At 74.0% G+C, this 111,987-nt stretch carries 105 protein-coding genes (2 of these 105 running past the window's edge); 37 read left to right on the forward strand and 68 right to left on the reverse strand.

Annotation, left to right across the window (positions count from 1 at the left end):
- Both rlmB and cysS read right to left on the reverse strand, forming a co-directional pair.
- A protein-coding gene (gene rlmB / locus ACZ6O5_RS06165) for a 23S rRNA (guanosine(2251)-2'-O)-methyltransferase RlmB (RefSeq protein ID WP_465974789.1) crosses the window boundary here: on the reverse strand, positions 1–777 show its 5' portion. 348 nt of this gene lie to the left of the window's left edge; 777 of the gene's 1,125 nt are visible here — the first part of the coding sequence; the start codon lies at positions 775–777; its stop codon lies beyond the left edge, outside the window.
- Positions 777–2,192 carry a cysteine--tRNA ligase gene (gene cysS / locus ACZ6O5_RS06170; protein WP_465974791.1) on the reverse strand — a complete coding sequence of 472 codons (1,416 nt, stop codon included), beginning with the start codon at positions 2,190–2,192 and terminating at the stop codon, positions 777–779. Before cysS ends, rlmB begins: the two co-directional genes overlap by 1 nt.
- Positions 2,193–2,255: 63 nt before the next feature.
- Here cysS and ACZ6O5_RS06175 point away from each other — a divergent pair, with 63 nt between their 5' ends.
- Positions 2,256–2,903 carry an IclR family transcriptional regulator gene (locus tag ACZ6O5_RS06175; protein ID WP_465974793.1) on the forward strand — a complete coding sequence of 216 codons (648 nt, stop codon included), beginning with the start codon at positions 2,256–2,258 and terminating at the stop codon, positions 2,901–2,903.
- Between the two features lie 131 nt (positions 2,904–3,034).
- A complete protein-coding gene (locus tag ACZ6O5_RS06180) occupies positions 3,035–4,021 on the forward strand; it encodes a hypothetical protein (RefSeq protein ID WP_465974795.1) in 987 nt (328 codons plus the stop codon).
- An 80-nt stretch (positions 4,022–4,101) separates the two neighbouring features.
- On the opposite strand, the gene ACZ6O5_RS06185 is transcribed toward ACZ6O5_RS06180, so the two are convergent.
- From ACZ6O5_RS06185 to ACZ6O5_RS06195, 3 genes are all read right to left on the reverse strand, one after another.
- Positions 4,102–5,793, reverse strand: coding sequence for a S8 family serine peptidase (locus ACZ6O5_RS06185; protein WP_465975042.1), 1,692 nt, complete (start codon positions 5,791–5,793; stop codon positions 4,102–4,104).
- Between the two features lie 90 nt (positions 5,794–5,883).
- Positions 5,884–6,582: an HAD family hydrolase gene (locus tag ACZ6O5_RS06190; protein ID WP_465974797.1), complete on the reverse strand. Its 699-nt coding sequence runs from the start codon at positions 6,580–6,582 to the stop codon at positions 5,884–5,886.
- A complete protein-coding gene (locus ACZ6O5_RS06195) occupies positions 6,579–7,547 on the reverse strand; it encodes an EamA family transporter (protein WP_465975044.1) in 969 nt (322 codons plus the stop codon). Before ACZ6O5_RS06195 ends, ACZ6O5_RS06190 begins: the two co-directional genes overlap by 4 nt.
- Positions 7,548–7,614: 67 nt before the next feature.
- Between ACZ6O5_RS06195 and ACZ6O5_RS06200 the strand changes: the two genes are divergently transcribed.
- Complete coding sequence (locus ACZ6O5_RS06200; RefSeq protein ID WP_465974799.1) at positions 7,615–8,160, forward strand: CGNR zinc finger domain-containing protein; 546 nt, start codon at positions 7,615–7,617, stop codon at positions 8,158–8,160.
- On the opposite strand, the gene ACZ6O5_RS06205 is transcribed toward ACZ6O5_RS06200, so the two are convergent.
- The 9 genes from ACZ6O5_RS06205 to ACZ6O5_RS06245 all read right to left on the reverse strand — a co-directional run bounded on the left by ACZ6O5_RS06205 (position 8,127) and on the right by ACZ6O5_RS06245 (position 19,140).
- Complete coding sequence (locus ACZ6O5_RS06205) at positions 8,127–8,723, reverse strand: GNAT family N-acetyltransferase (protein ID WP_465974801.1); 597 nt, start codon at positions 8,721–8,723, stop codon at positions 8,127–8,129. The genes ACZ6O5_RS06200 and ACZ6O5_RS06205 overlap by 34 nt on opposite strands.
- A gap of 136 nt (positions 8,724–8,859) precedes the next feature.
- Positions 8,860–9,090 (reverse strand): GntR family transcriptional regulator, encoded by a 231-nt coding sequence (locus ACZ6O5_RS06210; RefSeq protein ID WP_465974803.1) that lies wholly within the window; start codon positions 9,088–9,090, stop codon positions 8,860–8,862.
- A 472-nt stretch (positions 9,091–9,562) separates the two neighbouring features.
- The gene (locus tag ACZ6O5_RS06215; RefSeq protein WP_465974805.1) at positions 9,563–10,972 is read right to left on the reverse strand and encodes a class II fumarate hydratase; all 1,410 of its coding nucleotides are present in this window, start codon (positions 10,970–10,972) and stop codon (positions 9,563–9,565) included.
- A gap of 44 nt (positions 10,973–11,016) precedes the next feature.
- Positions 11,017–13,998 (reverse strand): AfsR/SARP family transcriptional regulator, encoded by a 2,982-nt coding sequence (locus tag ACZ6O5_RS06220; protein WP_465974807.1) that lies wholly within the window; start codon positions 13,996–13,998, stop codon positions 11,017–11,019.
- A 320-nt stretch (positions 13,999–14,318) separates the two neighbouring features.
- Entirely contained in the window at positions 14,319–14,834 is a 516-nt protein-coding gene (locus ACZ6O5_RS06225; protein ID WP_465974809.1) for a hypothetical protein, read from the reverse strand.
- Positions 14,835–14,860: 26 nt separating this feature from the next.
- Positions 14,861–15,262, reverse strand: coding sequence for a hypothetical protein (locus ACZ6O5_RS06230; protein ID WP_465974811.1), 402 nt, complete (start codon positions 15,260–15,262; stop codon positions 14,861–14,863).
- Positions 15,263–15,353: 91 nt separating this feature from the next.
- Complete coding sequence (locus ACZ6O5_RS06235; RefSeq protein ID WP_465974813.1) at positions 15,354–17,021, reverse strand: fumarate hydratase; 1,668 nt, start codon at positions 17,019–17,021, stop codon at positions 15,354–15,356.
- 77 nt (positions 17,022–17,098) lie between these two features.
- Complete coding sequence (locus tag ACZ6O5_RS06240) at positions 17,099–18,532, reverse strand: outer membrane protein assembly factor BamB family protein (protein WP_465974815.1); 1,434 nt, start codon at positions 18,530–18,532, stop codon at positions 17,099–17,101.
- Between the two features lie 101 nt (positions 18,533–18,633).
- Positions 18,634–19,140, reverse strand: a complete 507-nt coding sequence (locus ACZ6O5_RS06245) for an Lrp/AsnC family transcriptional regulator (RefSeq protein WP_465974817.1) — start codon at positions 19,138–19,140, stop codon at positions 18,634–18,636.
- Between the two features lie 138 nt (positions 19,141–19,278).
- Here ACZ6O5_RS06245 and hppD point away from each other — a divergent pair, with 138 nt between their 5' ends.
- From hppD to hisC, 4 genes are read left to right on the forward strand one after another with little or no spacing between them, the layout of a single operon-like run.
- Positions 19,279–20,484, forward strand: coding sequence for a 4-hydroxyphenylpyruvate dioxygenase (gene hppD, locus ACZ6O5_RS06250; protein WP_107161699.1), 1,206 nt, complete (start codon positions 19,279–19,281; stop codon positions 20,482–20,484).
- 10 nt (positions 20,485–20,494) lie between these two features.
- Positions 20,495–21,208, forward strand: coding sequence for an RDD family protein (locus ACZ6O5_RS06255; protein ID WP_465974819.1), 714 nt, complete (start codon positions 20,495–20,497; stop codon positions 21,206–21,208).
- Positions 21,205–22,242, forward strand: a complete 1,038-nt coding sequence (locus ACZ6O5_RS06260; RefSeq protein ID WP_465974820.1) for an RDD family protein — start codon at positions 21,205–21,207, stop codon at positions 22,240–22,242. The genes ACZ6O5_RS06255 and ACZ6O5_RS06260 overlap by 4 nt, the downstream gene beginning before the upstream one ends.
- Positions 22,239–23,342, forward strand: coding sequence for a histidinol-phosphate transaminase (gene hisC, locus ACZ6O5_RS06265; protein WP_465974822.1), 1,104 nt, complete (start codon positions 22,239–22,241; stop codon positions 23,340–23,342). Before ACZ6O5_RS06260 ends, hisC begins: the two co-directional genes overlap by 4 nt.
- A 64-nt stretch (positions 23,343–23,406) precedes the next feature.
- Here the strand turns inward: hisC and ACZ6O5_RS06270 are convergent, their stop codons facing one another.
- From ACZ6O5_RS06270 to ACZ6O5_RS06290, 5 genes are all read right to left on the reverse strand, one after another.
- Complete coding sequence (locus tag ACZ6O5_RS06270; protein WP_465974824.1) at positions 23,407–24,660, reverse strand: outer membrane protein assembly factor BamB family protein; 1,254 nt, start codon at positions 24,658–24,660, stop codon at positions 23,407–23,409.
- 135 nt (positions 24,661–24,795) lie between these two features.
- Complete coding sequence (locus tag ACZ6O5_RS06275; protein ID WP_465974826.1) at positions 24,796–25,278, reverse strand: SRPBCC family protein; 483 nt, start codon at positions 25,276–25,278, stop codon at positions 24,796–24,798.
- A gap of 112 nt (positions 25,279–25,390) precedes the next feature.
- A complete protein-coding gene (locus ACZ6O5_RS06280) occupies positions 25,391–25,600 on the reverse strand; it encodes a DUF397 domain-containing protein (RefSeq protein WP_465974828.1) in 210 nt (69 codons plus the stop codon).
- A gap of 159 nt (positions 25,601–25,759) precedes the next feature.
- Positions 25,760–26,959 (reverse strand): fumarylacetoacetase, encoded by a 1,200-nt coding sequence (gene fahA / locus ACZ6O5_RS06285; protein WP_465974830.1) that lies wholly within the window; start codon positions 26,957–26,959, stop codon positions 25,760–25,762.
- Positions 26,956–27,822, reverse strand: coding sequence for a hypothetical protein (locus ACZ6O5_RS06290; RefSeq protein WP_465974832.1), 867 nt, complete (start codon positions 27,820–27,822; stop codon positions 26,956–26,958). The genes fahA and ACZ6O5_RS06290 overlap by 4 nt, the downstream gene beginning before the upstream one ends.
- Before the next feature lie 93 nt (positions 27,823–27,915).
- Here ACZ6O5_RS06290 and ACZ6O5_RS06295 point away from each other — a divergent pair, with 93 nt between their 5' ends.
- Positions 27,916–29,082 carry a homogentisate 1,2-dioxygenase gene (locus ACZ6O5_RS06295; RefSeq protein ID WP_405091495.1) on the forward strand — a complete coding sequence of 389 codons (1,167 nt, stop codon included), beginning with the start codon at positions 27,916–27,918 and terminating at the stop codon, positions 29,080–29,082.
- Between the two features lie 52 nt (positions 29,083–29,134).
- Here ACZ6O5_RS06295 and ACZ6O5_RS06300 read toward each other — a convergent pair whose 3' ends face one another.
- Genes ACZ6O5_RS06300 through ACZ6O5_RS06310 form a run of 3 tightly spaced genes read right to left on the reverse strand, consistent with a single transcriptional unit; the run spans position 29,135 to position 32,583 of the window.
- On the reverse strand, positions 29,135–30,175 hold the full coding sequence (locus ACZ6O5_RS06300; protein ID WP_281934457.1) for an NAD(P)-dependent alcohol dehydrogenase: 1,041 nt from the start codon (positions 30,173–30,175) through the stop codon (positions 29,135–29,137).
- A 9-nt stretch (positions 30,176–30,184) separates the two neighbouring features.
- The gene (locus tag ACZ6O5_RS06305) at positions 30,185–31,183 is read right to left on the reverse strand and encodes a tetratricopeptide repeat protein (RefSeq protein WP_465974834.1); all 999 of its coding nucleotides are present in this window, start codon (positions 31,181–31,183) and stop codon (positions 30,185–30,187) included.
- 47 nt (positions 31,184–31,230) lie between these two features.
- On the reverse strand, positions 31,231–32,583 hold the full coding sequence (locus tag ACZ6O5_RS06310) for a BTAD domain-containing putative transcriptional regulator (RefSeq protein WP_465974835.1): 1,353 nt from the start codon (positions 32,581–32,583) through the stop codon (positions 31,231–31,233).
- Positions 32,584–32,769: 186 nt separating this feature from the next.
- On the opposite strand from ACZ6O5_RS06310, the gene ACZ6O5_RS06315 reads away from it, so the two are divergent.
- Positions 32,770–33,291 (forward strand): hypothetical protein, encoded by a 522-nt coding sequence (locus ACZ6O5_RS06315; RefSeq protein WP_281934451.1) that lies wholly within the window; start codon positions 32,770–32,772, stop codon positions 33,289–33,291.
- A 36-nt stretch (positions 33,292–33,327) separates the two neighbouring features.
- Here the strand turns inward: ACZ6O5_RS06315 and ispF are convergent, their stop codons facing one another.
- The 3 genes from ispF to ACZ6O5_RS06330 form a co-directional block, all read right to left on the reverse strand.
- Complete coding sequence (gene ispF / locus ACZ6O5_RS06320) at positions 33,328–33,810, reverse strand: 2-C-methyl-D-erythritol 2,4-cyclodiphosphate synthase (RefSeq protein ID WP_465974837.1); 483 nt, start codon at positions 33,808–33,810, stop codon at positions 33,328–33,330.
- Positions 33,811–33,917: 107 nt separating this feature from the next.
- Positions 33,918–34,613 (reverse strand): 2-C-methyl-D-erythritol 4-phosphate cytidylyltransferase, encoded by a 696-nt coding sequence (ispD, locus tag ACZ6O5_RS06325; protein ID WP_465975046.1) that lies wholly within the window; start codon positions 34,611–34,613, stop codon positions 33,918–33,920.
- 53 nt (positions 34,614–34,666) lie between these two features.
- The gene (locus ACZ6O5_RS06330; protein ID WP_091610855.1) at positions 34,667–35,152 is read right to left on the reverse strand and encodes a CarD family transcriptional regulator; all 486 of its coding nucleotides are present in this window, start codon (positions 35,150–35,152) and stop codon (positions 34,667–34,669) included.
- A gap of 330 nt (positions 35,153–35,482) precedes the next feature.
- Here ACZ6O5_RS06330 and ACZ6O5_RS06335 point away from each other — a divergent pair, with 330 nt between their 5' ends.
- Positions 35,483–36,163 carry a hypothetical protein gene (locus ACZ6O5_RS06335; RefSeq protein WP_465974839.1) on the forward strand — a complete coding sequence of 227 codons (681 nt, stop codon included), beginning with the start codon at positions 35,483–35,485 and terminating at the stop codon, positions 36,161–36,163.
- Between the two features lie 15 nt (positions 36,164–36,178).
- Here the strand turns inward: ACZ6O5_RS06335 and ACZ6O5_RS06340 are convergent, their stop codons facing one another.
- The 4 genes from ACZ6O5_RS06340 to ACZ6O5_RS06355 all read right to left on the reverse strand — a co-directional run bounded on the left by ACZ6O5_RS06340 (position 36,179) and on the right by ACZ6O5_RS06355 (position 39,863).
- Entirely contained in the window at positions 36,179–36,772 is a 594-nt protein-coding gene (locus ACZ6O5_RS06340; protein ID WP_465974841.1) for a hypothetical protein, read from the reverse strand.
- Positions 36,773–36,803: 31 nt separating this feature from the next.
- Positions 36,804–37,823 (reverse strand): type III polyketide synthase, encoded by a 1,020-nt coding sequence (locus ACZ6O5_RS06345; RefSeq protein WP_465975048.1) that lies wholly within the window; start codon positions 37,821–37,823, stop codon positions 36,804–36,806.
- A 76-nt stretch (positions 37,824–37,899) separates the two neighbouring features.
- Complete coding sequence (locus ACZ6O5_RS06350; RefSeq protein ID WP_465974843.1) at positions 37,900–39,066, reverse strand: acyl-CoA dehydrogenase family protein; 1,167 nt, start codon at positions 39,064–39,066, stop codon at positions 37,900–37,902.
- 41 nt (positions 39,067–39,107) lie between these two features.
- Positions 39,108–39,863, reverse strand: coding sequence for a methyltransferase domain-containing protein (locus ACZ6O5_RS06355; protein WP_465974845.1), 756 nt, complete (start codon positions 39,861–39,863; stop codon positions 39,108–39,110).
- 45 nt (positions 39,864–39,908) lie between these two features.
- Here ACZ6O5_RS06355 and ACZ6O5_RS06360 point away from each other — a divergent pair, with 45 nt between their 5' ends.
- The 4 genes from ACZ6O5_RS06360 (at position 39,909) to disA (ending at position 44,556) form a co-directional block, all read left to right on the forward strand.
- Positions 39,909–40,748, forward strand: coding sequence for a UbiA family prenyltransferase (locus tag ACZ6O5_RS06360; RefSeq protein WP_465974847.1), 840 nt, complete (start codon positions 39,909–39,911; stop codon positions 40,746–40,748).
- 142 nt (positions 40,749–40,890) lie between these two features.
- Entirely contained in the window at positions 40,891–41,670 is a 780-nt protein-coding gene (locus ACZ6O5_RS06365) for a hypothetical protein (protein WP_465974849.1), read from the forward strand.
- 107 nt (positions 41,671–41,777) lie between these two features.
- Entirely contained in the window at positions 41,778–43,226 is a 1,449-nt protein-coding gene (gene radA / locus ACZ6O5_RS06370) for a DNA repair protein RadA (RefSeq protein ID WP_281934438.1), read from the forward strand.
- 142 nt (positions 43,227–43,368) lie between these two features.
- Positions 43,369–44,556, forward strand: a complete 1,188-nt coding sequence (gene disA, locus ACZ6O5_RS06375) for a DNA integrity scanning diadenylate cyclase DisA (protein ID WP_396773986.1) — start codon at positions 43,369–43,371, stop codon at positions 44,554–44,556.
- A gap of 6 nt (positions 44,557–44,562) precedes the next feature.
- Here the strand turns inward: disA and ACZ6O5_RS06380 are convergent, their stop codons facing one another.
- The 3 genes from ACZ6O5_RS06380 to ACZ6O5_RS06390 form a co-directional block, all read right to left on the reverse strand.
- Entirely contained in the window at positions 44,563–45,333 is a 771-nt protein-coding gene (locus ACZ6O5_RS06380; RefSeq protein WP_465974851.1) for a hypothetical protein, read from the reverse strand.
- A gap of 105 nt (positions 45,334–45,438) precedes the next feature.
- Positions 45,439–46,002 carry a peptide deformylase gene (locus ACZ6O5_RS06385; RefSeq protein ID WP_465974853.1) on the reverse strand — a complete coding sequence of 188 codons (564 nt, stop codon included), beginning with the start codon at positions 46,000–46,002 and terminating at the stop codon, positions 45,439–45,441.
- Positions 45,999–46,511: a glycine cleavage system transcriptional repressor gene (locus ACZ6O5_RS06390; protein ID WP_107161743.1), complete on the reverse strand. Its 513-nt coding sequence runs from the start codon at positions 46,509–46,511 to the stop codon at positions 45,999–46,001. Before ACZ6O5_RS06390 ends, ACZ6O5_RS06385 begins: the two co-directional genes overlap by 4 nt.
- Before the next feature lie 97 nt (positions 46,512–46,608).
- On the opposite strand from ACZ6O5_RS06390, the gene ACZ6O5_RS06395 reads away from it, so the two are divergent.
- Positions 46,609–47,508 carry an HhH-GPD family protein gene (locus tag ACZ6O5_RS06395; RefSeq protein ID WP_465974855.1) on the forward strand — a complete coding sequence of 300 codons (900 nt, stop codon included), beginning with the start codon at positions 46,609–46,611 and terminating at the stop codon, positions 47,506–47,508.
- Positions 47,509–47,600: 92 nt separating this feature from the next.
- On the opposite strand, the gene ACZ6O5_RS06400 is transcribed toward ACZ6O5_RS06395, so the two are convergent.
- From ACZ6O5_RS06400 to lysS, 3 genes are all read right to left on the reverse strand, one after another.
- Positions 47,601–50,138 (reverse strand): ATP-dependent Clp protease ATP-binding subunit, encoded by a 2,538-nt coding sequence (locus ACZ6O5_RS06400; protein WP_465974857.1) that lies wholly within the window; start codon positions 50,136–50,138, stop codon positions 47,601–47,603.
- A gap of 488 nt (positions 50,139–50,626) precedes the next feature.
- Positions 50,627–50,977: a histone-like nucleoid-structuring protein Lsr2 gene (locus ACZ6O5_RS06405; RefSeq protein WP_199199943.1), complete on the reverse strand. Its 351-nt coding sequence runs from the start codon at positions 50,975–50,977 to the stop codon at positions 50,627–50,629.
- Between the two features lie 115 nt (positions 50,978–51,092).
- Positions 51,093–52,601 carry a lysine--tRNA ligase gene (gene lysS, locus ACZ6O5_RS06410; protein WP_465974859.1) on the reverse strand — a complete coding sequence of 503 codons (1,509 nt, stop codon included), beginning with the start codon at positions 52,599–52,601 and terminating at the stop codon, positions 51,093–51,095.
- A 94-nt stretch (positions 52,602–52,695) separates the two neighbouring features.
- On the opposite strand from lysS, the gene ACZ6O5_RS06415 reads away from it, so the two are divergent.
- Positions 52,696–53,436, forward strand: a complete 741-nt coding sequence (locus tag ACZ6O5_RS06415; RefSeq protein WP_465974861.1) for a class I SAM-dependent methyltransferase — start codon at positions 52,696–52,698, stop codon at positions 53,434–53,436.
- 47 nt (positions 53,437–53,483) lie between these two features.
- Here ACZ6O5_RS06415 and ACZ6O5_RS06420 read toward each other — a convergent pair whose 3' ends face one another.
- From ACZ6O5_RS06420 to ACZ6O5_RS06450, 7 genes are all read right to left on the reverse strand, one after another.
- Positions 53,484–54,242, reverse strand: coding sequence for a type III pantothenate kinase (locus tag ACZ6O5_RS06420; RefSeq protein WP_281934419.1), 759 nt, complete (start codon positions 54,240–54,242; stop codon positions 53,484–53,486).
- A 17-nt stretch (positions 54,243–54,259) separates the two neighbouring features.
- Positions 54,260–55,156, reverse strand: a complete 897-nt coding sequence (gene nadC / locus ACZ6O5_RS06425; protein WP_465974863.1) for a carboxylating nicotinate-nucleotide diphosphorylase — start codon at positions 55,154–55,156, stop codon at positions 54,260–54,262.
- A gap of 40 nt (positions 55,157–55,196) precedes the next feature.
- Entirely contained in the window at positions 55,197–56,888 is a 1,692-nt protein-coding gene (locus tag ACZ6O5_RS06430) for an L-aspartate oxidase (RefSeq protein ID WP_465974865.1), read from the reverse strand.
- Positions 56,889–56,949: 61 nt separating this feature from the next.
- Positions 56,950–57,843 carry a septum formation family protein gene (locus ACZ6O5_RS06435; RefSeq protein WP_465974867.1) on the reverse strand — a complete coding sequence of 298 codons (894 nt, stop codon included), beginning with the start codon at positions 57,841–57,843 and terminating at the stop codon, positions 56,950–56,952.
- Positions 57,844–58,104: 261 nt separating this feature from the next.
- Positions 58,105–58,533 carry an aspartate 1-decarboxylase gene (panD, locus tag ACZ6O5_RS06440; protein WP_396774006.1) on the reverse strand — a complete coding sequence of 143 codons (429 nt, stop codon included), beginning with the start codon at positions 58,531–58,533 and terminating at the stop codon, positions 58,105–58,107.
- A 29-nt stretch (positions 58,534–58,562) separates the two neighbouring features.
- A complete protein-coding gene (gene panC / locus ACZ6O5_RS06445) occupies positions 58,563–59,405 on the reverse strand; it encodes a pantoate--beta-alanine ligase (RefSeq protein WP_465974869.1) in 843 nt (280 codons plus the stop codon).
- Complete coding sequence (locus tag ACZ6O5_RS06450; protein ID WP_465974871.1) at positions 59,399–60,334, reverse strand: Rossmann-like and DUF2520 domain-containing protein; 936 nt, start codon at positions 60,332–60,334, stop codon at positions 59,399–59,401. The genes panC and ACZ6O5_RS06450 overlap by 7 nt, the downstream gene beginning before the upstream one ends.
- A 213-nt stretch (positions 60,335–60,547) precedes the next feature.
- Here ACZ6O5_RS06450 and ACZ6O5_RS06455 point away from each other — a divergent pair, with 213 nt between their 5' ends.
- The gene (locus tag ACZ6O5_RS06455) at positions 60,548–61,612 is read left to right on the forward strand and encodes an SAM-dependent methyltransferase (RefSeq protein ID WP_465975050.1); all 1,065 of its coding nucleotides are present in this window, start codon (positions 60,548–60,550) and stop codon (positions 61,610–61,612) included.
- Positions 61,609–62,778 (forward strand): NADH-quinone oxidoreductase subunit D, encoded by a 1,170-nt coding sequence (locus tag ACZ6O5_RS06460; protein ID WP_181570726.1) that lies wholly within the window; start codon positions 61,609–61,611, stop codon positions 62,776–62,778. The genes ACZ6O5_RS06455 and ACZ6O5_RS06460 overlap by 4 nt, the downstream gene beginning before the upstream one ends.
- Positions 62,779–62,857: 79 nt before the next feature.
- On the opposite strand, the gene ACZ6O5_RS06465 is transcribed toward ACZ6O5_RS06460, so the two are convergent.
- The 4 genes from ACZ6O5_RS06465 to ACZ6O5_RS06480 all read right to left on the reverse strand — a co-directional run bounded on the left by ACZ6O5_RS06465 (position 62,858) and on the right by ACZ6O5_RS06480 (position 67,727).
- Positions 62,858–64,918 carry a DNA polymerase III subunit gamma/tau domain-containing protein gene (locus ACZ6O5_RS06465; protein WP_465974873.1) on the reverse strand — a complete coding sequence of 687 codons (2,061 nt, stop codon included), beginning with the start codon at positions 64,916–64,918 and terminating at the stop codon, positions 62,858–62,860.
- 132 nt (positions 64,919–65,050) lie between these two features.
- Complete coding sequence (locus ACZ6O5_RS06470; protein WP_425788685.1) at positions 65,051–66,055, reverse strand: glycine betaine ABC transporter substrate-binding protein; 1,005 nt, start codon at positions 66,053–66,055, stop codon at positions 65,051–65,053.
- 207 nt (positions 66,056–66,262) lie between these two features.
- Entirely contained in the window at positions 66,263–66,985 is a 723-nt protein-coding gene (locus ACZ6O5_RS06475) for an ABC transporter permease (RefSeq protein WP_465974875.1), read from the reverse strand.
- A 55-nt stretch (positions 66,986–67,040) separates the two neighbouring features.
- Positions 67,041–67,727, reverse strand: coding sequence for an ABC transporter permease (locus tag ACZ6O5_RS06480; protein WP_465974877.1), 687 nt, complete (start codon positions 67,725–67,727; stop codon positions 67,041–67,043).
- Between the two features lie 2 nt (positions 67,728–67,729).
- Here ACZ6O5_RS06480 and ACZ6O5_RS06485 point away from each other — a divergent pair, with 2 nt between their 5' ends.
- Positions 67,730–68,722, forward strand: a complete 993-nt coding sequence (locus ACZ6O5_RS06485; protein WP_357299812.1) for an ABC transporter ATP-binding protein — start codon at positions 67,730–67,732, stop codon at positions 68,720–68,722.
- Positions 68,723–68,861: 139 nt separating this feature from the next.
- Here the strand turns inward: ACZ6O5_RS06485 and ACZ6O5_RS06490 are convergent, their stop codons facing one another.
- From ACZ6O5_RS06490 to folP, 7 genes are all read right to left on the reverse strand, one after another.
- Positions 68,862–69,371 carry a hypothetical protein gene (locus ACZ6O5_RS06490; RefSeq protein ID WP_465974879.1) on the reverse strand — a complete coding sequence of 170 codons (510 nt, stop codon included), beginning with the start codon at positions 69,369–69,371 and terminating at the stop codon, positions 68,862–68,864.
- Positions 69,372–69,430: 59 nt separating this feature from the next.
- Entirely contained in the window at positions 69,431–69,733 is a 303-nt protein-coding gene (locus ACZ6O5_RS06495) for a hypothetical protein (protein WP_107159648.1), read from the reverse strand.
- A gap of 62 nt (positions 69,734–69,795) precedes the next feature.
- Positions 69,796–71,028: an ABC transporter permease gene (locus tag ACZ6O5_RS06500; protein WP_465974881.1), complete on the reverse strand. Its 1,233-nt coding sequence runs from the start codon at positions 71,026–71,028 to the stop codon at positions 69,796–69,798.
- A 118-nt stretch (positions 71,029–71,146) separates the two neighbouring features.
- Positions 71,147–71,677 carry a DUF3180 domain-containing protein gene (locus tag ACZ6O5_RS06505; protein WP_425788674.1) on the reverse strand — a complete coding sequence of 177 codons (531 nt, stop codon included), beginning with the start codon at positions 71,675–71,677 and terminating at the stop codon, positions 71,147–71,149.
- Complete coding sequence (gene folK / locus ACZ6O5_RS06510; RefSeq protein WP_357299802.1) at positions 71,674–72,201, reverse strand: 2-amino-4-hydroxy-6-hydroxymethyldihydropteridine diphosphokinase; 528 nt, start codon at positions 72,199–72,201, stop codon at positions 71,674–71,676. The genes ACZ6O5_RS06505 and folK overlap by 4 nt, the downstream gene beginning before the upstream one ends.
- Positions 72,198–72,557: a dihydroneopterin aldolase gene (gene folB / locus ACZ6O5_RS06515; protein ID WP_465974883.1), complete on the reverse strand. Its 360-nt coding sequence runs from the start codon at positions 72,555–72,557 to the stop codon at positions 72,198–72,200. The genes folK and folB overlap by 4 nt, the downstream gene beginning before the upstream one ends.
- Positions 72,554–73,429: a dihydropteroate synthase gene (gene folP, locus ACZ6O5_RS06520; protein ID WP_465974885.1), complete on the reverse strand. Its 876-nt coding sequence runs from the start codon at positions 73,427–73,429 to the stop codon at positions 72,554–72,556. Before folP ends, folB begins: the two co-directional genes overlap by 4 nt.
- Before the next feature lie 360 nt (positions 73,430–73,789).
- Here folP and ACZ6O5_RS06525 point away from each other — a divergent pair, with 360 nt between their 5' ends.
- Genes ACZ6O5_RS06525 through ACZ6O5_RS06555 form a run of 7 tightly spaced genes read left to right on the forward strand, consistent with a single transcriptional unit; the run spans position 73,790 to position 82,187 of the window.
- A complete protein-coding gene (locus ACZ6O5_RS06525; protein ID WP_091070155.1) occupies positions 73,790–74,104 on the forward strand; it encodes a hypothetical protein in 315 nt (104 codons plus the stop codon).
- 14 nt (positions 74,105–74,118) lie between these two features.
- Positions 74,119–74,481, forward strand: a complete 363-nt coding sequence (locus tag ACZ6O5_RS06530) for a hypothetical protein (RefSeq protein WP_089157613.1) — start codon at positions 74,119–74,121, stop codon at positions 74,479–74,481.
- Between the two features lie 49 nt (positions 74,482–74,530).
- Complete coding sequence (locus ACZ6O5_RS06535) at positions 74,531–77,914, forward strand: ATP-binding protein (RefSeq protein WP_465974887.1); 3,384 nt, start codon at positions 74,531–74,533, stop codon at positions 77,912–77,914.
- A 1-nt stretch (position 77,915) separates the two neighbouring features.
- Positions 77,916–79,859 carry an MFS transporter gene (locus ACZ6O5_RS06540; protein ID WP_465974889.1) on the forward strand — a complete coding sequence of 648 codons (1,944 nt, stop codon included), beginning with the start codon at positions 77,916–77,918 and terminating at the stop codon, positions 79,857–79,859.
- A 6-nt stretch (positions 79,860–79,865) separates the two neighbouring features.
- The gene (locus tag ACZ6O5_RS06545; RefSeq protein WP_465974891.1) at positions 79,866–80,417 is read left to right on the forward strand and encodes a hypothetical protein; all 552 of its coding nucleotides are present in this window, start codon (positions 79,866–79,868) and stop codon (positions 80,415–80,417) included.
- Positions 80,414–81,577 (forward strand): M23 family metallopeptidase, encoded by a 1,164-nt coding sequence (locus ACZ6O5_RS06550; RefSeq protein ID WP_465974893.1) that lies wholly within the window; start codon positions 80,414–80,416, stop codon positions 81,575–81,577. Before ACZ6O5_RS06545 ends, ACZ6O5_RS06550 begins: the two co-directional genes overlap by 4 nt.
- 10 nt (positions 81,578–81,587) lie before the next feature.
- Positions 81,588–82,187 carry a hypothetical protein gene (locus ACZ6O5_RS06555; RefSeq protein ID WP_465974895.1) on the forward strand — a complete coding sequence of 200 codons (600 nt, stop codon included), beginning with the start codon at positions 81,588–81,590 and terminating at the stop codon, positions 82,185–82,187.
- 11 nt (positions 82,188–82,198) lie between these two features.
- On the opposite strand, the gene ACZ6O5_RS06560 is transcribed toward ACZ6O5_RS06555, so the two are convergent.
- A complete protein-coding gene (locus tag ACZ6O5_RS06560; RefSeq protein WP_465975052.1) occupies positions 82,199–82,753 on the reverse strand; it encodes a hypothetical protein in 555 nt (184 codons plus the stop codon).
- A 193-nt stretch (positions 82,754–82,946) separates the two neighbouring features.
- Here ACZ6O5_RS06560 and ACZ6O5_RS06565 point away from each other — a divergent pair, with 193 nt between their 5' ends.
- Together ACZ6O5_RS06565 and ACZ6O5_RS06570 are read left to right on the forward strand one after the other, a co-directional pair.
- Positions 82,947–85,496, forward strand: a complete 2,550-nt coding sequence (locus ACZ6O5_RS06565; RefSeq protein ID WP_465974897.1) for an FtsK/SpoIIIE domain-containing protein — start codon at positions 82,947–82,949, stop codon at positions 85,494–85,496.
- Positions 85,493–86,194 (forward strand): hypothetical protein, encoded by a 702-nt coding sequence (locus tag ACZ6O5_RS06570; RefSeq protein ID WP_465974899.1) that lies wholly within the window; start codon positions 85,493–85,495, stop codon positions 86,192–86,194. Before ACZ6O5_RS06565 ends, ACZ6O5_RS06570 begins: the two co-directional genes overlap by 4 nt.
- Before the next feature lie 52 nt (positions 86,195–86,246).
- On the opposite strand, the gene folE is transcribed toward ACZ6O5_RS06570, so the two are convergent.
- The 4 genes from folE to ACZ6O5_RS06590 all read right to left on the reverse strand — a co-directional run bounded on the left by folE (position 86,247) and on the right by ACZ6O5_RS06590 (position 90,148).
- The gene (gene folE, locus ACZ6O5_RS06575) at positions 86,247–86,864 is read right to left on the reverse strand and encodes a GTP cyclohydrolase I FolE (protein ID WP_107159537.1); all 618 of its coding nucleotides are present in this window, start codon (positions 86,862–86,864) and stop codon (positions 86,247–86,249) included.
- An 83-nt stretch (positions 86,865–86,947) separates the two neighbouring features.
- Positions 86,948–88,954, reverse strand: a complete 2,007-nt coding sequence (gene ftsH, locus ACZ6O5_RS06580; protein ID WP_281934368.1) for an ATP-dependent zinc metalloprotease FtsH — start codon at positions 88,952–88,954, stop codon at positions 86,948–86,950.
- Between the two features lie 381 nt (positions 88,955–89,335).
- Positions 89,336–89,911: a hypoxanthine phosphoribosyltransferase gene (hpt, locus tag ACZ6O5_RS06585; RefSeq protein WP_281934365.1), complete on the reverse strand. Its 576-nt coding sequence runs from the start codon at positions 89,909–89,911 to the stop codon at positions 89,336–89,338.
- Between the two features lie 99 nt (positions 89,912–90,010).
- Positions 90,011–90,148, reverse strand: a complete 138-nt coding sequence (locus ACZ6O5_RS06590; RefSeq protein ID WP_199199870.1) for a hypothetical protein — start codon at positions 90,146–90,148, stop codon at positions 90,011–90,013.
- 150 nt (positions 90,149–90,298) lie between these two features.
- On the opposite strand from ACZ6O5_RS06590, the gene ACZ6O5_RS06595 reads away from it, so the two are divergent.
- Entirely contained in the window at positions 90,299–91,285 is a 987-nt protein-coding gene (locus ACZ6O5_RS06595; protein WP_465974902.1) for a GlxA family transcriptional regulator, read from the forward strand.
- Between the two features lie 41 nt (positions 91,286–91,326).
- On the opposite strand, the gene tilS is transcribed toward ACZ6O5_RS06595, so the two are convergent.
- The 3 genes from tilS to dacB form a co-directional block, all read right to left on the reverse strand.
- Positions 91,327–92,319 carry a tRNA lysidine(34) synthetase TilS gene (gene tilS, locus ACZ6O5_RS06600; protein ID WP_465974904.1) on the reverse strand — a complete coding sequence of 331 codons (993 nt, stop codon included), beginning with the start codon at positions 92,317–92,319 and terminating at the stop codon, positions 91,327–91,329.
- A 28-nt stretch (positions 92,320–92,347) separates the two neighbouring features.
- A complete protein-coding gene (locus tag ACZ6O5_RS06605; protein WP_405091538.1) occupies positions 92,348–93,415 on the reverse strand; it encodes a zinc-dependent metalloprotease in 1,068 nt (355 codons plus the stop codon).
- Between the two features lie 66 nt (positions 93,416–93,481).
- Entirely contained in the window at positions 93,482–94,990 is a 1,509-nt protein-coding gene (gene dacB, locus ACZ6O5_RS06610; protein WP_465975054.1) for a D-alanyl-D-alanine carboxypeptidase/D-alanyl-D-alanine endopeptidase, read from the reverse strand.
- Between the two features lie 346 nt (positions 94,991–95,336).
- Here dacB and ACZ6O5_RS06615 point away from each other — a divergent pair, with 346 nt between their 5' ends.
- Entirely contained in the window at positions 95,337–95,843 is a 507-nt protein-coding gene (locus ACZ6O5_RS06615) for an inorganic diphosphatase (protein WP_091070192.1), read from the forward strand.
- A gap of 52 nt (positions 95,844–95,895) precedes the next feature.
- Here the strand turns inward: ACZ6O5_RS06615 and eccD are convergent, their stop codons facing one another.
- On the reverse strand, positions 95,896–97,278 hold the full coding sequence (gene eccD / locus ACZ6O5_RS06620) for a type VII secretion integral membrane protein EccD (protein ID WP_465974906.1): 1,383 nt from the start codon (positions 97,276–97,278) through the stop codon (positions 95,896–95,898).
- Positions 97,279–97,379: 101 nt separating this feature from the next.
- On the opposite strand from eccD, the gene eccCa reads away from it, so the two are divergent.
- The 4 genes from eccCa (at position 97,380) to ACZ6O5_RS06640 (ending at position 104,360) form a co-directional block, all read left to right on the forward strand.
- Complete coding sequence (gene eccCa, locus ACZ6O5_RS06625) at positions 97,380–101,327, forward strand: type VII secretion protein EccCa (protein ID WP_465974908.1); 3,948 nt, start codon at positions 97,380–97,382, stop codon at positions 101,325–101,327.
- Between the two features lie 119 nt (positions 101,328–101,446).
- Entirely contained in the window at positions 101,447–102,775 is a 1,329-nt protein-coding gene (gene mycP / locus ACZ6O5_RS06630; protein ID WP_465974910.1) for a type VII secretion-associated serine protease mycosin, read from the forward strand.
- Positions 102,776–102,818: 43 nt separating this feature from the next.
- Entirely contained in the window at positions 102,819–103,607 is a 789-nt protein-coding gene (locus ACZ6O5_RS06635) for a phosphatase PAP2 family protein (protein WP_465974912.1), read from the forward strand.
- A gap of 30 nt (positions 103,608–103,637) precedes the next feature.
- Positions 103,638–104,360 (forward strand): phosphatase PAP2 family protein, encoded by a 723-nt coding sequence (locus ACZ6O5_RS06640; protein WP_465974914.1) that lies wholly within the window; start codon positions 103,638–103,640, stop codon positions 104,358–104,360.
- Positions 104,361–104,395: 35 nt separating this feature from the next.
- Here ACZ6O5_RS06640 and ACZ6O5_RS06645 read toward each other — a convergent pair whose 3' ends face one another.
- From ACZ6O5_RS06645 to ACZ6O5_RS06670, 6 genes are all read right to left on the reverse strand, one after another.
- Positions 104,396–105,574, reverse strand: a complete 1,179-nt coding sequence (locus ACZ6O5_RS06645; protein WP_281934339.1) for a MarP family serine protease — start codon at positions 105,572–105,574, stop codon at positions 104,396–104,398.
- A 76-nt stretch (positions 105,575–105,650) separates the two neighbouring features.
- Positions 105,651–106,343 (reverse strand): NUDIX hydrolase, encoded by a 693-nt coding sequence (locus ACZ6O5_RS06650; protein WP_405091550.1) that lies wholly within the window; start codon positions 106,341–106,343, stop codon positions 105,651–105,653.
- Positions 106,340–106,942, reverse strand: coding sequence for a TlpA family protein disulfide reductase (locus tag ACZ6O5_RS06655; RefSeq protein ID WP_465974916.1), 603 nt, complete (start codon positions 106,940–106,942; stop codon positions 106,340–106,342). The genes ACZ6O5_RS06650 and ACZ6O5_RS06655 overlap by 4 nt, the downstream gene beginning before the upstream one ends.
- A complete protein-coding gene (gene nth, locus ACZ6O5_RS06660) occupies positions 106,939–107,718 on the reverse strand; it encodes an endonuclease III (protein WP_465974918.1) in 780 nt (259 codons plus the stop codon). Before nth ends, ACZ6O5_RS06655 begins: the two co-directional genes overlap by 4 nt.
- A gap of 59 nt (positions 107,719–107,777) precedes the next feature.
- Positions 107,778–108,941, reverse strand: a complete 1,164-nt coding sequence (locus ACZ6O5_RS06665) for a CapA family protein (RefSeq protein ID WP_465975056.1) — start codon at positions 108,939–108,941, stop codon at positions 107,778–107,780.
- A 136-nt stretch (positions 108,942–109,077) separates the two neighbouring features.
- On the reverse strand, positions 109,078–109,782 hold the full coding sequence (locus tag ACZ6O5_RS06670; protein ID WP_465975058.1) for an adenosylcobinamide amidohydrolase: 705 nt from the start codon (positions 109,780–109,782) through the stop codon (positions 109,078–109,080).
- A 174-nt stretch (positions 109,783–109,956) separates the two neighbouring features.
- Here ACZ6O5_RS06670 and ACZ6O5_RS06675 point away from each other — a divergent pair, with 174 nt between their 5' ends.
- The 3 genes from ACZ6O5_RS06675 to ACZ6O5_RS06685 form a co-directional block, all read left to right on the forward strand.
- On the forward strand, positions 109,957–110,634 hold the full coding sequence (locus ACZ6O5_RS06675; RefSeq protein ID WP_007073398.1) for a Crp/Fnr family transcriptional regulator: 678 nt from the start codon (positions 109,957–109,959) through the stop codon (positions 110,632–110,634).
- 111 nt (positions 110,635–110,745) lie between these two features.
- Positions 110,746–111,489: a metallophosphoesterase family protein gene (locus ACZ6O5_RS06680; RefSeq protein ID WP_465974919.1), complete on the forward strand. Its 744-nt coding sequence runs from the start codon at positions 110,746–110,748 to the stop codon at positions 111,487–111,489.
- Between the two features lie 65 nt (positions 111,490–111,554).
- A protein-coding gene (locus ACZ6O5_RS06685; RefSeq protein WP_465974921.1) for a glycosyltransferase crosses the window boundary here: on the forward strand, positions 111,555–111,987 show its 5' portion. It continues 29 nt past the right edge of the window; the window shows 433 of its 462 coding nt (coding positions 1–433); it begins with the start codon at positions 111,555–111,557; the stop codon falls past the right edge of the window.

Raw genomic sequence — 111,987 nt, forward strand, 5'->3', positions numbered from 1 at the left:
GGCGGCCCGCCGCTCGGGCACGAAGACACCCTGCGCGCCGAACGCGGCGGCCGACCGGATCACCGCGCCGAGGTTACGCGGGTCGGTGACCCCGTCCAGCGCGACAAGCAGCGGGGCGGCCTGCTCCAGCGCGGCGGTGACCAGGTCGTCGAACGACTCGTAGGCGAACGGCGGCACCTGGAGGCCGACGCCCTGGTGCAGCACCCCACCGGTCATCCGGTCCAGCTCGGCGCGGCTCACGTCGAGGATCGCGATGCCCCGGTCGGCGGCGGTGCGGACGATCTCCTTGACCCGGTCGTCCATGTCGATGCCTTGCGCGGTGTAGAGCGCGGTCGCCGGCACCTGGGCGCGCAGCGACTCCAGCACCGGGTTCCGGCCGACGAGCAGCTCGGGGCTGTCCTTCGCCGGGTTCGACTTGCGCCCCGGGGAGACCCGGGGCCCGCCGGACCGGCCGCCCGGCTTGCCGCCGCCGCGGCCCTTGGCGGTGGGTACGCCCCGACCGCCGCCCCTGCCCCAGGTGGTGTCCTTGCTGCCGGGCTGGCCGATCTTGGGCGCGCGGCCCTCCTCGGCCGCGGCGCGCCGCTCCTTGTCCTGCTTCCAGGCGGTGCGCTGGGGCAGCTTCTCGGTGCCCGAGTAGGCCTTGTGCCAGGGACGCTCGTCGGCCGGCAGGGTGCGCCCCCGGCCGGCGAGGGAGTCCTTGTTCTTGCCACCGGTGCCCTTGGGGGCGCCCGCCTTCGGCGTCAGTCGCCGGCCACGGCGCTGCGAGTTGCCGGCCATCAGTCCTGCTCTCCAATAGTCCAACGCGGGCCCTGGGGGGTGTCCTCGACGACCACGCCGGCCTGCTTGAGCTGGTCACGGACCGCGTCGGCGGCGGCCCAGTCCTTGCGGCCACGGGCCTGCGCGCGCTGCTCCAGGGCCAACGCGATGAGTGAGTCCACCACGCCGCGCAGGTCGTCCGTGCGGTCGCCACCGGTCCAGGCCGGATCCAGGGGGTCGACGCCGAGGATATCCAGCATCGCCCGCGTGGCGGCCAGCGTCGTGCGGACGGTCACATCGTCGCCGCCGCTCAGCGCGGTGTTGCCGTCCCGGACGACCTCGTGCAGCACGGCGAGCGCCGCCGAGGTGTTGAGGTCGTCGTCCATCGCCGCCACGAACCCGGCGGGCAGCTCACCGGGTCGGCCCACGCCGACCCGCTCGACCGCCCGCTGCACGAAGCCCTCGATCCTCCGGTACGCGACCGCGGCCTCGCGCAGCGCGTCCTCGGAGTAGTCGATGCGGGACCGGTAGTGCGCGGCGGCGTAGTAGTAGCGCAGCTCCACCGGGCGCACCCCGAGCGAGGCCACGTAGTCGAGGTCGAGCGTGTTGCCGAGCGACTTGCCCATCTTGGTGCCGCCGATGCCGAGCAGGCCGTGGTGCACCCAGTAGCGGGCGAACGGCAGGTCGGCGGCCTGCGACTGGGCGATCTCGTTCTCGTGGTGCGGGAACGTCAGGTCGAGCCCGCCGCCGTGGATGTCGAACTCGGCGCCGAGGTAACGCCAGCACATCGCCGAGCACTCGATGTGCCAGCCGGGCCGGCCGCGGCCCCACGGCGACGGCCAGGCGGCCTCGGTCGGCTCGCCCGGCTTGACGCCCTTCCAGAGCGCGAAGTCACGCGGGTCGCGCTTGCCCCGGTCGGGGGCGTCGCCGGCCGGCTGCATGTCGGCCGGGGCCTGCCCGGACAGTGCGCCGTACGCCGGCCAGGACGCCACGTCGAAGTAGACGTCGCCGGAGCCGTCGGTGGCCGGGTAGGCGTGCCCGGTCTCGATCAGTCGGGCGATCAGCTCGTGCATCTCCGGGATGTGACCGGTGGCCCGCGGCTCGTAGGTCGGCGGCAGCACGTTCAACGCCCGGTAGGAGGCGGTGAGGATCTGCTCGTTGGCGTACGCGATCGACCAGAACGGCCGGTCCTGCTCGATGGCCTTGGCCAGCACCTTGTCGTCGATGTCGGTCAGGTTGCGGATGAACGTGACCTCGAACCCGTTGCCCAGCAGCCAGCGACGCAGCACGTCGTAGTTGACGCCGGAGCGAAGGTGGCCGATGTGCGGGGGTGCCTGGAGCGTGAGACCACACAGGTAGACCCCCACCTTGCCGGCTTCCCGCGGGACGAAGTCCCGCACCGATCGGGTGGCGGTGTCATACAGGCGTAGCGTCACCTCCCAAGGGTAGCCCTCCACACATTTCCGGGTTGGCCCGAGCCGGGTCGTACGCTGCGTGCTGTGGACACGGCGGCACGCCCGGGAGAGACCGCGCAGACCCTGGACCGGGGTCTGCGCCTGCTGTACCTCGTCGCGGACGCGCCGGGCGGGCTGACCGTCACCGAGGCCGCGCACCGGCTCGGCATCGGTCGGGCGGCCGTCTACCGGCTGGTCGGCGCGCTGACCGGGCACGGCATGCTGCGGCGCGACGGCGAGGGCCGGCTGCGGCTCGGCGTGGGCGTGCTGCACCTGGCCCGCCGCGCGCAGCCGCTGCTCGCCGAGGGCGCGCTGCCGGCGCTGCGCCGGCTCGCCGAGCGGACCGGCGCGACCGCCCACCTGACCGTGGTGGAGGGCGGCGAGGGGGTCGCGCTGGCCGTGGTCGAGCCGAGCTGGACCGCGTTCCACGTGGCGTACCGGACCGGTTCCCGGCACCCGTTGGAGCGGGGCGCGGCCGGCCGGGCCGTGCTGGCCGGGCGGGCCGGCGAGTCCGGCCCAGTGTGCACCAGCGGCGAACTCCAGTCCGGGGCGTACGGGGTGGCGGCGCCGGTGCTGGGCGTGCCGGGGCTGGAGGGCAGCGTCGGCGTGGTCTCGTTGACCCCGCTGGACGTGACCGAGGTCGGCGCCCAGGTGACCGCCGCCGCCGAGGCGGTCGCCGCCGCGCTCTCCTGACCGACCCGCTGGGGTGTCGATAGCACACGGACGGGCCGCGTGGTGGGTTGTCCACAGGCGCGGCTGGTGGGGCCGGCCGGGGTTTTCCACAGGGGTGTCGACCGATGCCGGCCGGTCGGCACGCTTGTCGCATGCCACCTCATCCGCATCGACCACCGCAGTTGGCCGGGCAGGTCTTCCGCGGCTCGGACGCGGTCCGGCGCGGGCTGCTGTCCCGCCACCATCTCCGGGGCGCGTCCTGGGTCCGGCTCCGGCAGGACGTCTACGCCGATGCCCGCCTCGACCGCGACCACGCGTTGGCCTGCCGCGCCGTCCTGCTCCGGATGCCGGCCGGCACCCTGATCGCCGGCCCGTCGGCGGCCCACCTGCACGGCGTCGCGCACGCCGCCGGCTTCACCGACGACGTGCACGTCCTCCTGCCGGCCTCGGTGCGGGCCGACTCCCATCCGGGTGTCCGGGTGCACCAGGCCCCCCTGGTCGGCCCTCGTGACGGGCTGTTGCTCCCCGCGCACGCCGTCCGGGGAGGCGACGGCATCCCGTCCGGCGGCCCCACCACCGCCGCCACGTCGACGAGCATCGCCCCGGCCACCGCGCACCGGGCCACCGCGCCCGCCGCCTGCGCCTGGGAGACGGCGGTCTGGGCCGATCCGGTTCGCGCGGTCGGCATCATCGACGGGCTGCTGCGGGTCGGGGCGGTCAGCCGGTCCGGGCTGGCCACCGAGGCGGCCCGGAACGCCGGTCGGCCGGGTGGTCGCCGGGCGTCGTGGGTGTTCGGCCTGACCGACGGCTGCGCCCGGTCCCCAGCCGAGTCCCACCTGCGGGTGCGACTCGTGTTCGCCGGCCTGCCGCGTCCGGTGGCGCAGCATCCGGTTCGCGTGTCCGCCGGCCTGGTGCGGCACGCCGAGCTGGCGTGGCCGGAGTTCCGGGTCGCCGTCGAGTACGCGGTCCACCGGCCCGCCGAGCCGGAGGTCACGCACGTCGACCGGTGCCGGCTCCACCACCTCGTCGAGGCCGGCTGGTTGGTGCTGCACGTGACCGGCCGCCGCCTGCGCACGGAGTTCCCGGCGCTGGTCCGCGAGATTCGCAGCGCGCTGGTGGCGCGCGGGTGGCGGCCGTGAGCCACACCGGTTCCCGGCCCGTGACGCCGACGTGGCGGCGTCCGGGAGCACCGGACACCGCCACGTCGGGAGAACAGCTGTTACGGTCGCGCGTTGGGCTTCAGCGGCGTCTTCACCGCGGCGTAGGCGTCGACGATGCCGTAGCCGTAGAAGCCGTTGAAGTTCAACGAACCCGCGCAGTACGCGTTGTACGTCTCGTCCCGGCCCTCGTTGGTGTAGGTCTGGAGCCGCGGGTCCGGGCAGGCGTGCTCGGCCGCCGTCCGGTAGAGGTGCTGCTCGACCTGGTCCGGCGCCATGCCGTAGCCGTTGCGGCCCTGCTGCTTGCCGTACCGGCTGACGATCAGCGCGGCCACGCCGGAGACGTGCGGGGACGCCATCGACGTGCCCTGGAGGTAGGTGTAGTAGCCGCACTCACCCTTGGCCGTGCACTGCTTGAACACCGAGTCCTCGAAGCCGGCCACGATGTTGCCGTTCTCGTCGACCGACCCCTCCTCCTGGAGCACCTTCTTCGGGTACGTGGAGAGGATCATGTTGGCGTCGGTGCGGTAGGTGTCGGTGCCGAAGCCGTCCCGGAACCAACCGCCCGGGGCCGCCACCGAGATCTGCTCGGTGCCGTAGTTCGAGTAGTCGGCCTTCTTGCCGGACGGGCCGACCGCCGAGACGCCGATCACGTGCGGGCCCTCGACCGGCAGGTCCCAGCAGCTCGCGTTGTCGATCGGGCGCGGGTACGGCGGGGTGTCACCGTAGTCCGGGCTGCTCTCGTCGGTCCGCGGGGCGCCCAGGTCCTCGTTGTTGTTGCCGAGCGAGCCGACCAGCGTGACGCCCTTGTGGTGGGCGAAATTCAGCGCCCGCTTCATGGCCTCGATGATGGTCCGCTGCTCGGCCTGCTGCTCCGGGTTGTCGGCCGGGTTGGCGGTGCAGTTGTAGAGCCACGGGTCGACGTAGAAGGACATGTTGACCACGTCGAGCCCGGAACGGCCGGCGTGCACCAGTGCGTTGACCACCGGGTTGAGGAAGAAGTAGCCGCTGTCCTGGCCGCCCTTCAGCTCGACCAGGGAGACCTTCGGGGCCACGCCGGAGAGGCCGAAGCCGTTGGCGGCGGCGCCGATCGTGCCGGCCACGTGGGTGCCGTGACCGCCGTCGTCGGTGCCGACCGGGTCGAGGCAGCTCGCCACCTCGCACGGGCCGTCGACGTCGGGGATGTCCGGCGCGAAGTTGCGGGACAGCGCCCAGTTGAAGTTCGGGGCCAGGTCGGGCTGGCTGGCGTCGACGCCGGTGTCCAGGACGCCGACGGTGACCCGGCGGTCGCCCGGCTCGATCTTGCGGGCCTGGTCGGCCCGGATCATGTCCAGGCCCCAGAGCTTGTCGTCCAGCGGGTCCATCTTCTTGGCGTTGCCCTTGGCGACCTTGCCCTTGGTCGCGGCGGCGGCCACCAGGTGCTCCTGCTCGACCCGGTCGAGCTTGGGCTTGCGGCCGATCGCCTTCTCCTCGGCTGCGCCGAGGAGCGCGCCGGCCGCGGTGGCGCGGCTGGCGAAGTCCGCCCGGTCGCTGCGCACCTGGAACAGGCCGACGTCGTCGGTGCGGGAGACGACAGTGCCGCCGGCCGCCTTGATCGCGGCGATCGCGGCGTCGGTGGAGACGCCGCTCTCCGCCAGCACGGTGAAGGTCCGGGCGCTGGTCGGCGCGGCCGTCGCCGGAACACCCAGACCGGTCACCGTGAGTGCCAGCGAGGCCGCGACCGCGACCGCACCGGCGGTGAAGCGCTTGCTCACCACATTCAGATCCTCTCGTTGAGGGACGTGGCAGTCATCCCACATCACGGGAGCGGGTTTCGCCAGGTGTGCGCCCGGAATACGCCACAATCAGGCATTCGCGCTCGTCAACGCGGCGAGCACCCCGGGCAGCTCGGCCAGCGTGGACACCTCGGCGTCGGGTTCGAGGCCGGCCGGCCGGGGCAGTCCGGCCCGGTTGAGCCAGACGGCCCGCAGGCCGGCGCGTTGGGCGGCGACCACGTCGTGTTCCGGCGAGTCGCCGACGTGGACGATCCGGGCGGCGGGCAGCCCGGCGGCGGCCACCACGGCGGCGAAGAACGCCGGTGCCGGCTTCTTCGGCAGGCCACCCTCGTGCGCGTACAGGGCGAAGGCGAACCGGCCGTCGAGGCCGCAGCGTTCCGCGCGGCTGTTGCCGTTGGTGGCGAAGCCCAGCAGGTGGTGCGGGCGCAACGCGGCCAGCGCCGGCAGCACGTCCGGGAACGGCCGGCTCAGGGCGTACCGGCGGGCGAAGAAGAGCGCCGCGAACTCGTCCAGGTGGGCGTCGAGCCCGGCCCGGGTCAGCGACCGGGCCAGCGCGGCGCGGCGGATCTCCCCGACCGGGGCCGCGCTGAGCGCGCCGAAGACCGCACCCCAGTCCCCCTCCAGGTCCGCGAGCGACACCTCGGCCGCCGCCGGGGTCCACCGCCGCATCTCCTCGAGTACGGCCACCAGCGCGCCGGTGACCGCCGGGCGCAGGTCGACCAGGGTCTCGTCGGCGTCGAAGACGACGGCGGTCCGGGGTGCGGTCACCGCTCACCGACCAGCGCCGACCCAACCGGGGCTGGTGACGCCTCCCCGGGGCCGGCCCGCAGCTCGTCCACCCGGACCAGCGCGACGCCGCCGACGATGAGCGCCCCGCCGACCAGTTGGATCGCGCTCGGCAGCTCGTTCAGCACCAACCAGGCGATCAGCACCGCGAACATCACCTCGGTCAACCCGACGAAGGAGGAGAGCCGCGCGCCGAGCAGCCGCGCCCCGGCGACCCCGGCCAGGTACGCGACCACGGCGGCGATCAGCGACAGTCCGACGATCGGCACCAGCCAGCTCACCCGGTGCCCGGCGAAGCTGACGTCGGCGGTGCCGGCGGCCAACGGGAGCACCCCGCCCGCGCCGAGCAGGAGCAGGATCGCGGCGCCGACGGCCATGCCGCCGCTGGCCATCACCACCGAGGGCAGGTCGGCGTCGACGCGGCCGGCGATGACGTAGTAGCCGGCCAGCCCCACGCCGGCACCGAGCCCCCAGAGCACACCGACCGGGTCGAGCCGACCGGCACCGGCGAGGTCGAGGACGAACACCAGCCCGGCCAGCGCGGTGAGCGAACCGGCCACGGTCAGCACCCGGGGTCGCTGGCCGTGGACCAGCCACATCCAGCCGACCACCAGCACGATGCCGAGGTATTCCAGCAGCAGCGCCACGCCGACCGGCAGGTACCGGACCGCGTTGAAGAAGCACGCCTGGGCCAGGGCCACCCCGAGCAGCCCGAACAGCACCACGGTGAGCGCGTTGCGGCGCAGCACCGGCCAGCGACCGCGCAGCACCAGCAGGGCGGGCACGGCCAGCACCAGCGCGGCGACGCCGACCCGGGCGATCACCACGGCGACCGCCGACCACTCACCGGTGATCAGCGGCCGGGCGAACGTGCCCGAGGTGGCGAACGTGAGCGCGGAGAGCAGGGCCAGGCCGAGCCCGGTGCCGGACCGTTCGCGCATCGACATTCCCCCGGTCATGAGTGAAGAAGCGTTACGCTGATGACGTTAGGGGTGCCGTCCGACAGGAGTCAAGTTGCTTTTCGCTCATGACACCGAGTGCGGGTTGGTGGCCGCCGCCGCACTGGTGAACACCACCGGCCCGGGTCGGGAGGACCTGCCGGACGTCACCGCGCTCGACGAGTTCTTCACCGCGTACGGGTGGAGTGGCCGGCACGAGCACACCGAGGCGGAACTACGCCAGGTTCGCACGCTGCGGCCCCGGCTGCGCCGGATCTGGTACGCCGACACCGACGAGGTGGTGGAGATCGTCAACGGGCTGCTCCGCGAGTCGCACGCCCTGCCGCAGCTCATCCGGCACGACGACGAGCCGTACCATCTGCACGCCGTGCCCCGCGACGCGCCGCTGGCCACCCGGATGGCGGTCGAGGCCGCGATGGCCGTGGCCGACCTGGTCCGCGCCGGCGAACTGACCCGGCTGCGTCGCTGCGACCACCCCGACTGCGACAACGTGCTCGTCGACCTGTCCAAGAACCGGTCCCGCCGGTTCTGCGACGCCGGCTGCGGCAACCGGGCCGCGGTCAGCGCCTACCGGGCCCGCAGGGCGGCGTCCCACTCCTGACGGATCGCGGGCCAGTCCGCCCGGAGCAGCTCGTACTCCACCTCGCCGTGCTCCGTACCCGGAATCGGATCGTCGAAGACCAGGTGGAACGTGCGGGCGTAGCGCAACCCGGCACGGGCCATCACCGCGCGGGAGCGGTCGTTCACCGCCATCGTCTGCGCCCACACCCGCCGCACGCCGACCGTGTCGAACGCGTGCCGCACCAGCGCCCGCGCGCCCTCGGTGGCCAGCCCATGCCCCCACACCGCGCGGCGCAACCGGTAACCCAGCTCCGCCTCGCCGCCGTCATCGGACGGATCGAGCGCCAGCCAGCCGAGGAACTCCCCGGTGAACCGGTCGAGCGCGGCCCACCGGCCCAGCCCGAGATGCCGGTCGTACTGCGCGAGCACCCGGGGCAGCACCTCGTCGCGGATCGTCGCAGCCGGCGTGGGCACACCGTTGGTGAGGAACCGCATCACCTCCGGGTCGGCGTCCAGCGCGACCAGTCGGTCCACGTCGGCCATGGTGAACCGGCGCAGCGTCAGCCGGCCGGTCTCCCGCAACACCCCGTCGTCGTCAGGCACGGTCGGATCATCCCGCCGACCCGTCGCCCGGGGCGAGGCAATTACCGCCGCGGTGGCCCGGCTGGGGTCACGGTAGATCTTGGAAGAATTGCGCCCCTCCGGGGGCCGTTTGGTACCAAGATCTGCGGTCACCGCGTCAGCTCGGCAGCGCCTCCGCGACCCAGAGGCCACGACCCTGCAAACCCACGACCAGACCACGGTCCTGAAGGATGATGATCGCCCGCTGCACGGTCGTGACGCTCACGCTGTACAGGTCGGCAAGTTCCTTGTAGGTCGGCAACCGCTCACCCGGCGGGTACTCGCCACTTCTGATCCGGCTGGTCAGGTCTTCGGCCACCTCTCGGTAGCCACCGCTCGGTATGGGCATGGGAGGTTCCTTCGTTCGGCACCCCCATCGGATCATGAGCAAAAACCACCTTCAAGACCTTAGGTACTAAAGGTCTCCAACATGGCGGCTGTGGCGAGGTCCTCGTTCGGCAAGCGACAACCGAGCCATGCGGCGGTCCACGGCAGACATGGGGCCTGGTCCCCAGGACTGCGTCGCGGTGGGACCTTCCCGCTCCCCCGGCCGGGCGGTCCACCCCCGCCGGGGCGGCGATAGCACCGACGACTCAGCTCGAAAGGGACCGCACATGCCCCTACCGGACCGGCCCCACCTACCGCTACGCCCGCTCTGGCTGTGCCGGACGTGCGGCACGCCCTGGCCGTGCGCCGACGCGCGCCTCACCCTGCTCGACGAGTACGCGGGCGACCCGGTCGGGCTCAGCCGACCGGCTCGACCCGGCGGCCCTGTTCGCCTGCTTCCTCGGCTGGGCGCGACGACGGGCCATGCCCTGACCTCAGGGGTGCGTCATCCGGAGCAGGTCCAGCGCCTCGTCCAACTGGGTCTCGGTGAGCTTGCCCGAGTCGACGTGCCCGCGCGAGATCACCACCTCGCGGATGGAGACCTGCTTGGCCAGCGCCTCCTTGGCGATCGAGGCGGCCTCGTCGTACCCGAGATGGCGGTTCAGCGGGGTGACGATCGACGGCGAGCCCTCCGCGTACGCCAGGCAGACCTCGGCGTCCGCGACCAGGCCGGCCACCAGCCGCTCGGCGAAGAGCCGGCTGGACGCGGCGATCAGCTTGATCGACTCCAGCAGGTTGCGGCCCATGACCGGAAGCATCACATTCAGCTCGAAGTCGCCCTGCGAGCCGGCGAAGGCCACCGCCGCGTCGTTGCCGATCACCTGCGCGCAGACCTGCCGCATCGCCTCGGCAACCACCGGGTTGACCTTGCCCGGCATGATCGACGAGCCGGGCTGGAGGTCGGGGATGCGCAGCTCGCGCAGGCCCGCGCGGGGGCCGGAACCCATCCAGCGTACGTCGTTGGCGATCTTGTAGAGGCCGACCGCGACGGTGCGGAGCTGCCCGGACGTCTCCACCAGCGCGTCCCGCGCGCCCTGCGCCTCGAAATGGTTGCGCGCCTCGGACAGCGGCAGGCCGGTCGAGTCCCGCAGCCGCCCGATCACCTTGCCCGCGAAGCCGAGCGGGGTGTTGATGCCGGTGCCCACCGCGGTGCCGCCGAGCGGCAGCTCGCCCAGCCGGGGCAGCGCCGTCTCCAGCCGCTCGACGCCGTAGCGGACCTGGGCGGCGTACCCGCCGAACTCCTGCCCGAGCGTGACCGGTGTGGCGTCCATCAGGTGGGTCCGGCCCGCCTTGACCACGGTCTCGAACTCGGCCGCCTTCGCCTCCAATGCCATGGCGAGCTGCGTCAGGGACGGGAGCAGATCCTCCACCACGAACTGGGTGGCGGCCAGGTGGATCGAGGTCGGGAACACGTCGTTGCTGGACTGCGACGCGTTCACGTGGTCGTTCGGGTGCACGTCGCGGCCCAGCTCACGGCTAGCCAGCGACGCGATCACCTCGTTGGTGTTCATGTTGGACGACGTGCCGGAACCGGTCTGGAACACGTCCACCGGGAACTGGTCGTCGTAGCCCCCGGCGGCGACGTGCGCGGCGGCCGTGGCGATCGCCTCGGCCACGTCCGCGTCGATCACGCCCAACTCGCCGTTGACCTGGGCGGCCGCCCCCTTGATCTGGGCCAACGCCTTGATCTGGGCCGGTTCGAGCCCGCGCCCCGAGATCGGGAAGTTCTGCACCGCGCGCTGGGTCTGCGCCCGCCACAGCGCCTCGGCGGGCACCTCCACCTCGCCCATCGAGTCACGTTCGATCCGGTAACCGGTCGCCTCTGGAGTCGTCACGCGTACCATCCTGCCGCGCCGCCGGCCGGTACGCAGGGAAAGCGATGCGGGCCTCAGCCCAGCTCGGCCAACAGCTCCTCGGTCGCCCGCCGGCCCGGGGACTCGATCTGCCGGAACAACACCAGCGCCCGGCCGGCGTACCGGCGGGCCTGCCCGGCGTCCGAGTCGCGCAGGCACCGGGCCAAGCCGTCCAGTGCGCGGGCCTGCTCGTAGCGGGCCCCGAGCCGGGTCGCGTCGGCGAGCACCCGGCGGTGCAGGTCGAGCGCGCTGGCCACGTCACCCTGGTCGAGCAGCGCCTGGGCGAGCAAATTGCGCGAGGCGCACTGACCGATCCGATCGCCGGAATCGGTCACCACCACCAACGCCTCCCGGTGCAGGTCGGCCGCCCGCTCGGGCCGGCCGACCCGCCGCTGGAGGGCGCCCATCTCGTTGAGCACCTCCGCCTCGCCGTACCGGCCGACGTACTTCTTCTTGAGGCGCAGGGCGACCCGCAGCAGTCGTTGGGCCGGCTCCAGGTGACCCATCCGGTGCCGGATCATGCCGGTGTGCGCGACCGCGTTCGCCAACTGCCGGAAGTCCCCGTTCTGCCGCGCCAACACCAGGTGAGACCGGCTGAGCCGCAGCGCCTCGGCGTGGCGGCCGGCCGACAGCAACGCGTAGGCCACGTTGTTGATCAGATTGGCCAGCTCCGCCGTGTGGTCGGCGCCACGGATCATCTGCATCGCGGTATCGAGGCACTCCATCCCCTGCTGGTGATCCCCGTTCGCCGAGTAGGACACCCCGAGGTTCCACAACGACACCCGCATCTCGTCGCGCAGCCCGAGCCGCCGGCGGATCTCCAGGGCCCGCCGCATCAACCGGATGGCCTCGGGAAACCGGGCCTGCCGGTAGTAGACCGAGGACAGGTAGTTGTAGATGGTGCCCACCGCGGCCTCGTCCCCGAGCGCCTCGGCCGCGCGCAGGCCGACGGTGTGCGTCTCCAGCAGGTCGTCCAGGTGTCCACTGTCGAAGTTGGCCCGCCAACAGGCCCGGGCGAGCTGCCAGCAGTGCCGCCGGAAGCCCTCCGCCTCGGCGAGCTGGATCAGCGCGGTCAACAGCGCCGCGTGCTCGTCGAACCAGGCCCGGCCCTGCGGCAGCGTGGCGTCGACCAGATCGGGCCGGCGCGGCGGGTTGGCGGGCAGGGACCGCAGGCTGCCCGCCGACTCGATCGTCCGGGCGATCGCCGAGGCCACGTCGAGATGATGGTCCAGCAGCCGTTCCAGCGCTGCACGGCGCTCCCCGGCCCGGCCCGGCTCGGCGAGCAGCGTCCGGGCGTACTCGCGGATCAGGTCGTGCAACCGGTAACGGCCCGGGTCGGCCTCCTCCACCAGGTGCGCGTCCACCAGCTCGTCGAGCAGATCCTGCGCCTCGGCCAGGGGGATGTCGGCCAGCGCGGCGGCCACCCGGTTGTCGAACCCGCCACCCGGCGGCAGACCGAGCAGCCGCAGCATCCGCTGCGCCGTGGGCGACACCTGGGCGTACGAGAGCGCGAACGCCTGCCCGACGGAACGCTCCCCGGCGGCCAGCTCGGCCAGCGGGTCCGGGCTGGTGGCCAGCCGTTCGGCCAGGTCCGCGACCCGCCAGCGGGGCCGGTGCGCCAGCCGGGCCGCCGCCAGTCGAAGCGCCAGCGGCAGGTGCCCACAGCGCCGCGCCACCTCGGCAGCCGCCTCCGGTTCGGCGGCGACCCGGTCCCGGCCGACGATCCGGCCGAGCAGCTCCACCGCCTCCTCCGGGTCGAGCACGGGCAGGGACGACGGGCGCCCCTCGTCCAGCCCGACCAGTCGGCGGCGGCTCGTGATGAGGACGAGGCAGTCCGGGCCGTTCGGCAACAGCGGCGTGACCTGCGCGCTGTCGGCCGCGTTGTCGAGCACCACGAGCGCGCGGCGGCCGGCCAGCTCGGTACGCCACAGTGTCAACCGGTCGGCCAGATCCAGCGGCATCCGCTCCGGCGGCACCCCGAGCTGGCGCAGCAGGACCGCCACCGCCCCCGAGGGGGTCAACGGCATGCGCTCGCTGTGCCCGTGCAGGTCGACGAAGAGATGCGCGTCCGGGTAGCGGTCACCGAGGGCGGCGGCCAGGTGCACCGCCAGCGTGGTCTTGCCGCTGCCGGCCATGCCGTCGATGAGCTGGACCCGGACCCGGTCCTCCTCGATCTCCTTCACCAGCCGGACCACGGTCTGCTGACGGCCGGTGAAGTCACTTATCGCCCGCGGCAGCGAACGGACCGGCACGGTGGACCGGTGCTCCGCGACGCCCAGGGCCAGGTCGCCGGCGAGCACCCGCTGGTGCAGGTCCTGCAACTCCGGGCCGGGCTCGATGCCCAGCTCCTCGGCGTACAGTCGGCGGCCCTCGCGATAGACGGCGAGCGCGTCGGCCTGCCGGCCCACCGCGGCGAGGGCCCGCATGAGCTGGCCGCGCAGCCGCTCCCGCAGCGGGTTCCGCTCCACGCTCTCGACCAACTCGTCGACCAGGTCGGTCGCCGGCCGCAGGCGCAGCTCGATCTCGACGCGCTCCTCCAACGCCGCCAGTCGCTGCTCGTCGAGGGCCAGTGCCCGCCGGCGTACGCTCCGGCTGGGAATGCCGCTGAGCGCCGGCCCCCGCCAGAGGGCCAACGCGGCCCGGTAGTGGCGACGCGCCTCCTCGGACTGGCCGGCGGCGACCGCGGCCCGCGCGGCGTCCACCGCCCGGCCGAAGATGTCGGCGTCGAGGTCGTCCGGTGCGACCCGGATGCCGTAGCCGGCCGGATCGGTGACGATGACGTCCGGCGGCAACCCCAGCACCGCGAGGCGCTGTCGCAGTCGCGACACGCAGATCTGCAACTGGGCCCGGGCGGTGGCCGGCGGACGGTCCTCCCAGACGGCGTCGATCAGCTCGTCGAACGGCACCACACGACCGGCGCGCAGCAGCAGGAGGGCGAGCACGGTCCGGTCCCGACCTGCGGTGACGGTGGCTTCGCCCCCGCCTACCCGCAGTGGTCCCAGGATCCCGAACCGCATGCGCCGCCCCCGTACGCCTTTGTGCACTTACAGCAGCGTAACCCGCTGGTAACCGCACGACGCGCCGAGACGATAGTGATCTGATAGCGGATCGACAGCGCCGCCGGACAGACTCGTCGCGGTTGTCGGTGACGACATCCGACGGGGGCGGTGCGCCCGTCCGGTCGCGAGGCCGGGCGAGCGCACCGATGTCGGAAGATGGAACCGGGCCGCGCGGAGCGGGTAGTATGGCAGTCGCCAGGAGCAGTAGCCTCTGGAAGTGGACCCGGCAGCCTTCCGGACGGTGGGTGGGCCGGGTCTCGCGTTTCAGTGGCCCAGTTTCAGTGGCCCACCGGTCGCACCTCGTCCACCATCGGACGCGCCATCGCCTTCCATTCGCCGCCTCTGGCCCACGACCAGGCAATCGCGTCGGGGAGCGCGAGCAGGTGGTCCTCATGGGCCCGCAGGTGGTCGTACCGCAACTGCTCGGCCACCCCGGCCAGCCGTAGCTCATGGTTGAGCGTGCGCACGTCGGCCACCCGCCGGGAGTCGTCCAACTCCAACACCAGACGCTCGGCACCGGCCTTGGCGGCGTCGGCGATCAACGCCCGGAGGCACGCTTCCCGGGCGGCACGATGGTCGCGGTGACTCGAGGCGTCGTAGAGCACAACCGCCGCGCCGAGCTTGCGGAACGCCACGAGGATCTCCCGCCGCCGTTCAGGTCGCTCCTTGCAGAAGTGGATGCTGCGTTGACCGCGCAGCGTGAGCCCGGATACGACCTGACGAGCCGCAGTCACCCGGTGCCGATCGAGGACGGCTGCCGCGAGTATCAGGCCGCGTTCCTTGGTCTCGTCCACGAAGATGTGTGGCCCCACCTCTCACCTCACCGATGCCGCAGCGTCTGAAGCGGCGCAGCGGTCTCCGCGATGAGGAAGAAGCTCCAACCGTTGCGGTGCGGGCTCACCTCGGGGTTGTAGTGCTTGACAATCTCCCGGGCCGCTTGGCTCGGCGTCTTGAAGACGCTTCCGGCCAGCGGACCTGAGGTGATCTCGATGCGCCCCGGCCCCGGAACGAACGACGCGAAGGTGCGATGCCCGGCGTAGTCGGCATACACCTGGACGGCCGAGGGCTCGTCAGCGGCACCCGTTTCGCCTGCCCGTGCCTCGGCGCGTGCTCTCGCCTCCCTGACCAGGCGTGCCACGACCTGCCCCTTGGTCAGCCCCGCGATGTCGGCGGCGAACGCCAAGTAACGGTCGGTTTCTTCGTCTATGTCGATCGATGGCATGTGGCCCTCCTCGTCAGCCCGACCAGGCTACGAGAAGGGGGAAACTCCACCAAGCATCAAAACACCAAAGATTCCTGAGAACTTAAATTTCTCAGCGGCGGCCGACGGTGAGCACCGGCTTGGTGACCTCGGCGAAGAAGTCGTTGCCCTTGTCGTCGACCACGATGAAGGCCGGGAAGTCCTCCACCTCGATCCGCCAGACCGCCTCCATGCCCAGCTCCGGGTATTCGAGCACCTCGACGTGCTTGATGCAGTCCTGGGCCAGCCGGGCCGCCGGGCCGCCGATCGAGCCGAGGTAGAACCCGCCGTGGGTGTCGCAGGAGCGGGTGACCTGGGCGGACCGGTTGCCCTTGGCCAGCATCACCATCGAGCCGCCGGCCGCCTGGAACTTCTCCACGTAGGCGTCCATCCGGCCGGCCGTGGTGGGGCCGAACGAGCCGGAGGCGTAGCCCTCGGGGGTCTTGGCCGGGCCGGCGTAGTAGACCGCGTGGTCGCGCAGATATTGCGGCATCGGCTCGCCCGCGTCCAGCCGCTCGGCGATCTTGGCGTGCGCGATGTCCCGCGCGACGACCAGCGGGCCGCTAAGGGAGAGGCGCGTCTTCACCGGGTATTTCGACAGCTCGGCGCGGATCTCGTCCATCGGCCGGTTCAGGTCCACGCGGACGACGGTCTCGGTGTCCAGCGTCTCGTCGGTGACGTCGGGAAGGTAGCGGGCCGGGTCGGTTTCGAGGCGCTCCAGCCACACGCCCGACGGGGTGATCTTGGCAACCGCCTGCCGGTCGGCGGAGCAGGAGACCGCGATGGCGACCGGGCAGGACGCGCCGTGCCGGGGCAGCCGGACCACCCGCACGTCGTGGCAGAAGTAACGCCCGCCGAACTGCGCGCCGATGCCGAAGTTGCGGGTCAGCTCCAGCACCTCCGCCTCCAGCTCCAGGTCACGGAAACCGTGCGCGCTCATCGAGCCCTGCGTCGGCAGCGCGTCCAGGTACTTCGCGGAGGCGTACTTGGCGGTCTTCAACGCGTACTCCGCGGAGGTGCCGCCGATGACGACGGCCAGGTGGTAGGGCGGGCAGGCGGCGGTGCCGATCAGCCGCAGCTTCTCCTCCAGGAACTGCATCATCCGCGTCGGATTCAACAGCGCCTTGGTCTCCTGGTAGAGGTAGGACTTGTTGGCCGAGCCCCCACCCTTGGCCATGAACAGGAACTTGTACGCGTCCGGGTGGCCGTCCGGGTCCTCGGCGTACAGCTCCACCTGGGCCGGCAGGTTGCTGCCGGTGTTCCGCTCGTCCCACATGGTCAGCGGCGCGAGCTGCGAGTAACGCAGGTTCAGCTTCGTGTACGCCTGGTAGACGCCGCGCGAGATCGCCTCCGCGTCGGTGCCGTCGGTGAGCACGTGCCGACCGCGCTTGCCCATCACGATCGCGGTGCCGGTGTCCTGGCACATCGGCAGCACGCCACCGGCCGCGATGTTGGCGTTGCGCAGCAGGTCGAGCGCGACGAACCGGTCGTTCGGCGAGGCCGCCGGGTCGTCGATGATCGACCGGAGCTGGGCCAGGTGGGCCGGGCGCAGGTAGTGGGCGATGTCGTGCATGGCCTCGGCGGTCAACGCGGTCAACGCGGCCGGCTCCACGGTGAGGAAGCGGCGACCACCCGGGCCGTTGACGACGTCCACGCCCTCGTCGGTGACCAGGCGATATTCCGTCTGGTCGGGGCCGGTCGGCAGGAGGGGCGCGTACGAGAAGGCGGCGGCACTGCTCATGACCGAAAAGCCTAGGGCAGAGCGGTCGATCGGTGACACCCGCCGGTGGGGTCCTGGGACGCCGATCTCACCCGGCGTCACTTCCCGTCGGCGCAGAGTTCCTTCTTCGGGCCGCAGTCGCCCCGGTTGCCCGGGGGACGCCAGGTGTCGCCCGGGTCGGGCGCCGGCACGGCACCCTGGTCGGCCGGCGGCGCACCGGCGCCACCGGTGCCCCAGCGGACGTACCCGATCTCCCGCCCCTCGCCGACGATCATGCCGTTCGGGCCGACCGCCAGCGCGTTCGCCGACGTGCGCAGCTCGGCCAGCACCCGACCGCCGCGCGGCTCGACCGCGACCAGCCGGGACGGTTTCTCCTCGGTGAGCACCACCGCGTACGGGGTGAGCGCCGCGCCACTCTTCTGACCGGCCGGCCGGGTCCACCGGGTCCGGTCGGCGGACAGCTCGCGGCCGAGCAGCGAGTCCTTGTCGGCGCTGCGCACCACCGCGTACCGGTCGTCGACGGCGAGCAGCTTCTCGCCCTCCGCGCCCACCTGGAGCAGCCGGCCGTCGTAGCCGTCGAGCACCGCCTCCCGGCCGTCCGGGGCCACCCCGATGAGCACGTTGCGGGCACCCTGCGGGTCCTCCCGCTGCACGCAGCCGGCGGCGTCCGCGGTACGCAGGTTGATCCCGGCCCGCCGCCAGACCTGCTGGCCGGTGGCCGGGTCGACGGCGGTGACGACGAAGTAGCAGCTCCCGTCGCGGGAGGTGGCCGCGACCCGGAGCAGCCGGCCGCCGACCACCGCGAGTCGCTCCTCCCGACCGGGCTGGACGTTCTGGAGCACCCGGCCGGTGGCGGTGTCCACCACGTGCACCCGGCCGTCGACCGGGAAGCCGAGCAGCGGCGGGACCGACTCCGGCCCGGCCACCCCGCCGTCGATACGGGTCGCGCCCAGCCGGCGGGTGCCGAGCAGCTCCGGATTGTCGGCGAGCACTCCGCTGTGCACGCCGGGCAGGAACGCGCTCCACAGCGGAGCGGTGCCGCGCGGGTCCCAGGCGCGCAGCGTGCAGTCGGTGGCCTGCACGCAGTACGCGTCGAGCAGCAGGTTGCGGTACGTCCAGACGGCGATCGCGCGCTCGTCGCGTCGGCGGGTCACGCCGGTGGTCGGGTCGATGACCTCGTACCCCTTGTCGAGCAGCTTGCCCACGGCGACGACCGACTCCCGGCCGCTGCCGGCCACCGCCGACCAGTCGGCCTTGCGCTCCCAGAGCTGGCTGCCGTCGGCGAGCTTGCGGGCCTCGATCCGGGTGCGCTGCTCGACGATCACGGTGTCACCGGCGATGGTGACGCTGCGCGGGGTGCCGCCGACGCGTTGCTGCCAGACCACGTCCGGCTCGGAGATCGGCTTGCTCCGGTCGACCCAGTCCCAGAGGCGGGGGAAGGGGTTCCAGACGCCGGTGGCGGCGAGCACGACCACGGTGATGAGCCCGAGCAGCAACCAGCCGCGTATGCCTAGGCCCTTCACACCGGACACGGTAGCGACGATCACCGTTCCCCGGGCTCCGTGCGGGGCGTGTCGCGCCGCTTCTTGCCCGGCCCGAGGTGTTAGAGGGGGCCCCGTCTCTACCGGAGGCGTTAAGCGGGGGCCCTTCCTTCGCCGCGGGCGGCGGAGCGCACGAGGGGCAGCGTGCGGTAGGGGATCTGCTCGGCCAGCGCGATGATGGTGGAGGCGCGCCGGATGGCCGCCGAGTCGACGATCTGGTCGATGACCCGCTGGAGGTCGGTGTTCGACCGGGCCACGATGCGGCAGAGCAGGTCGCTGGAGCCGGTGATGGTGTGCGCCTCCAGCACCTCCGGGATGGCGGCCAGGTGCGCGGTGACCTGGTCGTGGCCGTGCCGCTGACTGATCTCCAGGGTGACGAAACTGGTCACCCCGAAGCCGATCGCGGCCGGGGAGATCTCCGGCCCGAACCCGCCCACCACGCCGCGGCCGACCAGCTTGTCGAGCCGGGCCTGCACGGTGCCCCGGGCCACGCCGAGCCGCCGGGAGCACTCCAGCACCCCGATCCGGGGTTCCTCGGCGAGCAGTTCGATCAAGCGCGCGTCCAACTCGTCGAGCTGTACATCCTGACCAGTGTTCACGGTGGTTGACGATACCGAATGCGCAACCTGACCAGGAAAACCGCTAACTATTGCCCAACCGGAGGCGGTCCGGAGATGCTCGCCGGAAGCACATCCACGGCGGCCCACGAGGCCGGCCGGTACGCGAGGGAGGCCACCATGACCCAGGCGATCGACCGACCCCAGTTGACCGAGGAGGTCGACGCCGACGTGCTCGTCGGCGCCGTCAACCACGACATCAGCCGGGACCCGTTCCCGGTCAAGGGCCTCGACCACCTGCACTTCCTGGTCGGCAACGCCAAGCAGGCGGCGCACTACTACTCCACCGCCTACGGCATGACCTGCGTGGCGTACCGGGGCCCGGAGCAGGGCTACCGCGACCACGCGCAGTACGTGCTGACCAGCGGCTCGGCCCGGTTCGTGCTGACCGGCGTGGTGCGTCCGGGCGCCGACGGCGAGGCGCACGTGGCGAAGCACAGCGACGGCATCTCCGACATCGCGCTGGAGGTGCCGGACGTGGACGCCGCGTACGCGCACGCCACCGCGCAGGGCGCGACCGGCCTGCTGGAGCCGCACGACGTCAGCGACGAGCACGGCACCGTCCGGATGGCGGCCATCGGCGCGTACGGCGACACCCGGCACACGCTCGTCGACCGGTCCCGCTACACCGGGCCGTTCCTGCCCGGCTTCGTGGCCCGCGCCCCGATCGTGGACCGCCAGCCGATGATCGACGCCGGCCTCCAGCCGAAGCGCTTCTTCCAGGCCGTCGACCACGTGGTCGGCAACGTGGAGCTGGGCCGGATGGACGAGTGGGTCGAGTTCTACAAGCGGGTCATGGGCTTCAGCAACATGGCCGAGTTCATCGGCGACGACATCGCCACCGACTACTCCGCGCTGATGAGCAAGGTGGTGGCCAGCGGCACCCGCAAGGTGAAGTTCCCGCTCAACGAGCCGGCGGTGGCCCGCAAGAAGTCGCAGATCGACGAGTACCTGGAGTTCTACCAGGGCCCCGGCGCCCAGCACGTCGCGGTGGCCACCAACGACATCCTGGCCAGCGTGGACGCCATGCGGGCGGCCGGTGTCGAGTTCCTGGACACCCCGGACTCCTACTACCAGGACCCGGAGCTGCGCGCCCGGATCGGCAACGTGCGGGTGCCGATCGAGGAGCTCCAGTCCCGCAAGATCCTGGTGGACCGGGACGAGGACGGCTACCTGCTCCAGATCTTCACCAAGCCGGTGCAGGACCGCCCCACCGTCTTCTTCGAGCTGATCGAGCGGCACGGCTCCCTCGGCTTCGGCAAGGGCAACTTCAAGGCCCTGTTCGAGGCGATCGAGCGGGAGCAGGAGAAGCGCGGCAATCTGTGACACTGTCCGCGTGACCCAGCCTCCCCCGAACACGACGCCGCCGCCCGCCGGGCCCCCGCCCGTGGGCGGCGGCTTCGCGCCGCCCAGCGGCCCGGCGGTGTCCGCGCAGCCCATCCCGCAGACGTACCCGCCGCTCCCCGGCTACCCGCCGCCCCCACCCGGGTACGCCCCGCACGTCGCGCCCGTGCCACCGGCCCTGGCCCCGAACGGCCAGCCGCTGGCCGGGTTCGGCGAGCGGCTGGTGGCCTGGCTGATCGACACGGCGGTCGCCACCGCGGTGGCGATGGTGCTCTTCGCGCCCGTCTTCATCTGGCTCGTCCTCCGCATGATCGACCGGATGCCGGCGCCCGGACCGGACGGCACCGTGGCCGAGCCCGACCCGTTGGTGATCTTCGGCGACTTCCTCCTGCCGGTGCTTCTGGCCGAGCTGGGGCTGTTCCTCCTGCTGCTGGTCTTCTACTGGCTCTACCACGTGGAGTACGCCCGCCGAACCGGGCAGACGCTCGGCAAGAAGGTGATGAACCTGCGGATCATTCCGGCCCGACCCGACGCCACGCTGACTCGCGGGATGCTCGGCAAGCGCTACCTGGTCGAGTTCGTCGCCGTCTCGCTGGTGCCGTTCCTCAACTACCTCGACGGCCTCTGGCAACTCTGGGACAAGCCCTGGCAGCAGTGCCTGCACGACAAGGCCGCCGGCACGGTCGTCGTTAAGGTGGCACCGTGAGTCTGGAACCTGGCTGGTACGTCGACCCCGCCGAACCGGAGACCCGCCGCTGGTGGGACGGGGAGGGCTGGATCGGTGCGCCGATCCCGGTCGACGTCACCCCGCCCGACGGTCCACCGCCCGCCGAGCCCGAACCGGCCGCCACGACGCCGGCCGCCGGCTCCGCCGCCCACCGGCCGACCTCCGGCGCGCCGGGTGGCCCCGCCGGTCAGCCGGCCGGGTCGGTCCCGTCGGGTCAACCCGGCCCCGGGTGGGGACAGCCCGGGCAGCCGGGCCAGCCGGGCCCGTGGCCCGGACAGCCGGGTCAACCCGGCCAGGCCGGACCGTGGCCGGGGCAGCCGGGACAGCCGGGACCGTGGCCCGGACAGCCCGGGCAGCAGGGGCCGCCGCCGGGGTGGCCGTACCCGCAGTGGCCGGGCCGGCCGCCGGTACCGCGTCCGCACGGGCTGCCGCTCGCCTCGTACGGTGCCCGGCTGGTCGCCCGCCTCATCGACCTGGGCGTGGTGTTCCTGCTCAACGTGGTGGTGAACGGCTGGTTCGTGTACCGCTACTTCGAGGCGATCGAGCCCTACCTGCGGGAGACCATGCGTCGGGCGTTGAACGGCGACACGTCCACCGAGGGGCTGCCCCAGATCGACGACCAGGCCGGCGGGTTGCAGGTCGCCATCCTGCTGATCGCCACCGCGCTCTGGTTCGCGTACGAGGTGCCGTCGATGGCGGCGCGCGGGCAGACGTTCGGCAAGCGGGTGGCCCGCGTACGCGCGGTGTCGGTCGAGGCGGACCAGCCGCTCGGCTTCGGCCGGGCCACCCGGCGGTGGAGCACGATGGGCCTGCCCACGCTGCTCTGGTACTGCTGCGGGCTGGGCCTGCTGCTCCAGTTCGTCGACGCCGTCTCGCCCCTGTTCGACCAGCCGCTGCGCCAGGCGCTGCACGACAAGCGGGCGCAGACCGTGGTGGTCCAACTCCCCCGCGACCGGCCCGACCCCCGTACCGCCCCGCGCGACCGCGCCGACCCCCCGGGAGACACCCCATGACCGAGACCGGACGTCACCAGCCTCCGCTGCGGCTCACCCGCGTCGACCTGGACGCGCTGCCCAACTACGTGCCCGGCCGCAGCCCCGCCGACCTGGCCCGGGAGCTGGGCCTGACCGAGGCGATCAAGCTGGCCAGCAACGAGGTGCCGTACGGCCCGCTGCCCGGCGTGGTGGAGGCGGTCGCCGAGGCGGTCGCCGGTTCGCACCGCTACCCGGACATGGGCGTCGTCGCGCTGCGCCAGGCGCTCGCCGAGCGCTACGGCGTGGACGCCGACCGGATCGCCACCGGCTGCGGTTCGGTGGCGCTGGCCGAGCACCTGGTTCGGGCCACCTGTCTGCCCGGTGACGAGCTGCTCTACTCGTGGCGCTCATTCGAGGCGTACCCGATCATCGCGGCGACCAGCGGCGCGACGAGCGTGCGGGTGCCGAACGACGCCGGCCACGGGCACGACCTCGCGGCGATGGCGGCGGCGGTGACCGACCGGACCCGGATGATCCTGGTCTGCAACCCGAACAACCCCACCGGTACGGCGGTGCGCAAGGCCGAGCTGGACCGCTTCCTCGACACGGTGCCGGACGACGTGCTCGTGGTGATCGACGAGGCGTACCGGGAGTTCGTCACCGACGCCGAGGTGCCGGACGGCCTGAGCTACCTGGACCGGCCGAACGTCGCCGTACTGCGCACGCTGTCCAAGGCGTGGGGCCTGGCCGGCCTGCGGATCGGCTGGCTGGTGGCCGCGCCGGCCGTGGCCGCCGCCGTCCGCAAGGTGGTCACCCCGTTCTCCACCAGCACGGCCGCCCAGGCCGGCGCGCTGGCCGCGCTGGCCCAGGCCGACGAGGTGCGGCGGCGCTGCGCGCTGGTGGTGGCCGAGCGCGACCGGGTCACCGAGGCGCTGCGCAAGTTCGTGCCGGACGTCCCGGACAGCCAGGCCAACTTCGTCTGGCTGCCGCTGGGCGACCGGGCGATCGAGTTCGGCAAGGCGTGCGAGGCGCGCGGCGTGATCGTCCGGCCGTTCCCGGGCGACGGCGTACGGGTCACCATCGGCACCCCGGCCGAGAACGACGCGTTCCTGGCGGCCGCCGAGGCCGCCCTCGCCTGACGTGCAAGGAGGGGCCCCCGCTTAACGCCTGGCGTCGAGAAGGGGCCCCTTCTCACCGGCCGGCTCAGGTAGCAACGAGCAGCACCGGCTCGGCCATCAGGAACCAGCCCTGGTCGTCGTCGGCCTCGGTGGCGTGCTCCCGCACCCGTTCCACCGCCACGTAGCCGTCCACCGCGTACGCCCGGCCCGGCCGCCACCCGATCCCGTCCCGCCCGACGTCCAGCACGAACTCCGACCGGGACGCGCCGGTGAGCGGGTCCAGCGTGACCAGCTCCCGCCGGTCGGTCAGCAGATGCACCCGACCCGGCTCCTGGGCGAGCACCCGGGCCGGGTGGACGTCGGCCCGGCGCCACAGCTCCTCGCCGGTACGGGGGGACCGCCCGACCACCACGCCGCCGGACGTGTCCACCACCCGCTCGCCGTCCAGCACCGAGCCGGGGGCGTCCAGGCCCGGCGCGGCCACCGGCTGGCCGGGATCCGTCACCAGCCAGCCCCGGCTGTGCTCACCGCCCGGCCCGGCGGTACGCAGACCACGACAGCCGGAGTGCCCGTCGCGGCAGCCGACCGGCGTGACCACGAGTTGGCCCGGTGCGTCCGGTGGCCGCCAGCGGGTCCGTACCGCGCCGGTCCCCGCGTCCCGCAGCTCGACCGCGGCCGGTCCCGCGCAGTTGTCCACCCCGACCAGGTCGCCGCTCGCGGTGCTGCCCACGTCGGTCCGGCAACCCCGGCCGACGTTGGCACGCCAGAGCCGGCGGCCGTCGGCCAGCGCGTATCCGCCGACCGCGCCCGGACCGGCGGCGAGCAGCACGTCGAGGCCGTCGGCGGTGCGGGCGACGTGCAGGCCGGCCGGGTCCCAGACCGTGGCCGCGAACGTGCGGCGGGGCTTCGGCACCGACCCCGGCACCGGGCCGTCGGCCCGCCAGGCCACCCGCCCGGTACGCGCGTCCAGCGCCACCAGCTTCCCGTCGGACCAGCGGCTGACCACCGTGGTGCCCTCGGCGAGCACCCCGACCAGCGTCGCCGGCCACCGGCGGTAGGACCAGAACGGGGTCACCCGGTGCCGGCCGGTGACCGGCTGGTCCGCGTACACCTGGCGGGTGCCGGCGTAGACGCGGAGCCGGCCGTCCACGACCAGCGGCGCCACCGGCAGCCGCCCGATCACCCCGACGGTCGGTGCGGGCGCCTCCGGGTACGGGTCCCGGGCCACGGTCTCGACCTCGGCCGGAGCCAGCACCCGGGCGACCACGGCGACCGACGCCGCGACGGCCAGCACCGCCACCAGCGCCACCACGGCCCGCCGCCTGCCGGCCTTCGCCATCCGCCACCTCCGCCCCGGCACCCTACCGGCCGGGGCCGAGCCGTGATCCGGTCGCCCGGCCGACGGCCGGGCGGCACGGCGACCGGTGGCCCGGAAGGCCCGCTCGCGCGCTACGGCGACGAGCGATCGGGCGGCTCAGGCGGCCTCGGTGGAGCGGGTGGGACCGACGGCCAGCGCCAGGTCGGCCAGGTCACGCCGGAGCGCGCTGTCCACCGCCCGGGCGGCCAGGCCGCCGAGGATCAGCGCCAGCACCCGGCCGTACGGCCGGTTCGGCACCGCCTCCTGCTCGACGGTGACCTCGGTGCAGCCGCGCCGCCGACGCTCGACGGTGCGCAACGTGAAGGTGATCCGGTAGTCGACGCCGGACCCGGGTGAGCCGAGCACCAGGCGGCGCGGGGCGACGGCCTCGACCACCTCGAACTCCTCCGGCTCGGCCCCGCCGTCCGGCCGGAGGCGGGTCTCCCGCCAGGTGGTGCCCGGCCCGAACGCACCGGCGGTGAGCACCTCGACCGCGCCGACCGCGGAGAGCCAGTCGGCGCGCGCCGGGAGGTCGGTGAGCAGGCGCCAGAGGTCGGCGTCCTGCGCCTCGATGAAGGCGGAAACGGTCACCGTCGACATGGCACCTCCCGTGTCGTCCACGGTACGGCCCGTCACCGATGTGGGGGAGCCCCACCGTGACATTTCCGCCGCCGGTGCCCCCACGGCGGGACACCGGGGTCGCCGAAATCGATCAGTCGCGGAAGGCGTCGCGTCGCAACGCCGAGACGAACGCGCTCCACCCCGGCGGGCTCACCGCGAGCGCCGGACCGGTCGGGTCCTTGGAGTCGCGTACGCCCACCACGCCGTGCGCGGCCACCACGTTCGTGGCCACCTCGACGCAGAGGCCCTGATCGTTGGAACGGCTGCTGGTGCGCCACACGGCACCGATCAGCTCGGTCATGCTCGGTCCTTCCTGTGTTTCCTGCTGGATGCGCCCGGACCGGCACCGCCCAGGCCGGCACCGCCGGGGCGCACCCGATCCGCGTCGCTCAACGCGCGAGGAAACGGCCCCGGTCGCACAGTGGGTGCGACCAGGGCCGTGGGCTCGGAAAGCCGGATCTCAGCGGGCCGGGAGGACCGTCCCGGTGACCTCGCCGAGCGCGATCGTGGTGCCGTTCGGTCCGGGCGCGGTGGCGGTGATCGTCACCGTGTCGCCGTCCTCCAGGAACGTCCGCTGGCTGCCGTCGGCGAACTTCACCGGCTCGGACCCGCCCCAGGTGAGTTCCAGGAACGAACCGACCTGGCCGCGTTCCGGCCCGGACACGGTGCCGGAGGCGTAGAGGTCGCCGGTGCGCAGCGACGCCCCGTTGACGGTGAGGTGCGCGAGCTGCTGGGCCGGCGTCCAGTACATGGTGGCGAACGGCGGCTCGGCCACCCGCTCGCCGTTCCACTCCACCGACAGCGTCAGGTCCAGTCCGAGGCGCGGGGTGTCGCGGAGGTACTCCTGCACCGGCGGGTCCTGGTCGGGCGCGGGCACGAACGCGTCGGCGAGCGCGTCCAGCGGGGTGACCCAGCCGGCGACCGAGGTGGCGAACGACTTGCCCAGGAACGGGCCGAGGGGTTGGTACTCCCAGGCCTGGATGTCCCGGGCCGACCAGTCGTTGACAAGCACCACGCCGAAGACGTGGTCGGCGAAGTCGGCCACCGGCACCGGATCGCCGAGCCGACTCGGCACGCCGACCACGAAGCCGACCTCGGCCTCGATGTCGAGGCGTACGGAGGCGCCGGTGGTGGGGCCCTGGGCGCTGGCGCGCTGCCCGGTGGGGCGGACCACGGGCGTGCCGGAGACGACCACCGTGCCGGCCCGGCCGTGGTAGCCGATCGGCACGTGCTTCCAGTTCGGCAGCAGCGGCGGCTGGCCGGGCCGAAAGATCTGGCCGACGTTCGAGGCGTGGTGCTCCGAGGAATAGAAATCGACGTAGTCCGCCACCTCGAACGGCAGCACCAGCTCGATCTCACCCACCGGCACCAGCAGCGGCTCCACCGCCGGCCGGTGCGCCGAATCGGTGAGCAGCTCGGTGACGCGCTCCCGGACGGCGGTCCACTGCGGCCGGCCGAGCGCCAGGAACGCGTTCAGCGTCTGCCGGCCCAGCGCGCCGCCGGCCAGCACCAGACCGGCGGCCTCCGCGCCGGCCAGGTCCAGCACGAGGTCGCCGATGCGGACGCCGACGCGGGGCTCACGGTCACCGTGCCGGAACACGCCGTACGGCAGGTTCGTCACCCCGTACGACGAACCCGCCGCCCCCTCAACCCACGTCATGAGTCGTAGCCTCCGTTCACCAGCCCCAGCCGGATCAAATCGGTAAGTGGTTCGGAGATGCTGCACGACCCGTACCCGACCCAGAGCGGGCGTTGTGCCTCGCGCCGGCCCCGGGCGGCCTCGACCACGCGTACCACGTCGGTGACGGCCAGCAGTTCGGCCACGCCGTCCACGTCGGCGCCGTCGACCGCGGCCAGCGTGGCGGCCAGCACGTTGACGAACCCGTGGTGGGTGAAGCCGGTCTCCGGGTCGCGGTGCCGGATCGCGTGGTGCAGCCCGGCGGTGAGCTTGAACGGCAGGTCGCGGTCCCGGCAGGCGCAGATCACGGCGGCCAGCTCGACCGGGGTCGGGAACAGCTCGGCGGCCAACCCGCCGGTGCGGAACTTGGCCGCCACCGGCAGTCCGCCGGCCCGCGCGTCGGCGAGCGCGTCCAGCGCCCCCATCAGCCCGAAGGTCAGCGGGATCTCCGCGTAGACGGCGGTGTCGTCGAGCCGCCCGGCGAGCGCGACCAGCTCGGCGAGGCCGGGCTGCGGGTCCTCGCCCCGCTTGGCGACCGGCGCCTCGACCTGCCGGGCGGTGACGCCGTCCGGCGTCAGGGCGGCGAGCGCGGCGGGCAGCCGGTCGAGGCCGGTGTCGCCGATCAGCCCGATGACGAAGCCCTCGGCCGGGTCCACCCGGCCGTGCAGCGCGCCGTCCTCGATCTCCGAGGCGGGCAGCAGCAGCGGGCCGACCAGGCCGGCGTACCAGGCGTCGCGGTGCCGGCGGTGCGCGGTCACCGCGTCGGGCAGCGCGGCGTTGCCGGGCGGAAAGACCGCGGCGTCGTCGACCAGGCCGGCGAGAAGGCGGGGCACCTGCGTTGACACGAGAGAAGAATGTACGGGACGCTACGAGGAACGGACAACAGCGTCCGATTATCGGACGCCACCGGCCGGCCAACGGGACATAACGGAGGCGAGATGCCGTACTACCGCAGCGTGGGCGAGGTGCCCCGCAAGCGCCACACCCAGTTCCGGCAGCCCGACGGCACGCTCTACGCCGAGGAGCTGGTCGGTCAGGAGGGCTTCTCCTCCGACTCGTCGCTGCTCTACCACCGGCACGCGCCGACCGCGATCCTCGCCGCCGAGGAGTTCGCCCCGCCCACCGTCACCCGGGTGCCGAACCTGCCGCTCAAGCCGCGCCACCTGCGCACCCACAAGCTGGACGGCGGCGGCGCGGACCCGGTGCTCGGCCGGCGTTACCTGCTCGCCAACGACGACGTCCGGATCGCGTACGTGCTGGCCGACCGGCCGTCGCCGCTGTTCCGCGATGCCACCGGCGACCACTGCCTCTACCTGGAGTCCGGCTCGATGCGGGTGGAGTCGCCGTTCGGCGTGCTCGACGCGGTGGCCGGCGACTACGTCGTCATCCCCACCTCGACCATCCACCGCCTGGTGCCGACCGGTGACGAGCCGACCCGGCTGCTCGCCGTCGAGGCGTCCGGCCACATCGGCCCGCCCAAGCGCTACCTCTCCGTACGCGGGCAGTTCCTGGAGCACTCGCCCTACTGCGAGCGCGACGTCCGGGGGCCGGACACCCCGCTGCTGGTCGACGGCGAGGAGGTGGAGGTGCTGGTCAAGCACCGGCGCGGCTGGACGAGGTACGTCTACGCCAACCACCCGTTCGACGTGGTCGGCTGGGACGGGCACCTGTACCCGTGGGCGTTCTCCATCCACGACTTCGAGCCGATCACCGGGCGGATCCACCAGCCGCCGCCGGTGCACCAGACGTTCCAGGGCCCGAACTTCGTGATCTGCTCGTTCGTGCCGCGCAAGGTCGACTACCACCCGGCCGCCATCCCGGTGCCGTACAACCACCACAACGTCGACTCCGACGAGATGCTGTTCTACACCGGCGGCAACTACGAGGCCCGACGCGGCTCCGGCATCGAGCAGGGCTCGATCTCGCTGCACCCGTCCGGCTTCACCCACGGCCCGCAGCCGGGTGCCGCCGAGCGGTCGATCGGGGCGGACTTCTTCGACGAGCTGGCGGTCATGGTGGACACGTTCCGCCCGCTGGACCTCTGCGACGCGGGCACCGCCTGCGAGGACGACGGCTACGCCTGGACCTGGGCGCGCAAGCCCTGACGTACGCGCCGAGGGGCCGCCCGGAGGCGGCCCCTCGGCACACGTCGGAGCGTCAGAACGTGGACGCGTCGATGACGAAGCGGTAGCGCACGTCGGACGCGAGCACCCGCTCGTACGCCTCGTTGATCTTCTCGGCCGGAATCACCTCGATCTCGGCGCCCAGCCCGTGCTCGGCGCAGAAGTCGAGCATCTCCTGGGTCTCCGCGATGCCACCGATGCTCGACCCGGCGAACGACCGCCGGCCCGGGATCAGCGAGAACGCGTGTACCGACAGCGGCTCCTCCGGGGCGCCCACGTTGACCAGCGTCCCGTCCACCGCGAGCAGCCGCAGGAACGCGTTCATGTCGATGGTCGCGCTCACCGTGTTGATGATCAGGTCGAACGAGCCGGCCAGTTCCGTGAACGTGTCCTCGTCGGAGGTCGCGAAGTAGTGGTCGGCGCCGAGCCGCAGCCCGTCCTCCCGCTTCTTCAGCGACTGGGACAGCACCGTCACCTCGGCGCCCATCGCGTGGGCCAGCTTCACGGCCATGTGGCCGAGACCACCCATGCCGATCACGGCCACCTTCCGGCCCGGCCCGGCGTTCCAGTGCCGCAGCGGCGAGTACGTGGTGATGCCGGCGCAGAGCAGCGGCGCGGCGGCGTCCAGCTCGATGCCGTCCGGGATGCGCAGCACGAAGTCCTCGGTGACCACGATGGCCTGCGAGTAACCGCCCTGGGTCGGCTTGCCGTCCCGGCCCACCCCGGCGTAGGTGCCGGTGCTGCCCTTCAGGCAGTACTGCTCCAGGCCCTTGCGGCAGCTGTCGCACTCCCGGCAGGAGTCGACCAGGCAGCCGACGCCGACCCGGTCGCCGACGGCGAACTTCGTCACCGCGGAGCCGACCTCCCGCACCACGCCGGCGATCTCGTGGCCGACCACGATCGGGTAGCGGGTCGGGCCCCACTCGCTGCGCGCGGTGTGGATGTCGGAGTGGCAGATGCCGGCGAACTTGATGTCGATGAGGACGTCGTCCGGGCCGAGGTCCCGCCGCTCGATGGTGGTCGGCGTGAGCGGGTCGGTCGCGGACGTCGCCGCGTAGGCGTTGACAGTCAGCATCCGACCTTCCTACCCCCGGTTGAGCAGGGCGAATCCGGCGACCACCGAGGCCGTGACGGCGCCCACCAGCGGCCACGGGCCGCCGACCAACGCGTAGACCACCAGCAGCACCGGCGCGGCGGCCCCCGCGTAGACGGCCGGCCCCAGCCCCCGGGACATCGCGTCCCGCGCGCCGGGCAGCCGGCTCACCGGCCGCCAGGCCAGCAGCCCCACCCCGACCGCCGCCAGCACCGCGAGCAGCCGGGACGCGACCGGCGCGGTCGGTCCCAGCGCGGCGACCAGCACGGTGGCGGCCAGCGACCAGCCGGCGGCGGACAGCACGAGCCGGCGTACGCCCGCGTCGACGGCACGCACCGGATCGGGGCCGGGCGGGGAGATGTCGGCCACCTCGGTCAGGTGCTCCAGCGTCTCCGCGTAACGCCGTCGCTCCAGCCGGGCCACACCCGGGTCGCGCCCCGCGCCGGCCAGCTCCGGGTCCAGCCGCAACGCCTCCCGGTAGGCCCGCTCGGCCAGGTCGAACAGCTCCAGCCGAACCGCGACCAGGCCGAGCACGAGGTGCGCCTCCGGCTCGTCCGGCGTCAGCTCGACACCCCGCCAGGCCGCGTCCAGCGCCGGCTGCCCGTTGCGCGAGGCGGACAGGATGGCGGCGGCGCTGCGCTGCGCGTACGCGTCGGTCGGGCCCAGCGCCAGGAGTTCGTCCGCGGTGCCCGCGGCGGCCTTCCAACGCTCCAGGTCGAGTAGCGCGAACCCGCGAACGACAAGCGCCGGCGCGTTCCCCGGCGCGGCGGCGACCGCCGCCTCGGCCACCGTCAGCGCCTCGGCGGGACGACCGGCGGCGAGCTGCATCCGGGCCAGCATGGTCAGCGCGGCGAGGTGCGCGGGCTCCGCCGCGATCAGCGCGGTCAGCTCGCCGATCCCCTCGTCGTAGCGGCCCAGCTCGGCGAGGAGGTGGGCACGTCGCAGGTAGCCGTCGGCGGCGGACTGGTCGGGGGCGGCGTCACTCGGCATCCCGGCGAGCCTAGCCGCCCCGGCTGGCCAGCTACCCGTCAGCGCGGTCAGATGCTGCGGCAGGACGCGCCCGCCCCGCCCCCGCAGGTCCCGAGGCTGCACCACCTGCGCAGGCCGCTCTCGTCCAGGAACAACCACCCGCAGCGTTCGTCCGGGCAGGCCCGAACCGTGAGCCGGCCCGGTTCGGCGAGCAGTTGCGCGGCGCTGAACGCGGCGGCGTGCACGGGCAGCCGCAGCCCGGCGGCGAGGTCGATCCACCAGCGACCGCGCCCGTCCGCCGCCCGTCGGAACACCGCCGTCCGGGCAGCCGCCCCGGCGGCGCGCGCGACCGCGTCGAAGGCCCGGCGGTCCGCCGGATCGACCAGGCTGGCGTAGAGCGCGGTCCGCAGCGTACGGGCCTCGGCGAGCACCGCCTCCGCGGTGTCGGGGTCACGTCGGGCGAGGTGCAGCAGGCGGTTCACCGACACCTCGTCGGTCAGCCCGACGTGACCCGCCCAGACGGCGAGCGTCCGGTAGCCGCGCAGCCACTCCGCGCCGGGCAGGGGAGAGTCCCGACCCCACCCCGCGTAGGTGTTGCAGAAGTCGAGCGCGGGATGGCCGCCGACGCTCCACGGCAGGCTCTCGTCGCGGACCCGGACCTCGTACACCGGCCGTCCGGACCGCTCCAGCCGGTCGTCACCGGCGAGCACCCGGCGGTGCACCTCCCGCAGCCGGGGCCCCGGCTCGACGCCGACGTCCGTCGCGAGCCGCTCCCGCGTGGTGCGGTAGAGCCGCAGCGCGTCGGCCCGCCGGGCCCCCCGGTACAGCGCGGTCATCAGGACGGCCACGAGCTGTTCCCGGGTGGGGTGCCGGGCCGCCAGCGGCAGCAGATCCGCGATCGCCGGCCCGTGCCGGCCCAACGCGAGCTGCGCCTCGGCGCGCAGCTCCACCGCGACCAGGCGAAGCTCCTCGACGGTTCCGTGCAGCCGGTCGCGCAGTTCGCCGTCCGCCACGTCGGCGAGCAGCGGCCCCCGCCAGAGGGCCAGCCCCCGGTCGAGCAGCCGTACCCGCGCGTCCGGCTCGACGGTGACGCCGGCCGCCCGGACCAGGTCGCCGAACTCGTCGACGTCGACCCGATGCCCGACCCGGTCGACGACGTAGCCCTCGCCCCGGGTGCCGATCCGCACCCCGTACGGGTGCAACGCGGCCCGCAACCGCCCGACGTACGTCTGCACCGCGCCCCGGGCCGCGGCCGGTGGCCGGCCGTTCCACAGCAGGTCGGCGAGCCGGTCGGTCGACACCACCCGGCCCGTGTCGAGCAGCAGCAGTCCGAGCAGGCAGCGCTCCTGGCGCCGGACGCCGAGTTCGACGGTCCGGCCGTCGTGGCGGGCCTCGAACGGCCCGAGCAGGCGGAACTCCATACCGAACAGGACGGGGGGACCCGGGCCGGCGGTTGTCACCCGGCGGTGAGCGCGTGGTGGGCGGCCCGGTCGCCGGGCGGGGACGGCCGAACGATCGACCCGACTGCCGGCCGAAAGCGGTGAGCCGGTGGTGAGCCGGCGGCACGATCCTGGTCCGGCCCCGGTCAGCAACAGGATGGAGTGACCATGCGAGTCAGGATGAGCGCCGCGGTGACGGCGGTCGTGGCGGCGGTCGTGGCGAGCCTTCCCGGCCCGGCATCCGCCGCCGACCGTTCTCCGGGCGCCTGGGTGCCGGCGCCGCAGGAGGCGTTCGAGTTACCCGCCGGCGCCCGGTGCACGTTCGCGGTTCGGGTGGAGCCGATCGTCGACGAGGTGCGGAAGCTGACGCTGGAGACCTACCCGGACGGCTCACCGAAGCGGGAGCTGTTCACCGGCGCCCTGCTCGACCGGGTGACCAACCTGGAGACCGGCGCCACCTCCACGGCCGACGCGAGCGGCACCTCGCTCGTCGTCCACGCCACGGACGGGTCGATGACCTGGTACGTCACGGGCCCGGTGTTGCTCGGCTTCCGGGAGAACGCCGGCACGCTGCCGAAGGGGCTGTGGATCGTCGACGGCCAGTTCCGGGTGGCGTTCACGCCCACCTTCGACAAGACCATCACGATGCTCCACGGCACCACCCACAACGTCTGCACCGACGTGGACTGAACCCCGGCCCGGCGACCGGCGTCCCCGGTCGCCGGGTCACGCCGTCGGCGCCTGGTACACCAGCGCCACCGCGATGCCGGCCAGCCCTTCGCCGCGCCCGGTGAAGCCCAGGCCGTCGGTGGTCGCCGCGGACACGGTGACCGGCGCGCCGGCAGCCTCGGAGAGCACCCGCTGCGCCTCGTCCCGCCGCGACCCGATCCGGGGCCGGTTGCCGACCACCTGCACCGACACGTTGCCGATCACGAAGCCGGCCGCCCGCACCCGGCGCGCGCTCTCGGTCAGCAGCGCCACCCCGGAGGCGCCGGCCCACTCCGGCTGGTCGACGCCGAAGTTCGCGCCCAGGTCGCCGAGGCCGGCGGCGGAGAGCAACGCGTTGCAGGCGGCGTGCGCCACCACGTCGGCGTCCGAGTGGCCGGCCAGGCCGTCCTGCCCCGGCCAGTGCAGGCCCGCGACCCAGCAGGGCCGACCGGCCGCGAACGCGTGCACGTCGGTGCCGACGGCCACCCGAGGAACGATCATGACGCCGAGCGTACGCGCCCGCCGTGATCAAGGAGTTCGGGTCACCATCGGGTCGGACGGCGACGCAAACCCCTTGGTCAACTCCGGAGGGCGGAGGGTGCGGAAGGTCAGGCGCCGGTGGCCAGGAGGTGTTCGGCCAGGGTCAGGTCGAACGGGCGGGTGATCTTCAGGGCCAGCTCGGAGCCGGGCACGCAGAACACCGCGACGCCCTGCTTCTCCACCAGGCCGGCGTCGTCGGTGAGTGGATCACCTGCCGCCCGGTGCGCGGCGGTCAGCACCGGCCGGCGGAAGCCCTGCGGCGTCTGCACCGCGCGCAGGACGGCCCGGTCGACGGTGCCGAGCACCCGCTCGACGGCGTCGACCTCCTTGATCGTGTCGACCACCGGCAGCACCGGGATCACCGCGTCGTGCCCGCCACGGACCGCCGCGGCCACCGACTCGACCAGCTCGGGCGGGGTGAGCGCCCGGGCCGCGTCATGGACCAGGACGATCTCCGGCCCGGCCGGCACGGCGGCGAGCGCCGCCGCGACGGAAGCCTGGCGTTCGGCACCGCCCGGCACCACGGTCACCGGCGCCACCGGGGCCAGCAGCGCCCGCACCGACTCGACGTCGGCGACCGGTGCGGCCACCACGATCGTGTGCACCGACGGCGCGGCGGCGATCCGGCGGACGGCGTGCACCAGCAGCGGCTCGCCGCCGAGCGCCCGGAGCGCCTTGGGAGCGCCGGGACCGAGGCGTACGCCGGCACCGGCCGCAGGAACGAGGACCGCGACGTCACCGCGCGGATTGAGCTGCGCGGTCACGTCGCGGTCCTCGGTTTCGTTCATGGTGCTGCGGGTAGAGGCAGCGGTGCGGATCAGGCTTCGGTCAGCACCTTGTCGAGCAGCGACTCCGCCTCGTCCTTCGTGCTCTTCTCGGCCAGCGCGACCTCACCCACGAGGATGTCACGGGCCTTGGCGAGCATGCGCTTCTCGCCCGCCGACAGGCCCCGCTCCCGCTCCCGGCGCCACAGGTCGCGGACGACCTCGGCCACCTTCAGCGGGTTACCGGAGGCCAGCTTCTCCAGATTTGCCTTGTAACGCCGCGACCAGTTGGTGGGCTCCTCGGTGTGCGGAGCACGGAGCACGTCGAAGACCTTGCCCAGGCCCTCTTCGCCGACCACCTCGCGCACACCCACGATCTCGGCGTTCTCGGCGGGCACCCGGACCGTCAGGTCACCCTGCGCGACCCTCAGGACGAGGTACTCCCTGGGCTCGCCCTTGATGACCCGAGTCTCGATTGCCTCGATGAGTGCGGCCCCGTGGTGGGGGTAAACAACGGTCTCGCCGACACTGAAAACCATAGGTTCGAAACCCCTTTCGCTGTGTCTAGGGTAACACGCTCAGGCACCGATGTCTCACCGCTGTCCTGATCGTTGGCGCAGCTCAGGGGCCCTGTGAGAGGTATTTCTTCGGCTTGACAGGAGGCCAAGACGATGGTTTAACCACGCTCCGTGACGAACAAATAACTACCCGGTACGGGTGATGGCCGGAGCGATCAGATCTAGGGCAATGCGCTCCTTCCATGGTAGCTCCGCAACTCCACCCGCGCCCAGGTGTGGCGGTACGGCCCCCGGTGCGGGACGCTGGTGGTGGACGTGACGTCCGCTCGCCGAGACGTTCCTGGGGGTCCGATGGGCGTGCCTGACGCTGACGGCCAGGGGCCGGCGGACGGACTGCCGGGCCTGCCACCGGAGTGGGGTCGCGTCGTCGTGCCCGACGACGCCTCGGCGCTCGCCGACGAGGCCCGGCAGATCCGCCGGGAGCTGCGCCGCGCCCCACGCCCCGCCGGGCGTCCGGCCCGGTTCACGCTTCCCCCGCTGGCGCTGCTGGCCTCGGTGCTGATCACGCTCGCCGGGCTGGCCGCCGTCACCTGGCCACGCCCCCACCGCTCCCCCGGCCCGCCGACCGTGCTGCCCCGGTCCACCCCCGCGGCGATCGGCCCGCTGCCCGCGCTCGACCTGGTCGGCGCCGACAACACGCCGGTGCCACTACGCAGCCTGCTCCCCGCCATGATCATCCTGGTCGACGCCTGCGCCTGCGCCGAGCAGGTCGGCACGGCGGCGGCCACCGCGCCCGCCGGAGTCACCGTGGTCACCGTGACCGAGGGCCGCAGCGCCGCGCCCGCCACCGCGACCGGCGTACGCCCGCTCGGCGACCCGGCCGGCGGCCTGCGCTCCTACCTGCATCTCTCGGCCCGGCCGGGCACCGCCGCCGCGCTGCTCGTGGACCGGCGGGGCACGCTGGTCCGGATGGTGCCGGAGCTGGGGCCGGCGGCGGACTACCAGGCCGACCTGGCCCGGTTGGCCGGCTGAACCCGGCTCAGCGGCTCAGTAGAGCGCCTCCAGCCGGGCGTTCAGCTCGACCTCGCCCCGCAGCGCGGCGAACCGCACGTACACCGGCGCGCCCGTGCCGTCCAGGAACACGACGGTCACCTGCCCGCCGCAGCTCAGCACCCGCTCGACGCCGTCGGCGCCGGCACCGACCACCCGCATCGACACGGCGCCGTCACCTTCGCAGCCCACCGACAGCCGGTACTCGTCACCCGGCGCCGGGTTCGCCTGCCGCACGACCGGCGGGCCACCCGGCATCAGCCGCGAGGTCTCCCGCCACACCACGTGCGACACGTTCCCCTGGCGCGTCCCGCCGTCGGGCTCCACGTCGACCACCACCGGCGAACGGACCTCACCGGTGCGGGGATCGACCTCGGCCACCATCCGGGAGCGGGGTGACGGCCGCTCGGGCGGGGTCGACCCGCCCCCCGCGCCGAGATCCACCCGGGACCGGGCGAGGTCGTCGGTGGAGGAGCCGACCGTCGTGCCCAACCACGGCGTCGCCGACCGCCACCACCACGCGCCGACCGCCAACGCCAACACGGTCAGGCCCACCAGCACTGCCCGCCGGATCCGCTCCTCCGAGGCCATGCCGGCAGCGTATCGACGCCACGGCGAACCGTCAGCCCGTGCGCTCCAGCAACGCCGCGTAGAGCGTCAGCCCCGGGCCGAACGCGAGCATCACCACCCGGCGCGGCGGCGACGGCGTACGGCTCAGCCGGTCCAGGATCAGCAGCACCGTCGGGGACGAACAGTTGCCGTGCTCGGCGAGCGTCTCCCGGGACGCCGCCAGCGCCGTCGGCGGCAGCTCCAGCTCACGCTCCACCACGTTGAGGATCCGGGGGCCGCCCGGGTGCACCGCCCAGCCGTCCACCTCGGACCGGTCGCACCCGTGCCGGGCCAACAGGTCGTCCACCAGGTCGCGGACGAACCGGGACAGCACCTTCGGCACCTTCGGCGACAGCCCCATCCGGAAGCCGGTGTCGGTGACGTCCCAGGTCATGTGGTCGGCGGTGGAGGTGTCGGTGACGGAGGTGACCTCGCGCAACGCGTACCCCGGGCCGCCCGGGACGACCACGGCGGCGACCGCGGCGTCCGAGAACAGCGCGTGCGAGACGATCTGCTGGGTGTCCACCCGGGCACCCGGCGGCTGGATGTGCAGGCTGGTCAGCTCCGCGCAGAGCAGCAGCGCCGGCCGCCCCCGGGCGGTGACGAAGTCGCTCGCCGCGCCGAGCCCGGGCAACGCCGCGTAACACCCCATGTGGCCGACGAACATGCGCTGGGTGTCCGGGGCCATGCCGAGGTCACGGGCCAGCAGGATGTCCAGGCCGGGCGTCGCGTAACCGGTGCAGGAGCAGACCACGAACAGCCCGACGTCGCCGGCGTCCAGGCCGGCGGCGGTGAGCGCGCGGCTGACCGCCTCCTTCCCGAGCGGCAACGCCTCGACCTGGTAACGGCGCATCCGACGCTCGGTCGGCCACTCCGAGACGTCTTCCAGCAGCGGATTCACCGCCGCCTGCCGCCGGGTCACCCCGGAGTTGGCGAAGATCTTCTCGGCCAGCACCCGCGTGGTGCCCGAGAAGTGCTTCTCGAAGAAACCCGTCCACAGCTCGTCCTGCGCGGCGCCCGGCGGCAGCGCCATGCCCAGACCCGCGATCACTGGTACGCCCACGTCCCCACCTCAGCTTCGCTCAGTCCTGCGGCCGTCGAACTCCGGCTTACCAACGAGGGACCGCGCTGTCCCGGTCCGGGTCGCCGCCGAGCGCGGCGATGCCGAGCCAGTCGGCGCACACGTCGGAGGTGGCCGGGTGCAGCGAGCCGCACCGGGCGTCCCGGTAGAGGCGCTCCAACGGATGACCACGGCGGGTCGCCGACGTGCCGGCCGCCTCCAGCATGGACGCCGCCACCTCCGCGGCGGTGGTGCCGGCCAGCAGCTTGGCCCGCCACACCCAGCGGTTCGTCTCGGCCGAGCCGGGTTCCTCGTCGACCCGGCGGGCCGCCTCGGCGACCACCAGCTCGGCGGCGGCGGTGGCCGCGTCCGCCCGGCCCAGCCGGGCCCGGACCGCCGGGAGCCCGGCCAGGCCGCGGGTGTTCAGGTGCTCGGCGGCGGCGTCGATCGCGGCCCGGGCCACCCCGACGTAGACGGCGGCGTAGCTGGCCACCAGCCAGTGCGGCATGAGCTGGGCCACCACCAGCGCCAACCCCTCCACGCCGCCGAGCAGCCGGTCGGCCGGGACGGTCACGTCCAGGTGCAGGTCGTGCGAGGAGGTGGCGCGCATGCCGAGCGAGTCCCAGCTCGGCTCGACCGTGATCCCCTCCCCGGCCGGCACCAGGAACTGGGAGACCACCGACTGGTCGGTGGCGCTGCGCGCGGCCACCAGGTAGCCGTCCGGGTGGCCGGCGCCGGAGCAGAACGTCTTGCTGCCCTTGACGTGCCAGCCACCGTCGACCGGTTCGTAGACGGTGCTGAGCTGGGACAACCGCGCGCCCGCGCCGCGCTCGCTCATCGCCACCGCGTACCACGCGCCGTCGGCCGCCGCGCGCAACAGCCGGTCGCGGGCGGCCAGCGCCTCCTCCGGTACGCCGAGCGCCTCGGCCAGTTCCTCGGTCACCGCGCCCAACGCCCCGGTGACCGAGGCGTGCATGTTGAACACCAGCGCGGTGGCGCCGTTGCCCCGGGCCAGCTCGGTGGCGACGGCGGCGTACTCGGCGAAGGTCGCGCCCTGCCCGCCCAGCTCACGCGGGACCATCAGGCCGAACAGGCCGGCCTGGCGAAGGTCGGCGAAGTCGTCCACCGGGAACGAGCCGTCCCGGTCGTGCCCGGCCGCCCGGGCGGCCAGTCGCGGTGCCAACCGGCGGGCCGCCTCCAGCGCGTACACGGTCATGTCGCCCCCTTCTCGGCGTCCCTTACCCCCGGTGACCTCCGCTATCCGCCCCGGCGCCCACTGCCCTGGTAGAGCACCGCCGTCGACCGCGTCGGCACGATGCGCGGCTCCGTCCGCAGCGGACGGTCACCGCCCCGCCACCGGCGCACCAACCAGGCCAGCGTGCCGCCCAGCTCCGGCCGGACCCCGCGCAGGCGCAACGACACGCCGTGCCGGGCACACTCGGCGACCAGCGCGCGGGCATCCACGAACAGCCGGTGGTCGTGGATGCCGCGCGGCACGGTGGGCAGCCGTTCACCCAGCTCCACCGCGACCAGCCGGGCCAGCAGCGTGTCGTTGAGCGTGTCCAGCACCAGCAGGCCGCCGGGCCGCAGCAACCGGCACGCCTCGGCCACCGCCCGCCGCCAGTCCGGCACGTGCTCCAGCAGCTCACCGGCGGAGACCACGGCGGCGCACCCGTCGGCCAGCGGCACGGCGGTGGCGTCGCCCTGGAGCACTGTCACGCCGTGCGTGGCGGCCTGGTCGAGCGCGGAGCGGGTCAGGTCCACCCCGACGTGCCGGTAGCCCTTGCCGGCCAGGTGCGGCGCCAGCAGCCCCGCCCCGCAGCCGAGGTCGACCAGCAGGTCGTCCCGGGTGGACGCCGGGGGCACCAGGGCGGCGCGGGCGCGGGCCAGCCAGTGCAGCATGGCGAAGGCGCCGTCGGGCCGCCACCACTCGCCGGCCAGGTCGTCGTACTGCCGGGGGTCGTTCCGGGACAGCGCCCGGTGCGGGCTGGACACCGGCGACGCGTCGGGCATGGACCGAGCGTGGCACGACTCCCCGGTAACGACCAGACTTCCCTTATGTCGACGCGGGTGTTAGGGCTGGTCAGAGCGAGCCATCCGGAGCCGGCCGCGGCGGTCGTCGTGGTCGCCGCGCTGCTCGCCGCCGGCGTCGGGCACTCCGCCGCCGGCGTGGCCACGGTGGCGCTGACGGTGCTGGCCAGCCAGCTCGCCGTCGGCTGGAGCAACGACCTGATCGACGCCGACCGGGACGCCGCGGTGGGGCGTACCGACAAGCCGGTGACCACCGGCGCGGTCGCCCGGCCGACGCTGGCCCGGGCCACCGCGGTGGCCGCCGTCGCCACCCCGCTGCTGGCGCTGACCGGCGGCCCGGCCGCCGCGGCCTGCGCCACGCTGGGGCTGGTCTCCGCGCTGCTCTACAACAAGCCGCTGAAGTCGACGGCGGTGTCGGTGCTGCCCTACGCGGTCTCGTTCGGCGCGCTGCCCGCGTTCGTGGTGCTGGCCCGGCCCGGCTCGCCCGCGCCGCCGGCCTGGCTGGTGGCCGCCGCCGCGCTGCTGGGCGCCGGGGCGCACTTCGCGAACGTGCTGCCCGACCTGGCCGACGACGCCCGCACCGGGGTGCGCGGGCTGCCCCACCGGCTGGGCCCCACGGGCAGCCGGCTGGCCGCCGCCGGGCTGCTCCTCGCCGCCACCGTCGCGCTGGTGTTCGGTCCGCCCGGACCGCCGTCGTGGACCGGCCTGTCGGCGGTGGCCGCCGCCGTCGCGGTGCCGGCCCTCGGTTGGTACGCCGGGCGCGCCGCGACCGCCACCGGTGGCCGGCCGGTGGCCGCCTTCCGGTCGGTGCTGGTGGTGGCGCTCATCGATGTGGTGCTGCTGGTGGCGAACGGCCGGGTGGTCTGAGCCGTCGCCACCGAGGATGGCATTGCCGGGTCCGCGTGCGGGCCTCGATCAGCTCCAACTACCCTGGAGCGCGGTCTGCGCGGGTATGGCCACCCCGTGTCCGGGGGTCGACCGGGCGGGGATCGTGACGAGGAGGACCGACGTGACGCGCTCGATCAGGGGTTCCCGGCGACCGGCCCTGCTGTTGGCCGGCTCGGCGGCGGCGGCGAGCCTGCTGCTGTCCGGGTGCGGCGCCGGTCAGATCGCCGAGACCGCCAACAAGATCCCGTCGGTGCAGGGCGTCAACGTCCAGACCTCCGACAACCTCTACAAGGTGCGCGGGCTCTACGTTCAGTTCCCCGGCCCGGAGGGCTACCAGGCCGGCGCGACCGCCCCGCTGAACGTCGTGATCTACAACGACAGCGAGTCCCCGGTGACGGTGACCGTCACCACCGACAGCGCCCGGGAGCTCCTGCTGACCGGCGCGGCCGGCTCCAGCGGCGCGGCCACCCCGACCGGCTCGCCGACCGAGCCGGCGTCGGCGTCGCCCACCGCCACCGACCCGAGCGCCTCCCCCAGTCAGTCGCTGGAGGCTCCCGCGTCGCCGTCCGCCTCGCCCAGCGGGTCGCCGTCGGAGAGCGCGTCGCCGTCGGAGAGCGCGTCGGCGCCCGCCGGCCAGCCGGCCCGGATCGAGATCCCGGCGCTCGGCTACGCGCAGCTCAACAGCGGCAACCCGCGGTTCCTCCAGCTCGTCGGCCTGAACCAGAAGCTCCTCGTCGGCCAGCAGGTCAACCTGACCTTCGACTTCGGCGGCGGCAAGGTGATCAAGACCCCGGCGCCGATCGGTGTCCCGCTGACCCCGCCGGCGCAGCCGTCCCAGATCGTCAACCCGCGCGAGCACTCCGCCGAAGAGGGTGGCACCGAGGGCGGCAGCCACGGCTGACGCCGTACCCCCGTTCCGTCCGACACCGCCGCGGTGGCCAGCGCCACGCGGCGGTGTCGTCGTCTCGGCGGTGGGCGTTCGTCGTACCGGCCGGATAGCGTCCGGTGGTGACCACGCCCCGATCGACCCCGTCCCGCGCCGGCGCCGGCCGCGGTCGCGCCGCCGCCCGCGAACCCCGCCCGGCCTACGAGTGCGACGCCTGCGGCCACCAGCCGCCCAAGTGGATGGGCCGGTGCCCCGAGTGCGGCGAGTGGGGCTCGGTGGTCGAGTCCACGGTCACCGGTCCGCTGGTCTCCGGCCGGGTGGTCAGCTCCCGGATGCCGGCCGAGCCGGCCCGGCCGATCGCCACCATCAGCGCCGCGCCGGCCCGGGCCCGGCCCACCGGCGTCAGCGAGCTCGACCGGGTGCTCGGCGGCGGGCTGGTGCCCGGCGCGGTGGTGCTGCTGGCCGGTGAGCCCGGCGTCGGCAAGTCGACGCTGCTGCTCGACGTGGCCCAGCAGTGGGCGGCCGGCGCGGGCAGCCCGTCGCTGGTGGTCAGCGGTGAGGAGTCGGTCAGCCAGGTGCGGTTGCGGGCCGAGCGGATGGGCACCCTGCACGACCAGCTCTACCTGGCCGCCGAGAGCGACCTGGCGGCGGTGCTCGGCCATCTCGACGCGGTCAAGCCGGGCCTGCTGGTGCTCGACTCGGTGCAGACCATCTCCACCACCGGCACCGAGGGCGTGCCCGGTGGCGTGACGCAGGTGCGCGCGGTCACCGCGGCGGTGGTCGCGGTGGCCAAGGAACGCGGCATCGCCACCGTCCTGGTCGGGCACGTCACCAAGGACGGCCAGGTGGCCGGCCCTCGGGTGCTGGAGCACCTGGTGGACGTGGTGCTCCACTTCGAGGGCGACAAGCACTCCTCGCTGCGCATGGTGCGCGGCGTGAAGAACCGGTTCGGGGCCGCCGACGAGGTGGGCTGCTTCGAGATGCACGAGGGCGGCATCAGCAGCCTGGCCGACCCGTCCGGCCTGTTCCTGACCCGCTATTCCGAGCCGGTGCCGGGCACCTGCGTCACGGTCGCCATGGAGGGCCGGCGGGCGCTGGTCACCGAGGTGCAGGCGCTGATCGGGGCCACGGTCGCCGGTTCGCCGCGACGCACCGTCTCCGGTCTCGACGGCGCCCGGCTGGCCATGGTCCTGGCGGTGCTCCAGCGGCGCACCGAGCGGTTGACGCTGCACGACCGCGAGGTCTTCGCCGCCACCGTCGGCGGCATCCGGGTGGTCGAGCCGGCCGCCGACCTGGCGGTGGCGCTCGCGGTGGCCTCCGGCGGGCTCAACCTCGCGCTCAACCCGCACCTGGTCGCCATCGGCGAGGTCGGGCTCACCGGTGAGGTGCGCCGGGTCGGCGCGGTGTCCCGGCGGCTGGCCGAGGCGGCCCGGCTCGGCTTCCGGCTGGCCCTGGTGCCGCCCGGCGCCGGCCCCGGCAGCGGCGGCGTCGCCCCCGAGCAGATGCGGGTGATCGAGGTCACGGACGTGCGCGCGGCGCTCCAGGCCGCCGCCCGAGCATCCGCGGAGTGACCGTGGGTAGTCACGTGCCGGGCGCGGGCGGACGATTCCGGACAGGTCGCGCCGCCCCGGGCCGGCCCGTCGCGCCCGACATCACGACACATCACAGTAACCACGAGAGCACCCACCGCACCGCAGTCCGTAGACTGTGCCCGTGCCGATCGACCGCGATGCCACCAAGCCCGCAACGGCGACGCCGCAGGCCCGCACCGGCGCCGTGAGCGGCAACCCCACCCGCGCCATCAGCGTGAGCGTCGCCGGCAGCGTCGGCGGGGCCGGCGCCGACCCGCTGCGGGCCAATCTCGCCCTGATGGCTCCGGGCACCGCGCTCCGCGACGGCCTGGAGCGGATCCTGCGCGGTCGCACCGGCGCGCTGATCGTCCTCGGCTACGACAAGGTGGTCGAGCAGATCTGCACCGGTGGCTTCCCGATGGACGTCGAGTTCTCCGCCACCCGGGTCCGCGAGCTGTGCAAGATGGACGGCGCCGTGGTGCTCTCCAGCGACGGCACCCGCATCGTCCAGGCCGGCGCGCACCTGATGCCCGACCCGTCCATCCCCACCGAGGAGTCCGGCACCCGGCACCGCACCGCCGAGCGGGTGGCCCGGCAGACCGGCTACCCGGTCATCTCGGTCAGCCAGTCGATGCGGATCATCAGCCTCTACGTCAACGGCCAGCGGCACGTGCTCGACGACTCCGCGGCGATCCTGTCCCGGGCCAACCAGGCCCTGGCGACGCTGGAGCGCTACAAGCTCCGGCTGGACGAGGTCTCCGGCACGCTCTCCGCGCTGGAGATCGAGGACCTGGTCACCGTCCGCGACGCGGTCGCCGTGGTGCAGCGGCTGGAGATGGTCCGGCGGATCGCCGACGAGATCGCCGGCTACGTGGTGGAGCTGGGCACCGACGGCCGACTGCTGGCGCTCCAGCTCGACGAGCTGATGGCCGGCGTGGACGCCGACCGCACCCTGGTCATCCGCGACTACCTGCCGGTCGGCCGCAAGTCGCGCACGCTCGACGAGGCGCTCGTCGAGCTGGACCTGCTCAGCGCCACCGAGCTGATCGACCTGGTGGCGGTGGCCAAGGCGATCGGCTACCCGTCCGCCTCGGACGCGCTCGACGCGGCGGTCAGCCCGCGCGGGTTCCGCCTGCTGGCCAAGGTGCCCCGGCTGCCCGTGGCCGTGGTCGACCGGCTGGTGGTGCACTTCGGCAGCCTCCAGCGGCTGCTCGGTGCGACAGTGGAGGATCTTCAGGCGGTCGACGGGGTGGGCGACGCCCGCGCCCGGGGCGTCCGCGAGGGCCTGTCCCGGCTCGCCGAGGCGTCCATCCTGGAGCGGTACGTCTGACCCGGCTCAGCCGGTGACGGTCAGCTTCACCGGCTCGCTGATCTTGGTGCCGACCCGGGCGAAGACCTGGTACGTGCCGATCGGGGCGTACGGGCCGGCGGCCAGCCCGTCGGCGCAGCGGGTGGTGTCCCGTCCGTTCCAGCCCAACTCGTAGGCGCGCTCGAAGTTCGGCGTGAACGACTGCACGTCCGAGCCCTTGCCGGTGCCGCAGGTGTCCGACGACCAGATCTTCTCCGCGCCCGCCTTGACGTAGAGCTCCTGGAGATCGGCGCCGACGTCCCGGCTGCACGTACGGTTCGAGACGTTCTTGACCTTGAGGCGCAGCGTGACCACCGTGCCCCGCTGGGCGGTGGCCGGCACCGCGACCGGCGTCACCTGAAGCTCGGCGTCGGTGCAGGCGCCGTCGCCGGAGACCGGCTCGCCGGACGCGCCGCCGTCGCCCGGGCCCGAGCCGCCGCCGGTGTTCGTACCGCCCCCGGTGTTCGTGCCCCCGCCGCTGCTCGTGTCGCCACCGTCGGCGCCGGCGTCACCACCGGAGACGTCGGGCGCCGGCGACGGACTGGCCGTCTGCGGGGTCAGCACCGAGCCGGACGGGCCCGGGGCCGCTCCGGCGGAGCCGCCCGGCGACGGGTCACCCCCGCCCGGCCCGCCGGCGTTACGGTCCGAGCCGGTGCAGGAGTAGAGCAGGACAATCAGGAAGAGCAGGCCCGCGCCGAGCACGACGGCACGACGCCGCCAATACACGGTGGGGGGCAGGGGGCCGACCGTCAGACGCATGATGCGCCTACCGTAGCCGCGCGACGCTCGGTGTGCCGGTCCGACGCGCCGGTGACCGCGCGTCACCCCGATCCGGACGTCCACTGTGGCATCCCACGGGGTCGGTCAGAGATAGACCTGCCGCTGGTAGACGGCGTGCGCCCCGGCCACCCGGTCGAGGAAGAGTAACCCGGCGCAGTGGTCGATCTCGTGCTGGAGCGCACGCGCCTCGAAACCGTCGGTCACCAGCCGTACCGGCTCGCCGCTGCCCGGCAGCGACCCCTCCACCACCAGACGACTGGCCCGCTTCACGTCGCCGGTCAGGTCGGGCACCGACATGCAGCCCTCGCGGCCGGCCTTCCACCGGCTCGCCTCCACCACCCGGGCGTTGCACAGCACGAACGTGCCGTGCACGGTGACCGCCTTCGGATGCCCCGTCACGTCCACCGCGAACACCTGGGCGTTCACCCCGATCTGCGGTGCCGCCAGGCCCACACAGCCCGGCGAGACGCGCATGGTGGCCACCAGGTCGGCGGCCAGTCGCACCACCTCGTCCGAGGTGGGGTCGACCTCCGGACCGGGCCGGCTCAGCACCGGCTCCGGGGCGGCGACCACCGGACGGACCTCGCCCGGGACACCCAGCTTCTCCGGTGTCCAGCCACCCAGGCCGGCGTACCCCTCGCCGGTCACAGCAGGTCCGAGTCCGCCGGGCGGAGGCTGACGCCGACACCCAGCTCGGCCGCCGCCCGGGTGAGCCGGCCGGCCACCTCGTCCGAGCTGCCCGGCGGCAACTCCACCTCGGCGACCACCACGTAGAGCGAGCCGGTCAGCCGGGTGCTCAGGTCGGTCACGTTGCCGCCGGCGTCGGCCAGCACCCGGGTCATCGCCGCGACGATGCCCATCCGGTCCGCGCCGTGCACCGCCAGCACGTACGGCTCGCCGACCGGCACGCTGGCGCTGTCCGGGGCGACCGCGCGTACGGTGGCCAGCAGGTACCCGTCGGCGGCGAGCGGGGCCAGCGCGGCCTCGACGTCGGCGGCGGCCGGGCCCACGCAGATCAGCGTCATCGCGAAGTGGCCGCGCAACCGGGTCATCGTCGAGTCGGTGAGGTTCGCGCCGAGCCGGGCGAGGGCCTCCGCGACGTCGGCGACGATGCCCGGCCGGTCCCGGCCGATGACGGTGATCGCGAGCTCGTTCATTCGGACATTCTGCCGCGCCACCGAAGTGCCCCCCGCGTCGGCCCACCCGGCCCGCCCAATCAGCGGGATCCCCGCCCGTGGCATCATCGGCACCGCCATGACTGAGCCCACCTTCGCCACCCAGGTCAGCCGGTGGTACGAGCGCAACGCCCGCGACCTGCCCTGGCGCAAGCCCGGCATCGGCGCCTGGGCGATCCTGGTCAGCGAGGTCATGCTCCAGCAGACGCCGGTGGTCCGCGTGGTGCCCGCGTGGGAGGCGTGGCTGGCCCGCTGGCCGGAACCGCGCGCGCTGGCCGAGGACACCCCGGCCGAGGCGATCCGGATGTGGGGCCGGCTCGGCTACCCCCGCCGGGCGGTACGCCTGCGCGAGTGCGCGGTGGCCGTCGTGGAGCGGCACGGCGGCGTGGTGCCCGACCGGCTGGAGCAGTTGCTGGCGCTGCCCGGCGTCGGCACGTACACGGCCCGGGCGGTGGCCGCGTTCGCGTACGGGCAGCGGCACCCGGTGGTCGACACCAACGTCCGGCGGGTGGTGTGCCGGGCGGTCGCCGGTGAGCCGGACGCCGGCCCGACCACCCGACCCGCCGACCTGGTCGCCACCGAGGAACTGCTGCCGATCGAGCCGGCCGCGGCGGCCCTGGCCAGCGCCGCCTTCATGGAACTCGGGGCGGTCGTCTGCACCGCCCGGTCGCCCCGTTGCGCGGTGTGTCCGGTCGAGTCAAGCTGCGCCTGGCGGGCCTCCGGGCAGGCCGCCCCGGACGGGCCGACCCGCCGCCCGCAGCGCTACGCCGGCACCGACCGGCAGGTACGCGGCCTGCTCCTGGCAGTGCTCCGGGAGACCACCGGGCCGGTGCCGCACCAGCGGCTGGACCAGGTCTGGCACGACGACGTGCAGCGGGCCCGGGCGCTGGCCGGGCTGGTCACCGACGGACTGGTGGAGCCGGTGGGCCCGGAGTCCTTCCGACTGGCCGGCGACGGCCCCCCGATCCCGCTGCCCTGACGCACCGCGCCCCACCCGTCCGGGGCGGAGAAAGGCGACGGCCCCGGTGGCTCTCGCCGACCGGGGCCGTCGCCCTGGAACAGTTGCCCGCCTTACGCGGCGGCGTCGTCCGCGCCGGTGGCGGCGGCGCCGAGATCCGCCGGGACCGCGTCCGGCACGGCGTCCGGCCGGTCCGCGCCCCGGAAGACGAGCTTGGACTTGTCGATGTTCTCCGGGTCGCCCTCGCAGTCCACCACCACGATCTGACCCGGGGTCAGCTCGTTGAAGAGGATCCGCTCGGACAGGTTGTCCTCGATGTCGCGCTGGATCGTGCGACGCAGCGGCCGTGCGCCCAGCACCGGGTCGAAGCCCTTCTTCGCCAGGTACTTCTTGGCGTTGTCGGTCAGCTCCAGACCCATGTCCTTGTTGCGCAGCTGGCCCTCGATCCGCTGGATCATGATGTCCACGATCGAGAGGATCTCGGTCTCGCGCAGCTGGTGGAAGACGATGGTGTCGTCGATCCGGTTCAGGAACTCGGGCCGGAAGTGCTGCTTGAGCTCGTCGTTGACCTTCTGCTTCATCCGGTCGTAGTTCGACTCGGAGTCCTCCGAGGCCTGGAAGCCCAGGGAGACCGCCTTGGCGACGTCCCGCGTGCCGAGGTTGGTGGTCAGGATGATGACCGTGTTCTTGAAGTCCACGATCCGGCCCTGGCCGTCGGTGAGACGCCCGTCCTCCAGGATCTGGAGGAGCGTGTTGAACACATCCGGGTGGGCCTTCTCGATCTCGTCGAAGAGAACCACCGAGAACGGCCGGCGGCGCACCTTCTCGGTGAGCTGGCCGCCCTCGTCGTAGCCGACGTAGCCGGGAGGGGCACCCACCAGCCGGGAGACCGTGTAGCGGTCGTGGAACTCGGACATGTCCAGCTGGATGAGGGCGTCCTCGCTGCCGAAGAGGAACTCGGCGAGCGCCTTGGACAGCTCGGTCTTACCGACACCGGACGGGCCGGCGAAGATGAACGAGCCGGACGGGCGCTTCGGGTCCTTCAGGCCGGCCCGGGTCCGCCGGATCGCCTTCGAGACCGCCTTGACCGCGTCCTCCTGGCCGATGACGCGCTTGTGCAGCTCGTCCTCCATGCGCAGCAGGCGCGAGGTCTCCTCCTCGGTCAGCTTGTAGACCGGGATGCCGGTCCAGTTGCCGAGCACCTCGGCGATCTGCTCGTCGTCGACCTCGCTGACGACGTCCAGGTCACCGGCCTTCCACTCCTTCTCCCGCTGGGCCTTCTGGCCGAGGAGCTGCTTCTCCTTGTCGCGGAGCTGAGCGGCCCGCTCGAAGTCCTGCGCGTCGATCGCGGACTCCTTGTCGCGGCGCACCTGGGCGATGCGCTCGTCGAAGTCACGCAGGTCCGGCGGCGCGGTCATCCGGCGGATGCGCATCCGGGCACCGGCCTCGTCGATCAGGTCGATCGCCTTGTCCGGCAGGAAGCGGTCGGAGATGTACCTGTCGGCCAGCGTCGCGGCGGCCACGAGCGCGGCGTCGGTGATGCTCACCCGGTGGTGCGCCTCGTAGCGGTCCCGCAGGCCCTTGAGGATCTCGATGGTGTGGGCCAGCGACGGCTCACCCACCTGGATCGGCTGGAAGCGGCGCTCGAGCGCGGCGTCCTTCTCCAGGTGCTTGCGGTACTCGTCGAGCGTGGTGGCGCCGATGGTCTGCAGCTCGCCACGGGCCAGCATCGGCTTGAGGATGCTGGCGGCGTCGATCGCGCCCTCGGCGGCGCCGGCGCCGACCAGGGTGTGGATCTCGTCGATGAACAGGATGATGTCGCCGCGGGTGCGGATCTCCTTGAGCACCTTCTTGAGGCGCTCCTCGAAGTCACCGCGGTAACGCGAACCGGCCACCAGGGCACCGAGGTCGAGCGTGTAGAGCTGCTTGTCCTTGAGCGTCTCGGGCACCTCGCCCTTGATGATCTTCTGGGACAGGCCCTCCACCACGGCGGTCTTGCCGACGCCGGGCTCGCCGATCAGCACCGGGTTGTTCTTGGTGCGGCGGGACAGCACCTGCATGACCCGCTCGATCTCCTTCTCGCGCCCGATGACCGGGTCGAGCTTGCCCTCGCGGGCGGCCTGGGTCAGGTTGCGGCCGAACTGGTCCAGCACGAGGCTGGTCGACGGCGCGGCCTCGCCCGGCGCGGCGCCCGCCGCGGCCGGCTCCTTGCCCTGGTAGCCGGAGAGCAGCTGGATCACCTGCTGGCGGACCCGGTTGAGGTCGGCGCCGAGCTTGACCAGCACCTGGGCGGCCACGCCCTCGCCCTCGCGGATCAGGCCGAGCAGGATGTGCTCGGTGCCGATGTAGTTGTGGCCGAGCTGCAGCGCCTCGCGCAGCGACAGCTCCAGCACCTTCTTGGCCCGCGGCGTGAACGGGATGTGCCCGCTCGGCGCCTGCTGGCCCTGGCCGATGATCTCCTCGACCTGCTGGCGGACGCCCTCCAGGGAGATGCCGAGGCTCTCCAGGGCCTTTGCCGCGACACCCTCACCCTCGTGGATCAGGCCCAGCAGGATGTGCTCCGTACCGATGTAGTTGTGGTTGAGCATCCGGGCCTCTTCTTGGGCCAGGACGACAACCCGTCGCGCTCGGTCGGTGAACCGCTCGAACATGCCCTCGTGCTCCTCACATGCCGTGCGCCTTGATGGTCAGATCTCGGCGGGGCCGGTGCGCGGACGTCCGGGACGGGCGTCCGTGCCTCCTTACTCTATCGCCGCGGACCGTCTCCGCTGAGGTCGTGTGACCCCGCCGATGACCGTTCCGACGTCGTTTCTGCCAACCGTCCACGCTCAGGAGGTGTTCCGGGACCCCTGCCTGTACGCGCAGAGCGAAATTCGACCGTCGGCGGAAGGCCCGGTCGAGAGGGCTCGGGCGGCGTCGAGGCGCCCACCACGGTCGTCCACAGCCTGTGGACGGAATCTCCACCGCCTGTGGACAACTCTCCCGGACGCCGAATTCTTCCCGCGCCGGCGGCCGGTCCCGACCCACCCGCCGACCTCTGGCCGGGAAAGAGACATCGGCGACGAAGAGGACGAAACGCCGACGCCGGCCCGGAGTCGTCCTCCCGGCCGGCGTCGGTCGCCGTCGCGTGCGGTCGGCGTCAGCGCCCCGCCTTGGCGTGGAACTCGTCCACGATCTCCTGCGGGATCCGGCCCCGGTCGGAGATGTCCTTGCCGTTGCTCTTGGCCCACTCCCGGATTGCCTTGTTCTGCTCGCGGTCCGCGGTCGCGCCGCCCCGGCCACGTGCGGCCCGGCCACCCACGACCACTCCCCCGCGGCCGACCTTCGTTCCGTGCGCGATGTACTGCGCGAATGCATCGCGCAATTTTTCAGCGTTGGAAGCCGAGAGGTCGATCTCGTACTGCACGCCGTCCAGCGCGAACTTGACAGTCTCGTCAGCGTCCCCGCCGTCCAGGTCATCGACCAGCTTGTGAATGATCTGCTTGGCCACGTCCCACATTCCTTTCGAGCAGGGTTGCGCTCCTGCATTACCCAGAGCACGATAACCTGCCCGATGCTTGCTCCGTCAATAGGATGGCGTAACAAGCCGGAGAAGCTTTGCGGCCCTACTCGGGCCGGACCAAGGGGAACAGGATGGTTTCCCGAATTCCCAGGCCGGTCAGCGCCATCAGGAGCCGGTCGATTCCCATTCCCATACCGCCGGCCGGCGGCATTCCGTACTCCATCGCCCGGAGAAAGTCCTCGTCGAGTCGCATGGCCTCGTCGTCGCCACGCGCCGCGAGCTGCGCCTGGGCCACCAGCCGCTCCCGCTGCACGACCGGGTCCACCAGCTCGGAGTACGCGGTGCCCAGCTCGAAGCCGAGCACGTAGAGGTCCCACTTCTCGGCCAGGCCGGGCTCGCTCCGGTGCGCCCGGGTCAGCGGGCTGGTCTCCTCCGGGTAGTCGCGGACGAACGTCGGCGCCTGCAGGGAGGGCACCACCAGTTCCTCGAACAACTCCTCGGCCAGCTTGCCGGGACCCCACTTCGGGTCGACCGAGAGGCCGATCTTGTCCGCGTACTCGACCAGGCGTGACCTTTCGGTGCGGACGGTGACTTCCTCACCGAGCGCTTCCGAAAGAACACCGAACAGCGTCACCGACCGCCACTCGCCGCCCAGGTCGAACTCGCTGCCGTCGGCGTGGGTCACCACGGTCGAGCCGGCGACCGCGACGGCGGCCTGCTGCACCAGATTCCGGGTCAGCGCGGCCATGGTGTCGTAGTCGCCGTAGGCCTGGTACGCCTCCAGCATCGCGAACTCGGGCGAGTGCGAGGAGTCGATGCCCTCATTACGGAAGTTGCGGTTGATCTCGAAGACGCGGTCGACGCCACCCACGACCGCCCGCTTGAGAAACAGTTCCGGTGCGATTCGCAGATACAGATCGGTGTCGAGCGCATTGCTGTGGGTCACGAATGGCCGGGCGGTCGCGCCACCGTGCAGCAGTTGCAGCATCGGCGTCTCGACCTCGATGAAGTCCTGCCCGTGCAGGGTGTCCCGCAGGCTGCGGACCGCGGCGGCCCGGGTCCGCACCATCTGCCGGGCCTGCGGACGGACCACCAGGTCGACGTAGCGCTGACGGACCCGGGACTCCTCACTCAGCGGCTTGTGCGCCACCGGCAGCGGGCGCAGCGCCTTGGCGGTGACCACCCACTCGTCGGCCAGCACCGACAGCTCGCCGCGCCGGCTGGTGATCACCTCGCCGGTCACGCCGACGTGGTCACCGAGGTCCACCAGGCGCTTCCAGTCCGCCAGCCGCTCCGGGCCGACCCGGTCCAGCGAGAGCATCGCCTGGAGCTCCGTGCCGTCGCCGTCACGTAGCGTGGCGAAGCAGAGCTTGCCGGTGTTCCGAATGAAGATCACCCGGCCGGTGACCGACGCCCGGTCCCCGGTGGCGGTGTCGGTGGGCAGGTCGGCGTAGCGCTCCCGGAGCAGCGCCAGCGTGGTGGTCCGGGGGAAGCCGACCGGGTACGGCTCGACGCCCTCGGCGAGCATCCGGTCCCGCTTCTCCCGGCGGACCTTCATCTGCTCGGGAAGGTCGTCGGCGGGATCTGTTGGCAGGGCGTTCTGCTCGGTCACGGCACGCTTCCTCAGGCCTTGGGGAACATCGGCGGGGTCAGCCCATGAGCGTACTCAAGCGTCGTGCCGGCCGTTACGGGATAACCTGCCGGCCATGACCGACCCCACTGCGGCGCTCTCGTTCGGCGCCGCCGCCGCCGCGTACGACCGGTTCCGGCCCCGCTATCCCGAGGCGGCGCTGCGCTGGGCGTTGGACGGGTCGCCGGCCCCGGCCCGGGTGGTCGACCTCGGTGCCGGCACCGGCATCCTCACCCGTGGCGTGACCGCGCTCGGGCATCACGTCGTACCCGTGGAACCCGATCCGGGGATGCGGGCGCAACTGGCCGCCGCCACGCCGGGCACGACGGCGCTCGCCGGCAGCGCGGAGTCGGTGCCGCTGCCGGACGGCGACGCGGACGCCGTGCTGGCCGGGCAGGCCTACCACTGGTTCGACCGGGACCGCGCGCACACCGAGGTGGCCCGGGTGCTGCGCCCCGGCGGCACGTTCGCGCCGGTGTGGAACGTGCGTGACGAACGGGTCGGCTGGGTGGCCGAGCTGACCCGGATCGCCCATCTCGACCACAACGCCGGCGACGTGACCGGCCGGTACGCCGACTTCGGCCCCGCCTTCACCCCGGTCGAGGTGGGCGAGTTCGACCACGCCACCACGCTCACGCCGGACGACCTGGTGGCGATGCTGCACACCCGCTCCTACTGGCTGACCGCCACCCCGGCCGAACGGGCCCGGGTCGACGGCGGGCTGGCCGAGCTGTTCGCCACCCACCCCGAGCTGGCCGGCCGGGCCACCGTGGAGCTGCCCTACCGCACGATGGTGCTCCGGGCACACCGGCGTTAGGAGGGGGCCCCTCCTCTACCGGAGGCGTTAAGAAGGGGCCCTTCCTTTCAGAGGTTGCGGTCGTAGACCATTCGCAAGCCAATCAGCGTGATCATCGGCTCGTGGTGGGTGATGGTGCGGCACTCGCCCACCACCAACGAGGCCAGGCCGCCGGTGGCGATCACCGCCCGCACCTCGCCCAGCTCCTCGGACATCCGCTCGACGATCCGGTCCACCTGGCCGGCGAAGCCGAAGTAGAGCCCGGACTGGAGGCACTCGACCGTGTTCTTGCCGATCACCGAGCGCGGCCGGGTGGCCTCCACCTTGCGTAGCTGCGCGGCGCGGGCGGCCAGCGCGTCGAAGGAGATCTCGATGCCGGGCGCGAACGCCCCGCCGAGGAACTCGCCCCGATCGCTGATCACGTCGAAGTTGGTGGTGGTGCCGAAGTCGACCACGATCGACGGCCCGCCGTAGAGCGTGTACGCGGCAAGCGTGTTGACCACCCGGTCCGCGCCCACCTCCTTCGGGTTGTCGATGGCGAGCTGCACGCCGGTGCGGACCCCGGGCTCGACGATCACGCTGGGCAGGTCGGCGTAGTAGCGGCCCAGCATGGTGCGCAGCGATCGCAACGCGGCCGGCACGGTCGAGCAGGCGGCCACTCCGGTGATCTCCACGGCGTCACCGGCCAGCAGCCCGCGGAACATCAGACCCAGCTCGTCCGCGGTGGAACGGGCGTCGGTCTTGATCCGCCACGAGTGCACCAGCTTGTCGCCCTCGAAGGTCGCCAGCACGGTGTTGGTGTTTCCGATGTCGATGCAGAGCAGCACAGCGGCAGCCTAGACGGTCACCTGGCGTGCAGGTCGAGGGCGATGTCGAGGATCGGTGACGAGTGGGTCAACGCGCCGACGGACAGGAAGTCCACGCCGGTCGCCCCGTACTCGGCCGCCACCGGCAGGGTCAGTCCGCCGGTCGCCTCCAGCTCCGCCCGGTCGCCCACCGTGGCCACCACCTCGCGCAACTGCGCCGGGGTCATGTTGTCCAGCAGCAGGAACCCGGCACCGGCCTCGACCGCCTCCACCGCCTCGGCCGGCGTGTCCACCTCGACCTGCACCGGAACGTCGGGGAACGCCTCCCGCACCCGGCGGAACGCCGCCGCGATCCCGCCGGCCGCCACCTTGTGGTTGTCCTTGATCATGGCGACGTCGTGCAGGCCCATCCGCTTGTTGGTGCCACCGCCGGCCCGGACCGCGTACTTCTCCAGCGCCCGCAGCCCCGGCGTGGTCTTGCGGGTGTCCAGCACCATGGCCTTCGTGCCGGCCAGCGCGTCCGCCCAGGCCCGGGTGTGGGTCGCCACCCCGGACATCCGGGAGAGCAGGTTGAGCGCCGTCCGCTCGGCGGTCAGCAGCAGCCGGGTCGGCCCGGTCACGGTCGCCAGCACGTCGCCGCGCGCCACCCGCTGCCCGTCGTGGGCCACCAGCGACACCTCGACCGTACGCCCGGCGCCGGTCACGTCGCCGACCAGTTCGAACACGGCGGCGGCCACCGGCAGCCCGGCCACCACGCCGTCCGCGCGCGCCACCAGGTCGGCGGTGTCCCGCTGCTCGGCCGGGACGGTGGCGACGCTCGTCACGTCGAGGAAGTCCGGGCCCAGGTCCTCGGCCAGCGCGTCGACCACGACCCGTCGGACCCGCTCCGGATCCAGGCCACCCTCGCGCAGCGCCCGCACCGTCGACTCGATCATGATTTCTTCTCCTCGTTCACCATGTTCGCGACTGTGGGGCTCACCGAACCGGATCCTCCCAACGCTCGGCGAGCAGCCCGTCCGGGCCCACCTCGGCCACCAGGTGCCCCAGCCACCGGTCGTCGGCCACCGGGAAGTCCTCCCGCCAGTGGCAGCCCCGCGTCTCCTGCCGGGCGTACCCGGCGGCGACGAGCGTCGACGCCACCGTGAGCAGGTTCGTCGCCTCCCAGTCGGCGGTACGCGGCACGCCCGCCCCCTCGCCCAGCGCGCGCAGCGTGGCGGCGGTGGCGGCCAGCGTCTCCGCCGAGCGGAGCACACCCGCGCCCCGGGTCATCGCCCGTTGCAGCTCCGGCGTGCCCGCCGCCGGCACCAGCCGGCCCGGCCCGCCCACCCACGCGCCGGTCTCCGCCGGGCGGGCCTGCTCGGGCAGCCCGGCGGCGATGTCCTCGGCGATCCGGCGGGAGAAGACCAGCCCCTCCAGCAGCGAGTTGCTGGCCAGCCGGTTGGCGCCGTGCACACCGGTGCAGGCCACCTCGCCGCACGCGTACAGGCCGGGGATCGAGGTACGGCCGTGCAGGTCGGTCCGGACGCCGCCGGAGGCGTAGTGGGCGGCCGGCGCGACCGGGATCAGGTCGGTCGCCGGGTCCACGCCGATGGCCAGGCAGGACGCCACGATGGTGGGGAACCGCCGGGCCAGGAAGTCACCGCCCAGGTGCCGCGCGTCCAGGAACACGTGGTCAGCCCCGCTGGCGAGCAGCACCCGGTGGATGCCCTTGGCCACCACGTCACGGGGGGCCAGCTCGGCCAACTCGTGCTGACCGACCATGAACCGCTTGCCGTCGTCGTCGACCAGGTGGGCGCCCTCGCCGCGCAGCGCCTCGGAGACCAGCGGCTGCTGTGCGAGACCGGCGCCCGGTCCGCCCGCCGGCACGATCAGCGCGGTCGGGTGGAACTGGACGAACTCCAGGTCGGTGACGACCGCGCCGGCGCGCAACGCCAGCGCCACCCCGTCGCCGGTGGAGACCGCCGGGTTGGTGGTCGCGGCGAAGATCTGCCCCATCCCGCCGGTGGCCAGCACCACCGCGCGGCCGAGGATCGCGCCGACGCCGTCCTCGCTGCCCTCGCCGAGCACGTGCAGCGTGACGCCGCAGGCCGGCCCGAGCCCGCCGGGGCCGTCGCCCGGCGCGCGCAGCAGGTCCAGTACCAGGGCGTGCTCGACCAGCCGGATCCACGGGTCGCGGCGCACCGCGGCGTGCAGCGCCCGCTGCACCTCCGCGCCGGTGGCGTCGCCGCCGGCGTGCACGATCCGGTCGGCCCGGTGACCGCCCTCCCGGGTGAGCATCAGTGAGCCGTCCGGGTTGCGGTCGAACTCCGCCCCGATCCGCATCAGTTCGCGCAGCCGGGTCGGGCCCTCCTCCACCAGGGCCCGTACCGACGCCGGGTCGCAGAGGCCGACGCCGGCCACCTCGGTGTCGTGGGCGTGCGCGGCCGGGCTGTCCGCCGGGTCGAGCACCGCGGCGATGCCGCCCTGCGCCCAGCGGGTGGAGCCCTCGTCGATGTCGACCTTGGTGACGACCGTGACGTGCAGGCCGGCCTCACGCAGGTGCAGCGCGGCGGTCAGCCCGGCGACCCCGGAGCCGACCACGATCACGTCGGTGGTCTCCACCCAACCGGGCGCGGGCGCGGCGAGCAGCCGGGGCAGTGCCGGCAGGTCGACCGTGGGAAGGTCCATGAGCACAGTCAACCCGAAGCATCCTCGTCCCGGGCGGCGGGGGCGGGACGAGTGGTTCCGGCTACCTCGTCCGGACCGGCATCCCGGCCGGGCCGGCGCCCTTCAACGAGACGCTCACCTTGCGGTGGCTGAGCCACAGGTAGCAGCGGACCCCACGGTCGCCGACCGCCCAGCGGCCCGGGCCGGGCGGCCGGACCACCACGTCGCTGCGGTACCGCAACACCGGGTCGCCGGGCACGCCGGTCCAGCGCGCGATGGCGGCGTAGCAGCCGGCGTAGAGCGGGGCCCAGTCCGCCGGCTTCTTCGGGTACGGCCGGTCCGGCGCCGCCCACACGCCGACGAACTCGGCGTCGTGCGTGGTCGTGCAGTCGACCGCGGTGAGCGTCTGCACCCGCCGCCGGTCCTGGCCGGTGCGCTGGCAGCCGAGGCGTAGCCGGGAGGGCTGCTTGAGCGCGTCGCGCAGGCTGCCCGTCCGGGTCACCACGGTGGCCGCCGCCTCGGTCGTGTTCAGCTCGGTCAGGTCGCACCGGAACCAGCGGGAACCGGCCGTCCACCCGGTGCCGGTGGGCGTCGCCACGGCCAGCCGGAGCCGACCGGCACGCCAGTCGTCGCCGACGTAGCCCCGGGCGCGGGTGTCGCACTCGGCGAACGCGGTACGCAGTTCCGGTGAGGTGAGCGCCGGCGGAGCGGCCCGGTCGACGGTGAACGCGCCGACGTGCACCGTCTCCACCCGGTGCGGCACCTCGCAGCCGACCGGCGCGTACCCGGCCAGGCCCACGGTCGGGGTGAAGTCGGCGACCTGGCAGACGCCGGCCACCGGCGTGAACGGCCCGGCGGGGCCCAGCGCCGGCCAGTCGTCGGCGAGGTCCCCGTCCACCCCGCCCGACGAGGCACACCCGGTCAGCACCACGCCCGCGACCACCGCGGCGACGAGGCTGCGCATCGCACGGCCCATCGCGCCTCCCCCAGCCCGACGACCGTCGATTCCGACGGCCCGCCCAGGGTAGCCGAAAATGACCTTCCGGTAACAGCCCGCGCTGACCCACCCCCACCCCGCTCACCCACCCCGCTCACCCACCCCGCTCACCCACCCCGCTCGCCGATCTTGCGATTGCCGCCCCGACAAATGAGGCAAAGAGGGCAGGTGCGGGGCACCAACTGCAAGATCGCAGAGAGGAGCGGGGACGGGGGGCCGGGTCGGGTCGGGTCGGGTCGGTCAGGTCAGGGCGGCGGCGAGGGGGTTGGGGATGGGGGTGCCGGCGGTGCCGGGGGCGGCGGTGGTGGGGTCGGCGGTCAGGTCGACGATGCGGTTGTCGGCGTCGACGTGCACCACCCGGGGCTGCCAGGTGCGGGCCTCGGCGTCGTCCATCTGCCCGTACGAGATGAGGATGACCAGGTCACCGGGGTGCACCAGGTGCGCGGCGGCGCCGTTGATGCCGATCACGCCGCTGCCCCGGCGACCCGGGATCACGTATGTCTCCAGCCGCGCCCCGTTGGTGATGTCGACGATCGCGACCTGCTCGCCGGGGAGCAGGTCCGCGGCGTCCAGCAGATCCTCGTCCACCGTCACCGAGCCGACGTAGTGCAGGTCGGCCTGGGTCACCGTGGCCCGGTGGATCTTCGACTTGAGCATGGTCCGGAGCATCGGGTTGCCTTTCCGCAGTTCGTGGAGGGTCAGGGACGCGGCGCGAGGTGGATCGCCGTGTTGTCGATCAGGCGGGTGGCGCCCACCCAGGCGGCGATCAGCAGCCGGGCCGCGCCGGAGACCGGGCCGGGCTCCAGGTCGGTGTCGGTGAGCACCAGGTAGTCGAGGCGGGCCTCCGGCACGTCGAACGCCCGGTGGGCGGCGGCCAGCACCGCGCCCGCGTCGTCACCCCGCTCCGCCGCCGCCGCACCGGCGCGCAACGCGGCGGAGAGGCTCAGCGCGGCCCGCCGCTCCGACGCGGAGAGGTAACGGTTGCGGCTGGACAGCGCCAGGCCGTCCGGCTCGCGTACGGTCGGCACGCCGACGATCTCGGTCGGTACGTCGAGGTCGCGGACCATCCGGCGGACCAGGGTGAGCTGCTGATAGTCCTTCTCGCCGAAGAAGGCCAGATCCGGGCGGGTGAGCTGGAGCAGCTTCAGGACCACGGTGAGCACGCCGTGGAAGAAGCCGGGCCGGCTCAGGCCCTCCAGGTCCGCGCCGAGCGGACCCGGGTCGAGCCGCACCGTCGGCTGTCCCTCCGGATACATCTCGTTCACCGTGGGCGCGAAGACCAGGTCCACCCCGGCCCGGCGGCAGATCTCCAGGTCCGCGTCGAGCGTGCGCGGATAGCGGTCGAAGTCCTCGTTCGGGCCGAACTGGAGCGGATTCACGAAGATCGTCACCAGCACGTGGTCGGCCCGCTCCCGGGCGGCCCGCAGCAGCGTCTCGTGCCCCGCGTGCAGCGCGCCCATGGTCATCACCACGCCGACGCTGCCGGCCAGCCCGGCCCGGGCCACCGCCAACTCCTTACGCGTGTGCACCACGTTCACCACGAGGAGGCCACCTCCATCCCGTCCAGCACGTCCCGCAGCGGCGCCGCGTCCGCCGGGTGCAGGCGACCCGCCGCGACGGCGCGGTCCGCCGTCCGTCGGGCCAACGCCAGGTAGGCCGGCACCGATTCCGGCGCGGTCGCGGCCAGCCGGTCCAGGTGCCGGCGTACGGTGCCCGCGTCGCCCCGGGAGACCGGGCCGGTCAGCGCGTCGTCGCCGAGCCGCAACGCGTTCTCCAGGGCGGCCCGCAGCAGTGGGGCCAGCACCTTCTCCGGCCGGTCCACCCCGGCGTCGCGCAGCCGGTCGGCCGCGTCGTTGACCACTGTCACCAGGTGGTTCGCGCCGTGCGCGAGCGCCGCGTGGTAGAGCGGCCGGTCGGCCTCGCCCACCCACTCCGGCACCCCGCCCAGGTCGGCCACCAGCCGGGCCGCGAACGGGCGAAGCTCGGCCGGGGCGGTCACCCCGTAGGAGCTGCCGGCCAGGCGGGACAGGTCGTCCGGCGTACCGGTGAAGGTCATCGCCGGGTGCAGCGCGAGCGGCCGGGCGCCGGCCGCGGCGGCCGGGGCCAGCACGGCCAGCCCGTGCGCGCCGGAGGTGTGCGCCACGACCTGCCCCGGGCGCAGCACGCCGGTGGCGGCCAGGTCGGCGACCACAGCGGCCAGGGCGTCGTCGGGGACCGCCACGAGCAGGAGGTCGGTGGCGGCGCGGGCCACGGCGGGCGCGGCGTGGTGCGGGGTCTGCGGCAGCAGGAGCGCCAACCGGGCCCGCGAGGCGCCGGACGCGCCGGACGCGGCGACCACCCGGTGACCGGCGGCGGCGAGCGCCGCGCCGAGCACGGCGCCGACCCGGCCGGCGCCGAGCACACCGACGGTGAGGGTACGGGGAAAGGCGAGCGGGGCGCGGTGGACCCGCGGGCGCAGCGGTGCGCTCATGGCAGCGATCCAGTCCTCGAAGGGGGTACCGGTCGATGGCAAGTATGCGCCGTGGTCACGGAGCCGGAACAAGAAGGTGTGAAAACCTTCACCGGTGCGGTAGGGGCTGGCGCGCACCGTCGCGGTCCGCCTCGTGGCCGGTCACCGTAGGGTCGGCACGGTGACGTCCCGTGAACGAGGAATGAATTGACGGCGCTGCGCTGGCGCGACGCGATGGAGACCGCGCTCTACGGCCCAGACGGCTTCTTCGTCTCCGGTTCCGGGCCGGCCGCCCACTTCCGCACCAGCGTGCACGCGTCCCCGGTGTTCGCGTCCTGCCTGCGGCACGTCCTCACCGCGCTCGACCTCGCGCTCGACCATCCCGCCCGGCTGGACGTGGTCGATGTGGGCGCCGGGCGGGCCGAGTTGCTCCGCGCGCTGCTCGGCGCCGTCGTGGCGACGCCCACCGAGCCGTCGCTGGCGGAGCGGATCCGGCTCGTCGCGGTGGAGAGAGCCCTCCGCCCGGCCGACCTGCCCGCCGAGATCGAATGGCGGCCCGACCTCCCGCCGGAGATCACCGGCCTGCTGCTGGCCACCGAGTGGCTCGACAACGTCCCCCTGGACGTCGCCACCCACACCCCCGACGGCTGGCGTCACGTCCTGGTCGACCCCGCCACCGGCGAGGAGACCGCGGGTCCGGCCCTTCCCCAAGCCGACGAAACCTGGCTGACCCACTGGTGGCCCCGCGCCCCGACCCCCACCCCGTTGATCAAGGAGTTTGCGTCGGGCGGAGGCCCCGACCCGGACGCGAACTTCTTGATCGACGAGGGCGGGTGGGGGCGGGTGGAGATCGGGCGGGGGCGGGACGAGGTGTGGGCGGAGGCCGTGGGGCGGGTGCGGCGGGGGGCGGCGCTGGCCGTCGACTACGGGCACCTGCGGGACGGTCGGCCGGTCGGCGGGACGTTGACCGGGTATCGGGGTGGGCGGCAGGTGCCGCCGGTGCCGGACGGGTCGTGCGACGTGACCGCGCACGTCGCCATGGACTCGGTCGCCTCTGCCGGTGAGCGGGTCGCGCGGTGCGCGTACACCCTGGTGTCGCAGCGGGCGGCGCTGCGGGCGCTCGGGGCCGACGGCGGGCGACCGCCGCTGAGCCTGGCCTCCCGGGACCCGGCCGGGTACCTGCGGGCGCTGGCCGCGGCGTCGGCGGTGGCCGAGCTGACCGACCCGACCGGCCTCGGCGGGCACTGGTGGCTGTGGCAGCCGGTCGGCGTCGACCTCGATCCGCTTCTGGCACGATGACGGGCATGACCACGGACGCCGGCGACCTCCGCGAACTGACCGTCGGGACCGGCGCCGGCGGTGAGCAGCTCGGCACCGACATGGTGCTCAACATCGGGCCGCAGCACCCGTCGACGCACGGTGTGCTCCGGCTGCGCCTGGTGCTCGACGGGGAGCGGGTGGTCGCCGCCGAACCGATCGTCGGCTACATGCACCGGGGCGCGGAGAAACTCTTCGAGGTACGCGACTACCGGCAGATCATCGTGCTCGCCAACCGGCACGACTGGCTCTCCGCGTTCTCCAACGAGCTGGGCGTGGTGCTCGCGGTGGAACGACTGATGGGCATGGAGGTGCCGGAGCGCGCCACCTGGCTACGGATGGCGCTGGCCGAGCTGAACCGGGTGCTCAACCACCTGATGTTCCTCGGCTCGTACCCGCTGGAGATCGGCGCGATCACGCCGATGTTCTACGCGTTCCGGGAGCGGGAGACCATCCAGGCGGTGATGGAGGAGGTCTCCGGCGGCCGGATCCACTACATGTTCAACCGGGTCGGCGGCCTCAAGGAGGAGGTGCCGGCCGGCTGGACCGGCCGCGCCCGCGCCGCCATCGGCGAGGTCCGCCGCCGGATGCCGGACCTGGACAACCTGATCCGGCGCAACGAGATCTTCCTGGCCCGTACCGTCGGCGTCGGCGTGCTCTCGGCGGCCGACGCCGCCGCGTTCGGCGCGTCCGGGCCGGTCGGCCGGGCCTCCGGCCTCGACCTCGACCTGCGCCGCGACGAGCCCTACCTGGCGTACGACCAGCTCGACGTGCCGGTGGTGACGAAGACCGCCGGGGACTGCCACGCCCGCTTCGAGGTGCTGCTCGACCAGGTGTACGCGTCGCTCGACCTCGCCGAGCAGTGCCTGGACCGGGTGGACCGGATCAGCGGGCCGGTGAACACCCGACTGCCGAAGGTCGTCAAGGCGCCCGAGGGGCACACGTACGCCTGGACCGAGAACCCACTCGGCATCAACGGGTACTACCTGGTGTCGCGGGGCGAGAAGACGCCGTGGCGGCTCAAGCTGCGCACCGCCTCGTACGCGAACGTGCAGGCGCTGTCGACGCTGCTGCCCGGCTGCCTGGTGCCGGACCTGATCGCCATCCTCGGCTCGATGTTCTTCGTGGTGGGCGACATCGACAAGTGACCTCCGGCGCGGCGACACCGCCCGCGGCGGTGTGTCAGTGCTGTCGGCGCTGTCGGGGTCGGCGTCCGGCGCGGCGCGGTCAGCGCCAGCGGTCGGCGGGGTCCCGGGGCGGGGGGCCGTAACCGTCCGGCTCCGGGCGGCGCCACTCCGGCTCGGGCTGCCGTTCCGGCCCGGGCTGCTGCCACTCCGGCTGGGGCTGCCACTCGGGCTGGGGCTGCCGCCACTCCGGTTGGCCGCTGCGTTGGGTCGGCGGTCGCCACGCGTCCGGCATCGGCACCCCACCGGCCGGCAGCACCGGCTGGCCCTCCCCCGACCAGCCGCCGCCCGGCGACGACTCCCGCTCGTGCCGCGGCGCCCCGACATCGTGGTACGCCGGCTCGCGGTCGTGGCGGGTCGGGCCGGTGCCGTCGTGGCCGGGTGGCGTGGGCGTGCCGCGGACGGAGGCCCACCGGTCCTCGATCCGGTACCCGGTGCCGCCGCCGTCGGCGTGCGCCGCGGCCCGCCGCTCCCCGACCCGGACCTCCCGTCCCTGACCGTCGTCGCGGACCTCGGCCCAGCGGTTGCCGGCACGCAACTCGGACCAGTGGCCGCTGTCGGGCTCGCCCACCGCCGCCCGGCCGTACGGTTCGGGCGACGCCGTCCGCTCGGGCGTTCCGGTCGGCGGCCAACCGGCTTGCGCGGGCGACGGGCGACCGGCCCGGTCGTCAGCCGACCCGGACCAGGGGGGCTGCTCGTCAGCCGACCCGGACCAGGGGGGCTGCTCGTCCGCCGGCCGGCCCGGCCGCGAGCCGGTCGACCACCCGTCCTCCGCCGGCCGCGCCGGCCAGCCCCGCGCACTGCCCGCGGCACGGCCGACGCCGGCCCAGGGATGCTCCCGCCCGTCACCGGTGCCGGTGCCGGTGCCGGTGCCGTCCCGGGCAGGGGGCCAGGCACCGCCGCGATCCCGCGAACCCGGCAGCCACGCGCCACCGTCCGGTCCGCCGTCGTCCCGGCTGTCGGGCCACGCCCGCTCCGGGCCGGACGACGAGGGCCCGGGCCAGGCGTCCTGCCCGGCGCCCGGCCAACCGGCGCGCGCGTGGTCGTCCCCGGCCGGCTCACGGTGGCCGGCACCGCGCCGGCCGGCCGGTTCCGCGCCCCTCGTCCGGTCCTCCGCCGACGGGGACCAGCGGCCGGCGTACCCCCCGTACCGGGTCCCGGCCGGGTCGCCGCCACCATTCACGAAGGTGTGCCGCGTGGTGACGTGCACGGTCTCGGTGTGGTGGACCACCCCGACCGGACGGGATTCCGGTGGGGCGCCCGGTCCGGGTACCCGCGCCACGCCGAACCCACCGCCGGCGGCCCGTTCCGCGTCCCGCCCGGTGGGCGGCGGCTCCGTGCCGTAGCTGCCGAACTCCGAGCGCTCTGCTCGCGGCCGGGCCGGGCCCGCCGCGTGGCCGCCGGACTCCGCGTGTTCACCGGCCGGGCGGTCGCGGTCGACGCCGGTCGGCCCGGGTCGCGCCCGGCCCGCCACGGCGTACGCGTCGGATACGGACCGCTCGGCCCGATCGTCGGCGTGGCTGCTGACGGCGTGGCTGCTGACGGCGTCCGGACGGCCGGCCCACGGCGGGTCGACCTGCTGGTCGGTGCCGAAGCGACCCCCCGTCGCCGGGTTCGGCTCGTCCTCGTCGGGGCCGGCCGGATGCGCCCGTCCCGCGTCGTACGCGCCAGCGACCGAGACCCGGGCCCGCCCGCCCGGGCGTTCCTCGGGGGGTGGGGCGGCCAGGCCCGCAGCCGCGGCGTCGAGCCGTCGGCGCACCGCGCCGGCCGCTTCCTCCGCCTGTCGCGCCTGGTCGAGCGCCTGGTTCCCGCGTTGGGCGGCGGCCACGATCTCGGCCCGCAACTCCCGGCGGAGCTGCTCCAACTCCTCGCGCAAGCCCTCGGACACGGCCGCGTCGCCGCCGTTGTCGGCCCGCAGCGCGATGGAGAGGCCGATCAGCACGACGGCGAGGATCGCGAGCACGGCACCGAACCGGAGCGTGCCGTTGCCGTCGGCGACCAGCAGGATCAACGCCGCCAGGGGGGCCAACCCCACACCGATCCAGAACAGGATCGTCAGCGGCGTGGGGGTGCGCTTGTCGGCGGGGGTGACCGAGGCGGGCATGGGTGAGCAGACTACCGAGAGTTCCATCGGAGTGGAACGGGTCGGCACAGTCGGATGCCCGCACCGCCGGCCGGGTCGCCGGTTCCGCCGCGCCGCCGGCCGGCCACACCGGCCGGCGGCAACGGCGAGCCGTCAGCTGGTGGCGAGTGCGGCGTCGGACGAAAAGACCAGACCGACGCTCGCGGAACCGGTCTTCAGCGCGTTCTTGGTCTGCGGGCCGCCCGCGTCCAGCGAGCTGAACGAGCCGGCCTTGAAGTCGTAGACCTCGACGAGCCCGGCCTGGCACTTCGGCCGCTGCGGGCACTCCGGCGGGCCGGCCAGCACGGTGGCCTGACCGGAGCACTTCGCGGCCAGGTCGGAGAGCGTGGAGACGCCATACTTGTCGGCGAAGGCCTTGGTGACCGCGAAGGCGTTCTGGTCCTGCGCCTGGGACGGCTGGCCGAACACCAGGCCGGACTTGTCGCCCTCGGTCTTGAGCGCGGCGACCGTCTTCTCCAGCTCGGGCGAGGAGATCGGCTGGGCGTCCTTGCCGTTGGCCTTCGTGTTGAGGAACTCCGCCATGGTGGCGGCGTACTCCGGGACGACCTGGATCTGGCCCTTCTCCAGGGCCGGCTCGTAGAGCTCCCGGTTGCCGATGGTCTGCACCTTGACCTGGTATCCGGCCGCGGTGAGCGCGATCTTGTAGAGCTCGGCGACGGTCTGGCTCTCGCTGAAGTTGCCGGCGCCGACCGTGACCTGGCCGCCCGGCCCCTTCTCGATCCCGTCGGTCACGCCGTTGGCGCCGGCGAACTCCTGCGCCGCCACCTGGGGCGTCTTCCGGTCGACGTCGACCGCCCGGTTGAGTTGGATCAGCTTCGGGGTGTCGAGCTTCGCGGAGACCTTGTCCAGCGCGGCGACCAACTGCGGGGTGGCCGCCTTCTTGTTGATCGCGGGAAGGACGTTGTCGGTGTTCTGGAGCTTCTTGTCGTCGGTGAGGACGACGAGCTGGTCACCCGCCACCGGGGCGCAACCGGCGCCCGAGGCGCCCGCCTCGGGCGCGTCGGTGCCGGACGAGCCGGCGTCGCCGCAGCCGGTGAGAAGACCCGCCGCGACGAGGGCGCCGAAGGCCCCCGCGACCAGCCGTGAACGTGCGCGCATCAGCGCCCGCCTTCCGTGTCCCGGCGCGACCCTCCGGGCCGGCCGCGTGTCCGACGGGCGATCCGAACGCCGCCCGCGACTTCACCCAACATCTTCCGGAACCGACCGACAAACCCGAAGGCGTTTTCGTCATCCGATCGTCACCGGACCGTCGACATCACGGTGACCGGCGTCTCACGGCCGCGTCGGCGAGGGCCGGCGGACGGCTCAGCCGCCGGCCGTGGCCGCCGCCGCGCGGCGGTTCGCGCGCCGCCGGACCCGCCGCAGCGGGCGCGGCGTGACCAACCGCTCCACGACCGCGAGCAGGCCCTCGACCAGCAGCGCCAGGCCGGCCACCAGGACGCCGCCGGCGATGATCTGGCCGCCGCCGGCGGCGATGTCGAGGCCGAAGCCGGCGCGGATGATCTGGCCCAGCCCGCCGCCGTTGACGAAGGACGCCAGCGCGGCGGTGGCCACCACCTGCACGGCTGCGGTCCGGAAGCCGGCCGCCAGGTAGGGCACCGCGAGCGGCAGCTCCACCCGGCGCAGCACCTGCCCGCCGGAGAGCCCCATGCCGCGCGCGGCGTCCCGGGCCTCCGCGTCGGCCTGCCGGACCCCGGTGTACGCGTTCGCCAGCAGCGGCGGCACCGCGAAGACGGCGAGCGCCACCACCACGGAGGCGCGGCCGAAGCCGAGGAAGGTCAGCGGCAGGATGGTCAGCAACGCCAGCGTGGGGATCGCCAGCGTGACGTTGGAGACCAGCAGCACCACGCCGCCGCCCCGACCGCTGTGCCCGAGCCAGAGGCCGATCGGCCAGGCCACCAGGCAGCCGAGCAGCACCGCCAGCGCGGACATGCTCAGATGCTCGCCCAGCCGGTCCAGCACGCCGCCGGGGTTGGTCCAGTTCAGCGGGTCGTTCAGCCAGGTCACCGCCGCCTCGACCGGGTTCACCGGACTGACCTTCCGTTCGCGACCGCGGGGCTCCGCCGCGCTGCACTCCTCACGCTCACGAGGTTCTCCCGCGCAGCCAGGGGGTGAGCAGCCGGCCCACGCCGGCCAGGACCAGGTCGAGCACCAGCGCCAGCAGCACGCAGAGCACCGTGCCGGTCATGATCTGCGCCTTGTAGAAGTTGTTCTGGAAGCCGGCGAAGATGAGCTGGCCAAGCCCGCCCCGGCCCACCACCACCCCGACCGTGACCAGCGCGACCGTGGAGACGGTCGCCAGGCGTACGCCGGTGAGGATGCCGGGCAGCGCCAGCGGCAGTTCGATTCGGAACAGCCGGCCCCAGCGGCCGTACCCCATCCCCTCGGCGGCCTCCCGCACCTCGGGCGGCACCTGGTTCAGGCCGGCCAGCGTGTTGCGCACGATCACCAGCAGCGCGTACAACGCCACCACGGTGAGCACGGTCACCGCGCCGATGCCGAGGTAGGGGGCGAGGAACGCGAACAGCGCCAGCGACGGGATCGTGTAGAGCGCACCGGTCAGCGCCAGGATGGACGCGGCCAACGACCGGAACCAGTACGCTGCCACCGCGAGCGGCAGCGCCACCAGCGCGGCGATCACCACGGCCCGGGCGGTCAGCCAGGTGTGCTCGCGCAACGCGGCGAGGATGCTGTCAGAGTTGTCCCGCACGTACCGCCAGGAGAACCACGGATTACCCGGGGCGGCCCGGTAGCTCAGGTGGAGGAACACACGTGGACGTTACCCCGGAGACCCCCGCCGGTCACGGCGCCGCCTCGATCACGCTGGAGCGCATCCGCAAGCGCTACCCGGACGGCACCGAGGCGGTCCGCGAGCTGAGCCTAGAGGTGAAGGCCGGCGAGCTGGTGGTGCTGATCGGCCCGTCCGGCTGCGGCAAGTCCACCGTGCTGCGGATGATCAACCGGCTGATCGAGCCGACCGACGGTCGGATCCTGCTCGGCGACGACGACGTCACCCGGGTCGACCCGGTGACGCTGCGTCGCCGCATCGGCTACGTGATCCAGAACGTCGGCCTCTTCCCGCACCAGACCGTGGCCGCCAACGTGGCCACCGTGCCGGGGCTGCTGGGCTGGTCCCGGGACCGGACCCGGGCCCGGGTCGGTGAGCTGCTGGAGCTGGTCGGGCTCGACCCGACGCAGTTCGGCAAGCGCTACCCGCACGAACTCTCCGGTGGCCAGCGGCAACGGGTCGGGGTGGCGCGCGCGCTCGCCGCCGACCCGGTGGTGCTGCTGATGGACGAGCCGTTCTCGGCCGTCGACCCGATCGTCCGGACCCGGTTGCAGGAGGAGTTCCTCCGGTTGCAGGCCGAGGTCCGCAAGACCATCGTGCTGGTCACCCACGACCTCGACGAGGCGGTCCGGCTGGGCGACCGGATCGCGGTGCTGTCCGAGGGCGGGGTGCTGGAGCAGTACGACCGGCCGGCCGCGCTGCTCGGCTCGCCCGCCTCGGCGTTCGTCCGCGAGTTCGTCGGCGCCGACCGGGGCATCCGGCAGCTCGCGGTCACCCCGGTGACCCGCGCGGTGCTCGACCCGCTCCCGGCCGGCGACACCGACGGGCTGCCCACGGTGGCGCTGGGCAGTTCGGCCTACGACGCGCTGGGCACGCTGCTCACCGCCGGGGCCGACCGGGCCGTGGTCACCGAGGACGGCCGTCCACTGGGGCTGCTCGCCCGCACCCGGGTGCTGACCCTGGGCGCGGTCGACTGAGCGGCCAGGCCGACGATCCCGGTGCGGTCAGGCCCGGCCGCCTCGGCCGGCTCGACCTGGCCAGGCCGACGATCCCGGTGCGGTCAGGCCCGGCCGCCTCGGCCGGCTCGACCTGGCCAGGCCGACAATCCCGGTGCGGTCAGGCCCGGCCGCCCAGGCTGGCCAGGCCGACGATCCAGCCGGCGAAGAAGCCGTAGGCGGCGCCGGTGCTCGCGGCCTGGAACGCGGCGTAGAGCGTGCCGTGCGGCCCGAGCAGCGTGGCGAGCAGCGCGCTGAGCCCGGCGGCCAGGGCGTACGCGCCCCAACCGGAGAGGAACTGGCTGCCCGAGGCAGCCACCCGGTCGACCTGCGGGCCGGGCAGCAGGTAGAGCAGCGCCGCGGCCAGCACGATCAACAGGATCGCCCGCAGGTTGGTGGCGAGCACTCCCTCGTCCGCGTGCCACCGCCAGGCCGGCCAGGCCAACAGCCGCATGAACCAGCCACCGGCGCCGGTCGGGTCGGTGTGCTGCTGCGCCCAGCCGACGTACATCGGGCTGCCGCCGACCGCGACGAGCAGGAACGCGGCGAGCGTGCCGGTGCCGGCGGCCGTGCCGGCTGACGGTGCGGGGGCGGTTGGTGAGGGCCATGGCACGGCCAGTTCCCGGGGCACCGCGGCGGGCAAACCTGCCCGGTCGCCGGACCGCCGCCGGCCGGCGTACGGCCATCGGGTCAGTGCTTCATCAGGTAGTCGATGAAGGCGGCCCGCAGCAGCGGCGCGGACTCCTCGTACCCGTGCCCGGTCAGCTCGCGCCACAGCGCGTTGGCCTCGTCGATGGTCGGCCCGACCGAGTTGGGCGCGCCGTCCAGGGCCGCCGCCTCGTCGGCGTTCGGCAGGTGCCGCAGCACCGACCAGAAGAATCTGACGTCGCGACGCTCCCGGGCCAGGTGGAACGCCTGCTCGCGCAGCTCCTCGGTGGAGAGCTTGTCGAGCTCGTCGAAGGTACGGCCGCCGGGGGCAGGAGTCTCCGTCATGCCGCCGAGCCTAACCGGCGAGATCAGCTCCGGCCCGCCGGACGCGACGCCGCCGGCCGACGTCAGCGGCCCTCGGTGTCCCAGCGGCGCGGCTCGTTCTCCCAGCGCGGCGCCTCCCAGGCGTCGACCGGGGTGTCGGTGTCCCGTACCGGCAGCACCGACGGCCAGGTGTCGGTCGGCTCGGGCCTCGGCGGCATCACCCAACCGCCACTGATCGTGCCGTCGCCGGGCGGCCGGATCGGCGCGGGCGCGCCCGCGGCGGGCCCGGCCGGGCGGGGCCGGCCGAACGTCTCCACCAGGCGGGTGACCACCAGCCCACCGCCGAGGACGGCGCCGCCCACCGCCCACCGGCTGACCGTCCAGCCGTGCGCGTCGGCCCAGATCTGGAACACCACCACCAGGCAGACCGCCAGCAGGGCGCCGAAGATGCCGCCGCGCCGGCCGTACGCGCTGGTGCCGCCGAGCAGCACGGTGCCGACCGCCAGCACGGACCAGCCCAGCCCGGTGCCGGGCGGAACCGGGCCGTGCCCGTTCGCGGCGATCAGCACACCGCCGAGCATGGCCAGCACGGTGGAGCCGACGAGCGCCAGCGCGGTCACCGTGGCGGCCACCGCGCCCCGCCGCCGCGCCGGGTCGGCGACCGGACGGAACCGGCCGAGCAGCCGGCGTACCGGTTTGATCGCGCCGAACAGACCGCCGAGGACGGCCACCGCGGCGAAGCCGACGAAGAGGTAGAGCGCGGTGCGGCGGGGGTCGTAGTCGCCCTGGACCGCGACCGGGGCGGTCCGGCGCTCCAGCCAGACGATCACGCCGGCCGCGCCGGCCAGGCTCGCCGCCCAGCCGGGGACGTGCAGCACCACGACGGCCAGGGCGAGCGCCAGCCCACCGACCGCCGCGACCGCCAGCGCCGGCAGCAGCGCGTCGCGGAGGCCCCGGTCGCCCTGCTCGGCGAAGTGCAACGCGGCGGCCAGCGCGACCGGGCCGACCGCGAGGTTCACCGCGGCGGCCCGCAGGCTCAGTCCGGCGGCCAACGTGAGCAGGCCCAGCCCGGCCACGTCGACGAGCAGCATCTTCAGCGCGCCGCCGCGCAGCGCGCCCGAATCCTCGCGCCAGAGCAGCCAGGTCACCGTGATCAGGCCGGCCAGCAGCAGGAACTCCCAGACCACGTGCACCGCGATCCGGTCCCGGCCGGGCTCGCCGTGGGAGGGGTCGTCGAAGACGTTCTCCAGCACCGCGGCGGGCACGCCGGACGGCGTGTCCGGTGGCAGTGTCCGGCCCGACTCGTCGTACCCCATTGGCCCGTGCCTCCCAGGTGGCCGCGTCCGGCCCACTCGGCGGGCGGACCGGCGGCGGCCGTCGCTCTCCGGTCGCCAGGGACGGTACCTGCGGGCGGTGACGGGGGAAACCCTGTGCTCAGCGGCGCCCGCGCGGCGTCTCCCGGTCGCCCGGTTCCCGGTCCTCGTCGTCCTCCTGCTCGGGCACCCGGCACGAGCGCTCCAGCCAGAGCGCGGCGGCGACCAGGGCCAGCGCGGCGACCAGGCCGGCCACCGCGGCCGGACGGTCGCCGACGGCGGCGTTGGTCCGCTCCACGAAGAGCCAGCCGACCAGCCCGGCGTAGAAGCCGGCGAAGATGGCCCCGGCCAGCGCGGACGCCTTGGCGAGCACCACGAACCGGGCGACCAGGAGCGGGTTCACCCGCTCCCGGCCGGGCCGGCGCTCGACCCGGGCGCGGGTGTTGGCCGCCGCGTAGCCCTCCAGCACGGCCAGCCCGGCCAGCGTGATCACCGGCAGCCACGGCAGGTCGGGGGCGAAGTCGTAGTAGAAACCGCTGATCAGCAGCCAGGCCACCGCGGCGGCGGCCAGACCGGCCACCACCAGCGTGGAGACCCGGGTCGGCCCCATCCGGAAGCGGTCGGGGTCCTGCGGGGGCCGGGCCGTACTCATGCGTCCGACTCTAGCGTCAGATCGGGCCGTGGGCTCAGTTCCAGGGCGTCGGCGGCCAGCGGCTCGGCGTTGAGCAGGTCGGTCAGCCAGCCGTGCCCGGGCAGCCGGCCGTGCGGCTCGATGTCGATCCACGGCCGCAGCACGAACGCGCGCAGGTGCGCCCGGGGGTGCGGCAGGGTCAGCTCGGGATCGTCGCTGAGCACCGGCTGCCCGGCGGCGTCCCAGACCGCGACGACGTCCACGTCGAGCGTGCGCGGCCCGTACCGGCGGGCCGGGTCGCGGGTCCGGCCGGCCGCCGCCTCCGCGGCCCGGGCCCGCGCCAGCCAGTCCGCCGGCGCCGCCGCCGGGTCCGCGACCATCACCGCGGCGTTCAGGTACGCGGGCTGGTCGGCGTCCCCCCACGGTGGAGTCTCGTAGACCCCGGAGACCAGCAGCACGTCGCCGCCGAGCGTGGCCACCGCGCCGCGCAGGTGGTCGAGGCGGTCGCCGAGGTTGCTGCCGATCGACAGCACGGCCCGGCTCACCGGGTACGCCGCATGGTGACGGCCACGTCGTGGAAGGCGTGCGGGATCGGGGCCTCCGGCTTGTGCACGGTCACCGTCGCGGCGACGACCGGCGGCTCGGCCAGACAGACCGCGAGCAGCCGGTCGGCGAGCGTCTCGATCAGGTTCACCGGCTCGCCGGTGAGCACCGCGACCAGCCGCTCGGCCAGCTCGCCGTAGTGCACGGTGTCGGTCACCTCGTCCGACCGGGCAGCCGGGGCCAGGTCGAGTTCGAGCACCGCGTCGACCACGAACTCCTGCCCCTGGGCCCGCTCGAAGTCGTAGACCCCGTGCCGCCCGTGCGCCCGCAGGCCGGTCAGCTCGATCCGGTCGGTCATCGGTGTCCTCCCCCGGCCGGGCCGGCGCTCGTGGTGGCCAGTCGGGGCCGGCCGGTGGCCCGCCAGACCGCGAGCGCGTCGACGGTGCCGCGGACGTCGTGCACGCGTACCCCCCAGGCGCCGGCGGCGACGGCGAGCACGCTTGTCGCGATGGTCGCGGCCGCCCGCCCGGCGGTGGGTCGCGGCTCGCCGGCCGGGTCGGCGAGCAGCCGGCCCAGGTAGGACTTGCGGCTGGCCCCGAAGAGCAGCGGGAAGCCGAGGTCGACCAGCTCGGGCAGGCGGGCGCTGAGTTCCCAGTTGTGCGTGGCGATCTTCGCGAAGCCGAGCCCGGGGTCGACGATGATCCGGTCGGCGGCGACGCCGGCGGCGAGCGCCGCGTCGACCCGCTGGCCCAGCTCGGCCCGGACGTCGGCCACCACGTCGGTGTAGGTGGCCAGGTCGCGCATGCCGCGCGAGTGGCCCCGCCAGTGCATGAGCACCCAGGGGCAGCCGGCGTCCCGGACCACCCGGGCCATGTCCGGGTCGGCGAGCCCGCCGGAGACGTCGTTCACCACGTCCGCGCCGGCCGCGAGCACCGCCTCGGCGACGCGGGCCCGGCTGGTGTCGATGCTGACCGGGATGCCGGCGGCGCTCAGTTCGCGGATCACCGGCAGCACCCGGTCGGTCTCGGTCTGGGCGTCGACCCGGTCGGCGCCGGGCCGGGTGGACTCGCCGCCGACGTCGACCAGGTCCGCGCCGGCCTCGCGGAGTCGCACCCCGTGTGCGACGGCGGCGTCCAGATCGGCGTATCTGCCGCCGTCGGAGAAGGAGTCGGGGGTGACGTTGAGAACGCCCATCACCACCGGGGCGTCCGCTCGTACCAGATCGGTCACGGACCCGACAGTACCGTTCGCCAGCAGGGCTTCCGGCGACCGGGCGCGACCCGGGTACGACGCCCCTGACGTGCGCATTGGAACAGGTGTACGATCGGTCGTCCGGGTCGAAGCAGGTCCACTCTTCGCGGCTTGTCGCAAAGGTGGCCGGCCCGTACGCTTTGGAATTGCCCAGCATCGAGATGGCGAAGCCCGGAGGGGAGGGCCGAAGCGGGAGGAATCCGCCCAAAGCTCACCACTCTTCGTGGTGGGTGACGGACGCAGCGTCGACGGCGCTGTTCCCGTCGAGCACCATCCCGCCAGGCTTGCCTAACTGCACCATCGCGGCGCCGCCGGCCGCGACCTTTGGGGAGGTTTCCAGTGATCGCCATCGAGCTCATGGCAACGGCGTCCACCGCCGTCGACCACGCGCTCCACACCCTGGCGTCGACTCCACTCGCCGAGCCGGCTCCGAAGGGCATCGACACCGACAACGTCGTCACGTTCTTCGCCAGCAAGGTCGCGCCGATCCTGCTCGCCGTGCTCGGCGTGATCTTCATCGGCCGGGCCAGCCGGGGTGAGATCTCCAAGGTCCTGACCAGCTCCGCCATCGCCATCATCGGGCTGGCCTTCATCGCCGGCGCGGCCACACTCTTCTTCGTCGGCGACTACCTGATCAACCTCATCTTCGAGTAGGGCGTTGGGCGACGATGCGGCTGCGCACCGACGACGACATCTACCGGGCTCGCCTCGTCTACCTGGGGCCGCCCGGCTACACCCTGCCCGTCCATCTGCCGTACGCCCAGTACGGCCTGTTCATGCTGCTCGTACCCCTCTACGTGTTCATCCACTGGTTGTTCACGCTCCAGGTCGAGCTCTTCCCCGCCTGGGAGATCTCGCTCGCCATCGTGACGACCTCGTTCATCTTCCGGTACGTCGACCCGGACCGGCCGGCGCGCATGGTCATCCGGACCGCGCTGACCGACTGGCGACGCACCCGGGAGCCGGCCGCCGAGCTGCGGGACCCGCGCCTCGTCGCGAGCCGGATCAGGATCCGGGAGGAACTGGCATGACCGGGCGCAGGCCGACGACGCAGACGAACGACGCGGGTGAGGCGGTCGCATGAGTCGCTCCTCCACGCCGGGTTCCCCGGCCGGACGCCCGGCCGACACGCCTGGTAACCGTGCGCGATCGTTCGACTACCCACCGGACGAGGATCTGGACGAGGTCGTGCTGGACCCGGCGCTCGTCACCAGCCCCGGCCACGGCCGCGTCGGCGTGTTCCAGCCGCCACGCCCGCTCGGCCCGCGCGGTGGTGACGCGCGCGAGGCGGTCCGCCCCGACGGCGACATCGACTCGCCGTTCCTCGACCTGTTCGGCGGCGCGCAGCCCCGGATCCGCCGCCCCGCCGCCGCCACCCCGCCGGCCCTGCCGGTCGAACCGGTGGTGGCCCCACCCCGACGCGGCGTCGGCGGCGTCGGGCGCGACGCGCTGCCGATCCCGCACCAGCCCGCCGCGCCGGTCGAACCGGTGCCGCCGGCCCGGCCCGAACCGCCGGCCCGGGAGCCCGCCCCCGGCGTACGCGCGGTGGAGCGGCAGCGGCCGGAGCACGCGCTCGCCGCGCCCGCCGCGCCGCCCGCGCTCGACCCGCCGCCGGCGACCCGCAGCCGGGTGCCGCTCCAGGCTGGCGACCGGCTCGCGCTCCGCCCCACCGCCGAGCCGGAGCCGACAGCCGAACCCGTGCTCCCGCCGCCCGCGCACGCCGAACTCGGAGCCGCCGCGCACCGCGCCGACCCGCGGGAGGCGGCACCCGACCTGCTGGACCGGCCGGCGCCGTCCCGGGAGGTCGGCCGGCCCGCGCACCGTGAGGTGACGCCGCCCCGGCAACGCTCGGCCGACCGCCGGAACAAGCCGGCCAAGCCGGTCCGGGTCCGCGCCCCGAAGATCAAGTTCGGCGACCGGGACCCGGCCGTCGAGCTGGCCATCACCGAGATCGCCGGCCACCTCACCTTCACCCCCAACACGGTCACCGCCTGGTACTGGCTGCCCGAGGTGCGCTGGGCGTTCCGCCCCGACGCGGAACGCGAGGCGCTGCTCTCGGCGATCTCCGAGCAGTACGCCGGCCTGGCCGGATTCCGGCTGCACCTGCGCCGCACCACCCGGCCCTTCCCGGCCGACGAGTGGGCGCGCACCATCGACGCGCACACCGCCACCCCGCTGCCCGACGTCCCCGGCACCGCCGGCTGGGCCGACCACCTGGTCGCCGCCCAGCGACACCTCATGTCCGTCAACCACGCCGAGGGCCAGACCTACCTCGGGGTCACCTTCGCCCGCCGGTCGCTCGGCGACTCGCTCACCGAGCGCCTGCTGCGCACGTTCGGCCGGGGCACCGCCGACGGCGAACGGCGTCGACTGGGTCGCACCGTCGAGCAGTTCGACGAGGTGCTCGGCGCGTTCGGCATGCGCGGCCGCCGGGTCACCGCGCCCGAGCTGGAATGGCTGCTCTACCGCTCGGTGGCGCTCTGCATGGCGCCGCCCGGCGTGCTCTCCCCGATCACCAACGGCCGGTGGGAACGCGGCGACCTGCTGGCCCTCACCGAGCAGGTCGAGCGCTACCGCACCCCGTACGGCTCCACCGTGAAGCTGGTCAACCGGATGACCGGCGAGGAACGGCACGTGGCCGTGCTCGCGGTCGGCCGGATGGAACCGCTGGAGATCCCCGAGCGGCACGAGCCCTGGCTGCACTTCCACGAGCGGCTGCCGTGGCCGATGGAACTCTCCACCCGGGTCGACCTCCTCGGCCCCAACGACTCCTTCCGGAACCTCGAACACCGGCTCCGGATGATCCGCTCCCAGCAGCTCGACTACGCCGAGCACGGCATCGACGCCCCGCCCGAGCTGGAGCGGCTGGCCAAACGGGCCCTGGTGATCGGCGACGAGATGACCACCGGGCTGCCTGTCGACTCGGCCCGGGCGCACGGCTGGCACCGGATCGCGGTCGGCGGTCGCACCCGGGAGGAATGCCTGGAGCGGGCCCGCCGCCTCATCCAGCTCTACTCCCGCGAGCTGCGCATCTCGCTCCAGCACCCGAAGAACCAGGACTGGCTGGCCCGCGAGTTCATCCCCGGCGAGCCCATCGCCAACACCGGATACGTCCGACGGATGCCGGTCCAACTGCTCGCCGCCGCGCTGCCCCAGGCCGCGTCCACGGTCGGCGACCGGCGCGGCGACCTGATCGGCCGGACCGCCGGCACCTGCCGCCGCCCGGTCTTCCTCGACCTGCACTTCCCGATGGAGGTCCGCGAACGCTCCGGGCTCGCCGTCTTCGTCGCCGAACCGGGCGGTGGCAAGTCCACGTTGCTCGGCGCGCTCGGCTACCTGGCCGCGCGGCGCGGCGTACAGGTGACGCTGCTCGACCCGTCCGGCCCGCTGGCCCGCCTCTGCGCCATGCCCGAGCTGGCGCCCTACTCGCGGGTGCTCAACCTGACCGGCTCGGAACAGGGCACCCTGGCCCCGTACGCGCTGATCCCCACGCCGCTGCGCAGCGAGTTCGGCACCGGGGCGGCCGGCGACCGGGAGTTCGAGATCGCCGTCTCCAACGCCCGCGCCGAACGCCGGATGCTGGTGCAGGACATCTGCATGATGCTGGTGCCGCCGCAGGTGGCCCGGGAGGCGTCCACCGCCACCCTGTTCCGGCACGCCGTACGCCAGGTGCCGGCCGAGGAGGCCTCCACCCTGGACGACGTGGTCACCTGCCTCCAGGGGCTCGACGACGACGCCGGCCGTGAGCTGGCGAACCTGCTGCTCGACACCGCCGAGATGCCGCTGGCCATGCTCTTCTTCGGCCGCCCGCCGGAAGGACTGCTCGGCGCCGACGCCGCCCTCACCGTGATCACCATGGCCGGTCTCCGGCTGCCCGACCTCAAGATCGAGCGGGAGTACTGGTCAGCCGAGGAGGCTCTGGCCCTGCCGATGCTGCACACCGCGCACCGGCTGGCGGTCCGCCGCTGCTACGGCGGGTCGATGGGTTCCCGGAAGCTCGTCGGCCTGGACGAGGCGCACTTCATGGAGGGCTGGCGCTCCGGACGGTCGTTCCTGGTCCGGCTCGCCCGCGACTCCCGGAAGTGGAACCTCGCCGCGCTTGTCGCCTCGCAGAACCCGAAGGACATCCTCGGCCTCGACGTGCAGAACCTCGTCTCCACCGTCTTCGTCGGCCGGATCGCCGAGGACAGCGAGATCGCCTCCGAGGCGCTGCGGCTGCTCCGGGTGCCGGTCGACGACGGCTACGAGGCCACCCTCGCCTCGCTCTCCCAGGCCGACAGCGGTTCCGCCAACCGGCTCGGGTTCCGTGAGTTCGTCATGCGCGACGTCGACGGACGCGTGCAGAAGGTCCGGGTCGACGTGTCGTACGTCGACGGGCTGCTGAAGCACCTGGACACCACCCCTGCCGCGGTCGCCCAGGCCGCCGGCCAACTGCCGACCGTGCTGGCTGATCTGGAGGCGTGACATGGCGAGGGCCCGGGCACGGATCACGGCGCTCCTCATCGCCCTCGGCGTACTCGCCGGGGCCACGATCTCCTGGCCGTTGATCGGGGGCACACCGGCGTACGCGGCCGGCCCGGTCACCCAGGCGCGGGCCGAACTGTGCAGCACCAAGGAGTGGCAGGCCGACTTCCGGGCCTGCGTGGGCAAGCTCAAGGCGGTCAGCGAGGACCAGGTCGAATGCCGTAACGCACCGGTGCCCGGTGCGCCGGACTCCGGCCTCGCCGGCTGGTTCGCGGCCCGCCCCGACTCCGCCAAGCAGCCCGGCCCCAAGGGCCTCTACAGCGACTACGGGTACGCCGGCTACAGCTACACCACGTACGACGTGGACGGCGGCTGCGCCTCGTCCGTGCTCCACCCGGACTACCGCTTCACCACCATGGTGGCGAACGGCGAGTTCATGTTCGCCAACGCGGTGATCGGCGCGTCGAACGCGTTGCGGGAGCGCGCGTGGGACCCACGGACCATGTGGCGCTGGGCGGACCCACTGGTGGAGCAGGCCACCAAGGCCGTCTACCAGAAGGTGTTCAGCGTCTTCGGCATCATCACCATCTGCGTGGTCGGCCTCTACCTGCTCTGGCGCTCCCGCCAGTCGGACATGAGCAACGCGATGACCACCGCCGGCTGGGCGATCCTGGTGATGGTGGCGGTGACCGCGCTGGCCGCCTGGCCGGTGAAGTCCGCGAACATCGCCGACAGCACGCTGATCACCACCCTCGGCGTGGTACACGACGCGGTCGGTCCATCCACCAAGGACATTCCGCCGGACAAGTGCGTACTTCCCAACCCGGATGCCTGCGTGGACAAGCGTCCGCCGGCCGTACGGGCCAGCGACACCGCGACCGAGACCATGCTCTACCGCAACTGGCTGCGCGGCGTACTCGGCTCCGCGGACAGTGAAACCGCCAAGAAGTACGGCCCTGCCCTCTACGACGCCAAGTCGCTTACGTGGGGGGAATCCGAATCGATTCGCGCAAAGCCGGCGACGCGCGACGTCGTGATCAAGGCCAAGCAACAGCAGTGGGCCCGGGTCGCCGAGCAGATCAAGTCGGAGGACCCGGAGGCGTACGAATACCTCCAGGGCACCAAGGACATGGACCGGATCGGTGCCGGCTTCATCGCGGTGCTGGCCTCGCTGCTGTTCGCCATGTTCGACCTGACCGCGTCGGTGCTGGTGCTGCTCGGCTTCCTGATCTTCCGGTGGGCGGTGATCGCCGCGCCCATCCTCGGCACGGTCGGGTTGATGCGCCCGGCCAGCGCCGGGCTCCGCCGGCTGGCGAACGCCGTGGTGGCCGCCGTGTTCAACATCGCCATCTTCGGCACCGGCGCGGCCATCTACCTCTTCGCCGTCGACCTGATCATGAACACGGCCACCCTGCCGGGTTGGCTCCAGGTGGTCCTGGTCTGGCTCTGCGGGGTGGTGGGCTGGCTGTTGCTGCGGCCGTACCGGCGGATCACCCAACTCGGCGGCAAGGACAGCAGCGAGGCGGTCAGCTCGGCCGGCTCGTGGCACCGCCGGTTCTTCCGGGACATGCGGGTCGCCGCCCGGCTGGACGTCGCCGAGCCCGGCGGCACCAACGAGCCGGCGTTCGGCCGGCGTCGCGGCGTCGTCGCCGACCAGCGCAGCCTCCGACCGGAGGCCCGGCACGAGGATCCGGCGCACGCCGCCACGCCCGTCGAGCGAGAGCGGCCGGACGGACGGGAACGGCCGGACGAGGCGCCCACGCCCGAGCGCACCGGCGGACGGCCCACCACTGCCCCCCGGCCGCGCCGCGCACCGTCCACCTGGACCGAGCCGGACGTGCCCGAGGAGGTTCCCTCCTACGCCGTCTACCGGCCAGACTCGGCGGACCGGGCGACCGCACCGGCCACCCGGCCGGCGCCGCGGATCCGCTCCGAGGCCAGGTGACCTCCGATGCGACGGGCGCTGGAGTTCCTCTTCACCCGGGTCCTCCGGTCCCGGCTCGGCATCGCGCTGGTGATCGCCGTTCTCGTCTTCGGAGTGATCGGCGCGGCCCGGCTGGTCTCCGGGGCCGGCGACGGGGGCGTCGGCGTGGCCGTCCGTCCCACCCAGCCGATCAGCACCGTGGATCCCGAGGCAGGTGAGGACGGGGTGCTGTCCAGCCCGCCGGCGGCGGTCGCCCCGAAGACGCGCCCCGGTGAGCCCACCCCCGAGCAGGTGGCCGGACGCTTCACCACCGCCTGGCTGGCCGGTCCGGGCAGCACCGGCGACGCCTGGCAGGCCCGGCTGCGTCCGCTCTCCACGCCCGCGCTGGTGGAGAAGATGGCCGGGGCCGACCCGGAGACCGTGCCGGCCCGGCGGACCACCGGCCCGCCGACGCTCCGCCCCCGCACCGAGACCTTCGTGGAGGCACTGATTCCGCTGGACGACGGCACGCTCCGGCTCGAACTGGTCGCCCCGGACGGGCCGTGGTTGGTGGACGCGGTGGACTGGGAGCGGTCGTGAGCGCCGTCGGGCAGGTCCGCCGCAAGGTGCGGGTCGGCGTGCTGGCCACCGCGGTCACCGGCGTACTCGCCCTGCTCTGCTGCGTGGGCGGCGCCGCCGCCTTCTTCCTCACCGAACTGGGCGGTGATCGGGAAGACCCGAAGCTCGCCGGCCTGACCTGTGACCCCACCTATCAGGTGACGCTGACCGGGGACATGCCGCGCTTCGCCGAGTACGGCGACGGCCAGCTGCGCAATGCCGCCGCCATCATCAAGACGGGCCAGGACATGAAGGTGCCGGCCCGGGGGTGGGTGATCGCGTTGGCCACCGCGATGCAGGAGTCGGCGCTGCGCAACCTGGCCAACAGCCGAGTGGCGGCCTCGCTGGCGCTGCCACACGAGGGGGTCGGCGCCGACCACGACTCGGTGGGCCTGTTCCAGCAGCGGCCGGGCTGGGGCAGCGTCGAACAGCGGATGACACCGTCGTACGCAGCGCGCAAGTTCTACCAGAAGATGGTGAAGGTGCCGAACTGGCAGCAACGGCCGCTGTCCGTGGTGGCGCAGCGGGTTCAGGTCAGCGCGTTCCCGGATGCCTATGCCAAGCACGAGGAACTGGCGGGGCGGATCGTCGAGGCGCTCGCCGGCGGCGCGGCGCGGACCGTGGAGATCGCCGGCAAGGCGGTCTGTGACGCCGCCGCCGGGGCCCGGATCGCCGCCTCCGGCTGGACCGCGCCGCTGCCCGGCGGGGTGGTCTCTGGTTTCCGGACCGATGCCCGCCCGAGCCACGACGGCGTGGACCTGGCCGCGGACAAGCGCACCGAGATCCACGCCGCGTCGGCCGGCCGCGTGCTGGTCGCCAGGTGCGACCCCGACCACTCCGGCCGGCGGGACTGCGACCGGGACGGCTGGCCGGACAAGGGTGGCTGCGGGTGGTTCGTCGACATCCTGCATGCCGGCGGCTTCATCACCCGCTACTGCCACATGATCGAACGACCCCGGGTACGTCCGGGTCAGGAGGTCGCGGCCGGTGAGGTGATCGGGCTCTCCGGTACCAGCGGCAACTCCTCCGGCCCGCACCTGCACTTCGAGGTGCACCACGACAGCGACCGGTCCAGCCGCGGCGCGGAGAACCCGGTGCCGTTCATGCGCGAGCGCGGCGCGCCCCTCACCGGGACCGGATGAGTCCTCCGCCATGAGCAATCCGCTGCCCGACCCGTTCGCGGACCGACCCGACTGGGCCCCCCTGCCGCCCCGTCCGATCGAGATCGTGCCCGCCACCGGCGGAACCGAGCTGCGCGGCCGCCGGGTGCTGGTCGGCCTGCCCGGCCTCGGCTGGCGCGGTGACCTGCGCGCCGACGAGCGGGTGGTGCAGGGCAGCCGCACCTACGTGCCCGTCATCCCGGAACACGAGTGGTACCGGGCCGAGTCCGAGCAGGTGGAGGTGTTCGCGCCGCTGGTGCCGGTGGAACGCGTCTGGGTGGAGACGGTCGGCGGACGGAGACCGCCGGCTGGTCCGGCCGAGGCGGGCATCCGGCTGGTCTCGCTGGACGCGCCCACCCGCCGGCCACCCACCCCGGTCTTCGAGACCGACGCGGTGGCCGGACGACGCGTGGTGCACGTCGATGGCGGCGCCGAGCGGCGTGACCTGCGGGCCGTCACCGAGACCTACTCCGGCGCGGACGGCGACATCTGCGTCCGGGTGGCACCCGAATTGGAGTGGTACCGCTGGGCCTGGCGCGGACAGGCGCCGACCACCCTGGAGGTGCCGGTCCACCTGCTCTGGCTGGAGTAGCCACAAGCAGATCAGAGACGCTTAGCCGCACAGATCCGCCAGTCGTCATGACGTTGAACCTCAAAACGCCAGCTCTGACGGTCGCTCTGCCTCAATCCGTCCACGAGGGCCGACATCACAAGATCAGCATGCACCTGTGCTTGGCCCCCGTTCTGCCGCACATCGAGGTTTTCCCAGCCCACGGAGATCGCAGTTCCGAACCGTTGCTCTCGCGCCACAAGATCGTCCCGGAGAGATCTCAGCTCACCTAAGTCGGCCCCGTCCTTGCAGACGAATTCGTCTGCCCTCGTCTCGTTGCGTTCGGCGAGAAAATATTGGACGAAATTGGCCACGACCACCTCAGGAGAGCTGCGGTCCGGGGCGGTGGCCCGGTCGTACAGCACGAAGCCGACCACCGCGCCGCCCGCGCAGAGCAACGCCACCACTCCCGCGACGACCGCGAGCACGGTGCGCAGCGGGCGCTTGGGACGGGCCGGAGCCGGCGCGGGCGCCGGGGGCGCCAACTGCTCCGGCGGGGTCCGCTGCGCCGGTACTCGGGAGACCTGGGAACCGGCGGGGGGCTGCACTGATTCCACCTCCTGAGGCTATCGGCTGCGGGCCGCGTACCCAATGCCTCAGAACTGGCGGATCGTGGCGAACCGCCGGGCGGACCTCGCCCGGCGACGGGGTGAGGCTGCTCACCGGCGCGCAGCTCACCGCGCCGATCGACATCCCGGTGGACGGCTCCCGGCTGGGTTACCGTCACAGCTCGGGGGGAAGATGTCGGCCTCGGGAAGAGAGGTGGACGTGGTGGCGACTCCGAAGGCGCGTGCCGGCCGGGCCGCCGCGCTGCACCGAAGGGCCGAGGCCGCGGCAACCGCGGCGGCCGGCATCCTCGACGAGATCCGGCCCGCGCCCGCCGACCATCACCGGCAGTACGAGCTGGCCGAGCGCCTGCGTGCGGCGGCCGAGCGGGCGGCGCCCGGCTGGGCCGGCGCTGCGTTGGAGTCGCTGGCACCGGTCACCCCACCCGGCGACGGTCCGCCGGCTTGGGTACGGGTCGGCAGCGCCGCGCCGCTCGACGACGCCCGCTTCCCGGCGCTGGTGCCGCTGCTCGGCAGCGGCCACCTGAGTGTCGACACCGACGCCACCGACCCGCGGGTGGCGGGGCTGCTCCGGGCGCTGCTGCTGCGTCTGTTCGCGGCGACGCCGGCGGGCGCGTTGCTGGCCCGGGTGGTCGACGGGGGCCCGGGTGACACGTTCGCGGGTTTCGCGGCACTGGCCGACGCCGGTCTGCTGCCGCCGCCCGTCACCGATCTGGCCGGGCTGGGTGCGGTGCTGGCCGAGGCGGAGCAGTGGGTGGCCGCCGGCACCGCCCGGCAGCGGGGCCACGACCGGACGCTGCTGCTCGTGGTGGCCGCCACGCCCGACGGCACCGCTCCGGCCGACGTGGACCGGCTCGCCGACCTGGCCGAGCGCGGTCCCCGGGCCGGGTTGCACCTGGTGGTCGCCGGCTGGTCGGCCGGCGTCCCGCTGCCCCGGGCCACGCCGCTCGCGGTGCGCACCGCGTACGCGCTTGTCGGTGACCCGCCGGCGGTCGGGTTCAGCGGCCCGGGCGTCGAGGCGCCCGGCGGGTTGAACTCGCCGGTGTTCCTGGACGACGATCCGCCGGCTGAACTGGTCGCGGAGGTGTGCCGGCGGCTGGCCCGGCAGATCGAGGACGGGTCGCGGCTGGCCCTGGCCGATCTGCTGCCGGCCGACGGGTTCTGGGCCGACGGGTCGGCCGACGGGCTCAGCACCACGGTCGGTGACGCGGCCGGGCGCCCGGTGAGTCTCGGGTTCACCGAGCTGACCCCGCACTGGCTGGTGAGCGGCCGGTCGCAGGCCGGGCGTTCGGCGTTCCTCACCGACACGCTGTTCGGGCTGGCCGCCCGGTACGGCCCGGACGAGCTGGAGTTCTACCTGGCCGACCTGGGCGACGGGGAGTCCTTCGTGGAGTTCCTCCAGACCGAGCGGGACCGTTCCTGGGTGCCGCAGGTCCGCGCCGCCGGGATGGCCGCCGACCGGGAGTACGTCGCGGACCTGTTCGGTGAGCTGGAGGCGGAGGCGCGCCGCCGTGAGGAGGCGTCCCGGCGGGCCGGCGGGCAGCGGTACGCCGAGCTGCGCCAGCACCAACCGCTGCCCCGGATCGTCTGTGTGATCGACAACTTCCCGCTGGTGCTGCGCGACGGGGACCGGCTCGCCACCGACCTGCTGGCCCGGTTGGACGCGTTGGCCCGGGTCGCCCGCGCGTACGGGATCCATCTGGTCCTGGCCGGCGAGGGTGACCTGGGCATCGGTGGGCCGCGCGATCCGCTGCTCGGCCAGTTCCCGGTGCGGGTGGCGCTGCCCGGCGGCTCGGCGGTGCTGGAGCCGGCGAACGACTCGGCGGCCGGCCTGCCGGTGGGCAGCGCGGTGGTGAACACGGCCGGGGGCTTGGGCGGCCCGCGTGGCGCGACCCGCGGCCACGAGCGGATGATCCGCTTCCCGGACCCGTACGGGGATCCGGACGTCCTCGCCGACCTACGACGGCGGCTGTGGTCGGCGCGGCCGGAGTCGGCGGTTCCGCCTGTGGTGTTCGCCGGCTACGCCCGCCCGCTGCTCGCCAACGATCCGCGGCACCGGGCCGCGCTGGCCGGGCGGGTGCATGCGCCGGCCGCGCTGCTCGGCCGCGCGGTGGACGTGCGGCGCACCACGGTGGCGGTGCCGCTCGGGCCGGTCGCGGGCCGGAACCTCGCGGTGCTGGGTGGGGACGAGGAGGCCGAGCGGCTGCTGGTCACCGCCGTGCGCAGCGCGGCGGCGGCGCACCCCGACGCCGGGCGGTTCGTGCTGGCGCCGCTGGCGAACGGGTCGGCCGAGCCGGCCGGCGTGCTGGCGGCCGAGCTGGCCGGGCGGCACCGGGTGGAGACGGTCGACGCCAGCGGGTTGCGCGCGGCCATCGAGGCGGACGAGCCGGGTTACCTGGTGGTGTTCGGGCTGGACGTGCCGGACGCCGCCGAGTTGCCGCCGGAGCTGCTGCGGTCGCTGCTGTTGGAGGGCCCGCCGGCCGGCCGGCACCTGCTCGGCTGGTGGCGTACCCCGGCGCCGCTGGCCGGGCTGCTCGGGCCCGGGGGCGAGGTGGACAAGCTCACCGCAGTGGCGGTCACCGACGTGCCGGGTGGGCGGCTGGAGCGACTCTTCGACCGGCCGGTGTGGTGGCATCCCCGGCCCGGTCGCGCGGTGCTGTGGGACGGCCCGGAGGAGCAGGGCATGGTCTTCGTGCCGTTCGGCGCCGGGGAGGCGGCCCGATGAGCGGGGCTTCGACGGCGGTTCCCGGGCCGCGCGTGGGTGATCCGACGGTGCCGGTGGACCAGGCCGAGTCGGCCTGGGCGGAGTACGTCGCGGCGGCGCGGCAGCTCGACGGCGTACGCCGGGCGGCGGCGACCGCCGCCGGGGAGCAGGCCCGGTCGGTGACGGCGGCCCGCGAGGAGCTGACCGGGGTACGCGAGCGGCTGGCCGCGCAGCAGTCCCGGCTGCGGGAGCTGGGCGTACCGGCGATCTCGCTGGCCCCGACGCCGCCGGAGGTGAGCGAGGCGGCCCGGTCGATGGCGGGTGGGCCGTCCGCCGTCCTGGCGGCGCTGCGGGCTGCCGGCGGCTGGGCGGACGCCGCGGACGACACGTTGGCCGCACACGGCCTGCCCCGGTTGGCCCGCTGGCCGGCCCGCCCGCGCAACCTGCTGGTGTACGGGCCGTTGGCGTTGGTGGTGCCGCTGTTGCAGCTCGTCCTCTACGCGGTCGCGGGTGCCGGGCCGGTGCCCGTGTTGGCACTGTTGGTGGGGCTGCCGCTGCCGGCGGTGGCGTTCATGCTGGGTTGGCTGGCGGTCGGGCGGGTGTTCCGTCCGCGCCCGACCGACCGGGTGGACCGGACGCCCCGGTTCGGCGCGCTGGTCTGCCTGGTCCCGGCCGTGCTCACCGCCGCCGGTCTGCTGCTGGCCATGCTGCCCGGCTGACCGGCCCCGGGGACGACCACGGCCGCGCCGGGAAGCGTGGATGCCGGTCGGGTCAGCGGTGCATGATCAGCGCCATCGCCTCGGCCCGCGACTTGGCGTCGTTCTGGAGGCCGCCCCGGACCGCCGAGGTGATGGTCTTGGCGCCGGACTTCTGGATGCCGCGCATCGCCATGCACATGTGCTCGCACTCGAGCACCACGATGACGCCGCGCGGGGCGAGGCTGGACATCAGCAGGTCGGCGATCTGCGACGTGAGCCGCTCCTGAACCTGCGGCCGGCGGGCGAACACCTCGACCAGTCGGGCCAGCTTGGACAGGCCGGTGATCCGGCCGTCCGGCCCGGGGATGTAGCCGATGTGCGCGCTGCCCCGGAACGGCAGCAGGTGGTGCTCGCACAGGCTCATCACGTCGATGTCCCGGACGAGCACCAGCTCCTCGTGGTTGGCCTCGAAGGTGGTGCGGAGCACCTGCGCCGGGTCGACGCGCAGGCCGGCGAAGAGTTCGGCGTACGCGCGGGCGACCCGGGCCGGTGTCTGCTGGAGGCCGTCCCGGTCCGGGTCCTCACCGACCGCGATGAGGATCTCCCGGACCGCCTTCTCGATCCGGCCCAGGTCGACGCTGTCCTCGACCGGGCCGCCGGTGAGCTTGCCGCTGATCAGGCGCGCGGCCACGTAGTCGAGCGCGTCGTCCCCGTCGGGCTCGGTCGCGGAAACGGCCGGCTCCCGGTGGGGGGAGCCGGCCGTCGGGTCGGTGCTCAGTGCGAACCGTCCGAGTTGTTGCTGGCGCCACCGACCGAGATGCCGTCGGCGGTGGCCTGCTTCTGCAGCGCGTCCTTCTCGGCCGGGGTGAGCACCGGCGGCTCGGTGGAGGGCAGGCGCTTGCCGAAGCCGTGATAGGGCGCCATCGGCGGGCGCTTGACCACCCGGGCGGCGATCCGCGCCATATCGGCGGTGGAGAGGGTCTCCTTCTCCATCAGCTCAAGGACCATGGTGTCCAGCACGTCCCGGTATTCCACCAGGATCTCCCAGGCCTCGTCGTGCGCCAGCTCGATCAGCGCGCGCATCTCGCTGTCGATCTCGGCGGCCACCGAGTCCGAGTAGTCCCGCTCGTGGCCCATGTTGCGGCCGAGGAACGGCTCGTCGCCGCTGGTGCCGTACTTGATCGCACCGAGCTTGGAGCTCATGCCGTACTGCGTGATCATCGCGCGGGCCAACTGGGTGGCCTTCTCGATGTCGTTGCCGGCGCCGGTGGTCGGCTCGTGGAACACGAGTTCCTCGGCCGCCCGGCCGCCCAGCGCGTACGCCAGGGTGTCGATCATCTCGGCCCGGGTCTGGGTGTACTTGTCCTCGGTGGGGAGGACAAGCGTGTGCCCCAGCGACCGGCCCCGGGACAGGATGGTCACCTTGTGCACCGGCGCGGCGTGCGGCAGCGCCCAGGCGACCAGCGCGTGCCCACCCTCGTGGTACGCGGTGATCTTCTTTTCCTGGTCGCTCATCACGCGGGTGCGACGCTGCGGGCCGGCGATCACCCGGTCGATCGACTCCTCGAGCGAGTCGTTGGAGATCGCCCGCTGCTCCTTGCGCGCGGTGAGCAGCGCGGACTCGTTGATCACGTTGGCCAGGTCGGCGCCGGAGAAGCCCGGGGTACGCCGGGCCACCGCGTCGAGGTCGACGTCGGGCGTGAACGGCTTGCCCTTGGCGTGCACCCGCAGGATGGCCTTGCGGCCCTCCATGTCGGGGGCGTCGACCGGGATCTGCCTGTCGAACCGGCCCGGGCGCAGCAGCGCCGGGTCGAGGATGTCCGGCCGGTTGGTGGCGGCGATCAGGATGACGCCGCCCTTGGTGTCGAAGCCGTCCATCTCGACCAGGAGCTGGTTGAGCGTCTGCTCCCGCTCGTCGTGGCCGCCGCCCATGCCGGCGCCACGGTGGCGGCCGACCGCGTCGATCTCGTCGACGAAGACGATCGCCGGCGCGTTCGACTTGGCCTGCTCGAACAGGTCACGGACCCGGCTGGCGCCGACACCGACGAACATCTCGACGAAGTCGGAGCCGGAGATGGAGTAGAAGGGCACGCCGGCCTCACCGGCCACGGCGCGGGCCAGCAGCGTCTTACCGGTACCGGGCGGGCCGAAGAGCAGCACGCCCTTCGGGATCTTGGCGCCCAGGGCCTGGTACTTCGCCGGGTTCTGCAGGAAGTCCTTGATCTCGTGCAGTTCCTCGACGGCCTCTTCCGCCCCGGCCACGTCCGCGAAGGTCGTCTTCGGCGTGTCCTTGGTGATCATCTTCGCCTTGGACTTGCCGAAGTTGAGCACCCGCGAGCCGCCGCCCTGCATCTGCGACATGAAGAACAGCAGCAGGAGCACGAGCAGCGCGATGGGGAGGAGATTGACCAGCAGGCTGACCCAGATGCTGTCCGACGACACCTTGGTGTCGACCGGGCCGGTGATCCGGTCCGCCGCCTCGGCCTCGCGGACCTGGTTCCAGACCTGGCCGCCGACCTCGTACGGGAACTGCGCCTCGATCTTGTCGGTGGTGGTGTCGTCGAACTTGGCCTTGTCCTTCAGGTCGAGCTGGAGCGTCTGCTCCTTGTCCTGGAAGACGACCTTCTCGATACCACCCTTGTTGAGCTGGTCGAGCGCGACGGACGTGTCCACCCGGTGGTAGCTCGGACCAGCGGTGAACAGTTGACTGAGCACAACGGCGCCGAGGATGACCAGGATGATCCAGACCACCGGTCGGCGGAAGAAACGCGTACGTTCCATGCTGTCGTCGGGCACCGAGGCGCCCGCATCCTCCTGATCGACGTCCTGACCGTCTGAATGGTGTCGCCGCCTCGGGCGGCGGCCGGGGCCGCCGTGCGGGCCGGCCCGACCCCCGGGGCGCGCGAACTGCCGCACCACGGTCACTCGACGGTACACCGTACGAGCGAGGTGTGAGCTTGCGAGCCCGGCACTTACGCGTACGGCGAACCAGGGTTTGAGCCGGCGTGGCGGGGAGCTCCGCACCCGACCGGCCCATGCCGCACGGTCACGCGGCTCGGAGGGTCGGGCGTGGAGAGTGCCTCCACGTCACCGGCCCCTACCGTAGACCGAAAGGCTGAGAGCCCGCTGAACGTCCGCTGACGAGCGGCTCGGCGGCGGCGCTCAGGCCCGCGCGTAGACCTCGGGCTTGAGCACCCCGACGTACGGCACCTCGCGGTAGCGCTCGCCGAAGTCGAGCCCGTAGCCGACCACGAACTCGGTCGGGATGTCGAAGCCGACGTACTTCACCGGCACCTGCACCTTGACCGCGTCCGGCTTGCGGAACAGGGCGACCACCTCGACGCTGGCCGCGGAGCGCGACTCCAGGTAACGCAGCAGCCAGGACAGGGTGAGGCCGGAGTCGACGATGTCCTCGACCACCACCACGTGCCGGCCGGCGATGTCCCGGTCCAGGTCCTTGAGGATGCGGACCACCCCGGACGAGGTGGTGCCCTGGCCGTACGACGAGACGGCCATGAACTCCAGCTCGGCGGGCGGGCCCTGGCGGCCCAACGCGCGGGCGAAGTCGGCCATGAACATGACCGCGCCCTTGAGCACGCAGACGAGCAGGAGACCGTCCTCGACGTGCGCGTAGTCCGCCGAGACCTGCTTGGCGAGTTCCGCGGTCTTCTCGCGGATCTGCGCCTCGGAGATGATCACGTGGTCGATGTCGGCGTCGTACCAGGAGCCGTCAGCCATGCTCCTAGCCTGCCGTACGCCGGATGGTCACCGTCGGCGGGGCCGCCCCTTTTGGCGCGGTCCCGCCGGGGATCTTCGGCGCGAACAGAACAATTCACCTCAGCAGGTACGGGAGCGCCAGCGCCGCCCGTCGTCGGTCGGCTTCCAGTCGGCCGAGTCGCGGGTGTCGGCGGTGAACCCGAGGGCGCTGGCGCCGGCCAGCAGGAGCAGGAACAGCAGGAGCAGCAGGACGGTCATGGCGGCGCTCGCTTTCGTATGGTTGGTTCGCTTTTCGCCGCCGGTGCGCACCGGACACCACCAAGTCTGCGACCCGCCGTCCGACCCGGACAGTGGCAGAAATGCCCGCGAGCATCGATTTCCTGCCACTCGCCGGGTTACCCTCGTCACATGTTGCGCTCGGTGGCGGTGCTGGCGATGGACCGGGTGGCCACGTTCGAGTTGGGCGTGTTCGCGGAGGTGTTCGGCACCGACCGCACCGACGACGGCTTCCCCGCCTACCGGTTCCAGGTCTGCTCGCCCGACGGCGGGGCGGTACGCACCTCGTCCGGGTTCCACCTCCAGCCGCACGCCGACCTGGCCCCGCTCGACGACGCGGACCTCGTCGCGGTCCCCGCGCACTTCAGCGGCCTCGCCGTGCCCGGCGAGGACGACCTGCGGGCCATCCCGCCCGCCGTGCCGGCGGCGCTGCGCCGGGCCGCCGCCCGCGGGGCGTACGTGTTGAGCGTCTGCTCGGGCGCGTTCGTGCTCGGCGCGGCCGGCCTGCTGGACGACCGGGAGTGCACCACCCACTGGCTCTACGTCGACGAGTTGCAGCGTCGCAATCCCCGGGCCCGGGTCCGCTGCAACTCGCTCTACGTCCAGGACGGCCGGCTGCTCACCAGCGCCGGCACGGCCGCCGGGATCGACGCCTGCCTGCACCTGGTCCGCCAGGAGCACGGCTCGGCGACCGCCACCCGGCTGGCCCGGCGGATGGTGGTCCCGCCGCACCGCGACGGCGGCCAAGCGCAGTACGTCGAGGCGCCGATCCCGAGGGCGCCGGAGGCGCCCACGCTCGAACCGGTGCTGGAGTGGCTGATGGGCCACCTCGACCGCGGCGTGACCGTGGACGAGCTGGCCGCCCGGGCCGGGATGGCCCCGCGTACGTTCGCCCGCCGGTTCCGCGCCGAGACCGGCACCACGCCGCACGACTGGCTGACCAACCAGCGGGTGCTGCTGGCCCGGCGGCTGCTGGAGGACACCCGACTCAGCGTGGAGAGCGTCGCCGACCGGGCCGGCTTCGGTGACGCGGCGGCGCTGCGGCACCACTTCACCCGCCGGGTCGGCACCACGCCGCACGCGTACCGGACCACGTTCCGCGAGCGCGCCGACGCGTGAGCCCCTGGTGTTGAGCGGGGGCCCCGCCTATGCAGAAGGCGTTAAGCGGGGGCCCCTCCTTGCACCAGGCGGGCGGCGTGCCGGTGCACCTGGTGGTTGCCGGGCAGGTGGACCGGGCCCTGGCCACGCCAGGCGGTGACCAGCGCGTCCAGCGCCGCCACGTGCCGGTGGGACAGCGCGGCCGGCGCGGCGCCCAGCTCCCGTGCCCAGGCGTGCAGCACCCGGGTGCGGACCGCCGCCGGCAACGCGGCCAGCCCGTCGACCGAGAGCCCGCCACCGGCCGCCCGGACGTCGGCGAGCGCGTCGCCGGCCAGCGCGTCGAGCGCGGCGGTGTCCGCCGCGAGCAGGCGCGCGGTCCGGGCCAGGTTCGCCACCACGCCCGGCCCGAGCGCGTCGACGAGCGCCGGCAACGCGTCGGCCCGGACCCGCGCCCGGGCGTACGCGGGATCGGTGTTGTGCGGGTCGGCCCACGCCGCCAGCCCGAGCGCGGCGCAGGCCGCCCGGGTGTCGGACCGGGGCACGTCGAGCAGCGGACGCAGCAGCGGCACCCCGTCCCGCTCGCGCCGCTCCGGCATCCCGGACAGGCCGCGTGGCCCGCCGCCCCGGGCCAGCGCGAGCAGCACGGTCTCCGCCTGGTCGTCCCGGGTGTGCCCGAGCAGCACCCCGGCCGCGTCGTGCCGCCGGGCGGCGGCGACAAGCGCCTCGTAGCGGGCCTCCCGGGCGGCTGCCTCGGGGCCGCCGTCGCGCCCGGCCACCCGTACCGCAACCACCTCGACCGGGTCGAACCCGGCCGCGCGGGCCCAGCCGGCGACCGCGGCGGCCCGCTCGGGCGAACCGGCCTGCAGGCCGTGGTCGACGGTCACCAGGCCGGCCGCGCGACCGAGCCGGGGCGCCACGAACGCGGTGGCCGCGGCGAGCGCCAGCGAGTCGGCCCCGCCGGAGCAGGCCACCAGCACCGGTCCGGACCCAGGCAGGTCGGTCAGCAGCCGGCGTACGGCGAGCCGCACGGCGGCCACTGACGGTGCCGGGCTCACCGGTGGCCGGAGAGCCGGCGCGGCTGGTTCAGCCGGCGGTCGGGGTGGCACCGGCCGGCCCGTGCACCCGGGACACCCAGGCGTCCGGGTCGCCCAGCTCGTCGAGCCGGGGCAGCGTGAGCGGAGAGGAGAAGATCTTGTTGAAGCCGGCCATGCCGACCCGGTCCACCACGCCGTGCACGAACTTCCGGCCCTCGGCGTACTGGCGCATCTTGACCTCGATGCCGAGCAGCCGGCGGATCGCCTTCTCCAGCGGGTTGCCGGACTCGCGGCGGCGGTTGAACGACGCCCGGATCGACCCGACGCTGGGGATGACCTGCGGGCCGACGCCGTCCATCACGAACTCGGCGTGCCCCTCCAGCAGCGTCATCAGCGCGGTCAGCCGGTCCAGCACGGCGCGCTGCGCCGGGGTCTGCACGATGTCGAGCACGCTGGCCCGGCTCTCCGGGTCCTTGACCGCGTCGGAGAGCGTGGCGACGCCACGGCGCAGGCGCTCCAGCAGGTGCTCGCCGCCCTGTGAGGCGTCCACGAACGCCTGCACCTCGCCCAGGAAGTAGGCCCGCATCCACGGCACGGCGGTGAACTGGGTGCGGTGGGTGACCTCGTGCAGGCACACCCAGAGCCGGAAGTCCCGCGGGTCGGCGCCGAGCTTCCGCTCCACCTCGACGATGTTCGGCGCCACCAGCAGCAGTTGGCCGGGGTCACCGGCGAAGACCTCGTACTGGCCGAGCACCCGGCCGGAGAGGTACGCCAGCACGGTGCCGGCCTGCACGCCTGTCACCCGGGAGCCGATCGCCTCGGTGAGCGCGCCCGGCCGCTTGTCCCCGGAGAGCCGTTCCACCAGCGGCGAGACGACCTCACGCAGCCCGGCGATGTTGGCCGCCGCCCAGTCGCGGCGGTCGACCACGCGGACCGGCGGGTGCGCCACCTGGGCCCGCAGGCCGGTGTAGTCGGCGACGTGCCCGGCGGCCTCCTCGGTCAGCCGGCGCAGGTCGCCGACCACGTCGGTGGCCTCGGCGTACGACACCCGGGGGCCCGACTTGCTCAGCGCCCCCGCGGTAGCGGCGGCCAGATCCCAGTCCACGAACTGCGCCATGAACCCACCGTACCCGCGCCGCGACACCCCCACCCGGGCTCGCCCGGACGGATCGACACCGGTCGGTCAGCGGCAGCCGCAGCCGGCCAACGCGGAGGTGATCCGGTCGAGCGCCTGCCGGGTCTCGTCGAGCGAGCCCGTCGTCCGGTCGGTGAGCACGGCGAACGTGAGCAGCCGGCCGTCGGCCGTGGTGACCGTGCCGGCGATGGCGTTCACCCCGGACAGCGTGCCGGTCTTGGCGCGCACCACGCCGGCGCCGGTCCGCGTCGCGGCCACCTGGTAACGCTCGTCGAGCGTGCCGGACCAGCCGCCGACCGGCAGGCCGCCGAAGATCGCGGCCAACTCGGGGTGACTTCCGTTGCCGGCGAGCGTGATCAGGTCGGTGAGCAGCGACGGGCTGATCCGGTTGGTGCGGGACAGCCCGCTGCCGTCGGCCAGGCTGATCTCACCGGCCGGCAGGCCGAGACCGCCGAGCACCTCGTCGGTGGCCGCCGCGCCGCCGACGAAGGACCCGGGCCGGCCCTTGGCCAGCGCCACCTGGCGGGCCATCGCCTCGGCGATCACGTTGTCGCTGTCGCTGATCATGATGTCGACCAGCCGGATCACCGGCAGGGACTCGACAGTGCCCAGTTCGGCGCCGGGCGCGGTGCCGGAGCCGCCGGCGGCCGGCGCGGTGCCCCGCGTCACCTGTGCGGCGCCCCCGCTGAGCCCGAGCAGCCTGGCGAACTGCCGGCCGGCGGTCAGGTCCGGCTGGGCAACCCGCTCGGCGGCGTGGTTGGTCTCCTCCGCGGTACGCCGGGCCTGCGCCGGGTCCTTCCGGGCGCCGTCGGTCATCAGCGCGGTGATCGCCGCGCCGAACCCGCCGGTGGGGATGTCGGCGTCCCAGCCGGGTTCGAAGACCGGGCCGCTGAACAGCGTCGCGTCCACGATGACCTTGGTCGGGGCGGTGCCACCGAGCGCGGTGCGCACCTGGGCGGCCAGGTCGTCCAGCCGGGCCGCACCCGGATAGAAGGCGTTCTTCCGGTCCACCGCGAGGGTCGGGTCACCGCCGCCGACCAGGACCACCTCGCCCGGGTTCGGGCCGGCCACCGCGCGGGTGGGGATCCGGTACGCGGGGCCGCGCGCGGCGAGCACCGCGACGCCGGTGGCGAGCTTGGTCACCGAGGCGGGCACCGTCGGCGCGTCCGCTTGCCTGCCGTAGAGCGCCTGGCCGGTGGTCACGTCCGCCACCGAGACGTTCACCCGGTCACCGAGTGCGGCGGCGCGCACCAGCGGGTCCAGCGCGGCGCGGAGCCCGGCCACGGTGGGCAGCGGGGCGTTGCCGTCCGGCCCGGCCAGCACCGCCGGCGGGTCGGGCTCGGGCGGTGCGGCGGTCGCGCCGGACGAGGTGCCCCCGCTGCCCAGCCAGCCGGCCACCGGGCCGGGGCGGAGCACCGCCAGCCCGGCCACGGCCAGGACCAGCACCAGCACGCCGGCCAGCGCCGCGACCAGCCGGCCGCGGCGGCGGCGCGGCGGGACCGGAGGCGGGGTGGGCGGGGGCGGCACGGTGCCGACCGGTGGGACCGGTGGGCTCACCGGCACCGGGGCCGGCCAGTTCCCGGCCGGCCGGCCGTCGGGGTGGGCCGCGCCGGTGGGCGGAGTCGTACGGTGGGTGAGGTTGGCGCCCGGCACGGACACCCGGCCGGTGGCGCCGGCCGGGCCGGAACCGGATCCGACGGACCGCCGCCCGTCAACCCCTCCGGGGCGGTAGTGTGAGTCTTCCCTCCCCACGGCCCCCTCCTCCCCGCTCGAAATCACCTTGGGTGACACTACTTCGGTCCGAACACTATGCGGCGGCCGGAGCCGGCGGGGGCGTTCTCCCGTGCGGGCGGCGAGCCGGTGGTTCCGTTAGCCAGCGTGGGCAAACGAGGGAGCGTGGGAGATGGATTTCGACGTCACGGTTGAGATCCCGAAGGGTCACCGCAACAAGTACGAGGTGGACCACGCGACCGGCCGGATCCGGCTGGACCGCACCCTCTTCACCTCCACGCAGTACCCCGCCGACTACGGCTTCATCGAGGGCACCCTGGGCGAGGACGGCGACCCGCTGGACGCGCTCGTGCTGGTGCCCGAACCCACCTTCCCGGGCTGCCTGATCCGCTGCCGCACCATCGGCATGTTCCGGATGACGGACGAGAAGGGCGGCGACGACAAGGTCCTCTGCGTCCCCTACGAGGACCCGCGCCAGGAGCACCTGCGCGACATCCACCACCTGGGCGAGTTCGACCGGCTGGAGATCCAGCACTTCTTCGAGGTCTACAAGGACCTGGAGCCGGGCAAGTCGGTCGAGGGCGCGACCTGGGTCGGCCGGGTCGAGGCGGAGGCGGAGATCGTGAACTCGTACCGCCGGGCCAAGGAGGCCGCGGAGCGCGGCGAGACGCTGCACTGACGGCGAGACTTCCGGGGCCCGGGTCGCATCGGCGGCCCGGGCCTTTCGCTGTTCAGGCGAGCAGGCCGCGGGCCCGGTCGTAGAGGTCGAGCACCGCGCAGGCCACCGGCACCACGGCCACCACCAGCGCGGTGTCGGTCAGGTCGGCCAGCCGGCCGAGGTACGGCGAGACGGGCCGACGGGCGTACGTGGCGCCGGCGGTGACCGCGACCAGGGCCAGGGCCAGCCCGCCGACGGTCAGCGCGAGGCGGCCCCCGGGCCCGGCCCGGTCCGCCAGCACCACGCCGAGCAGCGCGTACCCGGCCAGGCCGGCGGCGACGGCCGGCACCCGGTGCCGCACCGCCACGAAGAGCCGGGAGCGCAGCAGCAACACCCCGGCGGCGACCGCGACCAGTAGCCGCCCGGCGGTCCCCCCGGCGGCGACGAGCACCACGGCGGCGCCCACGGCCAGCACCGCGTGCCCGAGCAGCATCCCGGTCAACGCCTCCTCGGCGCGGGCCACGGCCGCGTGCACCCGTCCCCGGTCGGGCAGGTCACGGGTGCCGGCGGGGGCGGGCAGCGTGAGTGGCGGCAGCGGCAGCTTGCCGACCCGGATGGCCAGCAGCGGCAGCCCGCCGAGCGCGAAGACCAGGACGGCGAGCAGCACGGCCGCGGTGCCGGCCGGGTCGAGCAGCAGCGCGCCGAGCGCGGCCACCGCGCCGACCGCGCCGACCGTCACGCCGGCCACCGGGACCCGGGACCGGTGCGCCACGCCGAGCAGGCCGAGCACCGCCACCAGCAGCACCGCCACCGAGCCGACCAGCAGTTCGGGGGCGCCGACCCAGCGCAGGCCGGGGATCGGGCCGACCGGGTCGCCGGAGCCGACCGCGAGCGCGCCGGCCGCCGCCGCCCAGGGCAGCGCGTACCCGCCGAGCGTGACGCCGACCGGGCCGTCGCCGTAGGCCCGGGAGGCCGCGGTGGCGGCGAGCACCAGGATCAGGGCGCCCGCCGCGGCGACCGTCCAGCCGCGTCCGCCGGGACCGGCGGACAGCACCGCGACCAGCCCGACCGCCAGCGGCACGGCGGCGCCGGCCAGCGCGGCGGCCCGGGTCGCCCCGGCCGACCAGGCGACGCCCCGGCGGCGGGCGCCGTCCACGATCGCCTCGACCACGTCGTCGTACTCCAGCTCGGGCCACTCGGCGCGGGCCGGTACGAGATGCAGCACCTCGCCGTCGCGGACGCCTTGCGGCAGCAGTGCCTGGGCGGTGGCCAGCACCGCGCCGTCGGTGCGTCGCAGCACCCAGCCGCCGTGCCGTTCGCCGTCGTCGGCGAGCCCCTCCCCGGCGTGCCGGAGCACCTCGGGCAGCAGCTCGGCCAGGGGAACCTGCTCCGGCAGGGCCACGTCGACCCGTCGCCGGGGCGCGCTGATCGTGACCCGGGCGAGCCCGCTTGTCATCGACGTATCTCCATCATCGAGCCGGAACGGTGGGCTGACGGACGGAAGGACTTTACCTACTATGAGCCAGGCTCGGGTTACCGAGAGCCATGGGAGGCCGTGTGTCCACTGTCGTCATCAAGCGACCGCCGCGCCGACCGGCCCCGGAGATCCCGGTCGGTGAGCTGCCCGTCGAGGCGCCGCCGGAGATCCCGGTGGCGACCGGCGGGCGCTGGCAGCAGGCGCTGATGGTGCTGCCGATGCTCGGCGGGACGGTGGCCATGGCGATGATGTTCGGCCGGGGCGGCGGCGCCTACTCGTACGTGGTGGGCGGCATGTTCGGGCTCTCCTCGCTGGCCATGCTGGTGACCACCTGGGGCAGCGCCGGCCCGAAGAAGTCCGAGCTGATGGCCGCCCGTCGGGAGTACCTGCGGCACCTGGCCACGCTGCGTCGCCGGGTCCGGGAGACGGCCGGCGCCCAGCGCGCCGGGCTCGCCTACCGCCATCCGGAGCCCGGGCGGCTCTGGTCCACCGTCGACAGCCACCGGGTCTGGGAACGCCGGCCGGGTGACCCGGACTTCGCGGTGGTCCGGGTCGGCGTCGGGCCGCAGACGCTGGCCACCCCGCTGGTCCCGCCGGTCACCCGGCCGCTGGAGGAGCTGGAGCCGATGACCGCCGGGGCGCTGCGGCGCTTCCTGGACGCGTACTCGGTGGTGCCGGACCTGCCGGTGGCGCTGTCGCTGCGCAGCTTCGCCCGGGTCTTCGTGCGCGGCCCGGCCGGCGAGGTACGCGGCACCGGCTCGCCGGCCGCCCGGGCGCTGGCCCGGGCGGTGCTCACCCAGCTCGCCGTCTTCCACGCCCCGGACGAGCTGCTGATCGCGGTCTGCGCCGGCCCGGAGCGCCGGGACCGGTGGGAGTGGGTGAAGTGGCTGCCGCACGCCCACCACCCGGCGCGCACCGACGCGCTCGGCCCGGTGCGGCTGGTCACCAGCGCCGCCGCCGACCTGGAACGGCTCCTCGACGACGTGCTCGGCAGCCGGTCCCGGTTCAGCCCGCACGGCCCGGCCACCGACGGGCCGCACGTCGTGGTGGTGCTCGACGGCGGCGACCTGACCGGGGCCGCCGACCTGGCCGGCGACGGCGGCATCGACGCGGTCACCGTGCTCGACCTGGACACGCCGCCGCCCCGGCTGCTCGACCGGTACGCGCTGCTGCTCGACCTGGTCGACGGCCGGCTGCACTCGCACTCGGCGGAGGGGCCCGCCGAGGTGGGCGCCGCCGACGCGTTGCCGACGGCCGACGCGGAGGCGGTCGCGCGGCGGCTCGCGCCGCTGCGGCTGGCCGGCGCGGTACGCGGGTCGGACGCGCCGCCCGGCGCTGAGCCGGGCCTGCCGGAGCTGCTCGGTCTCGGCGACCCGGACGGTTTCACCGCCGAGCAGGGCTGGGCGCCCCGCGCCGCCCGGGACCGGCTGCGGGTGCCGATCGGGGTGGGCGCCGACGGCGGGGCGATCGACCTCGACCTCAAGGAGTCGGCGCTCGACGGCATGGGCCCGCACGGGCTGCTGATCGGCGCGACCGGCTCCGGCAAGTCGGAGCTGCTGCGCACGCTGGTGCTCGGCCTGGCCGCGACGCACAGCTCGGAGCAGCTCAACTTCGTGCTTGTCGACTTCAAGGGCGGTGCCACGTTCGCGCCGTTCGAGCGCCTGCCGCACACCGCCGCCGTGATCACCAACCTGGCGGACGCGCTGCCGCTCGTCGACCGGATGGTCGACGCGATCAACGGGGAGCTGATGCGCCGCCAGGAGCTGCTGCGCCGGGCCGGCAACTTCGCCGGCGTGCGTGACTACGGGCGGGCGCGCGCGGCCGGCAGTCCGCTCGCCCCGCTGCCGTCGCTGCTGCTGATCTGCGACGAGTTCTCCGAGCTGCTCTCCGCCAAGCCCGACTTCATCGACCTGTTCGTGCAGATCGGCCGGCTGGGCCGGTCGCTCGGCGTGCACCTGCTGCTGGCCAGTCAACGGCTGGAGGAGGGCCGGCTGCGGGGGTTGGACACCCACCTGTCGTACCGGATCGGGTTGCGCACGTTCTCCACGTTGGAGTCCCGGACGGTGCTCGGCGTGCCGGACGCGTACGAGCTGCCCCGCAGCCCGGGGCACGGGTACCTGCGCTCCGGCACCGAGCCGCTGGTCCGGTTCAGGGCGGCGTACGTCTCCGGCGCGGTCCGTCGACGCATCGGCCCGGCGGGTGCGTCCGGCGTCGGCGCCGCGCGGGTGCTCGCGTTCTCCACCCACCTGGCGCCGGTGCCCGAACCGACGACACCGGCCGCGCTCCCGGCCGAGGAGGAGAGCGGCGAGACGCTGCTCGACCTGCTGGTCGACCGGCTGGCCGGGCAGGGCCCGCCGGCGCACCGGGTGTGGCTGCCGCCGTTGGACGCCTCCCCCACGCTCGACGAGCTGCTCGGCCCGGCCGGCGTCGACCCGGTTCGTGGGCTCACCGTGGCCAATCCCGAGCTGCACGGCGCGTTGCAGGTGCCGGTGGCGGTGGTGGACAAGCCGTTCGAGCAGCGGCGGGACCTGTTCTGGCTGGCGTTGGACGGCGCGGCCGGGCACGTCGCGGTGGTCGGCACCACCCGCAGCGGCCGGTCCGCCGTGCTGCGCACGCTGGTCTGCGCGCTGGCGCTCACCCACACCCCGGCCGAGGTGCAGGTCTACTGCCTCGACTTCGGTGGCGGCACGCTCGGCACGCTGCGGGACCTGCCGCACGTCGGCGGTGTGAGCGGGCGGACCGACGGCACCGCGGTGCGCCGTACCGTCGGGGAGGTCGCCGGCCTGCTCGCCGAGCGGGAGCGGCGCTTCACCGAGTCCGGGGTGGAGTCGATGTCGGCGTGGCGCCGGCGACGGGCCGCGACACCGGCGGCCGGCGTCGACCCGTTCGGGGACGTGTTCCTGGTCGTCGACGGTTGGAACACGCTGCGCGGCGAGTACGAGGACCTGGAACCGCTGGTCACCGAGCTGGCCACCCGGGGGCTGGCGTACGGGGTGCACGTGGTGGCGAGCGCGCTGCGCTGGTCGGACTTCCGCCCGGCGATCCGTGACCTGTTCGGCTCCCGGCTGGAGCTGCGCCTCGGCGACCCGGCCGACTCGGTGGTGGTCAAGCGCGCGCTGGCGGCCACCGTGCCGGAGGAACGGCCGGGGCGCGGGATCACCGCCGGCGGGCTGCACTTCCTCACCGCCGAGCCCCGGTCGGCCGCGTTGGGCGACGGCACCGCCGACCTGGTGAAGGCCGTCGCCGACGGGTGGTCCGGGCCGGTGGCGCCCCGGGTGCGGCTGCTCCCGCCGGTGCTGCCGTACGCCGAACTGGACCAGACCGCGACGACCGGGCTGGCGTTCCCGGTCGGGGTGGCGGAGGCGGATCTGGCCCCGGTGGTGCTGGACTTCGCCACCGAGCCGAACTTCGTGGTCTTCGGTGACGCCGAGTGCGGCAAGTCCTCGTTCCTGCGCGCGCTGGCCACCTCGATCGTGGGCCGGTTCACCCCGGAGCAGGCCCGGGTGATCCTGGTCGACTACCGGCGCAGCCTGATGGGCGTGATCGAGACCGCGCACCTGATCGGGTACGGCACGGCCGCGCCACACACCACCGAGCTGATCGAGTCGGCGGCCGGTTACCTCCAGGGGCGGCAGCCCGGCCCGGAGGTGACCCCGGCCGAGTTGCGCGCCCGCACGTGGTGGACCGGGCCGGAGCTGTTCGTGCTGGTGGACGACTACGACCTGGTGGCCGGCGGGCCGACGAACCCGCTGCGCGCGTTGGAGGAGCACCTGCCGCACGCCCGGGACGTCGGGCTGCACCTGGTGCTGGCGCGGCGCTCCGGCGGCGCCGGCCGGACCGCGTACGAGCCGATCATCCAGCGGCTGCGGGAGCTGTCCACGGCCGGGCTGGTGATGTCCGGCGGCCCGGAGGAGGGGCCGCTCGTCGGCCAGGTGAAGGCCGGGCCGCTGCCGCCCGGTCGGGCCCGCCTGGTCACCCGGCGTGAGGGCGTCCGTCTGGTGCAGTTGGCTCATCTCCCGCCCGGATGAGCCGGGTACGCCGAGTTGTCCCGGGACGGCCGGGACTACCGGTAATCTCCGAGCAGCATGTGTCGGACGCGACGGAATGGCTGGGGAATGTGACCAGGGATCGGCAGGGGCTTCCCGGCATGCCGTCCCGGCGTCTCGCCGGGCGTGCGCTGCTGGCCGGCGCGGCGGCGTTGGCCGTCACGGCCGGCCCGCTGGCCCCGCCGGCACACGCCGCGCCGGCACACGCCGCGCCGGCACACGCCGCGCCGGCACACGCCGCGCCGGCCGCCGTCCAGGTGCCGGCCTGGTCCGCGCCGGAGCGCGTGTTCCGGGCCGACCAGGTCCGCGACGAGCAGTGGCAGTTGGCGGAGCTACGGGCGAAGGCCGCCTGGCGGACGTCGACCGGGCGCGGCGTGGTGGTCGCGGTGATCGACTCGGGAGTGGACGCTTCGCACCCCGACCTGGCCGGTCAGGTGCTGCCCGGCCTCGACCTGGTCGAGCCGGGCGGCACGGACGAGCCGGACCCGGTGGGGCACGGCACCACGGTGGCCGGGCTGATCGCCGGGCGGGCCGACGACGATCACGGCGTGGTGGGGCTGGCGCCGGACGCCCGGATCCTGCCGGTCCGGGTGCTGGACGCGGAGAACCGGTACGACGACGCGTTGATCATCGCGAAGGCGGTGCGCTGGGCGGTCGACAACGGCGCCCGGGTGGTGAACCTGTCACTCGGGGGCGGCGGCGACAGCCCGGCGCTGGCCGCGGCGCTCGACTACGCGTTCGCCCGGGACGTGGTGGTGGTCGCCTGCACCGGCAACCTGGCCACCTCGACCACCACCAAGGTCTGGTACCCGGCCCGCGAGCCGGGCGTGCTGGCGGTCACCGGCCTGGACCGCGACAGCGAGAACCTCTGGTCCGGCTCGATCACCGGTCACGAGACCACGCTCAGCGCCCCGGCCACCGCGCTCTACGGCGCCCGCTCCCGGGGCGGCTACTGGCGGGTGCAGGGGACGAGCTTCGCCGCGCCGCTGGTCGCCGCGACGGCCGCCCTGGTCCGGGCCCGCTATCCGCGGATGCCGGCCGGGGACGTGGTCAACCGGCTGATCAGCACCGCCCGGGACCTCGGCCCGACCGGCCGGGACGACCGGTTCGGGTACGGCATGGTCGACCCGGTGGCCGCGCTCACCGCCGACGTGGCGCCGGTGGGCCGCAACCCGCTCGACGACAACGCCGCCCCCGGCGTGGTGGGTTTCGGTCCCGCCCCGGGCGAGGGCCCGGACACCCGGGCCGCGGCGGCGGGGCAGGGCGGCGACCCGTTCGGTCGCCCGCAGCCGGCCGGTTGGTCGGCCGGCGCGGCGGGCCAGACCGACGACCCCGCCCCGGGACGGCTCTGGATCGGCCTGGCCCTGCTCGTCGCCCTGGTCACCGGCTCCGCGCTGGTGGTGCGCCGGTTCCGGCGGGCCCGCCACTGACCGGCGAGTCTGACCGCGCCCTTCCCTGGGTAGTGAACGGCGCATGAACAGCACCGGCCCGGCGTCCACGCGCCACCGGTCGTGGCGGAGCCGCCGCCTCGACCCCGACCACTCGCTGGGGCTGCGCCTCAGCCTGGCCGCCGCCGCGGCGGTCCTGGTGCTGGTGCCGTTCGCCCTGCTCGCGCTGCTGGTGCTGGGCGCCTGGCCGCCGCTACTCCGGCTGGACGCCTCGGTCACCGAGGCGTTCCACGGATATGCGGTGCACCATCCGCTGTGGGTCCGGGTGATGACGGTCTGGACGCACGCGTTCGGGCCGGGTCCGCTGCGGGTGGCCGCCGCGATGGCGGTGGTCTGGCTGCTGCGGCGCGGGGCGCCGCGGCTGGCGGTCTGGGTGGTCACCACGATGCTTGTCGGCGGCCTGCTCGGCGCGCTGCTCAAGCTGCTGGTCGGCCGGGACCGGCCGGACCTGCTCGAACCGGTGGCCCGGGCCGCCGGCTACTCCTTCCCGTCCGGTCACGCGCTGAACGCGGCGCTGGCCGCCGGGGTGCTGCTGTTGCTCTTCCTGCCGTTCGCCCGCGACAACCGCGCCGGCCGCATCGCGCTCTGGACGGCAGCGACGCTGCTCGCGGTGGTGACCGGGTTGAGCCGGATCGCGCTGGGCGTGCACTGGACCAGTGACGTGGTGGGCGGCTGGGTGCTGGGGATGGCCACGGTCGCCGCCACCACGGCCGCGTTCGCCACCTGGCGCACCGGGGCCGGCCGGCGGCCGGCCCGCCCGCTGCGCGAGGGGGTCGAGCCGGAACTGGCCGACCCGGAGGATCGACACGCGTAACAAGACGGCCACCTGGGTAAAGGGCGGCTCATGTCCGATGTCGCGGTCCAGATCGCCCGGCGCGTCCTGCTGCCGGTGGCCCTGCTCTTCGCCGTGATGGTGGGGCTGGGCCTGCTGGTCACCCGGGTGCTCACGCACACCTGGCCGTTCACCGTGGAGGACGCGGTGAACCGCGAGTTCGCCGGTGACCGGTCGTCCGGCTGGAACGACGTGTCGCTGGTCTTCAGCACGCTGGCCAGCACCCAGGTGATCGTCGTGGTGACGGTGCTGGCCGCGCTGGTGCTGCGGCTGGTGCTGCACCGCTGGCGGGAGCCGCTCTTCCTGTGCGCGGCGGTCAGCGCGCAGGCGCTGATCTTCCTGTTCACCACCATGGTCATCGACCGGAACCGGCCGGCCGTGGAGCACATGGACGCCTCTCCCCCGACGTCCAGCTTCCCCTCCGGGCACACCTCGGCGGCGACCGCGCTCTACGTCGGCCTCGCGGTGCTGCTGGCGCTGCGGGCGCGCAGCACCCCGGCCAAGATCACCTGGTGGACGCTGCTGGTGCTGGTGCCGGTCGGCGTGGCGCTCACCCGGATGTACCGGGGCATGCACCACCCCAGCGACGTGGTGGCCTCGTTCGTCAACGGCGGCACCTGTGTCGCGATCATGGCGCGCGCGGTGCTCGACCGCACGCTCACCTGGGGCCGCGCGAGCCTGTCGCTGAGCCGGCCGGGCGACGACGTGACGCCCGCCGGGGCCCCGGCGAACTGACCGCCGTGCCGGCCGGCCGACCGCCGTCGGCCGGCTCAGGTGCAGTCGCCGGTGGCCACGCCCCGGGTTCGTTCCGCGCCGGCCAGCGCCACCGACCGCGCCTCGGCGGCGGTCACCGCGAAGCCGGTGTTCGGGTCGTCCGCCGCCGCCGCGAAGATCACGCCGAGCACCAGCCCGTTCGAGGAGACCAGCGGGCCGCCGGAGTTGCCGCTGCGCACCAGCGCGCGGATCGTGTAGATCTCCCGCGTCACGTCCCCGGAGGAGTAGATGTCCGGCCCGGTGATCCGGTCGACGTCCCGCACCCGGGCCGGCCGGGCGTCGTACGGGCCGTCCAGGGGGAAGCCGAGCACGATCGCGTCCGCCCCGCTGGCCGCCGCACCGGCGGCGAAGCGCAGCGACGGCCCGGGCAGCCCGGGCACGTAGAGCACGGCCAGGTCCCGATCCGGGTCGTAGACCACCACCTCGCCGTCGTACCGCTCGCCGCGCAGTTCCACCGCCACCGAGCGGGTGCCGGCCACCACGTGCGCGTTGGTCATCACCCGGTCGTCGGCGTAGACGAAGCCGGAGCCCTCGATCCGGCGGGAGCAGCTCGGCGCGGAGCCGAGCACCTTCACCACCGACCGCTTGCTGTTCTGCACCACCTGGGAGTTGGCCAGCGCCGGGTCGGGCGGCGAGACCTGCCGGGCGTTGGTGCTGCCCAGGCCGTTGAACACGTCGGGGAAGCCGTTGGTGTCGACGGTGTCCCGCAGGGCGGTGGAGAGTTCCTGGGCCCGGTCGGGCAGCACCCGGTCCACCACGGTGAGCAACGCGCTGTCCTTGACCGAGGCGGCCAGCCAGGGCACCGACGAGGAACCCAGCGGCACCGCGACCAGCCAGGCCACCAGCATGACCGCGATGACCGAGATGAACGCGCCGCCGACGTCGTCGACCTTCTTGCCGGCCGGCCCGGTGATGGCCGCGCGCAGGTTGGAGCCGAGCCAGCCGGCCAGCGCCTGCCCCAGCACGGCGAGCCCGAAGATCGCCACCAGGGAGATCAACACCCGGGTGCCGCTGGACGCGAACTGCCGGGCGATCAGCGGGCCGACCTGGAGGCCGAGCAACGCGCCCAGGAAGAAGCCCGAGAACGACAGCGCTCCGACGACGAAGCCCTGGCGGTATCCGCTGATCGCGAACACGAGCATGAGCAGGAGCAGGACGAGATCCACGGCGGACACGCCCCAAGGGTACGGGCACCGGGCCGGTGGCCCGCTCAGCGCTCGCTGAACGTGACCTGAGGATCCGTGCGGGTGATCAGCGCACCGGGCTCTCGTCGGCCGCGTCGGTGCCGGCCGAGGGGGCCGGGGTGGCACCGACCGGCGGCAGCTCCCAGACCCGCGAGCGGGGCCAGGGCCGGGCCCAGCCGCCCATCTCCAGCAGTCGGTCGATCACGCCGCCGGTGAAGCCCCAGACCAGCATGCCGCGGACCGAGAACGCGGGGCCGATCCAGCCGCTGGGATGGCGTACCCGCATGCGGTTGTCCGGGTCGACCAGCTCGGCGACCGGCAGTCGGGCGACGTGCGCGACCTCGGCCGGCTCGCGCGGGTGGACCGGGTGCGGGTCGTGCCACCAGGCGAGCACCGGGGTCACCACGAAGTCGCTGACCGGGATCCACAGCCGGGGCAGTTCGGCCAACACGGTGACGCTGGCCGGGTCGAGGTCGACCTCCTCGTTCGCCTCGCGCAGCGCGGTGGCGCGGGCGTCGGCGTCCTCCGGGTCGGCCGCGCCGCCGGGGAAGGCCGGCTGCCCGGCGTGGTTGCGCAGCGTCGCGGCGCGCTGGAGGACCAGCATGTCCGGCCCGGCGCCGGGCTCCTCGCCGAGCAGCACCAGCACGGCGCTCTCCCGGCCGCCGGTCTCCGGCGTGGCGAGCTGGGTGAAGTCCTCGGCCCGGGCGCTGCCGAGCCGGCCCAGCAGCGGGTCCAGCCATCCGGGCGGCGTCCGGGTCACACCCGCACCCCGAGATGCGTGCGGACGAGCGCGGCGAGGCGGGCGTCGTCGAGCGCGCCGGTCCCGTCGATGTGCCGGATCCGGCCGTCCGCGTCGACCAGGACGGTCAACGGGAACGCGCTGCGTTCGAGCGCGCGCTCGAACGCGTCGCCCTGGTCGAGCAACATCGGGAAGTCGATGCCGAAGTCCTCGCCGAGGGACTGCGCGCCGCCGCGGCTGTCCCGGCTGTTCACCCCGATCACCTGGAACCGGCCGTCGGCCCGGTCGCTGAGCCGCTGGAACGCGGGCAGCTCCTTGCGGCAGGGCGGACACCAGGACGCCCACACGTTGATCACGGCGGGGCCCTTCACGTCGCGCAGCTTCACCGGCGCGCCGCCGGTGAAGCAGTTGAGCGCCAGGTCGGGCAGCGGATCACCGGGCTTGTCGGCCGGTGACGGCACGGCCGAGGCCGGCACCGCGGTCAGCGGGGCGCAGTCGGCGAACGGCGAGGGGCGCTCCGCGCGGGTGGCCGACGCCGGGCCGGGCGGCTCCTCGGCCGTGGCGGTGCAGCCCGCCGCCAGCAGCAGCGGGACGAGCAGGAACGCGAGTCGGCGGGTCACGGCACGTCCGCCACGGTCGCCTGCTGCGGCACCAGGTCCGGGTCGAGGCCGACGGCCGCCGCGAGGTCCCGCGCGCGGGGGCCCTTCAGCAGCTTGGCCGCGGCGGCCGGCTCGGTCGGCCCGGTGCCGTACGCGGGGCAGAGCTTCGCCAGCGTGCACGCGCCGCAGGCCGGCTTGCGGGCGTGGCAGACCCGACGGCCGTGGAAGATGATCCGGTGCGACAGCATGGTCCAGTCCCGCTTGGGGTAGAGCACGCCGATCGCGTGCTCGATCTTGACCGGGTCGGTCTCGGTGGTCAGCTCCCACCGCTGCACCAGCCGCTGGAAGTGGGTGTCGACGGTGATGCCCGGGACGTCGAACGCGTTGCCGAGGATCACGTTCGCGGTCTTGCGCCCGATCCCCGGCAGGGTGACCAGGTCGGCGAGCCGGCCGGGCACCTCGCCGTCGTACCGCTCGCAGAGCGCGCGGCCGAGGTTGATCAGCGAGCTGGTCTTGTTGCGGTAGAAACCGGTGGGCCGGATCAGCTCCTCCAGCTCGACGCGGTCCGCCCCGGCGTAGTCGGCGGCGGTGCGGTAGCGGGCGAACAGCTTCGGCGTGACCTCGTTGACCTTCTTGTCGGTGCACTGGGCGGACAGGATCGTGGCGACCGCCAGCTCCAGCGCGTTGCCGTGGTCGAGTTCACAGTGCGCGTCGGGGTGGGTCTCGGTCAGCACCCGCCCGATGCGGCGGGCCCGACGCGTACGGCCGAGGTCGGTCTCGGGGGAGCGCGTGGTCACGCCGGCCAGCCTACGTCGCGGGGCCGACGCCCCGGTGGGTCGACGCGGGTGGCGTGCGCTCAGCCACCCGCCGGGGCGCTGATCTTGCCGCTCGCGTCGAGCTTCGCGCCGGTGTTCGGGAAGTCCGCCCGGGTCACCTCGCGCACCAGCCCGAGGCCGCGGTCCTGCCGGTCGACGGAGGGCCGGCCGACGCCGTTCATCACGGTGGAGGTGAACGTGCCGCCGACGAAGCGGCCCTCGGCGGTGAGCGACACCTTGAGCACCCCGCCGTAGCCGAGCCGGCCGGTGCTCTGCAACGACTTCCCGCCGCCGGCGAAGTTGCCCAGGCTGTAGGCGATCAGCTTGCCCTGGTAGAACTCCAGGCCCCGCAGCACGTGCGGGCCGTGCCCGATCACCAGGTCCGCGCCGGCGTCGATCACGGTACGGGCGAAACGCATCGGGTCGCCCCGGTTCTCCCCGACGTACATCTCGGTGCCGGGCTTGACGCGGGTCTTGTCCGCGCCCTCGGCGCCCATGTGCACCTGCACCACCACGAGCTTGGCCATCCCCTTGGCCATCTCGATGACCTGCTTGGCGGCATCCAGGTCGATCAGGCTGTTCGACCAGGGGTACGACGAGAAGCCGACCACTGCCACCTTGACGCCCTTGACGTCCACGACGGTGATCTCGCCCGGCGCGCCGGTGTGCTTGAGGCCGTGCGCCTCCAGCGCCGACTGGGTGTTCTCGTAGCCCTGCTGGCCGTAGTCGTTGCCGTGGTTGTTGGCCTGGTTGAGCAGTTGGAACCCGGCCGAGCGCAGGTGCGCGGCGTAGCCGGGCGGCGCCCGGAACTGGTAGCAGTTCTGCGGGTTCGGGCCGCACTTGCCGGCGCCGGTGTCGTCGGTGAGCGGCTCCTCCAGGTTGCCCATCACCAGGTCGCCCTTGAGCGCGGACTTCACGTCGTCGAAGAAGCCCTTGCCGCCGTTGGGCGGCAGCCGGTTCGGCGCGTTCCCCATGATCACGTCACCGGTCGCGGTCAGCGAGATCGACGGCTCGGTCGACTCGCCGGAGGCGGCCGGCTGGTCGCCGGACGCCGGGCCGGCCGAACCGGTCGACCCGCCGCCCTGCCCGGTCTGCCAGAGCGGGCCGTCGCCGTCGCCGGAGTCCGAGCAGCCGGCGGCGAGCAGGACCGCGAAGAGCGCGGCGAGCGCGGCGAGGCGCGGTCGGGGGACGGCACGGCGCGGCACGGGACCGACCGGGTGGGGGCCGGTGGCGCGGCGGGAACGGGGCACAGAGTGGGCGGAAGCGTACATCGTCGGCGACGCTACCGCCCCGGGGACGCCGCGACGAGGGCCGAATGGTCGGAATACCGGCCTGCGCACGTCAGCCGGCCCGCCGGTCGGACCAGGGCACGACCGGGCCGGCGCCGCCGGCGCGCACGGCGGCGTGCACGGCCCGGGCCAGCGGGGCGCCCCAGGTCGAGCGCGGGCCGCCGTACGGGGCCGGCGTGCCGTCGGCCGGGCAGAGCACGGTGACCGCGTCGGTGGCGGTGCCGGTGGCCGGCAGTCCCAGCTCCCAGATCGCCTGCGCCTTCGCCTCGGTGGCGGTGGCCACCGCGTTGACCAGCGCGGCGTCCCCGAGCCGGACCGGCACGTGCACCACGATGTTGACGGTGCCGACCCGGGGGGCCGGCGCGGGCCCGGCCGGCGTGTTCTCGGCGGTGGCCCGGTCGCCGCCGGCCGCCGCGGGTGCGGCGGCCCAGACCGGGGTGCCCAGGCCGACCGTCGCCCAGACCCGGACGCCGTCGTCGCGGCGGTGCACCACCTCGGCCACGTCCACGCCGGTGAGCAGCCCGACCCCGGGCCCGCCCAGGCCCAGGTCAAGGGCCAGTTCGGCCAGGTGGGCGGCGGGGTCGTCCCGGTCGTACGTCATCGGCACGGTCGCGTTGACCACCCACCGGCGGACGCCGATCCCCCCGCCCAGCGGGGCGGAGCCGACCGCCAGCAGCGGCGTCTCGGCCCGCCAGACGAGCAGCGGGATGTCCCACCCGGCTTCGGACCGGCTGGTCAGGATCGGCTCGCACAGCACGCCGGTCACCTTACGATCAGGTGGGGACCGGTGGCGCCCGGCCCGGCGTCGCGGGGCCGGATCCAGGGGTGCACCTCCGATTCCTGCTCATGTGCGCCTAGACTGGCGGCGCGCGAGGGATCAGCGGACGGCGGACCCGGGCCGACGGACGGCACGCGCAGGCGGAGGTGCGCGATGGACGAGGTACTGGCCCGCAGCGGGATCTTCCAGGGTGTCGACCCGGAGGCTGCCGAGGCGCTCGCCAAGGAGATGGAGACGATCGAGGTCCGCAAGGGCGAGGTCGTCTTCAACGAGGGCGAGCCCGGTGACAGTCTCTACATCCTCCTGTCCGGCAAGATCAAGGTGGGTCGCCGCGCGGCGGACGGCCGGCAGAACCTGATCGCCGTGATGGGCCCGTCGGACATGGTCGGCGAGTTGTCGCTGTTCGACCCCGGCCCGCGCACGGCGACCGCCACGGCGGTCACCGACACCCGGCTGGTCCGGCTGCGCAAGCAGGCTCTGCGGCCGTGGCTCAACAACCGGCCCGAGATCGCCGAGCAGCTGCTGCGGGTGCTGGCCCGCAGGCTGCGCCGGACGAACGACTCGCTCGCCGACCTGATCTTCACGGACGTGCCCGGCCGGGTCGCCAAGAACCTGCTCCAGATGGCCGGCCGGTTCGGCACCCGCGACGGCGGCGTGCTGCGGGTGACCCACGACCTCACCCAGGAGGAGATCGCCCAGCTCGTCGGCGCCTCCCGGGAGACCGTCAACAAGGCGCTCGCCGACTTCGCCTCGCGCGGCTGGCTGCGGCTGGACGGCAAGAGCATCATCATCCTCGACCCGGAGCGCCTGGCCCGCCGCGCGCGGGTCTGACCTTCCGCACCTCCACCCCGGCCCGGCCCGCCCACGCGGTCCGGGCCGGCGCGTGTCTGCCCGGCGCAGAATTCCTGGACGGCCCCGGCGGCCGACGTCCAGGCTGGGGCGATGATCGATCGGGTCGCCGTACTCTCCGACATCCATGGTGTGCTGCCGGCGCTGGAGGCCGTCCTGGCCGAGCCGGACGTGGCCGCCGCCGAGCTGATCGTGCTCACCGGTGACATCGCGTCCGGCCCGCAGCCGGTGGAGGTGCTGGACCGGCTCACCGCACTCGGCGACCGCGCCCGCTGGGTCGGCGGGAACGGCGAGCGGGAGCTGGTCGAGGCACGGGCCGGGACGCCGTCGGAGTTCGAGGTCGCCAACTGGGCCGCCGCGCAGCTCCGGGACGACCAGGTGGCCCGGCTGGCCGCGCTGCCACCGCACGTCACGCTGCCGGTGGCCGGGCTCGGCGACGTGCTCTTCTGCCACGCGACGCCCCGCGACGACGAGGAGGTCGTACTCGTCGACTCGCGGCCGGAGCGCTGGGCCGAGGTCTTCGCCGGCCTGCCGGCCGAGGTCGGCACCGTGGTCTGCGGGCACACCCACATGCCGTACACCCGGTTGGTCGACCGTCGCCTGGTGGTCAACCCGGGCAGTGTCGGCATGCCGTACGGGGGCGCGGGCGCCTGGTGGGCGCTGCTCGGTCCGGGGGTGCAGTTGCGCCGCACCCGGTTCGACGTGGACGCCGCCTGTGCCGAGGTGGTCGCCGGGTCCGGCTTCCCGGAGGCGGCGCAGTGGGTCGACGAGTACCTGCGCGGCGGATACTCCGACCTGGACGCGCTCACCGCCTTCGGCCCCCGGGACGGTCGCTGACGGGTACCCGACGTCCACGCCGGACGGGGGCGTCCTGAGTTCCGACTCTGCGATAGCGTGGCCTGATGGGACGGCGGTACCGGGTGCTTCTCGTCTCCAGCAGCGGTGGCGTCCTGCTGGACCTGCTGGCGCTCCGCCCCTGGTGGGCACGGCACGATCCGGTCTGGGTCGCGGTCCGGGCCCCCGACACCGAGGTGGCGTTGGCCGGGCAGCGGGTGCACTGGCAGCCCGAGCTGTCGACCCGCACCCGGCTGCGGGTGCTGCCGGCGACCTGGCGGGCGCTGCGGCTGCTGCGCCGCGAGCGACCCGACGTGGTGGTGTCGGCCGGCACCGGCGTGGCCGTCGGGGTCTTCCTCGCCGCCCGCCTGCTCCGGGTGCCGTCGCTGTGGTTGGAGACGTTCAACATGACCGGGCCCGCCGGCTCCGCCGCCCGGTTCTGCTCCCGGCTCGCCGCCGCGGTGCTGGTGCAGCGCCCCGCCCTGCTGGCGTCCCGCCCCC

This window comes from Micromonospora sp. NPDC049201 (assembly GCF_055586805.1).

What these genes read in the sequence shown, in the direction of transcription:
- ACZ6O5_RS06430 (WP_465974865.1), bottom strand. Translation starts at nt 56,888, where the DNA reads ATGGACCTTCCCACGGTCGACCTGCCGGCACTGCCCCGGCTGCTCGCC.
- ACZ6O5_RS06465 (WP_465974873.1), bottom strand. Translation starts at nt 64,918, where the DNA reads ATGCCCGCCTCGGTCACCCCCGCCGACAAGCGCACCCCCACGCCGCTG.
- ACZ6O5_RS06275 (WP_465974826.1), bottom strand. Translation starts at nt 25,278, where the DNA reads ATGTCGACGGTGACCGTTTCCGCCTTCATCGAGGCGCAGGACGCCGAC.
- ACZ6O5_RS06220 (WP_465974807.1), bottom strand. Translation starts at nt 13,998, where the DNA reads ATGCGGTTCGGGATCCTGGGACCACTGCGGGTAGGCGGGGGCGAAGCC.
- ACZ6O5_RS06315 (WP_281934451.1), top strand. Translation starts at nt 32,770, where the DNA reads ATGCGAGTCAGGATGAGCGCCGCGGTGACGGCGGTCGTGGCGGCGGTC.
- ACZ6O5_RS06470 (WP_425788685.1), bottom strand. Translation starts at nt 66,055, where the DNA reads ATGCGCGCACGTTCACGGCTGGTCGCGGGGGCCTTCGGCGCCCTCGTC.
- ACZ6O5_RS06400 (WP_465974857.1), bottom strand. Translation starts at nt 50,138, where the DNA reads ATGTTCGAGCGGTTCACCGACCGAGCGCGACGGGTTGTCGTCCTGGCC.
- ACZ6O5_RS06565 (WP_465974897.1), top strand. Translation starts at nt 82,947, where the DNA reads ATGTCGGCCTCGGGAAGAGAGGTGGACGTGGTGGCGACTCCGAAGGCG.
- ACZ6O5_RS06680 (WP_465974919.1), top strand. Translation starts at nt 110,746, where the DNA reads ATGATCGATCGGGTCGCCGTACTCTCCGACATCCATGGTGTGCTGCCG.
- ACZ6O5_RS06495 (WP_107159648.1), bottom strand. Translation starts at nt 69,733, where the DNA reads ATGACGGAGACTCCTGCCCCCGGCGGCCGTACCTTCGACGAGCTCGAC.
- ACZ6O5_RS06605 (WP_405091538.1), bottom strand. Translation starts at nt 93,415, where the DNA reads ATGGCGCAGTTCGTGGACTGGGATCTGGCCGCCGCTACCGCGGGGGCG.
- ACZ6O5_RS06360 (WP_465974847.1), top strand. Translation starts at nt 39,909, where the DNA reads ATGTCGACGCGGGTGTTAGGGCTGGTCAGAGCGAGCCATCCGGAGCCG.
- ACZ6O5_RS06500 (WP_465974881.1), bottom strand. Translation starts at nt 71,028, where the DNA reads ATGGGGTACGACGAGTCGGGCCGGACACTGCCACCGGACACGCCGTCC.
- ACZ6O5_RS06330 (WP_091610855.1), bottom strand. Translation starts at nt 35,152, where the DNA reads ATGGTTTTCAGTGTCGGCGAGACCGTTGTTTACCCCCACCACGGGGCC.
- ACZ6O5_RS06455 (WP_465975050.1), top strand. Translation starts at nt 60,548, where the DNA reads ATGGAGACCGCGCTCTACGGCCCAGACGGCTTCTTCGTCTCCGGTTCC.
- ACZ6O5_RS06460 (WP_181570726.1), top strand. Translation starts at nt 61,609, where the DNA reads ATGACGGGCATGACCACGGACGCCGGCGACCTCCGCGAACTGACCGTC.
- hisC (WP_465974822.1), top strand. Translation starts at nt 22,239, where the DNA reads ATGACCGAGACCGGACGTCACCAGCCTCCGCTGCGGCTCACCCGCGTC.
- ACZ6O5_RS06395 (WP_465974855.1), top strand. Translation starts at nt 46,609, where the DNA reads ATGACTGAGCCCACCTTCGCCACCCAGGTCAGCCGGTGGTACGAGCGC.
- ACZ6O5_RS06335 (WP_465974839.1), top strand. Translation starts at nt 35,483, where the DNA reads ATGGGCGTGCCTGACGCTGACGGCCAGGGGCCGGCGGACGGACTGCCG.
- ACZ6O5_RS06615 (WP_091070192.1), top strand. Translation starts at nt 95,337, where the DNA reads ATGGATTTCGACGTCACGGTTGAGATCCCGAAGGGTCACCGCAACAAG.
- ACZ6O5_RS06390 (WP_107161743.1), bottom strand. Translation starts at nt 46,511, where the DNA reads ATGAACGAGCTCGCGATCACCGTCATCGGCCGGGACCGGCCGGGCATC.
- hppD (WP_107161699.1), top strand. Translation starts at nt 19,279, where the DNA reads ATGACCCAGGCGATCGACCGACCCCAGTTGACCGAGGAGGTCGACGCC.
- ACZ6O5_RS06505 (WP_425788674.1), bottom strand. Translation starts at nt 71,677, where the DNA reads ATGAGTACGGCCCGGCCCCCGCAGGACCCCGACCGCTTCCGGATGGGG.
- ACZ6O5_RS06215 (WP_465974805.1), bottom strand. Translation starts at nt 10,972, where the DNA reads ATGGTACGCGTGACGACTCCAGAGGCGACCGGTTACCGGATCGAACGT.
- ACZ6O5_RS06280 (WP_465974828.1), bottom strand. Translation starts at nt 25,600, where the DNA reads ATGACCGAGCTGATCGGTGCCGTGTGGCGCACCAGCAGCCGTTCCAAC.
- ACZ6O5_RS06675 (WP_007073398.1), top strand. Translation starts at nt 109,957, where the DNA reads ATGGACGAGGTACTGGCCCGCAGCGGGATCTTCCAGGGTGTCGACCCG.
- ACZ6O5_RS06590 (WP_199199870.1), bottom strand. Translation starts at nt 90,148, where the DNA reads ATGACCGTCCTGCTGCTCCTGCTGTTCCTGCTCCTGCTGGCCGGCGCC.
- ACZ6O5_RS06210 (WP_465974803.1), bottom strand. Translation starts at nt 9,090, where the DNA reads ATGCCCATACCGAGCGGTGGCTACCGAGAGGTGGCCGAAGACCTGACC.
- ACZ6O5_RS06350 (WP_465974843.1), bottom strand. Translation starts at nt 39,066, where the DNA reads ATGACCGTGTACGCGCTGGAGGCGGCCCGCCGGTTGGCACCGCGACTG.
- ACZ6O5_RS06435 (WP_465974867.1), bottom strand. Translation starts at nt 57,843, where the DNA reads ATGGGCCGTGCGATGCGCAGCCTCGTCGCCGCGGTGGTCGCGGGCGTG.
- ACZ6O5_RS06300 (WP_281934457.1), bottom strand. Translation starts at nt 30,175, where the DNA reads ATGCTGACTGTCAACGCCTACGCGGCGACGTCCGCGACCGACCCGCTC.
- ACZ6O5_RS06570 (WP_465974899.1), top strand. Translation starts at nt 85,493, where the DNA reads ATGAGCGGGGCTTCGACGGCGGTTCCCGGGCCGCGCGTGGGTGATCCG.
- folB (WP_465974883.1), bottom strand. Translation starts at nt 72,557, where the DNA reads ATGACCGACCGGATCGAGCTGACCGGCCTGCGGGCGCACGGGCGGCAC.
- ispF (WP_465974837.1), bottom strand. Translation starts at nt 33,810, where the DNA reads ATGATCGTTCCTCGGGTGGCCGTCGGCACCGACGTGCACGCGTTCGCG.
- ACZ6O5_RS06415 (WP_465974861.1), top strand. Translation starts at nt 52,696, where the DNA reads ATGACCGACCCCACTGCGGCGCTCTCGTTCGGCGCCGCCGCCGCCGCG.
- nadC (WP_465974863.1), bottom strand. Translation starts at nt 55,156, where the DNA reads ATGATCGAGTCGACGGTGCGGGCGCTGCGCGAGGGTGGCCTGGATCCG.
- panD (WP_396774006.1), bottom strand. Translation starts at nt 58,533, where the DNA reads ATGCTCCGGACCATGCTCAAGTCGAAGATCCACCGGGCCACGGTGACC.
- ACZ6O5_RS06180 (WP_465974795.1), top strand. Translation starts at nt 3,035, where the DNA reads ATGCCACCTCATCCGCATCGACCACCGCAGTTGGCCGGGCAGGTCTTC.
- mycP (WP_465974910.1), top strand. Translation starts at nt 101,447, where the DNA reads ATGCCGTCCCGGCGTCTCGCCGGGCGTGCGCTGCTGGCCGGCGCGGCG.
- ACZ6O5_RS06230 (WP_465974811.1), bottom strand. Translation starts at nt 15,262, where the DNA reads ATGCCATCGATCGACATAGACGAAGAAACCGACCGTTACTTGGCGTTC.
- ACZ6O5_RS06640 (WP_465974914.1), top strand. Translation starts at nt 103,638, where the DNA reads ATGTCCGATGTCGCGGTCCAGATCGCCCGGCGCGTCCTGCTGCCGGTG.
- ACZ6O5_RS06635 (WP_465974912.1), top strand. Translation starts at nt 102,819, where the DNA reads ATGAACAGCACCGGCCCGGCGTCCACGCGCCACCGGTCGTGGCGGAGC.
- ACZ6O5_RS06545 (WP_465974891.1), top strand. Translation starts at nt 79,866, where the DNA reads ATGCGACGGGCGCTGGAGTTCCTCTTCACCCGGGTCCTCCGGTCCCGG.
- ACZ6O5_RS06235 (WP_465974813.1), bottom strand. Translation starts at nt 17,021, where the DNA reads ATGAGCAGTGCCGCCGCCTTCTCGTACGCGCCCCTCCTGCCGACCGGC.
- ACZ6O5_RS06295 (WP_405091495.1), top strand. Translation starts at nt 27,916, where the DNA reads ATGCCGTACTACCGCAGCGTGGGCGAGGTGCCCCGCAAGCGCCACACC.
- ACZ6O5_RS06345 (WP_465975048.1), bottom strand. Translation starts at nt 37,823, where the DNA reads ATGGCGCTGCCGCCGGGCGCCGCGCAGGACGAGCTGTGGACGGGTTTC.
- ACZ6O5_RS06355 (WP_465974845.1), bottom strand. Translation starts at nt 39,863, where the DNA reads ATGCCCGACGCGTCGCCGGTGTCCAGCCCGCACCGGGCGCTGTCCCGG.
- ACZ6O5_RS06305 (WP_465974834.1), bottom strand. Translation starts at nt 31,183, where the DNA reads ATGCCGAGTGACGCCGCCCCCGACCAGTCCGCCGCCGACGGCTACCTG.
- ACZ6O5_RS06270 (WP_465974824.1), bottom strand. Translation starts at nt 24,660, where the DNA reads ATGGCGAAGGCCGGCAGGCGGCGGGCCGTGGTGGCGCTGGTGGCGGTG.
- ACZ6O5_RS06595 (WP_465974902.1), top strand. Translation starts at nt 90,299, where the DNA reads ATGTTGCGCTCGGTGGCGGTGCTGGCGATGGACCGGGTGGCCACGTTC.
- fahA (WP_465974830.1), bottom strand. Translation starts at nt 26,959, where the DNA reads ATGACGTGGGTTGAGGGGGCGGCGGGTTCGTCGTACGGGGTGACGAAC.
- ACZ6O5_RS06530 (WP_089157613.1), top strand. Translation starts at nt 74,119, where the DNA reads ATGCGGCTGCGCACCGACGACGACATCTACCGGGCTCGCCTCGTCTAC.
- ftsH (WP_281934368.1), bottom strand. Translation starts at nt 88,954, where the DNA reads ATGGAACGTACGCGTTTCTTCCGCCGACCGGTGGTCTGGATCATCCTG.
- ACZ6O5_RS06340 (WP_465974841.1), bottom strand. Translation starts at nt 36,772, where the DNA reads ATGGCCTCGGAGGAGCGGATCCGGCGGGCAGTGCTGGTGGGCCTGACC.
- ACZ6O5_RS06310 (WP_465974835.1), bottom strand. Translation starts at nt 32,583, where the DNA reads ATGGAGTTCCGCCTGCTCGGGCCGTTCGAGGCCCGCCACGACGGCCGG.
- eccD (WP_465974906.1), bottom strand. Translation starts at nt 97,278, where the DNA reads ATGACAAGCGGGCTCGCCCGGGTCACGATCAGCGCGCCCCGGCGACGG.
- ACZ6O5_RS06540 (WP_465974889.1), top strand. Translation starts at nt 77,916, where the DNA reads ATGGCGAGGGCCCGGGCACGGATCACGGCGCTCCTCATCGCCCTCGGC.
- hpt (WP_281934365.1), bottom strand. Translation starts at nt 89,911, where the DNA reads ATGGCTGACGGCTCCTGGTACGACGCCGACATCGACCACGTGATCATC.
- ACZ6O5_RS06195 (WP_465975044.1), bottom strand. Translation starts at nt 7,547, where the DNA reads ATGTCGATGCGCGAACGGTCCGGCACCGGGCTCGGCCTGGCCCTGCTC.
- ACZ6O5_RS06555 (WP_465974895.1), top strand. Translation starts at nt 81,588, where the DNA reads ATGAGCAATCCGCTGCCCGACCCGTTCGCGGACCGACCCGACTGGGCC.
- ACZ6O5_RS06450 (WP_465974871.1), bottom strand. Translation starts at nt 60,334, where the DNA reads ATGAGCGCACCGCTGCGCCCGCGGGTCCACCGCGCCCCGCTCGCCTTT.
- ACZ6O5_RS06380 (WP_465974851.1), bottom strand. Translation starts at nt 45,333, where the DNA reads ATGCGTCTGACGGTCGGCCCCCTGCCCCCCACCGTGTATTGGCGGCGT.
- ACZ6O5_RS06535 (WP_465974887.1), top strand. Translation starts at nt 74,531, where the DNA reads ATGAGTCGCTCCTCCACGCCGGGTTCCCCGGCCGGACGCCCGGCCGAC.